Origin of the sequence: Variovorax sp. OV700 (genome assembly GCF_900099805.1) — a bacterium.
Classification (GTDB): Bacteria; Pseudomonadota; Gammaproteobacteria; order Burkholderiales; family Burkholderiaceae_C; genus Variovorax.
In genome coordinates this window covers 56,710-169,423 of the sequence record NZ_FNDR01000012.1, presented here as the reverse complement: position 1 = coordinate 169,423, position 112,714 = coordinate 56,710, and the positions used below count along the sequence as shown (strand labels likewise).

Annotated in this window: 102 protein-coding genes, 1 other RNA gene and 1 pseudogene (2 of these 104 running past the window's edge); 40 read left to right on the top strand and 64 right to left on the bottom strand. The window is 66.5% G+C overall.

Going from position 1 to position 112,714, the window contains the following annotated elements:
- The 6 genes from BLR24_RS24375 to BLR24_RS24350 form a co-directional block, all read right to left on the bottom strand.
- Window positions 1-657, bottom strand: the 5' portion of a protein-coding gene (locus tag BLR24_RS24375; RefSeq protein ID WP_055801724.1) for a 3-deoxy-7-phosphoheptulonate synthase. 462 nt of this gene lie to the left of the window's left edge; the window shows 657 of its 1,119 coding nt (coding positions 1-657); its start codon is at window positions 655-657; the stop codon falls past the left edge of the window.
- Window positions 658-877: 220 nt separating this feature from the next.
- Window positions 878-1,414: a hypothetical protein gene (locus BLR24_RS24370; RefSeq protein ID WP_093021940.1), complete on the bottom strand. Its 537-nt coding sequence runs from the start codon at window positions 1,412-1,414 to the stop codon at window positions 878-880.
- Between the two features lie 48 nt (window positions 1,415-1,462).
- A complete protein-coding gene (gene tldD, locus BLR24_RS24365) occupies window positions 1,463-2,923 on the bottom strand; it encodes a metalloprotease TldD (RefSeq protein ID WP_055801721.1) in 1,461 nt (486 codons plus the stop codon).
- A 39-nt stretch (window positions 2,924-2,962) separates the two neighbouring features.
- A complete protein-coding gene (rodA, locus tag BLR24_RS24360; RefSeq protein WP_093021937.1) occupies window positions 2,963-4,117 on the bottom strand; it encodes a rod shape-determining protein RodA in 1,155 nt (384 codons plus the stop codon).
- Between the two features lie 32 nt (window positions 4,118-4,149).
- A complete protein-coding gene (locus BLR24_RS24355; protein WP_093022025.1) occupies window positions 4,150-5,994 on the bottom strand; it encodes a sensor histidine kinase in 1,845 nt (614 codons plus the stop codon).
- A gap of 17 nt (window positions 5,995-6,011) precedes the next feature.
- Window positions 6,012-6,752, bottom strand: a complete 741-nt coding sequence (locus tag BLR24_RS24350) for a response regulator transcription factor (protein ID WP_093021934.1) — start codon at window positions 6,750-6,752, stop codon at window positions 6,012-6,014.
- A gap of 360 nt (window positions 6,753-7,112) precedes the next feature.
- Here BLR24_RS24350 and BLR24_RS24345 point away from each other — a divergent pair, with 360 nt between their 5' ends.
- The 5 genes from BLR24_RS24345 to mtgA all read left to right on the top strand — a co-directional run bounded on the left by BLR24_RS24345 (window position 7,113) and on the right by mtgA (window position 12,396).
- Entirely contained in the window at window positions 7,113-7,706 is a 594-nt protein-coding gene (locus BLR24_RS24345; protein ID WP_093021931.1) for a YqiA/YcfP family alpha/beta fold hydrolase, read from the top strand.
- Window positions 7,707-7,772: 66 nt separating this feature from the next.
- Window positions 7,773-9,836, top strand: coding sequence for a ribonuclease catalytic domain-containing protein (locus BLR24_RS24340; RefSeq protein WP_093021928.1), 2,064 nt, complete (start codon window positions 7,773-7,775; stop codon window positions 9,834-9,836).
- Between the two features lie 82 nt (window positions 9,837-9,918).
- Window positions 9,919-10,770 carry an energy transducer TonB gene (locus tag BLR24_RS24335; protein ID WP_093021925.1) on the top strand — a complete coding sequence of 284 codons (852 nt, stop codon included), beginning with the start codon at window positions 9,919-9,921 and terminating at the stop codon, window positions 10,768-10,770.
- A 28-nt stretch (window positions 10,771-10,798) separates the two neighbouring features.
- Window positions 10,799-11,656 (top strand): shikimate dehydrogenase, encoded by an 858-nt coding sequence (gene aroE, locus BLR24_RS24330; RefSeq protein WP_093021922.1) that lies wholly within the window; start codon window positions 10,799-10,801, stop codon window positions 11,654-11,656.
- Complete coding sequence (mtgA, locus tag BLR24_RS24325; protein ID WP_093021919.1) at window positions 11,653-12,396, top strand: monofunctional biosynthetic peptidoglycan transglycosylase; 744 nt, start codon at window positions 11,653-11,655, stop codon at window positions 12,394-12,396. Before aroE ends, mtgA begins: the two co-directional genes overlap by 4 nt.
- Here the strand turns inward: mtgA and BLR24_RS24320 are convergent.
- Window positions 12,341-12,778: a ribosomal maturation YjgA family protein gene (locus BLR24_RS24320; RefSeq protein WP_093022022.1), complete on the bottom strand. Its 438-nt coding sequence runs from the start codon at window positions 12,776-12,778 to the stop codon at window positions 12,341-12,343. The two genes, mtgA and BLR24_RS24320, sit on opposite strands and share 56 nt — an antisense overlap.
- Window positions 12,779-12,785: 7 nt before the next feature.
- Between BLR24_RS24320 and BLR24_RS24315 the strand changes: the two genes are divergently transcribed.
- The 3 genes from BLR24_RS24315 to ruvC are packed head-to-tail and all read left to right on the top strand — an operon-like array spanning window position 12,786 to window position 15,226.
- Entirely contained in the window at window positions 12,786-13,673 is an 888-nt protein-coding gene (locus tag BLR24_RS24315) for a lysophospholipid acyltransferase family protein (RefSeq protein ID WP_093021916.1), read from the top strand.
- A gap of 13 nt (window positions 13,674-13,686) precedes the next feature.
- Window positions 13,687-14,676, top strand: a complete 990-nt coding sequence (locus BLR24_RS24310) for a phosphatidate cytidylyltransferase (RefSeq protein WP_093021913.1) — start codon at window positions 13,687-13,689, stop codon at window positions 14,674-14,676.
- 1 nt (window position 14,677) lies between these two features.
- Entirely contained in the window at window positions 14,678-15,226 is a 549-nt protein-coding gene (gene ruvC, locus BLR24_RS24305; RefSeq protein WP_013539450.1) for a crossover junction endodeoxyribonuclease RuvC, read from the top strand.
- Window positions 15,227-15,262: 36 nt separating this feature from the next.
- On the opposite strand, the gene BLR24_RS30800 is transcribed toward ruvC, so the two are convergent.
- The 21 genes from BLR24_RS30800 to dksA form a co-directional block, all read right to left on the bottom strand.
- Complete coding sequence (locus BLR24_RS30800; RefSeq protein ID WP_164547854.1) at window positions 15,263-15,439, bottom strand: hypothetical protein; 177 nt, start codon at window positions 15,437-15,439, stop codon at window positions 15,263-15,265.
- A gap of 14 nt (window positions 15,440-15,453) precedes the next feature.
- Window positions 15,454-16,377, bottom strand: coding sequence for a UDP-3-O-acyl-N-acetylglucosamine deacetylase (gene lpxC / locus BLR24_RS24300; protein ID WP_175543340.1), 924 nt, complete (start codon window positions 16,375-16,377; stop codon window positions 15,454-15,456).
- 204 nt (window positions 16,378-16,581) lie between these two features.
- Window positions 16,582-17,799 (bottom strand): cell division protein FtsZ, encoded by a 1,218-nt coding sequence (gene ftsZ, locus BLR24_RS24295; RefSeq protein ID WP_093021907.1) that lies wholly within the window; start codon window positions 17,797-17,799, stop codon window positions 16,582-16,584.
- Window positions 17,800-17,968: 169 nt separating this feature from the next.
- Window positions 17,969-19,198 carry a cell division protein FtsA gene (gene ftsA / locus BLR24_RS24290; protein WP_013539446.1) on the bottom strand — a complete coding sequence of 410 codons (1,230 nt, stop codon included), beginning with the start codon at window positions 19,196-19,198 and terminating at the stop codon, window positions 17,969-17,971.
- A gap of 23 nt (window positions 19,199-19,221) precedes the next feature.
- Window positions 19,222-20,010 (bottom strand): cell division protein FtsQ/DivIB, encoded by a 789-nt coding sequence (locus tag BLR24_RS24285; protein ID WP_093021903.1) that lies wholly within the window; start codon window positions 20,008-20,010, stop codon window positions 19,222-19,224.
- Window positions 20,011-20,012: 2 nt separating this feature from the next.
- Window positions 20,013-20,984 carry a D-alanine--D-alanine ligase gene (locus tag BLR24_RS24280; protein ID WP_093021900.1) on the bottom strand — a complete coding sequence of 324 codons (972 nt, stop codon included), beginning with the start codon at window positions 20,982-20,984 and terminating at the stop codon, window positions 20,013-20,015.
- A complete protein-coding gene (murC, locus tag BLR24_RS24275; RefSeq protein ID WP_093021897.1) occupies window positions 20,981-22,411 on the bottom strand; it encodes a UDP-N-acetylmuramate--L-alanine ligase in 1,431 nt (476 codons plus the stop codon). The genes BLR24_RS24280 and murC overlap by 4 nt, the downstream gene beginning before the upstream one ends.
- Window positions 22,408-23,472 carry an undecaprenyldiphospho-muramoylpentapeptide beta-N-acetylglucosaminyltransferase gene (gene murG, locus BLR24_RS24270; protein WP_093021894.1) on the bottom strand — a complete coding sequence of 355 codons (1,065 nt, stop codon included), beginning with the start codon at window positions 23,470-23,472 and terminating at the stop codon, window positions 22,408-22,410. Before murG ends, murC begins: the two co-directional genes overlap by 4 nt.
- The gene (gene ftsW / locus BLR24_RS24265) at window positions 23,469-24,767 is read right to left on the bottom strand and encodes a putative lipid II flippase FtsW (RefSeq protein ID WP_093021891.1); all 1,299 of its coding nucleotides are present in this window, start codon (window positions 24,765-24,767) and stop codon (window positions 23,469-23,471) included. Before ftsW ends, murG begins: the two co-directional genes overlap by 4 nt.
- Window positions 24,764-26,887: a UDP-N-acetylmuramoyl-L-alanine--D-glutamate ligase gene (gene murD, locus BLR24_RS24260; protein ID WP_093021888.1), complete on the bottom strand. Its 2,124-nt coding sequence runs from the start codon at window positions 26,885-26,887 to the stop codon at window positions 24,764-24,766. The genes ftsW and murD overlap by 4 nt, the downstream gene beginning before the upstream one ends.
- A gap of 7 nt (window positions 26,888-26,894) precedes the next feature.
- Window positions 26,895-28,073, bottom strand: a complete 1,179-nt coding sequence (mraY, locus tag BLR24_RS24255; protein ID WP_093021885.1) for a phospho-N-acetylmuramoyl-pentapeptide-transferase — start codon at window positions 28,071-28,073, stop codon at window positions 26,895-26,897.
- A 15-nt stretch (window positions 28,074-28,088) separates the two neighbouring features.
- On the bottom strand, window positions 28,089-29,531 hold the full coding sequence (gene murF, locus BLR24_RS24250; protein ID WP_093021882.1) for a UDP-N-acetylmuramoyl-tripeptide--D-alanyl-D-alanine ligase: 1,443 nt from the start codon (window positions 29,529-29,531) through the stop codon (window positions 28,089-28,091).
- On the bottom strand, window positions 29,528-31,081 hold the full coding sequence (locus tag BLR24_RS24245) for a Mur ligase family protein (RefSeq protein WP_093021879.1): 1,554 nt from the start codon (window positions 31,079-31,081) through the stop codon (window positions 29,528-29,530). Before BLR24_RS24245 ends, murF begins: the two co-directional genes overlap by 4 nt.
- A 2-nt stretch (window positions 31,082-31,083) precedes the next feature.
- Entirely contained in the window at window positions 31,084-32,832 is a 1,749-nt protein-coding gene (locus BLR24_RS24240; RefSeq protein WP_093021876.1) for a peptidoglycan D,D-transpeptidase FtsI family protein, read from the bottom strand.
- On the bottom strand, window positions 32,829-33,176 hold the full coding sequence (gene ftsL, locus BLR24_RS24235; protein WP_093021873.1) for a cell division protein FtsL: 348 nt from the start codon (window positions 33,174-33,176) through the stop codon (window positions 32,829-32,831). Before ftsL ends, BLR24_RS24240 begins: the two co-directional genes overlap by 4 nt.
- Before the next feature lies 1 nt (window position 33,177).
- The gene (gene rsmH, locus BLR24_RS24230; protein WP_093021870.1) at window positions 33,178-34,101 is read right to left on the bottom strand and encodes a 16S rRNA (cytosine(1402)-N(4))-methyltransferase RsmH; all 924 of its coding nucleotides are present in this window, start codon (window positions 34,099-34,101) and stop codon (window positions 33,178-33,180) included.
- A gap of 8 nt (window positions 34,102-34,109) precedes the next feature.
- A complete protein-coding gene (gene mraZ, locus BLR24_RS24225; RefSeq protein WP_093021867.1) occupies window positions 34,110-34,538 on the bottom strand; it encodes a division/cell wall cluster transcriptional repressor MraZ in 429 nt (142 codons plus the stop codon).
- Between the two features lie 269 nt (window positions 34,539-34,807).
- Window positions 34,808-36,136 (bottom strand): ATP-dependent protease ATPase subunit HslU, encoded by a 1,329-nt coding sequence (gene hslU, locus BLR24_RS24220; protein ID WP_093021864.1) that lies wholly within the window; start codon window positions 36,134-36,136, stop codon window positions 34,808-34,810.
- A 1-nt stretch (window position 36,137) separates the two neighbouring features.
- On the bottom strand, window positions 36,138-36,683 hold the full coding sequence (gene hslV / locus BLR24_RS24215; RefSeq protein WP_026283873.1) for an ATP-dependent protease subunit HslV: 546 nt from the start codon (window positions 36,681-36,683) through the stop codon (window positions 36,138-36,140).
- Between the two features lie 59 nt (window positions 36,684-36,742).
- Window positions 36,743-38,458, bottom strand: a complete 1,716-nt coding sequence (locus BLR24_RS24210) for an STAS domain-containing protein (protein WP_093021861.1) — start codon at window positions 38,456-38,458, stop codon at window positions 36,743-36,745.
- Window positions 38,459-38,506: 48 nt separating this feature from the next.
- Complete coding sequence (gene dksA, locus BLR24_RS31120; RefSeq protein ID WP_368086202.1) at window positions 38,507-39,178, bottom strand: RNA polymerase-binding protein DksA; 672 nt, start codon at window positions 39,176-39,178, stop codon at window positions 38,507-38,509.
- A gap of 704 nt (window positions 39,179-39,882) precedes the next feature.
- Between dksA and BLR24_RS24200 the strand changes: the two genes are divergently transcribed.
- Complete coding sequence (locus tag BLR24_RS24200; RefSeq protein ID WP_254787546.1) at window positions 39,883-41,349, top strand: YdgA family protein; 1,467 nt, start codon at window positions 39,883-39,885, stop codon at window positions 41,347-41,349.
- A 141-nt stretch (window positions 41,350-41,490) separates the two neighbouring features.
- On the opposite strand, the gene BLR24_RS24195 is transcribed toward BLR24_RS24200, so the two are convergent.
- The 11 genes from BLR24_RS24195 to BLR24_RS24145 form a co-directional block, all read right to left on the bottom strand.
- Entirely contained in the window at window positions 41,491-42,537 is a 1,047-nt protein-coding gene (locus tag BLR24_RS24195) for a CobW family GTP-binding protein (protein ID WP_093021856.1), read from the bottom strand.
- An 83-nt stretch (window positions 42,538-42,620) separates the two neighbouring features.
- Complete coding sequence (locus BLR24_RS24190; protein ID WP_093021853.1) at window positions 42,621-43,841, bottom strand: class I SAM-dependent rRNA methyltransferase; 1,221 nt, start codon at window positions 43,839-43,841, stop codon at window positions 42,621-42,623.
- Window positions 43,838-44,863: a tyrosine recombinase XerC gene (locus tag BLR24_RS24185; protein ID WP_093021850.1), complete on the bottom strand. Its 1,026-nt coding sequence runs from the start codon at window positions 44,861-44,863 to the stop codon at window positions 43,838-43,840. The genes BLR24_RS24190 and BLR24_RS24185 overlap by 4 nt, the downstream gene beginning before the upstream one ends.
- Complete coding sequence (locus tag BLR24_RS24180; protein ID WP_093021846.1) at window positions 44,847-45,482, bottom strand: YdcF family protein; 636 nt, start codon at window positions 45,480-45,482, stop codon at window positions 44,847-44,849. The genes BLR24_RS24185 and BLR24_RS24180 overlap by 17 nt, the downstream gene beginning before the upstream one ends.
- On the bottom strand, window positions 45,479-46,180 hold the full coding sequence (locus BLR24_RS24175; protein WP_055801619.1) for a DUF484 family protein: 702 nt from the start codon (window positions 46,178-46,180) through the stop codon (window positions 45,479-45,481). Before BLR24_RS24175 ends, BLR24_RS24180 begins: the two co-directional genes overlap by 4 nt.
- Window positions 46,177-47,061: a diaminopimelate epimerase gene (gene dapF, locus BLR24_RS24170; RefSeq protein WP_093021842.1), complete on the bottom strand. Its 885-nt coding sequence runs from the start codon at window positions 47,059-47,061 to the stop codon at window positions 46,177-46,179. The genes BLR24_RS24175 and dapF overlap by 4 nt, the downstream gene beginning before the upstream one ends.
- A 282-nt stretch (window positions 47,062-47,343) precedes the next feature.
- Window positions 47,344-48,192 (bottom strand): glycosyltransferase, encoded by an 849-nt coding sequence (locus BLR24_RS24165; protein WP_217636340.1) that lies wholly within the window; start codon window positions 48,190-48,192, stop codon window positions 47,344-47,346.
- Between the two features lie 131 nt (window positions 48,193-48,323).
- Entirely contained in the window at window positions 48,324-49,925 is a 1,602-nt protein-coding gene (locus tag BLR24_RS24160) for a glycosyltransferase family protein (protein WP_093021835.1), read from the bottom strand.
- Window positions 49,922-51,376, bottom strand: a complete 1,455-nt coding sequence (locus BLR24_RS24155) for an FkbM family methyltransferase (RefSeq protein WP_093021833.1) — start codon at window positions 51,374-51,376, stop codon at window positions 49,922-49,924. Before BLR24_RS24155 ends, BLR24_RS24160 begins: the two co-directional genes overlap by 4 nt.
- A gap of 428 nt (window positions 51,377-51,804) precedes the next feature.
- On the bottom strand, window positions 51,805-52,458 hold the full coding sequence (locus tag BLR24_RS24150) for a 2-hydroxychromene-2-carboxylate isomerase (RefSeq protein ID WP_093021830.1): 654 nt from the start codon (window positions 52,456-52,458) through the stop codon (window positions 51,805-51,807).
- Window positions 52,459-52,480: 22 nt separating this feature from the next.
- Complete coding sequence (locus BLR24_RS24145) at window positions 52,481-52,858, bottom strand: hypothetical protein (protein WP_254787544.1); 378 nt, start codon at window positions 52,856-52,858, stop codon at window positions 52,481-52,483.
- A 236-nt stretch (window positions 52,859-53,094) separates the two neighbouring features.
- On the opposite strand from BLR24_RS24145, the gene BLR24_RS24140 reads away from it, so the two are divergent.
- Window positions 53,095-53,661, top strand: a complete 567-nt coding sequence (locus BLR24_RS24140) for a hypothetical protein (RefSeq protein ID WP_093021827.1) — start codon at window positions 53,095-53,097, stop codon at window positions 53,659-53,661.
- Window positions 53,662-53,676: 15 nt separating this feature from the next.
- Here BLR24_RS24140 and BLR24_RS24135 read toward each other — a convergent pair whose 3' ends face one another.
- Together BLR24_RS24135 and BLR24_RS24130 are read right to left on the bottom strand one after the other, a co-directional pair.
- Window positions 53,677-53,967 (bottom strand): putative quinol monooxygenase, encoded by a 291-nt coding sequence (locus tag BLR24_RS24135; protein ID WP_093021824.1) that lies wholly within the window; start codon window positions 53,965-53,967, stop codon window positions 53,677-53,679.
- 130 nt (window positions 53,968-54,097) lie between these two features.
- Window positions 54,098-55,039, bottom strand: a complete 942-nt coding sequence (locus BLR24_RS24130) for an AraC family transcriptional regulator (RefSeq protein ID WP_093021821.1) — start codon at window positions 55,037-55,039, stop codon at window positions 54,098-54,100.
- A 318-nt stretch (window positions 55,040-55,357) separates the two neighbouring features.
- Here BLR24_RS24130 and BLR24_RS24125 point away from each other — a divergent pair, with 318 nt between their 5' ends.
- Entirely contained in the window at window positions 55,358-56,245 is an 888-nt protein-coding gene (locus tag BLR24_RS24125) for an alpha/beta hydrolase (protein WP_254787550.1), read from the top strand.
- Window positions 56,246-56,262: 17 nt separating this feature from the next.
- Here the strand turns inward: BLR24_RS24125 and BLR24_RS24120 are convergent, their stop codons facing one another.
- The 9 genes and pseudogenes from BLR24_RS24120 to BLR24_RS24080 all read right to left on the bottom strand — a co-directional run bounded on the left by BLR24_RS24120 (window position 56,263) and on the right by BLR24_RS24080 (window position 68,003).
- A complete protein-coding gene (locus tag BLR24_RS24120; protein ID WP_093021815.1) occupies window positions 56,263-58,623 on the bottom strand; it encodes a phosphocholine-specific phospholipase C in 2,361 nt (786 codons plus the stop codon).
- A gap of 77 nt (window positions 58,624-58,700) precedes the next feature.
- Entirely contained in the window at window positions 58,701-59,672 is a 972-nt protein-coding gene (locus tag BLR24_RS24115; protein ID WP_093022016.1) for a diguanylate cyclase, read from the bottom strand.
- 62 nt (window positions 59,673-59,734) lie between these two features.
- Window positions 59,735-60,778, bottom strand: a complete 1,044-nt coding sequence (locus BLR24_RS24110) for a chemotaxis response regulator protein-glutamate methylesterase (protein ID WP_093021812.1) — start codon at window positions 60,776-60,778, stop codon at window positions 59,735-59,737.
- Window positions 60,775-63,010: pseudogene (locus BLR24_RS24105) on the bottom strand (hybrid sensor histidine kinase/response regulator). The gene BLR24_RS24110 and the pseudogene BLR24_RS24105 overlap by 4 nt, the downstream one beginning before the upstream one ends.
- Window positions 63,007-63,705 carry a chemotaxis protein CheW gene (locus tag BLR24_RS24100; RefSeq protein ID WP_093021809.1) on the bottom strand — a complete coding sequence of 233 codons (699 nt, stop codon included), beginning with the start codon at window positions 63,703-63,705 and terminating at the stop codon, window positions 63,007-63,009. The pseudogene BLR24_RS24105 and the gene BLR24_RS24100 overlap by 4 nt, the downstream one beginning before the upstream one ends.
- 3 nt (window positions 63,706-63,708) lie before the next feature.
- Window positions 63,709-64,971: a CheR family methyltransferase gene (locus BLR24_RS24095; RefSeq protein WP_093021806.1), complete on the bottom strand. Its 1,263-nt coding sequence runs from the start codon at window positions 64,969-64,971 to the stop codon at window positions 63,709-63,711.
- Complete coding sequence (locus tag BLR24_RS24090) at window positions 64,971-65,435, bottom strand: chemotaxis protein CheW (RefSeq protein ID WP_093022012.1); 465 nt, start codon at window positions 65,433-65,435, stop codon at window positions 64,971-64,973. The genes BLR24_RS24095 and BLR24_RS24090 overlap by 1 nt, the downstream gene beginning before the upstream one ends.
- 20 nt (window positions 65,436-65,455) lie before the next feature.
- The gene (locus BLR24_RS24085; protein WP_093022010.1) at window positions 65,456-67,084 is read right to left on the bottom strand and encodes a methyl-accepting chemotaxis protein; all 1,629 of its coding nucleotides are present in this window, start codon (window positions 67,082-67,084) and stop codon (window positions 65,456-65,458) included.
- 175 nt (window positions 67,085-67,259) lie between these two features.
- Window positions 67,260-68,003: a hypothetical protein gene (locus BLR24_RS24080; RefSeq protein ID WP_093021802.1), complete on the bottom strand. Its 744-nt coding sequence runs from the start codon at window positions 68,001-68,003 to the stop codon at window positions 67,260-67,262.
- Window positions 68,004-68,176: 173 nt separating this feature from the next.
- On the opposite strand from BLR24_RS24080, the gene BLR24_RS24075 reads away from it, so the two are divergent.
- Entirely contained in the window at window positions 68,177-68,701 is a 525-nt protein-coding gene (locus tag BLR24_RS24075) for a glycine zipper domain-containing protein (protein ID WP_093021799.1), read from the top strand.
- Window positions 68,702-68,770: 69 nt separating this feature from the next.
- Here the strand turns inward: BLR24_RS24075 and BLR24_RS30795 are convergent, their stop codons facing one another.
- On the bottom strand, window positions 68,771-69,004 hold the full coding sequence (locus tag BLR24_RS30795; RefSeq protein ID WP_217636339.1) for a hypothetical protein: 234 nt from the start codon (window positions 69,002-69,004) through the stop codon (window positions 68,771-68,773).
- A 146-nt stretch (window positions 69,005-69,150) separates the two neighbouring features.
- Window positions 69,151-70,161 (bottom strand): Bug family tripartite tricarboxylate transporter substrate binding protein, encoded by a 1,011-nt coding sequence (locus BLR24_RS24070; protein WP_175543338.1) that lies wholly within the window; start codon window positions 70,159-70,161, stop codon window positions 69,151-69,153.
- A gap of 119 nt (window positions 70,162-70,280) precedes the next feature.
- Between BLR24_RS24070 and BLR24_RS24065 the strand changes: the two genes are divergently transcribed.
- Genes BLR24_RS24065 through BLR24_RS24055 form a run of 3 tightly spaced genes read left to right on the top strand, consistent with a single transcriptional unit; the run spans window position 70,281 to window position 73,265 of the window.
- Entirely contained in the window at window positions 70,281-71,957 is a 1,677-nt protein-coding gene (locus tag BLR24_RS24065; RefSeq protein ID WP_093021796.1) for an MBL fold metallo-hydrolase, read from the top strand.
- On the top strand, window positions 71,954-72,664 hold the full coding sequence (locus tag BLR24_RS24060) for an RNA pseudouridine synthase (RefSeq protein WP_093021793.1): 711 nt from the start codon (window positions 71,954-71,956) through the stop codon (window positions 72,662-72,664). Before BLR24_RS24065 ends, BLR24_RS24060 begins: the two co-directional genes overlap by 4 nt.
- Before the next feature lie 46 nt (window positions 72,665-72,710).
- Window positions 72,711-73,265 carry a hypothetical protein gene (locus tag BLR24_RS24055; RefSeq protein WP_093021790.1) on the top strand — a complete coding sequence of 185 codons (555 nt, stop codon included), beginning with the start codon at window positions 72,711-72,713 and terminating at the stop codon, window positions 73,263-73,265.
- Between the two features lie 38 nt (window positions 73,266-73,303).
- On the opposite strand, the gene rnpB is transcribed toward BLR24_RS24055, so the two are convergent.
- Window positions 73,304-73,651, bottom strand: an RNA gene (rnpB, locus tag BLR24_RS24050) — RNase P RNA component class A.
- A gap of 104 nt (window positions 73,652-73,755) precedes the next feature.
- Here rnpB and cysK point away from each other — a divergent pair.
- The 4 genes from cysK to BLR24_RS24030 all read left to right on the top strand — a co-directional run bounded on the left by cysK (window position 73,756) and on the right by BLR24_RS24030 (window position 77,969).
- On the top strand, window positions 73,756-74,673 hold the full coding sequence (cysK, locus tag BLR24_RS24045; protein WP_093021787.1) for a cysteine synthase A: 918 nt from the start codon (window positions 73,756-73,758) through the stop codon (window positions 74,671-74,673).
- A gap of 152 nt (window positions 74,674-74,825) precedes the next feature.
- Entirely contained in the window at window positions 74,826-76,466 is a 1,641-nt protein-coding gene (locus tag BLR24_RS24040; protein ID WP_093021784.1) for an NAD(P)/FAD-dependent oxidoreductase, read from the top strand.
- A gap of 12 nt (window positions 76,467-76,478) precedes the next feature.
- Window positions 76,479-77,111, top strand: coding sequence for a flavin reductase family protein (locus BLR24_RS24035; protein ID WP_055801564.1), 633 nt, complete (start codon window positions 76,479-76,481; stop codon window positions 77,109-77,111).
- Window positions 77,112-77,162: 51 nt separating this feature from the next.
- The gene (locus tag BLR24_RS24030; protein ID WP_093021781.1) at window positions 77,163-77,969 is read left to right on the top strand and encodes a ProQ/FINO family protein; all 807 of its coding nucleotides are present in this window, start codon (window positions 77,163-77,165) and stop codon (window positions 77,967-77,969) included.
- A 101-nt stretch (window positions 77,970-78,070) separates the two neighbouring features.
- On the opposite strand, the gene htpX is transcribed toward BLR24_RS24030, so the two are convergent.
- From htpX to pyrC, 4 genes are all read right to left on the bottom strand, one after another.
- Window positions 78,071-78,946 (bottom strand): protease HtpX, encoded by an 876-nt coding sequence (gene htpX, locus BLR24_RS24025; RefSeq protein ID WP_093021778.1) that lies wholly within the window; start codon window positions 78,944-78,946, stop codon window positions 78,071-78,073.
- Between the two features lie 151 nt (window positions 78,947-79,097).
- Window positions 79,098-79,841, bottom strand: a complete 744-nt coding sequence (locus BLR24_RS24020; RefSeq protein ID WP_093021775.1) for a DUF3025 domain-containing protein — start codon at window positions 79,839-79,841, stop codon at window positions 79,098-79,100.
- Entirely contained in the window at window positions 79,838-80,647 is an 810-nt protein-coding gene (locus tag BLR24_RS31200) for an NYN domain-containing protein (RefSeq protein ID WP_093021772.1), read from the bottom strand. The genes BLR24_RS24020 and BLR24_RS31200 overlap by 4 nt, the downstream gene beginning before the upstream one ends.
- 160 nt (window positions 80,648-80,807) lie before the next feature.
- Window positions 80,808-81,839 (bottom strand): dihydroorotase, encoded by a 1,032-nt coding sequence (pyrC, locus tag BLR24_RS24010; RefSeq protein ID WP_093021769.1) that lies wholly within the window; start codon window positions 81,837-81,839, stop codon window positions 80,808-80,810.
- A 186-nt stretch (window positions 81,840-82,025) separates the two neighbouring features.
- On the opposite strand from pyrC, the gene BLR24_RS24005 reads away from it, so the two are divergent.
- The 7 genes from BLR24_RS24005 (at window position 82,026) to BLR24_RS23975 (ending at window position 89,539) form a co-directional block, all read left to right on the top strand.
- Entirely contained in the window at window positions 82,026-83,627 is a 1,602-nt protein-coding gene (locus BLR24_RS24005; protein ID WP_254787548.1) for an ABC transporter substrate-binding protein, read from the top strand.
- A complete protein-coding gene (locus BLR24_RS24000) occupies window positions 83,627-84,580 on the top strand; it encodes an ABC transporter permease (RefSeq protein ID WP_093021763.1) in 954 nt (317 codons plus the stop codon). The genes BLR24_RS24005 and BLR24_RS24000 overlap by 1 nt, the downstream gene beginning before the upstream one ends.
- 19 nt (window positions 84,581-84,599) lie before the next feature.
- Entirely contained in the window at window positions 84,600-85,508 is a 909-nt protein-coding gene (locus BLR24_RS23995; RefSeq protein ID WP_093022004.1) for an ABC transporter permease, read from the top strand.
- A gap of 340 nt (window positions 85,509-85,848) precedes the next feature.
- Window positions 85,849-86,889 carry an ABC transporter ATP-binding protein gene (locus BLR24_RS23990; RefSeq protein ID WP_093021760.1) on the top strand — a complete coding sequence of 347 codons (1,041 nt, stop codon included), beginning with the start codon at window positions 85,849-85,851 and terminating at the stop codon, window positions 86,887-86,889.
- Window positions 86,890-86,924: 35 nt separating this feature from the next.
- Window positions 86,925-87,914: an ABC transporter ATP-binding protein gene (locus BLR24_RS23985; RefSeq protein ID WP_093022001.1), complete on the top strand. Its 990-nt coding sequence runs from the start codon at window positions 86,925-86,927 to the stop codon at window positions 87,912-87,914.
- Between the two features lie 28 nt (window positions 87,915-87,942).
- The gene (locus BLR24_RS23980) at window positions 87,943-89,124 is read left to right on the top strand and encodes an amidase (RefSeq protein WP_093021757.1); all 1,182 of its coding nucleotides are present in this window, start codon (window positions 87,943-87,945) and stop codon (window positions 89,122-89,124) included.
- Between the two features lie 49 nt (window positions 89,125-89,173).
- The gene (locus BLR24_RS23975; protein ID WP_093021754.1) at window positions 89,174-89,539 is read left to right on the top strand and encodes a TfoX/Sxy family protein; all 366 of its coding nucleotides are present in this window, start codon (window positions 89,174-89,176) and stop codon (window positions 89,537-89,539) included.
- On the opposite strand, the gene BLR24_RS23970 is transcribed toward BLR24_RS23975, so the two are convergent.
- Window positions 89,536-90,057 (bottom strand): ureidoglycolate lyase, encoded by a 522-nt coding sequence (locus BLR24_RS23970; protein ID WP_093021751.1) that lies wholly within the window; start codon window positions 90,055-90,057, stop codon window positions 89,536-89,538. The two genes, BLR24_RS23975 and BLR24_RS23970, sit on opposite strands and share 4 nt — an antisense overlap.
- Window positions 90,058-90,171: 114 nt before the next feature.
- Between BLR24_RS23970 and BLR24_RS23965 the strand changes: the two genes are divergently transcribed.
- Entirely contained in the window at window positions 90,172-90,399 is a 228-nt protein-coding gene (locus BLR24_RS23965) for a hypothetical protein (protein WP_093021748.1), read from the top strand.
- On the opposite strand, the gene BLR24_RS23960 is transcribed toward BLR24_RS23965, so the two are convergent.
- Window positions 90,384-91,316 carry a LysR family transcriptional regulator gene (locus tag BLR24_RS23960; RefSeq protein WP_093021745.1) on the bottom strand — a complete coding sequence of 311 codons (933 nt, stop codon included), beginning with the start codon at window positions 91,314-91,316 and terminating at the stop codon, window positions 90,384-90,386. The genes BLR24_RS23965 and BLR24_RS23960 overlap by 16 nt on opposite strands.
- 145 nt (window positions 91,317-91,461) lie before the next feature.
- Here BLR24_RS23960 and BLR24_RS23955 point away from each other — a divergent pair, with 145 nt between their 5' ends.
- The 13 genes from BLR24_RS23955 (at window position 91,462) to BLR24_RS23895 (ending at window position 107,823) form a co-directional block, all read left to right on the top strand.
- Window positions 91,462-93,597, top strand: coding sequence for a 3-hydroxyacyl-CoA dehydrogenase NAD-binding domain-containing protein (locus tag BLR24_RS23955; RefSeq protein WP_093021742.1), 2,136 nt, complete (start codon window positions 91,462-91,464; stop codon window positions 93,595-93,597).
- A gap of 49 nt (window positions 93,598-93,646) precedes the next feature.
- Window positions 93,647-94,837, top strand: coding sequence for an acetyl-CoA C-acyltransferase (locus tag BLR24_RS23950; RefSeq protein WP_093021739.1), 1,191 nt, complete (start codon window positions 93,647-93,649; stop codon window positions 94,835-94,837).
- Between the two features lie 10 nt (window positions 94,838-94,847).
- Complete coding sequence (locus BLR24_RS23945) at window positions 94,848-96,056, top strand: acyl-CoA dehydrogenase family protein (RefSeq protein WP_093021736.1); 1,209 nt, start codon at window positions 94,848-94,850, stop codon at window positions 96,054-96,056.
- 12 nt (window positions 96,057-96,068) lie between these two features.
- Window positions 96,069-97,211 (top strand): acyl-CoA dehydrogenase family protein, encoded by a 1,143-nt coding sequence (locus tag BLR24_RS23940; RefSeq protein ID WP_093021733.1) that lies wholly within the window; start codon window positions 96,069-96,071, stop codon window positions 97,209-97,211.
- A complete protein-coding gene (locus BLR24_RS23935) occupies window positions 97,208-98,023 on the top strand; it encodes an oxepin-CoA hydrolase, alternative type (RefSeq protein ID WP_093021730.1) in 816 nt (271 codons plus the stop codon). Before BLR24_RS23940 ends, BLR24_RS23935 begins: the two co-directional genes overlap by 4 nt.
- Window positions 98,024-98,092: 69 nt before the next feature.
- Entirely contained in the window at window positions 98,093-99,301 is a 1,209-nt protein-coding gene (locus tag BLR24_RS23930) for a CaiB/BaiF CoA transferase family protein (RefSeq protein ID WP_093021727.1), read from the top strand.
- Window positions 99,302-99,337: 36 nt separating this feature from the next.
- Window positions 99,338-100,336 (top strand): Bug family tripartite tricarboxylate transporter substrate binding protein, encoded by a 999-nt coding sequence (locus BLR24_RS23925; protein ID WP_093021998.1) that lies wholly within the window; start codon window positions 99,338-99,340, stop codon window positions 100,334-100,336.
- A gap of 47 nt (window positions 100,337-100,383) precedes the next feature.
- Window positions 100,384-102,360 (top strand): acyl-CoA synthetase, encoded by a 1,977-nt coding sequence (locus tag BLR24_RS23920; RefSeq protein ID WP_093021725.1) that lies wholly within the window; start codon window positions 100,384-100,386, stop codon window positions 102,358-102,360.
- Window positions 102,361-102,418: 58 nt separating this feature from the next.
- On the top strand, window positions 102,419-103,423 hold the full coding sequence (locus BLR24_RS23915) for a Bug family tripartite tricarboxylate transporter substrate binding protein (RefSeq protein ID WP_093021722.1): 1,005 nt from the start codon (window positions 102,419-102,421) through the stop codon (window positions 103,421-103,423).
- Between the two features lie 121 nt (window positions 103,424-103,544).
- Entirely contained in the window at window positions 103,545-104,120 is a 576-nt protein-coding gene (locus tag BLR24_RS23910) for a TRAP transporter small permease (protein WP_093021719.1), read from the top strand.
- On the top strand, window positions 104,117-105,415 hold the full coding sequence (locus BLR24_RS23905; RefSeq protein ID WP_093021716.1) for a TRAP transporter large permease: 1,299 nt from the start codon (window positions 104,117-104,119) through the stop codon (window positions 105,413-105,415). The genes BLR24_RS23910 and BLR24_RS23905 overlap by 4 nt, the downstream gene beginning before the upstream one ends.
- 383 nt (window positions 105,416-105,798) lie before the next feature.
- Window positions 105,799-106,836 carry a DctP family TRAP transporter solute-binding subunit gene (locus BLR24_RS23900; RefSeq protein ID WP_093021713.1) on the top strand — a complete coding sequence of 346 codons (1,038 nt, stop codon included), beginning with the start codon at window positions 105,799-105,801 and terminating at the stop codon, window positions 106,834-106,836.
- A gap of 45 nt (window positions 106,837-106,881) precedes the next feature.
- Complete coding sequence (locus BLR24_RS23895; protein WP_093021710.1) at window positions 106,882-107,823, top strand: nucleoside hydrolase; 942 nt, start codon at window positions 106,882-106,884, stop codon at window positions 107,821-107,823.
- Between the two features lie 75 nt (window positions 107,824-107,898).
- Here BLR24_RS23895 and BLR24_RS23890 read toward each other — a convergent pair whose 3' ends face one another.
- From BLR24_RS23890 to BLR24_RS23870, 5 genes are all read right to left on the bottom strand, one after another.
- Entirely contained in the window at window positions 107,899-108,636 is a 738-nt protein-coding gene (locus tag BLR24_RS23890) for an amino acid ABC transporter ATP-binding protein (protein ID WP_018903696.1), read from the bottom strand.
- Between the two features lie 39 nt (window positions 108,637-108,675).
- The gene (locus BLR24_RS23885) at window positions 108,676-109,365 is read right to left on the bottom strand and encodes an amino acid ABC transporter permease (RefSeq protein WP_093021708.1); all 690 of its coding nucleotides are present in this window, start codon (window positions 109,363-109,365) and stop codon (window positions 108,676-108,678) included.
- Between the two features lies 1 nt (window position 109,366).
- Window positions 109,367-110,098, bottom strand: coding sequence for an amino acid ABC transporter permease (locus tag BLR24_RS23880; RefSeq protein ID WP_093021705.1), 732 nt, complete (start codon window positions 110,096-110,098; stop codon window positions 109,367-109,369).
- A gap of 124 nt (window positions 110,099-110,222) precedes the next feature.
- Complete coding sequence (locus BLR24_RS23875) at window positions 110,223-111,125, bottom strand: amino acid ABC transporter substrate-binding protein (protein WP_093021702.1); 903 nt, start codon at window positions 111,123-111,125, stop codon at window positions 110,223-110,225.
- 173 nt (window positions 111,126-111,298) lie between these two features.
- On the bottom strand, window positions 111,299-112,714 hold the 3' portion of the coding sequence (locus BLR24_RS23870; protein ID WP_093021699.1) for an aspartate ammonia-lyase. The gene runs 36 nt beyond the window's last position; the window shows 1,416 of its 1,452 coding nt (coding positions 37-1,452); the start codon falls outside the window, past its right edge; it ends in the stop codon at window positions 111,299-111,301.

Genomic DNA, 112,714 nt, shown 5'->3' with positions numbered 1-112,714 from the left:
CTGGATGGCGTCGGTCGCGATGCGGATGTTGCCGTCGGTTCCGTTCTTGAAGCCGATCGGGGCTGAGAGGCCCGAGGCCAGTTCGCGGTGCACCTGGCTTTCGGTGGTGCGCGCGCCGATGGCGCCCCAGGCGATCAGGTCGCCGATGTACTGCGGCGAGATCACGTCGAGAAACTCGCTGCCCGCCGGCAGGCCCAGGCGGTTGATATCGATCAGGAGCTGGCGGGCAATGCGCAGGCCTTCGTCGATGCGGAAGCTCTCATCGAGGTACGGGTCGTTGATCAAACCCTTCCAGCCGACCGTGGTGCGCGGCTTCTCGAAGTACACGCGCATCACGATCTCGAGCGTGCCGGCGTATTTTTCGCGCTCGACCTTCAGGCGGCGGGCGTATTCGAGCGCCGCGGCCGGGTCGTGGATCGAGCAGGGCCCCATGATCACCAGCAGTCGGTCGTCCTTGCCGGCCATGATGTTGTGGATGTTGCGGCGGGTGCCTTCGATCAGCGTTTCGACCGGCGTGCCGCGAATCGGGAAGAAGCGGATCAGATGTTCAGGAGGGGGCAACACGTTGATGTCCTTGATGCGTTCGTCGTCGGTCTTGCTGGTTTTTTCGACGCTCGCATACCAGCTGTCGCTGGTCGGGGCAGTGTTCGTGCTCATGGTGTTTTCCTTGTGTGAAGATCGTCAGGGCATAAAAAAACCGCCGGGGCTCGAGGCGCCGGCGGTTTTGGGAGGGTGTTCGTTTGCTTTACGCGCTCGCCTCTCGTCCGCCGGAAACCGGGAACCAAAAGTAGGCAAAGAAATAAGCGCGGAGGGCGGACATGTGGGCGAAATGTAGCACGGAAAACAGAAAGCCGGGCAAAGGCCCGGCTGCCGAAGGTCAGCGGTAACCGGATTCGTTGGGGTTGTGGATGATCCAGATCAGGTTGCCGCCCGAGTAGTCACCCATGCCGCCACCCGCGAAAACCAGCCGGCCCTGGCCCTTGTAGGTCATCTCGTAGCGGTGGCGATCGCCGCCGAAATAGAACGGGATGAAGGCCTTGCCCGTCACATAGGCGCCCTGGTCGGTCGGCTGGCCGGCAATGTCGGTGACCTGCCTGGCGCTCATGCCGATCTGCAGGCGATTGAACCTGCTGTTGCGCGTCGGGTTGCCGGTGATCTCGCCTTCGTAGCCGTTCAGGCCCTTGACGGTCCGGCCGCTACCCGCTTCGACCTTGGAAGAATCGACTACGTTGCCCTGGGCATCCAAGCCGGTCTTGGCCCCTGCGCGGGCCGGCGCCGCAGGCGTGGCAGCGGGCGCGGCCGAGGGTTGGCTGGCGCCCGAACCGCCGCGCGATGCGCAGCCGACGGTTGCCAGCAATGCCGCCGCAACGGTCGCAGCCCACAGGGCCGCAGACGAATTGATCCTGATCCTCATCGAATGCTCCTCTTTGTAAAAATTTGAGGAGCGGAGCTTAGCAAGCTCTCAGGCCGTGCCGCCTACGGTCAAACCATCGATGCGCAAGGTGGGCTGGCCCACCCCGACCGGCACGCTCTGGCCTTCCTTGCCGCAGGTGCCCACGCCGGAATCGAGCGCCATGTCGTTGCCGATCATCGTCACGCGGGTGAGCGCGTCCGGGCCGTTGCCCACGATGGTCGCGCCCTTCACCGGATACTGGATCTTTCCGTTCTCGACCCAGTAGGCTTCGCTTGCGGAAAACACGAACTTGCCGCTCGTGATGTCGACCTGCCCGCCGCCGAAGTTGGTGGCGTAGAGGCCCTTCTTGATGCTCGCGACGATTTCCTTCGGGTCCTTGTCGCCGCCCAGCATGTAGGTGTTGGTCATGCGCGGCATCGGCACGTGGGCGTAGCTCTCGCGGCGGCCGTTGCCCGTGGGCTTGACCTTCATGAGGCGCGCGTTGAGCGAATCCTGGATGTAGCCCTTGAGAATGCCGTCCTCGATGAGCACGTTGCGCTGGCTCGCGTTGCCTTCGTCGTCGACATTGAGCGAACCGCGGCGGTCGGCAATGGTGCCGTCGTCGAGCACCGTCACGCCCTTGGCCGCCACACGCTGGCCGATCCGGCCCGAGAACGCGCTCGAGCCCTTGCGGTTGAAGTCGCCCTCCAGGCCATGGCCGATGGCCTCGTGCAGCAGGATGCCGGGCCAGCCGGAACCGAGCACCACGGTCATTTCGCCGGCCGGGGCCGGACGCGCATCGAGGTTGGTCAGCGCGGCCTTCACGGCATGGTCGACGTATTCGGCAATCTGCTCGTCGGTGAAGTAGGCCAGCCCGAAACGCCCGCCGCCGCCGCCCGAGCCGACTTCGCGCCGGCCGTTCTGCTCGGCAATCACGGTGACCGACAGGCGCACCAGCGGCCGCACGTCGGCCGCCAGCGTGCCGTCGGCGCGCGCCACCAGCACCACGTCGTACTCGCTCGCGAGGCCCGCCATGACCTGCGCCACGCGCGGATCGCGCGAACGGGCGAGCTTTTCGACCTTTTCGAGCAGCTTGACCTTGGCCGTGCTGTCGAGCGTGGAAATGGGGTCGATGCCGCTGTAGAGCGACCGGCTCGACGCGATCTTGCGCGTGGCCGTCTTCACCCGGCCGGTGCGGCCCGCGGAAGAAATGGAGCGCACGGTGCGCGCGGCATCGAGCAGCGACGCCTCGGAGATGTCGTCCGAATAGGCGAACGCGGTTTTCTCGCCGCTGACCGCACGCACGCCGACGCCTTGGTCGATGCTGAAGCTGCCGGTCTTGACGATGCCCTCTTCGAGGCTCCAGCCTTCGCTGCGGGTGTACTGGAAGTACAGGTCGGCGTCGTCCACCTTGTGGGCGGTGATCTCGGCCAGGGCCTTGCCCAGGTGCGATTCGTCGAGGCCGAACGGCGTGAGAAGAAGCTGTTGCGCCGTGGCAAGGCGCTCGATGGTGGGTTCGCGAGAGATCATGAAGGGATTATTGCTCGCTCCCACGCTTTGCGTACGTCGCTAGTTCTGGGCGAGCTTGCGGGCCCTGGCGATGGACATCAGGATGCCCAGGCCCAGACCCAGAGTGACCATGGCGGTGCCGCCGTAGCTGATGAACGGCAGCGGCACGCCCACCACTGGCAGGATGCCGCTCACCATGCCCATGTTGACGAAGGCATAGGTGAAGAAAATCATCGTCACCGCCCCGGCCAGGAGCCGCGAGAACAGCGTCGTGGCACTGGCGGCGATGGCCAGCCCGCGGAAGATCAGCAGGATGAACGCCGCGATCAGCGCCAGGTTGCCCACGAGGCCGAATTCCTCGGAGTAGGCCGCAAAGATGAAGTCGGTGGTGCGCTCGGGGATGAATTCGAGGTGCGTCTGCGTGCCCTGCATGAAGCCCTTGCCGCCCACACCGCCCGAGCCGATGGCGATCATCCCCTGGATGATGTGAAAGCCCTTGCCGAGCGGGTCCTTGCTCGGGTCGAGCAGCGTGCAGACGCGCTGCTTCTGGTAGTCATGCAAAACGCGCCAGTCGACGCCGTCGGCGCACAGCTGCGACTCGAAGCCGACGATCAGCGTCACGGCAATGGCGCCGATCACCACCGGCGGAACGATCAGCTTCCACGACAGCCCGGCGAAAAAAATGACCGCCATGCCGGCAGCGAGCACCAGGAGCGAGGTCCCCAGGTCGGGCTGTTTCATGATGAGACCCACCGGCACCGCCAGCAGCACCGTGGCCACCACGAAATCGAGCGGCCGCAACTGGCCCTCCCGGCGCTGGAACCACCAGGCCAACATCAGCGGCATCGCGATCTTGAGGATCTCGCTGGGCTGGATCACCACGCCGACGTTGATCCAGCGGGTGGCCCCCTTCTTGGTGATGCCGAATAGCGCCACCGCCACCAGCAGCGCCACCCCGGTGGCATAGAGCGGCACCGCGAAGATCATCAGCCGCTGCGGCGGCACCTGGGCCACCACGAACATGATGAAGCCGGCCAGCAGCATGTTGCGGCCATGGTCGGAAAAGCGCGAGCCATGGTCATAGCCCGACGAATACATGGTGAGCAAGCCGGCAAAGGCCAGCAGCAGGACAGCAAAGGCCAGAAAGCCGTCGAAGCCCTGGAAAATGGGCGCGATGCGGCGCGCCAGGGAGGGCTGATTGAACACGGCGGACATGGGGGCGGATTATCCGCGCCCCGCGAGGCATCTCAGCCGAAATCGAGCTGAACGACCGTGCGCCCCGGTCGGCTTTCGAGCGACAGCCGGGCGCCAACCGTGGCGGCGCGCTCCGAAAGCGCCCTGGGCACCCGCGATGTGTCGAAGCCGCGTCCGTCGTCGATCACGCGCAGCTGCACGGCACCGGCCAGGTTTTCGGCCTCGATCCGGAGCGTCTTCGCGTGGGCGTGCTGCAGCACATTGGAGATGGCCTCGAACAGCAGGAACTGCAATTGCCGCATGCCCTGCGCATCGAGCCGCTGCACTGCGGGCACCTCGTCCACCGCCCATTCGAATGCGATGCCGGCGGCCGCCAGCCGCGGCTCCAGCCGGTAGCGCAAGGCCGCCAGCAGGGCGCCGATGTCGCCGGGCGGCAGATGAATGGAATCGATCGACAGCTTGAGCTTGTCGAGCGAATCGCGCAGCGTGCGCAGCAGTTCATCGGAACTCGCCTGGCCCGACTGCAGCTGGCGAATGGCCGAGCTGATGTGCGAACCCACGCCGTCGTGCATGTCGCGCAGGATACGTTCGCGCTCGTGGGTGCGGGCCTGGTCGCGCGCCACCTGCTCCAGCGCAGCGAAGGTGGACGCGAGTTCACGCTCGCGCTGCGCCACGCGCTCGGCCAGGGTCGCGACCCAGCCACGCGCCTCGACGCTCGCGGCGTGGAAGCGCCGAAGCACGATCAAGAGCAGCGCAATGCCGAAGAAAATGGACGAATACCGCACCCAGGTGGTCTCGCCGTAGGCATCGCTCAGGCGGATGACGAGCCAGTCGCGGGTGCCGAAGCCCAGCGTCACCAGCGCCGCGGCCGCCACCAGCAGGCGTCCCACGTTCGGCCGCCTGACCGTCGCCACCGCAAAGGCGCCGACGAACAGGGTAACGACCACGATTTCCAGCGCGAGCCAGCCGGTGAGCCAATAGGGCTGCTCCCGGTGCAGCGCCATGGCACTCGACGCCAAGGTTCCGGCCACCACGGCGGCCATCGGCCAGCGCAGCCAGCGCATGCGCGGGTTGTCGTCCCAGCCGGCCAGGTGGTAGCAGAACATCATGGCGGACGCGGCCCATCCCGCATAGCAGGTGGCCATGAGCACGCCCCAGAAGCCCCAGGAAAGAGGCGGTTCGGCAATCACGCCGTCGGCCACTCGCAAGGCCCAGCAGAACTCCGCCAGCGCGGCCCAGAAATAGATGCCGTCGCGCCGCCGCCGTCCATCTGCACCGGCATCGACCTGCGTGAGCCACAAGGCCAGCGCGATGCCGCCGACGATGAGGCTGAAAGCGGTCAGCAGCACCGAGCCGGTAAAGCGCCAGGCATAGGCGCTCTCGAAAAGCTCGGTGCGCACCGGCGTCGCGGGTCCGATGGTCACGCGCGAAAGCCCGGCGCGGCGGGAGCTGTCGGCGCGGATGCGAATCTGCAGGCGGTTGTCGCCCTCCTTCAGCAAGTGCCCCGGCACCGGCACATAGATGGGCGCCTTGGCGTAGTCGGCGCCGTTGCCCCGTGCCAGGTCGCCAAAAGCCTGCAGCAAGGCATCGTTGAGCCGCACCTCGAGGACGTTGCCGGCGCGGGGAAGGAAGATGCCCCAGGGCGTTGCGGGCTCGGCCGCCAGCGTGAAAGGCAGCTCGAAATCCGCAAGACCCGGGCGTCCGGCGTGCCGGCGATCCCAGTGGTAGGACAGCTCGACGGGCGCCTGGTGCGTGGCGCCGTCGATGGTGGTGGTGACGGTTCCGCGCCGCAGTTCGATCGGGCTCTCCGCCGGCGCAGCCGCTGCGGCACGCGCCGCGACCAGCAGCATCACCGCGAGCCCCATGGCGAAAAGCGCCCGTACCGGGCCTCCGAACATGCGCCCGGCCATGTGGTTCAGCCCGGGTGGGACAGCAGGCCGAGACGCGTGGCTTCGAACACGGCCTCGCTCTTGGAATGCACCGCCAGCTTGCCGTAGAGATTCTTGATGTGCGTCTGCACCGTGTGAACGCTCAGCCCCTTGAGCCGCGCAATTTCCGCATAGGAGAACCCGCGTGCGATCAGCGTGAGCACTTCGTGCTCGCGGGCCGAGAGCAGACTCGGCGCGGCGGTGTCGGCGGCGGCCTCGGGTGCGGCCACAGTGGCGGGGGTGCCCGCCAGTTGCAGGCTGCGGTATTTGGCGAGCACGCGCCGCGCGATCATGGGCGAAATCGGCGATGCGCCGGCCTTCATCTCGACGATGGTTTGCGCAATGTCCTCGGGTGCGGCGTCCTTGTGGATATAGCCGACGGCACCGGCCTCGATGCTGGAAAGCACGTTTTCTTCGTCGCCGAAGACGGAGATCACCAGCGGCTCGCAGCCGGGAAAGCGCGCCACGGCATCGCGGATCACGTCCAAACCGCTGCCATCGGGCATGCCGAGGTCGACCAGCAGCACGTCGGGAATGGTGCTGGTCTGGGCCAGCCAGGTCAACGCCTCTTGCACCGTGCCTGCGCTTCCCAGCCAGAACAGGCGCGGGCTGCGCTGCACGCTGGCCTCGAAGAAGGCCCGCGCGCGGCTGTCGTCCTCGACGACGAGCACGCCCCAACGGCGTGTCATTCCCGCATCCAGAGCCTCGATGTTCATGGGCGTGAGCATAAGCCGAGGCGGCAGGCAAAAAGGTCGCAGAACCTCCCGCTTTCATGGGATGCCGCACCCTGTGCAGCCCGTGAAACTGGGGCCGGCCTATCACCTCGCCCATGCCGTCCCGGTTGAAACCGCCGCAGGTGCAGTTGAATACTTTCGATTTCCCGAGGGCAGAACCCAAGCAGATAGAGCAAAGAAAATTCCCGCGCTCCGGAGACCACAGTGGTACACCGACACCTTCCTGCAAGCAGCCCGCATCCCGGAGTCCTTGGTTCCGGAGGGCGTCTTGCGCATACCGACCTCATGCAAAATTACCCAGCTCCTTCAATCAAGGAGTTGCGTCGACCGCACCACTTTCAGCCTCCGCCACGCATGGACCCGCAAACCACTCATCTGTTGTACCTGCACGGATTCCGCTCCTCGCCCCGTTCGACCAAGGCGCGGCTCATGGCACAGCGTGTGGCACGGGAGCATCCCGACCTGCAGTGGTGGTGCCCGCAGCTGCCGCCTTCTCCACGCGAAGCCATCGACATGATCATGAAGGGCATCGCGGACTGGCCGCGCAAGTCGATGGCGGTGGTGGGTTCTTCGCTGGGCGGCTTCTATGCCACCTATGTGGCGGGCATGACGCGATGCCGCACCGTGCTGCTCAATCCGGCGGTGCATCCGGCGCGCGACCTCGCGCTCTACATCGGCGACCAGACCACCTGGCAAGACCCGGCCGAGCACTTCTACTTCCGGTCCGAGTACATCCAGGAGCTGCGCACCATGGAAGTCGGCGCGCTCACGCGCCCGGAGCGCGTGCTGGCCATCATCGCCAAGGGCGACGAGGCGCTCGACTGGCACGAAACCTCGGCGCGCTACCCCGACAGCAACATCAAGCTGCTCGAGGGCGGTGACCATGCGCTGTCCGATTTCGAGGAAAACCACCTCGACGACGTGATGGCGTTCATCAACCCCATCTGAAGTCCGGACAAGGCACCGCGGAAGCGGGCAAGCCTGGGGGTGTACCAAGTCTGGGACAATCCGGGCATGTTTGTATTGTTTGAAGAAGCCGGCAAGTACCTCGGCGGCCGCGTGCTGTCAGAGGCCGAAGCATCGGCGCAGGTCGAGCTCGACACCGGCAAGCGCGTCAAGGTCAAAGGCGCCAACATCGTCCTGCGTTTCGAGAAGCCGGCGCCAGCCGAACTGATCGCCGAAGCGCGCGCCCTTGCCGCCGCGATGGACCTCGACCTGGCCTGGGAATTTGCGCCGGAGGGGGAGTTCAGCTACGGCGAGCTTGCATCCGACTATTTCAGCGACAAGCCCACGCTCGCCCAGCAGGCAGCCGCGCTGTTCGCGCTTTTCGAGGCGCCGCACTACTTTCGCCGCGCGGGCAAGGGGCGCTTCAAGAAAGCGCCCGCCGAGATCCTGCAGCAGGCGCTGGCAGCCATCGAGAAGAAAAAGGTCGTCCAGGCGCAGATCGTCGAATGGGCCGGCCAGCTGGCCGAGGGCGTGTGCCCGCCGCCGATTCGCGAACAGCTCTACAAGATCCTGTTCAAGCCGGACAAGAACGCGCCCGAATACAAGGCCGTGGTCGATGCCGCGCGCGCCACGCAGCGCCCGCCGCTCGATTTGCTGGAGCGGGCCGGCGCCATCGACTCGGCCTACCAATTCCACTGGCGGCGCTTCCTGTTCGAGAACTTCCCCAAGGGCACCGGGTTTCCGGCGCTCGCAGCGCCGGCCATCGTGGACGACCTGCCGATTGCCGCGGGTGTCGAGGCGTTCTCGATCGACGATTCGCAAACGACTGAAATCGATGACGCGCTGTCGGTACAGGGCCTGGGCAGCGGCACCGTCACGGTGGGCATCCACATCGCGGCGCCCGGCCTGGCGTTGACGCCAGGCAGCCCCATCGACCAGGTGGCGCGCAATCGCATGTCCACGGTCTACATGCCGGGCTACAAGATCACTATGCTGCCCGACGAGGTCGTCAACGCCTATACGCTGCTCGAAGGTGGCGACCGGCCCGCGGTGTCGCTCTATGTGCGCTTCGACGAAGCCACGCTCGAACTGCAATCGAGCGAGACGAAGCTCGAACGCGTGCCCATCGTGGCCAACCTGCGGCACGACCAGCTGGACAGCGTCGTCACGCAGCCCTGGCTCGAAGACGCCTCGTTCACGAGCGAGAACACGCCCGAGGCCGCCGCGAAGCTACGCGCCCCACTCTCCTTCCTGTTCCGCCTCGCGAAGCAGCTCAAGGCCCAGCGCGAAGTGGTGCGAGGCAAGCCCGAAAATTTCAACCGGCCCGACTACAACTTCCGCCTCGTCGGCAACGAAGGCGAGCCGAACGGCAGCGAGCAGGTGCAGATCACCACGCGCCAGCGCGGCGCGCCGCTCGACCTGATCGTGTCCGAAGCAATGATCCTGGCCAACAGCAGCTGGGGCGGCTGGCTCGGCGAACTCGGCGTGCCTGGGCTCTACCGCAGCCAGGCCAGCCTAGCGCCCGGCATCAAGGTGCGCATGGGCACGCGGGCCCTGCCGCACGCAGGCCTGGGCGTGAAGAGCTATGCCTGGAGCACCTCGCCGCTGCGCCGCTACACCGACCTCGTGAACCAGTGGCAGATCATCGCGGCCGCGCGCCACGGCAAGACCGCCGCGCTGGCCGCGCCCTTCAAGCCGAAGGATGCCGACCTGTTCTCGATTCTCTCGGGCTTCGATGCCGCCTACGCGACCTACAACGCCTACCAGGGCGGCATGGAACGCTTCTGGACGCTCAAATACCTGGAGCAGCAGGGCATCACAGAGCTCGAGGTGACTGTCATCAAGGACATCCAGAACGGCGCCTTGGTGCGCGCGGACTCGCTGCCGCTGGTGTTTCCGGTCGCGGGCCAGCAGGAACGCGGCGCACGCCTGCGCGTGAAGCTTGGCGAGATCGATGAAATCGCGCTCGACGTGCACGGCACGGTGCTCGAGCGCCTCGACGCACCCAAGGCCGATACCGCGGCCGAGGAAGAAGAAGGCGGCGACGAGGATATGGAAGAAGTCGCGGGCCCCATCGCCATTGCCGTCGATCTGACCGACAGCGAGGCGGCACCCGAGAACACGCCGGCATGAGCACAGCCCGGCCACCCGAAGGTGCCCAGCACCGCAACCCGCTGGGCAGAGGCCATTCAATGAGGCCGCAGGAGCGTCGTCCATGAACTTCAGGGATCTGAGCACGCTGCAGATCGCACTCGGCGTGTCGGTCATCGTGCACGCCGCACTTCTTGCGGTGCGCTTCGTCGACCCCGAGTCGTTCAACCGGGTCTTCAGCGAAACGCCGCTCGAAGTGATCCTGGTCAACAGCAAGACGCACGACAAGCCCGACGCCAAGACCCGGGTGATGGCGCAAACCTCGCTCGCGGGCGGTGGCGACCTCGAACGGGGCCGCGCCACCAGCCCGCTGCCGCCGTCGAGCTTCACCGCCGTGGGCGATTCCGTCGAAGAGGCACGGCGCCAGGTCGAGGCCATGCAGGCCCAGCAGATGCAGCTGCTCGCGCAACTCAAGCGCGACCTGGCCGCCATGCCCGCACCCGATCCGCGCGCCTCGGGCGATCCGAAGGAATCCCTCGCGCGCGAAGAAAAACGGCGCCAGATGGTGGAGCTGCTGGCCGAAATCGAACGGCGCGTGAACGAAGAAAATGCACGCCCCAAGAAGCGCTACCTGAGCCCCTCCACGCGCGAGGCGGCCTATGCCATCTACGTGGACACGCTGCGTCGCCGCATCGAGCTGCGAGGCACCGAGAACTTCCCCACGGCGGCCGGCAAGAAGCTCTATGGCGAGCTCAAGATGACGATCACCATCAACCACGACGGCAAGCTGCTCGATACCGTGGTGGACGAAAGCTCGGGTGACACCACGCTCGACCGGCGCGCCAAGGCCATCGTGCAAAGCATCGGCAGCTTCGGCAAGTTCACCGACGCGATGCGAAAAGAGACCGATCAGATCGTGCTGCAGTCGCGCTTCAAGTTCACGCGCGACGAGACCATCGAGCTCTCCTCCCAATAGCAACGCGACAACGGCGAATCACGGCACCATGGACCTGTACTGCGTAATGGGCAACCCCGTCGAGCACAGCCGCTCGCCCCGCATCCATGCCCGGTTTGCCGAACTCTGCGGCCAGCAGATGGATTACAGCCGCCGGCTCGTGCCGATTGGCGCTTTTGCCGAAGGCGTTGCAAGCTTCAGGCGCGAGGCCGCCGAGCGCGGCGACACCGCACGCGGCTGCAACGTCACCGTGCCTTTCAAGTTCGACGCCGCCGCCATTGCACAGCACACCAGCGAGCGGGCGCTGCTCGCGCAAGCGGTCAACACGCTGCGCTTCGAGCCCGACGGCAGCATCCACGCCGACAACACCGACGGCATCGGTCTCGTCAACGACATTGTGCACAACGCGGCCGTACCACTCGCAGGCTGCGAACTGCTGCTCATCGGCGCGGGCGGCGCGGCTGCCGGCGTGCTGGGGCCGTTGCTCGATGCGGGCGTCTCGCGCGTCGTGGTGGCCAACCGGACCGTCGGCAAGGCGATGGCCCTGGTGCAGCGCCATGCCGCGCTGGCACTGCGCCACGGCGCCGCGCTCGAAGCTTGGGCGCTCGACGAAGTGCCGGGCAATTTCGACGTGGTAGTCAACGCCACGGCATCCAGCCTCGCAGGCGATGGGGTGCCGGTTCGCGCGCAGGTACTGCGCGCGGGCGCGCTCGCGGTCGACCTGATGTACGGGCCTGCGGCCGCCGGCTTCATGGCCTGGGCCGAAGCGCACGGTGGTGTGCCGCGCGACGGGCTCGGCATGCTGGTCGAGCAGGCGGCCGAGGCTTTCGAGATCTGGCGCGGCGTGCGCCCGCCGGCCGCGCAGGTGCTGGCCGAGCTGCGCGCCTCGCTCGCCGCCGGCCAATGAAGGGCCTGCTGCGCCTTGTCGGCTACTTGCTGTTGGCGGCCGTGGTCTTGGAGCTTTTCTTTGTGGCGCGCATCGCAGCCATGGCGGTGATCGATCCGCAAAGCACCGCATTCCAGCGCTCCGAAGCCTGGCAGATCGCCATTCACCAGGGCAGCAAGGGCGCGTGGCGCCAGGAGTGGGTGCCCTACTCGCAGATCAGCGACAACCTCAAGCGTGCCGTCATCGCCAGCGAGGACGCCGACTTCATCGACCACAGCGGCGTCGAGTGGGAAGCCATCGAGCGCGCGCGGCAGCGCAATGCCAAGGCCGAGGAGCTTGCCGCCCGGCGCGCGGCGCGTGCCGTGGCGCGCGGCAAGCCGGTGCGCCCGGTGCAATTGCGCGGCGGCTCCACCATCACGCAGCAACTCGCGAAGAACCTGTTGCTCTCCGGCGAGCGCACGCTGCTGCGAAAAGGCCAGGAGCTGGTGCTCGCCACGCTGCTCGAGGTGCTGCTCGACAAGCGCCGCATCCTCGAGATCTATCTCAACAACGTCGAATGGGGCGAAGGCGTGTTCGGCGCCGAGGCGGCGTCGCAGTACTACTTCAGGAAACCCGCTTCGCGCTTGAGCGCCGGCGAGGCCGCGCGCCTGGCCGTGATGCTGCCGAGCCCGAAGTTCTTCGAGCGCAGGGTCGGCTCGTCCTATCTCAGCGGGCGGGCTTCGACCATCGTGGCGCGGATGCCGTCGGCCGAGCTGCCCTGACAGTGCCGCACACCGCCTCGATGGCCAGCACGGCCGCGAAGCCGATCACGTAGGCCAGCACATCCCACCAGTCGGCCGTGCTGCCGAGCACGATGCGCAGGGCGCGGTTCGGAATGTGCAGGTGCCAGGCCGATGCCAGGAACTGCCCCAACTCGACCGCCAGGCCCACGCCGAGCGCCGCCAGCGCCAGCGGCAGCACGCGCGCGGCAACGAAGCTCTTGAAGACAAGATAGACCCACGCCACGGCCAGCACGTCGCCGAAGAAACTCCGCAACCAGCCCCAGCGCGCGCCGACGGTAGCCAGCAGCACGAGAACAAACAACAGGGCCACCGCCCACACCAGAGAAAGAGGATCGAAACGCCATCGCATGCCCCGTATCATCGCGCCCATGCTGGCAAAGCTCACGGGTTGGTTGTTGTTGGGGGTCGTCCGCTTGCTCACGGGGGCCCAGGCACGCTGGTATGGCTGTCCGCCGAAGGCCGAGCAGCGCATCTATTTCGCCAACCACCAGAGCCACGCCGACCTCGTGATGATCTGGGCCGCGCTGCCAGAGGAACTGCGCAGCATCACGCGGCCCATTGCGGCGCGCGACTACTGGGCCAACACGCCGTTCAAGCGCTGGATCACGACCGAGGTGTTCAACGCGGTGTATGTGGAGCGCGCGGCCACCGCGCCGACCGCAGCCGCGCAAACGGCAGCCACGCCAGAACCCGAGGCGCCTCCGCCGCCCGCACGAAATGCCATTGCGGCGCGGGCCGAACGCATCGAGCCGTCGATGGAACCACTGCTGCCGATGGAGCCGGCGGCTCCGCTCATGGTCGACGTCGTCCCCGAAGCCTTCGATGAAGCGCAAGGGCGGCTCGACCTTCCCGCTCCACCGCCTCCGCCCCCGGCCGCACCGCCTGCCCTGCCGCCGGCCGCGGAACCGGAGCCGCCCGCTGCAACTGTCGCCTCCGATCCGCTGGCACCGCTGGTCGAGGCGCTGCGCAGCGGCGACTCGATCATCATCTTTCCAGAAGGCACGCGCGGCCACACCGGGGAGCCGCAGAAGTTCAAGTCGGGCCTCTACACGCTCGCGACGATGTTTCCCGAGGTGGTGCTGGTGCCCGCGTGGATCGACAACGTGCAGCGCGTCATGCCCAAGGGCGAGATCGTGCCGGTGCCGATCCTGTGTTCCGTCACGTTCGGTGCGCCGATTCGCGTCGAAGAAGCCGAAGAGCGCCGTCCTTTCCTCGATCGCGCACGTGCCGCCGTGATCGCATTGCGCGACGTCTGAGCGGAACCTTGCGATGAACCAGTTCCTGCGCAGCCTCACACCGACCCAGCAGGTCGCGGCCCTTTTTCTCATTGTCTTCGGCCTGCTCGTGATCGTGAGCACCACGGCCTTCTTCCTGACCTTCAGGGAACGGCGCAACCCCGTGCACGACGCCGCGTGGCAAGCCGAGTTGGCGCACTACCGCAAACTGCTGGGCACCACCTGGTTCATGGTGATCGTGTTCTGGGTCGGCTGGGCCTTGGGCGAAAAGGTCGCTACCGTGCTGTTCGCGCTCATCGCCTTTTTTGCGCTGCGCGAATTCATCACGCTCTCGCCAACGCGGCGGGGCGACCATCGCAGCTTGATCCTGGCGTTCTTCGTGGTCCTGCCGATCCAGTTCTGGCTCGTGGCCACCGCGCGCTTCGACCTGTTCACCGTGTTCATTCCGGTCTACGTGTTCCTCGCGATCCCGGTCGCGAGCGCGCTGGCCGACGACCCCAGCCATTTTCTCGAGCGCAATGCCAAGCTGCAGTGGGGCATCATGGTCTGCGTCTACGGCATGAGCCATGTGCCGGCGCTGCTGCTACTGAGCTTTCCGGGCTACGAGGGCAAGAGCGCCTTTCTCGTCTTCTTCCTGGTGTTCGTGGTGCAGACCTCGGTGCTGGTGCAGCACGTCATTTCGCGCCGCACGCAGCGCAAGCCCTTTGCGCCCAATGTGAGCCGCAGCTTCAACTGGACCAGCTGGGGTATCGGCATCGTGGTGGCCAGCCTGGTGGGCGCGCTGTTCTCGTTCATCACGCCTTTCAAGTTTGGCCAGGCCCTCGCGGTGTCCGTCATCGCCTGCATCGCCGGCTCGATGGGCCACCTTGTGATGAAGGCGCTCAAGCGTGACCGCGGCATTCCCAACTGGGGCAAGAAGGGCGTGGGCGTCACGGGTGCGAACGGCCTGCTCGACCGTGTCGATGCGCTGTGCTTCGCGGCGCCCATTTTCTTTCACTCGATCCGCTGGTACTTCAACGTCTGACATGCGCATTCTCGGCATCGACCCCGGCCTTCTGACCACCGGCTTCGGCGTGGTGGATGCGGACGGCCATGCGCTGCGCTATGTCGCGAGCGGCACCATCAGCACGCGGCACCTGGGCAGCGGAAATCTTCCGGCGCGCCTCAAGGTGCTGTTCGACGGCATCGCCGAAATCACCGCGCGCTACCAGCCCGATGCCTCGGCGGTCGAGATCATCTTCGTCAACGTCAACCCGCAATCGACGCTGCTGCTGGGCCAGGCGCGCGGCGCCTGCGTGACCTCGCTGGTGAACAGCAATCTCACGGTGGCCGAATACACGGCCCTGCAGATGAAGAAGGCGGTGGCCGGCCACGGCCAGGCCGCCAAGGCACAGGTGCAGGAGATGGTGAAGCGGCTGCTCGACCTGCCGGGGCTGCCCGGCGCCGATGCGGCCGACGCACTGGGCATTGCCATCACGCATGCGCAGGTGGGCCGCTCGATGGCCCGGTTGGCCGAGGCTGCGGAGCTGTCGAAGACGCACGCCGGCACCTACCGGCAGGGACGTTCGCGGTAGTGAGAGCCCCCGGCTCTCGGCGGAAAAGCCTGGCTGCTAAACCACCCGCTCCGCGATCAGCACCGCGAAGAAGCCGAACGCCGCCAGCAGCGTCCACTTGAGAACGATCCAGCCGAAGCGCCGGTACTTGACCTGGCCAGTTCCCGCATAGAACGCGAACGACACGCCCGCCACCAGCAGAAGCAGCAGGATGGCCCAACGGAAGAGAAGCATCGGCCGAACGCGCCCTACCAGGCCCGCGCGACTTCGCCGAAACCGCGCGGTGCGCGCTTCTCGTCTTCGAAGGTCACGACCTCGTAGGCGTCGCTGTTCGCCAGCAGTTCGCGCAGCAGCTTGTTGTTGAGCGCATGGCCCGATCGGAACGCGGTGTAGGCCGCGAGCAGCGGCTTGCCGATGATGTACAGGTCGCCCATGGCGTCCAGGATCTTGTGCTTCACGAACTCGTCGTCGTAGCGCAAGCCACCTGCATTGAGCACCTTGGTGTCGTCCATCACGATGGCATTGTCGAGCCCGCCGCCGAGCGCCAGGCCCTTGCTGCGCATGTATTCGACCTCTTTGGTGAAGCCGAAGGTGCGCGCGCGTGCAATGTCGCGGCTGTAGGAATCCTTGCCGAGATCGAACTCCACGCGCTGGCCGGTGGAATTGACCACGCGATGATCGAAGTCGATCTCGAAGCTCAGCTTGTAGCCGTGGTACGGCTCCAGGCTCGCCCACTTCTCGTTGGCGCCTTCGCCCTCGCGCACCTCGACCTTGCGGGTCACGCGGATGAAGCGGCGGGGTGCCTTCTGCAGCTCGATGCCCGCGCTTTGGAGCAGGAATACGAAGGACGAGGCCGATCCGTCGAGGATCGGCACTTCGTCGGCCGTGATGTCGATGTAGAGGTTGTCGATGCCGAGCCCGGCGCAGGCCGACATCAGGTGTTCGACCGTCTGCACCTTTGCGCCGCCGGTCGAGACCGTGGAAGCCAGGCGCGTGTCGGTCACCGCTTCGGCGGTCATGCGGATGTCGACCGGCTCGGACAGGTCGACGCGCCGGAACACGATGCCAGTGTCCGCGGGAGCGGGGCGCAGCGTCAGCTCCACGCGTTGTCCGCTGTGAAGCCCCACGCCCACGGCGCGGCTGATCGACTTGAGGGTTCGTTGTTGCAGCACGCGAAGGATTTTAGGCGCGCCACGCGAATGGCGGCCTATTCCCCTCGCTATGGCACCGATAGACATAGGTTCTATTTCAAGCGCCCGATGATGGACGCAAAGGGCACGAAGCGGACGCAGCGCCTAGAGCCGGCAGAAGTCCCTTTCAGGTCTTCCCCGTACCCCTTGCGAACCTTCGTGCCCTCTGCGTTCGGTGGCCTGGCGTCAATCAGCTTGACGGCGCAGGAATGCGGGAATCTCGAAGTCGTCCATGCCGCCCGAAGACAGCGCGTCTACCTTGGCGGCAGCCATCGTGCGGTTGGTGCGCCACACGCTGGGCACCGCCATGCCGTCGTAGTTCGGCTGGCTCACGCTGTGGCCGCCGTGGCCTGCATGGCCCGTGCCAAGCGTCGGCACGTTGAACGGGATGTTGTCGGTGCCGGTACGGATCACTTCGAGCGTCGGTGCCTGACGGCGCGCATCGGCGCGCGAGAGACCGGTGGCGACCACCGTCACGCGCATCTGGTCGCCCAGGCTTTCGTCGTAGGCGGCGCCGTAGATCACGTGCGCGTCGGGCGAGGCGTAGGCGCGGATGGTGTTCATCGCAAGCTTCGACTCGTTCAGCTTCAGCGAACCCTTCGAGGCGGTCACCAGCACCAGCACGCCCTTGGCGCCCGAGAGGTCGATGCCTTCTAGCAGCGGGCAGGCCACGGCCTGTTCGGCGGCGATGCGCGCGCGGTCCGGACCGGCAGCGGCGGCCGTGCCCATCATGGCCTTGCCGGGCTCGCCCATCACGGTGCGCACGTCTTCGAAGTCGACGTTCACGCCGCCGTACTCGTTGATGATTTCCGAGATGCCACCGACGGCGTTCTTGAGCACGTCGTTGGCGTGCGCGAAGGCTTCGTCCTGGGTGATGTCCTCGCCCAGCACGTCGAGCAGCTTCTCGTTGAGCACCACGATCAGCGAGTCGACGTTGGCTTCGAGCTCGGCCAGGCCGGCGTCGGCGTTGGTCATGCGGCGGCCGCCTTCCCAGTCGAAGGGCTTGGTCACCACGCCCACGGTGAGGATGCCCATCTCCTTGGCAACGCGCGCAATCACGGGTGCGGCGCCGGTGCCGGTGCCGCCGCCCATGCCAGCCGTGATGAACAGCATGTGCGCGCCGTCGATGGCGGCGCGGATGTCGTCCACTGCGAGCTCGGCCGCTTCACGACCCTTGTCCGGCTTGCTGCCCGCGCCGAGGCCGCTGGTGCCCAGCTGGATGATCTTGTGGGCATTGCTGCGCTGGAGCGCCTGCGCGTCGGTATTGGCGCAAACGAACTGCACGCCCTGCACGCCACGTTCCATCATGTGCGCGACGGCATTGCCGCCGCCGCCGCCGACACCAATCACCTTGATCTGAGTGCCTTGATTGAATTCTTCGACTTCGATCATTTCGATGGTCATTTCTAACTCCTTGAATTTGCAGTTGCCGTTGTGTATGTATGAATCTTTTAAATGTCTTGACGTGTTCAACGAAGCTGTCGTCGCGGCGGTGGACCTGTGCGCCGCCATCGCTCGTTGAAATGCAAGGGCGGACCGCCGCGTGCGAGCCAGAGTGGGGAGTGGTTCATGGTCAGAAGTTCCCCACGATGAAGTCCTTGAAACGTCCGAACGCAGTCTTTACGGATCCGTTCTTCTGCGCGACCTTGAAGCCGCGCATGCGTGCGAAGCGCGCTTCCTCGAGCAAGCCCATCACCGTGGCGGCGCGCGGCTGCGCCACCATGTCGGAGAGCGCGCTTGAATACTTCGGAATGCCGCGCCGCACCGGCTTCAGGAAGATGTCCTCGCCAAGCTCGACCATGCCGGGCATCACCGCGCTGCCGCCCGTGAGCACCACGCCCGACGACAGCACCTCTTCGTAGCCCGACTCGCGCACCACCTGCTGCACCAGCGAAAAGATCTCTTCGATGCGCGGCTCGATCACGCCCGCCAGCGCCTGCTTGCTCAACATGCGCGGGCCGCGGTCGCCGAGGCCAGGCACTTCCACCTGCTGGTCCGGATCGGCCAGCAATTGCTTGGCGTAGCCGCTCTCGACCTTGATGTCTTCGGCGTCCTTGGTGGGCGTGCGCAGCGCCATCGCGATGTCGCTCGTGATCAGGTCGCCCGCGATCGGGATCACGGCCGTGTGGCGGATCGCACCGTTGGTGAAGATGGCCACGTCGGTGGTGCCCGCGCCGATGTCGACCAGCACCACGCCAAGCTCGCGCTCGTCCTCGGTCAGCACCGCTTGGCTCGAGGCCAGCGGGTTCAGCATGAGCTGGTCGACCTCCAGGCCGCAGCGGCGCACGCACTTGATGATGTTCTCGGCCGCGCTCTGCGCACCGGTCACGATGTGTACCTTGGCCTCCAGCCGCATGCCGCTCATGCCGATCGGCTCCTTCACGTCCTGGCCGTCGATCACGAACTCCTGCGGTTCCACCAGCAACAGGCGCTGGTCGCTCGAGATGTTGATGGCGCGCGCGGTTTCCACCACGCGGGCCACGTCGGCCGGCGTGACTTCCTTGTCCTTCACCGCCACCATGCCGCTCGAATTGATGCCGCGGATGTGGCTGCCGGTAATGCCGGTGTAGACGCGGCTGATCTTGCAGTCGGCCATCAGCTCGGCCTCCTTCAAGGCCTGCTGGATGCTCTGCACCGTGGCGTCGATGTTCACCACCACGCCGCGCTTGAGGCCGTTGCTCGGCGCAATGCCGAGGCCGGCGAGCTTGAGTTCGCCGCCGGGCAGCACCTCGGCCACCACGACCATCACCTTGGCAGTGCCGATGTCGAGTCCGACAACCAGGTCTTTGTATTCTTTGGGCATTGAATGTCCTCGGTATTCGCTATTTATTTCTTCTTGGCCTTGGGCTCGGTCACGACCGTGGTGACGCCGCGAAGACGCAGCGCATAGGCGTCGTTGTGGCGCAGGTCGGCCCCCTCGACGTCCGCCGCGGTGCGGTGGTATTGGCCCGCGACCTGGGTCACGGTTTTCAGGAAACGCTGCGCGCGGGCCGCCACCTCTTCGGGCTGCCCGCGGCCAAGCTCGATGTCCGCACCGGTATCGAGCGCCACCTTCCAACTCCCCCGGCTCGACAGCGTGAGCTCTTCCACGCCGAAGTCGTAGGGCTGGAAGATCGGCGCCAGCACGCGGTACATGCCCAGCACCTGGCCAGCCTGCTCAACGGGTCCATCGAGCCGCGGCAGTCGGTCGTCGACCTCGGCCACATTGGCGTCGAACACCTCGCCAAAGCCGTTGATCAGCTTGGAGCCCGCCTCGTCGCCCCAGGTGGCCACCGGCACCTGCTCGGTGAGGGTCACGCGCAGCTTGTTCGGAAACTCGCGCCGCACCACCGCCTTGCGCACCCATGGCACCGATTCGAACGCCGTGCGCGCGCGCGCCAGGTCGACGGTGAAGAAGTTGCCGGCCAGTTGCGGCGCGACGTTGGCGCGCAGCGTCACGGCGTTGTTGTGCGTCACGTCGCCGTCGACCTTGATGCCGCCGATCGGAAAGAAAGGCTGGCGCAGCACCCACCATGCGCCCGCCGCCAGCAGCATGAGCGCCACCACCACGAACGCCAGGTTCGAGACGATGTTCATGAGCTTGACGTCGAAGGGCACGGGAATGCTGTCGGCCATGGCTATTGCGCTCCCCCCGTGGCGTCCAGCGAAGCCGAGGCCAGCACGCGCAGGCACAAGTCTTCGTAGGCAATGCCCGCCGCGCGAGCCGACATCGGCACCAGCGAATGGCCGGTCATGCCGGGAGAGGTGTTCATCTCGAGCAGGAAAGGCTTGCGGTCGCTCGCGCGGATCATCACGTCGGCGCGGCCCCAGCCGCGGCAGCCGAGCGTGTGGTACGCGGCCAGCGTGATGCGCTGGATCTCGTGTTCCTCGGCTTCGGGCAGGCCACTCGGGCATTGGTACTTCACGTCGTCGGTGAAGTATTTGTTCTGGTAGTCGTAGGCGCCTTGGGGCGCGGCGATGCGCACCACGGGCAGCGCGCGCGCATCGAGTCCCTGGCCGAGCACGGCGCAGGTCACTTCCTCGCCTTCGATGAATTCCTCGCACAGCACGTCGGCGTCGTACTTGGCCGACAGTGTCACGGCGTCCTGCATCTGCGAATAACCCTCGACCTTGGTCACGCCGATCGACGAACCCTCGCGCGGCGGCTTCACGATCAGCGGCAGGCCCAGCACGTCGGGCACCGCCCTCACCTGCTCGCGGCTCTGCTGGTCGAAAGCCAGGCGCACGTACTTGGGCGTCGGCAAGCCGTCGGCCTGCCAGATGCGCTTGGTCATGACCTTGTCCATGGCCACGCTCGACGCCATCACGCCCGAGCCGGTGTAGGGAATGCCCAGCAGTTCGAGCGCGCCCTGCACCGTGCCGTCTTCGCCATGCCGCCCATGCAGGGCGATGAAGCAGCGCGCGAAGCCTTCGCGCCGAAGCTCGACCAGGTCGCGCTCCGACGGATCGAAGGCATGCGCATCGACGCCGCGCGAGCGCAGCGCCTCGAGCACGCCCGTGCCGGACATGATCGAGATTTCGCGTTCGGCGGAGCTTCCACCGAACAGCACGGCCACCTTGCCGAAAAGTTTTGGATCCTGAAGGCTCATGGCGTAACCCCCGCGCCGCTCGCCGCGGCCGCAATTTCAACGACCCTGCCCGGCACCGCACCAATGGAGCCCGCGCCCATGCAAAGCACCACGTCGCCGTCGCGCGCGTTGTCCAGAATGGCTTGCGGCATCGCATTGATGTCGTCGACGAATACCGGCTCCACCTTGCCCGCCACGCGCAGTGCGCGCGCCAGCGTGCGGCCGTTGGCGGCCACGATGGGCGGCTCGCCGGCGGCGTACACCTCGCCCAGCAGCACCGCGTCGGCATTGCCGATGACCTTGACGAAGTCCTCGAAGCAGTCGCGCGTGCGGGTGTAGCGGTGCGGCTGGAAAGCCAGCACCAGCCGGCGCCCCGGGAACGCGCCGCGCGCGGCGGCGATGGTCGCGGCCATCTCGACCGGGTGATGGCCGTAGTCGTCGATCACGGTAAAGCTGCCGGGCTGAGCCCCCTGCACCGCCACCTCGCCATAGCTCTGGAAGCGGCGGCCCACGCCCTTGAAGCCGGCCAGCCCGCGTTGCACTGCCTCGTCGGGAACGCCCAGTTCGACCGCCACGGCGATCACCGACAGCGCGTTGCGCACGTTGTGCTCGCCCGGCAGGTTCAGCACGATGGGCAGGTCGGGCAACGTGACGCCGTTGCGCCGCTGCGCCGTGAAATGCATCTGCCCGCCCACCGCACGAACGTCGACTGCGCGCACCTGGGCGCCTTCGTCGAAGCCGTAGCTGGTGACCGGGCAGGTGACGTGGCCCATGATGTCGCGCACTGCGGGATCGTCGGTGCACAAGATGGCCACGCCATAGAACGGCATGCGGTGCAGGAAATCGACGAAGGCTTTCTTGAGCTTTTCGAAGTCGTGCCCGTAGGTTTCCATGTGGTCGGCATCGATGTTCGTGACCACCGCCATGACGGGCAGCAGGTTCAGGAACGAGGCGTCCGATTCGTCGGCCTCCACCACGATGTAGTCGCCACTGCCGAGCTGCGCATTGGCGCCGGCACTGTTGAGCCGCCCGCCGATGACGAAGGTCGGATCGAGCCCGGCGGCGTCGAGCACGCTGGCCACGAGGCTCGTGGTGGTGGTCTTGCCGTGCGTGCCCGCAATCGCGATGCCCTGCTTCAGGCGCATCAGCTCGGCCAGCATCATGGCGCGCGGCACCACTGGAATGCGCTTCTCGCGCGCAGCCAGCACTTCGGGGTTGTCCGACTGCACGGCGGTGGACGTGACGACCGCATCCGCGCCGTCGATGTGCGCCGCCGCATGGCCCACGAAGGTGCCGATGCCCAGGCCCGCGAGCCGGCGCAGCGTCGCGCTGTCGGCCAGGTCGGAGCCGGTGATGCGGTAGCCGAGGTTGAACAGGACCTCGGCAATGCCGCTCATGCCCGAGCCGCCGATGCCGACGAAGTGAATATGACGAATCGCGTGCTTCATTTGGCAAGCTCCTCGCAGGCGCGGACGACGGCCTCGACCGCTTCGGTCTTCTGCATGGTTTTGGCCTTGGTGGCCCGTTCGATCAGCGCAGTGCGCTCGGTTTTCTGTAGCAAGTCAGCCAGCAATTCAGGTGTGAGGTCGGTCTGCTGCACCAGCCAGCCGCCGCCCGCGTCGACGAGGAAGCGCGCGTTGGTGGTCTGGTGGTCGTCGACCGCCGATGGAAAAGGCACGAACAGCGCTGCTGCGCCGACGGCCGCGATTTCTGTGACGGTGCTGGCCCCGGCGCGCGCGACGATGATGTCGGCGTCGGCATAGGCCTGCGCGGTGTCTTCGATGAACGGCGTGAGCTCGCCTTCGACACCGGCCGCCGCGTAGTTGGCGCGCAGTTCATCGATCTGCTTGGCGCCGCTCTGGTGCAGCACCTGCGGACGCGTGCCCGGCTCGATGCGCGCGAGCGCCTGCGGCACCACGGTGTTGAGGCCGCGCGCGCCGAGGCTGCCGCCTACCACCAGCAACTTGAGCGGCCCGGTACGGCCTGCGAAGCGCACGGCCGGATCGGGTTGCGACGTGAACGCCGCGCGCAGAGGATTGCCCACCCACTGTGCCTTCTTGAGCACGTTGGGAAAGGCCGTGAACACGCGATCGGCCACGCCCGCCAGCACCTTGTTGGCAAGCCCGGCCACAGAGTTCTGTTCGTGCAGCACCAGCGGCTTGTTGAGCAGCACGCCCATCATTCCGCCCGGAAAGGTGATGTAGCCACCCAGGCCCACCACCACGTCGGGCTTGACGCGGCGCACCACGCCCATGCTCTGCCAGAAGGCGCGCAAGAGGCGCAGCGGAAGCAGGAACAGCGTGAGCGGACCTTTGCCGCGCACGCCGCCGAACTGGACCGGCTCGAAGGCGAAGCCGCGCGGCGCCACCAGTTTTTCTTCCATGCTGCCTGGCACGCCCAGCCAGTGCACGCGCCAGCCGCGGTCGCGCAGCGCCTCGGCGACCGCGAGTCCCGGAAAGATGTGGCCGCCCGTGCCGCCGGCCATGACGAGTGCGGTGCGCCCGGTCATACGCGGCCTCCCCGCATGAGCACGCGGTTCTCATAGTCGATCCGCAGCACCACAGCGAGCGCCACCAGGTTCATCAGGATGGCCGAACCGCCGAAGCTCATCAGCGGCAAGGTCAGCCCCTTGGTCGGCAGTGCGCCAAGGTTCACGCCCATGTTGATGAAGGCCTGGAAACCGATCCACACCCCCACGCCCTGGGCGACGAGACCCGAGAACACGCGATCGAGCGCAATCGCCTGGCGACCGATGTGCATGATGCGGCGGGTCAGCCAGAGGAACATGCCGATGATCAGCAGCACGCCGACGAGGCCGAACTCTTCGCCGATCACGGCCAGCAGGAAGTCGGTGTGCGCCTCGGGCAGCCAGTGCAGCTTCTCGACGCTCCCGCCCAGGCCCACGCCGAAGATCTCGCCGCGGCCGATGGCGATCAGCGAGTGCGAGAGCTGGTAGCCCTTGCCCAGGGCGTGCTCTTCGCTCCACGGATCGAGATACGCAAAGATGCGCTCGCGCCGCCATGGGCTGGTCGCGACGATGGTGCCGAAGGCCACCACCACCAGCGCGGCAATCACGAAGAACATGCGCGCGTTCACGCCGCCCAGGAACAAGATGCCCATGGCGATCACGGCAATCACCATGAAGGCGCCCATGTCAGGCTCGGCCATCACCAGCATGCCCACCACCACCACCGCGATGCCCATCGGCAGCACGGCGCGGAAGAAGCGCTCCTTGATCTCCATCTTGCGCACCATGTAGCTGGCGGCGTAGAGCACCATCGCGAGCTTGGCCAGCTCCGACGGCTGGAAGCGCATGAAGCCGAGCGGCAGCCAGCGCCGCGCACCGTTCACGTTGATGCCGACGTGCGGAATGAGCACCGCCACCAAGAGCAGCAGCGAGGCGACGAAGAGCCAGGGCGCGGCGCGCTCCCATGTCTTCATCGGGATCTGGAAGGCGAGCAGCGCCGCGATGAACGCGAACACCACCGAGGCCGCATGCCGGGTGAGGAAGAACGAGGCGCTGTAGCCGGCACGCGCGAAGCGCGGGTTGTCGGGCAGCGCGATCGAGGCCGAATACACCATCACCAGACCCCAGGTGAGCAGCGCGACGGTGACCCACACCAGCGCCTGGTCGAAGCCCAGCACGCGCATCGGCGCGGCCTTGGTCTGCGTGATGCCGGCGCCGCCCAGCCGCACCGGCAGGTGCACGGGCAGCGAATCGATGCCGCTGCGCGCGCGCTTGAACCAGCCACCGAAGCGGCTGGTCTTTGCGTTGGGCGTGGCGCCGGCGGCTGCAGTGTTCAAACCGGGTCTCCCGAAGAAAAATCGGCATCGTTGGACGAAGCCGCTTCGCGCGGCTCGTCCGCAAGCGCTTGCACGGCCTCGCGGAACACCGCCGCGCGATGTTCGTAGTCCTTGAACATGTCGAAGCTCGCACAGGCCGGTGACAGCAGCACGGCATCACCGGGGTTGGCGCGCATGGCCGCGAGCTTGACGGCCTCTTCCATCGAGCCGGCATGCATCAGCGAGACGCCGGTGGCGGCCAGGGCCTGTTCGATCAGCGGTGCATCGCGGCCGATGAGCACCACGGCGCGCGCGTACTGGCGCACGGGCTCGGCAAGCGGCTCGAAGTCTTGCCCCTTGCCTTCGCCGCCCAGAATGACGACGACGCGGCGGTCTTCGCCAAGGCCGCTCAATGCGGCCACCGTGGCGCCCACGTTGGTGCCCTTGCTGTCGTCGAAGTATTCGACATCTTCCACCAGCGCGATCGGCTCGACGCGATGCGGCTCGCCGCGGTATTCGCGCAGGCCATAGAGCATGGGGCCGAGCGGGCAATCGGCGGCGCTGGCCAGCGCGAGCGCCGCCAATGCGTTCATGGCGTTGTGGCGTCCGCGGATGCGCAGCGCATCGGCGGGCAACAGGCGCTGCAGGAAGATCTCCTCTTCGACCACGGCGCCGCGCTTGCGCTTCTGCGTCTCGTCGGCTTCCAGCGCGCGCACAAGCCAGGTCATGCCGTTGACGCGCTCGATGCCGTAGTCGCCGGGACGCAGCGGCATCGCGCTGCCGAAGGTGACGTGGGTGCGGATCTGCGGGCGCTGCAGCTTCACCTTGATGGGCGCAGGCAACATCGCCATCACGCCTGGGTCGTCGCGGTTGAGCACCATGAGGCCCTTCGCGCCGAAGATGCGCGACTTGGCCGATGCGTACGACGGCATGTCGCCATGCCAGTCGAGATGGTCCTGCGTGAGGTTGAGCACCGTCGCGGCGGTCGGCTCGAAGCCCTGCACGCCGTCGAGCTGGAAGCTCGAGAGTTCGAGCACCCAGACATCCGGAAGCGTCTGTGCGTCGATGTGCGCGGCCAGCGTATCGAGCAACGTGGGGCCGATGTTCCCCGCCACGGCCACACTCTTGCCCGCGCGCTCGACCAGCTGGCCGGTCAGCGAGGTGACGGTGGTCTTGCCATTGGTGCCCGTGACGGCGAGCACCGCTGGGGTGTAGCCCTTCGGTGCTGGGGGTTCCTCGATCGGCACCAGCGGGAGCTGGGGCGTGGGCTCTTCCTCGACGGCCGCGGAGGCTGGGTTGGAGGCCGCGAACTCGGCGATCTTGGCGACGAACTCGGCCGCTTCCCTGGCCGCGGTAGGAACGTAAGGCTTGCCGGTGCTCGGCAGCCGTGAAACGGTGACAGGCGCCGGCGCTGCCGCTTCCAGGTTTTCTGGCGTGTCTGCCGACGGTGCGGCCGACGCTTCTTCCGCGGGCTGCGCCACCGGAACGCTCAGCGATGGATCACGTGCCACGGCTTCCGCCATGGCCGGAGGCGCGAGTTCGGCTTCGGTCGGCTCGGCCGTTGGCGGAGCCTCGACTGGTTCAGGCGTTTCGGGTGTTTCGGTAGCCGAGGCAGGCTCGACGGGTTCAGTCGATTCAGGCACCGGCGTCGGCTCGACCGCATCGGCGTGCTCAGGCTCGGCCTGTGCAGCTTCCGCAGGTTCGACGTCCAGGTCCAACTCGGCCTGCGCCTCTGGCTCGACAGCTTTCGCGGCGGCTTCAGCCTCGGGCTCCGCTTCCACCACCGGCAGCTCGACGGTCTGCAGATCCCGCAGCGCATGCGCGAAGAGATCCAGTTCACCGCCGACCGCGAGGCCCACGGCCCGTGCGGCATCGACCACCGGCGCGATGGTCGCGGGCGACAGGCCCGGCGAGCGGTACACCGCACGGATCGGCGTGCCTTCGATCAGCGCGGCCGAGAACGGACCGCCCATGAAGGCGACCTCGGGCAGCTCGGCCTGCAGCGTGGCAAGCGCCGGGGGCGCTTCGCGCGTGTCGGCCACGGTCACCTGCGCGCCGTGGCGTGCGCACCAGCGCGCCATCGCCAGCCCGGACGCACCGAGGCCGAGGACGAGGACGGGGAGGTCTTTCAGATGACGCATGTGCCTGTTACCGCAGCTTCAGCGTTGAAAGGCCCACGAGGCACAGCAGCATCGTGATGATCCAGAAGCGCACCACGACCTGCGTCTCGCGCCAGCCGCTTTTCTCGAAGTGGTGATGCAGCGGCGCCATCTTGAGCACGCGGCGGCCTTCGCCGTAGCGCTTCTTGGTGTACTTGAAGTACATGACCTGCGCCATCACCGAGATCGCTTCGACCACGAAGATGCCGCCCATGATGAAGAACACGATCTCCTGGCGCACGATGACCGCGATGGTGCCCAGCGCGCCGCCCAGTGCGAGCGCACCCACGTCGCCCATGAAGACCTGCGCCGGATGGGTGTTGAACCAGAGAAAGGCCAGGCCCGCGCCGGCCATGGCCGAGCAGAACACCAGCAGTTCGCCCGAGCCCGGGATGTTGGGGAACAGCAGGTACTTGGAATACACCGCGCTGCCCGTGACGTAGGCGAACACGCCCAGCGCCGAGCCCACCATCACCACCGGCATGATCGCCAGCCCGTCGAGGCCGTCGGTCAGGTTGACCGCGTTGCTCGCGCCCACGATCACCAGGTAGGTCAGGATCACGAAGCCGATACCGCCGAGCGGGTAGCTCACTTCCTTGAAGAAGGGCACCAGCAGGTTGATCTTGGGCGGAAAGTCGAGATCGAAGCCCGACTGCACCCAGGCGAAGAACAGCTGCAGCACGCGCCAGTTCGAGCTTTCCGAGATGCTGAAGAGCAGGTAGAAGCCCGCGATCAGGCCGACCACCGACTGCCAGAAATACTTCTCGCGCGAGCGCATGCCTTCCGGGTCCTTGCGCACCACCTTGCGCCAGTCGTCGACCCAGCCGATGGCGCCAAAGCCCAGCGTCACCCACAGCACGATCCACACGAAGCGGTTCGAAGCGTCGAACCACAACACGGTGGCAAAGGCGATGGCAAACAGCACCAGCACGCCGCCCATAGTGGGCGTACCGCTCTTGGTCAGGTGCGTTTCCATGCCGTAGCCGCGCACCGGCTGACCGATCTTGAGCGCGGCAAGGCGGCGGATCACGTAGGGGCCGGCCACGAGGCCGACCACCAGTGCCGTGAGCGCCGCCATCAGCGCACGGAACGTGAGGTACTGAAAAACGCGCAAGAACCCGAATTCGGGCGAGAGTGTTTGCAGCCATTGGGCCAGGCTCATCAGCATGTTGTCTTGCGCGGCTCATGCGTCATGACCGGCCTCCTTTTGTTGTTGTGATTGCTCGATGGCTTGCACCACCCGCTCCATCTTCATGAAGCGCGATCCCTTGACGAGCACGCTGGCAACCTGCGGCAGCCGCGCCAGCACCGCGGCGTTGAGCGCGTCCACATTGTCGAAATGGCGGCCATTGCCGCCGCCGTTACTGCCGCCGTTGAAAGCGGCCACGCCATGCACGGTTTCGGCGCCCAGGCCGTACAGCGCCTCGATGCCGCGCTGGCGTGCCCAGTCGCCGACCTCGGCATGGAATTCGGGTCCGCGGTTGCCGACCTCGCCCATGTCGCCGAGCACCAGCAGGCGCGGGCCCGGCAGGGCCGCGAGCACGTCGATGGCCGCGCGCACGGAATCGGGGTTGGCGTTGTAGCTATCGTCCACCAGCGTGAGCGCGTGCCCACCCGCCAGCACGACCTCGCTCGCCTTGGAGCGGCCTTTCACCGGCTCGAAAGCCGTGAGGCCTGCGCCGATGGTTTCGAGCGACACGCCCGACGCGAGCGCACAGGCGGTGGCGGCCAGCGCATTGACCACGTTGTGCCGGCCCGCGATGTGCAGGCGGGCATCGAAGTCGCCTAGCGGCGTGCGGATGCGGACCTGCCAGGCACCCTGCTGCCATTCGGCCCGAGCCAATGAAATGTCGGCATCTTCCTGCTCGCCGAAAGTCATGCAGCGGCGCATCGCACCCGAATGCGCCATGTCGCTCCACAGCGAAGTGAAAACGTCGCCGTGCGGGAACACCGCGGTTCCCTCCTCGGGCAGCGAGGCGAACACCGCGCCGTTCTCGCGCGCCACTGCCTCGACGGTGTCCATGAACTCCAGGTGCTCGCGCTGCGCGTTGTTGACCAGCGCGATGGTCGGGCGCGCAATGGCGGCCAGCCGGGCAATCTCGCCAGGGTGGTTCATGCCCAGCTCGACCACCGCATGCTGGTGCTTGGCGCGCAGGCGCAGCAGGGTGAGCGGAACGCCGATCTCATTGTTGAAATTGCCGGCCGTCGCCAGCGCGCGGTCGGCCCGAAACGCAACCAGAATGGCCGCGATCATCTGCGTGACCGTGGTCTTGCCGTTGCTGCCCGTGACCGCGATCAGCGGCAGATCGAACTGCGCGCGCCAGCCCGCGGCCAGCGCGCCGAGCGCGGCCAGCGAGTCGGGCACCTCGAGCCCCGCGAGGCCCGCGGCCTGCAGGCCGTCGTGTGCAATGGCCGCAACGGCGCCCCGTGCCTTGGCGTCGGCCAGAAATTCGTTGGCATCGAAGCGTTCGCCCTTGAGGGCCACGAACAGGTCGCCATTGGCGAGCGTGCGCGTGTCGGTGTGAACGCGGGTGATGAGCGTGGTGGGCTCGCCCACCAGGCGCGCACCGGGAATCCATTGCTGCACCTGGGCCAGCGTCAGCATGAGTGGCGTCGATTGGTTCATGCCCCACCTCGCTTCGCGAGCGCTTCGAGCGCATGGGTCCGGTCGGAGAACGGGATGCGCTGGCCGGCAATTTCCTGCCAGGCTTCGTGGCCCTTGCCGGCGATGAGCACGATGTCTTCGGGCGCAGCCTGCGCAATGGCGTCGCCGATGGCCGCGCCGCGGTCGGGCTGCACCTGGGCCGCCTCGGGACGCGAGAGGCCGAGCAGCACCTGGCTGATGATCGCGTCGGGGTTTTCGCTGCGCGGGTTGTCGCTGGTCACGATCACGCGATCGGCCTGGCGCTCAGCCACGGCAGCCATCAGCGGGCGCTTGATCGGGTCGCGGTCGCCGCCGCAGCCGAACAGGCACCAGAGGGCGCCACCGCGCTGCCGCGCCAGAGGGCGCAGGCCCGCCAGCGCCTTGTCGATCGCGTCGGGGGTGTGCGCGTAGTCGACCACCGCCAGCGGCATACCGATGCCGGTGCCCACGCGCTCCATGCGGCCCGGCACGCTGGTGAGGTTGGCGCAGGCCGCCACGGCCCGCGTCAGCGAAAGCCCCAGCGCCCGCAGTGTGCCGAGCACGCCCAGCAGATTGGCCACGTTGTACTGTCCGATCAGGCCGGTCGAGATGCGCTCGACGCCCGGGATGCCGTGTTCGGCCACGGAGAACTGCAGGCCCTGAGCGCCGTAGCCGACGTCCCGCGCCATCAGCCGCGCCGGTCTGCCAGCGGCCGAGACGGTCCACACGTCGAGTGCGCCGATGCCGGCTTCGATGAGGTTCGCGCACAGGCTGGCGCCATGCACGTCGTCGATGTTGATGACCGCGGCGCGCAGGCCTGGCCAGCGGAACAGCTCGGCCTTGGCTTGCCAGTAGGCTTCCATGCTGCCGTGGTAGTCGAGGTGGTCCTGCGTGAAATTGGTGAACACGGCCACCGCGATGCGCGCGCCATCGAGCCGGCGCTCGGCAATGCCGATCGACGAGGCCTCGATGGCGCAGGCGCCGAAACCGCGTTCGACCAGGGAGCGCAGTTCGCGCTGCATCATCACCGGGTCGGGCGTGGTGAGTCCGGTGTAGGTGAGTTCCGGTGGCACGCCGATGCCCAGCGTGCCCATGACCGCGCACGGCGACGGTACGCCGCGCTCGGTCGAACCGTCAGGCTGCAACGGGCGAACACCGCCGGGCACGGCCAGCGTGGAAAGCGATTCGGCGAGCCACCAGGCGGTGGAGGTCTTGCCGTTGGTGCCGGTCACAGCCAGCAGTTCGAGTGCGGCCGAGGGGTCGTCGTAGAAGGCCGAGGCGATCGGGCCAGTGGCGGCCTTGAGCCCGGGGTAGCTGGCAATGCGGTCGTCGCCCTGGAAGTCGAAAGCCTCGACGCCATCGTGCTCGACCAGGCACGCAGCCGCGCCCTGCGCCAGCGCGGAGGCCACGTGCTTGCGTCCGTCGGTCGCGGCACCCGGCCACGCGATAAAGCCGTCGCCAGCGCTCACCGGCCGGCTGTCCGCATGCAGCGCACCCTGCACGCGCTCCTTGAGCCAGAGCGCGGCGAGCTTGGGGGAAGTGAGTGTCAGCATGCTCAGAAGCTCTCGTCGACGCCTTGCGTCATCACCAGCGGTTTGACGGCGAGATCGGGCGGAACGTTCATCATGCGCAGGGTCTGCTGCACGACTTCGCTGAACACCGGCGCGGCGGCCACGCCGCCGAAATATTGGCCGTCGCTCGGCTCGTCGATCATCACGGCCACGATGATCCGCGGCTTCTCGATCGGCGCCATGCCGGTGAACCAGGCCCGGTACTTGTTGCTTGCGTAGCCCTTGCCGACCTGCTTGTGCGCCGTGCCCGACTTGCCACCCACCGAGTAGCCGATGGTCTGCGCGCGCGTGCCGGTGCCGCCCGGCCCGGCGGCCATCTGCAGCATCTTGCGGACCGCCAGCGCATTCGATGGCGAGAACACCCGCACGCCGGCGGGCGGCTCGGCGTTCTTGAGGATGGTGACTGGAATGATGGCGCCGTCGTGCGCAAACGCGGTGTACGAATGTGCCATTTGAAACAGCGACGCCGACAGGCCGTAGCCGTAGGCCATGGTGGCTTGCTCCACCGGCTTCCAGGTCTTCCAGGGCCGCAGCCGGCCGCTCACGGCGCCGGGGAACTGGATCTGCGGCTTCTGGCCGTAGCCGAGCGCGGTGTAGGTGTCCCACATCTCGTGCGGAGACATCTTCTGCGCGATCTTGAGCGCCCCCACGTTGCTCGACTTCTGGATCACGCCCTCGACCGTGAGCGTGCCGTAGTTGTGGGTGTCGCTGATGGTGAAGCCGCCGATCTGGAAGCGGCCCGGGCCGGTTTCGATCAAGGTCGACGGCTTCACGCGGCCGGCTTCCAGCGCCATGCCGACGGTGATCGGCTTCATGGTGGAGCCGGGCTCGAAGGTGTCGGTGAGCGCGCGATTGCGCAGCTGTTCGCCGGTGAGGTTCTGGCGCTTGTCGGGCACGTAGCTCGGGTAGTTGGCCAGCGCCAGCACTTCGCCCGTGACCGCGTCGAGCACCACCACGCTGCCGGCCTTGGCCTTGCGCGCGGTCACGGCGTCGCGCAGCTTTTGATAGGCGAAAAACTGCACCTTGCTGTCGACGCTGAGCTGGATGTCCTTGCCGTCGACCGGCGGCACCTGTTCGCCCACGCCCTCGACCACGCGGCCCAGGCGGTCCTTGATGACGCGGCGCGACCCGGCCTTGCCGGCCAGGTCCTTGTTGAAGGACAGTTCGATGCCTTCCTGCCCGTTGTCCTCGACGTTGGTGAAGCCCACCACGTGCGCCGCGGCCTCGCCCTCGGGATACTGGCGCTTGTATTCCTTGCGCTGGTAGATGCCCTTGAGGTTGAGCGCGGCAATCTGCTTGGCAATGGGTTCGTCGACCTGGCGCTTGATCCAGACGAAAGTCTTGTCCTCGTCCTCGAGCTTCTTGTCGAAGTCCTTCTGCGGCATTTCGAGCAGCTTGGCCACCTGCTTGAGCTTGGCGCGCACTTCGGGGTCGTCGCGCTCGACGTCTTCCGGAATGGCCCAGATGCTCGGCGCCACCACGCTCGACGCCAGGATGAGCCCGTTGCGGTCGAGGATGCGTCCGCGGTTGGCCGGCAGTTCGAGCGTGCGTGCAAAGCGCACCTCGCCCTGCCGCTGGAAGAAGCTGTTGTTGAAGACCTGCACGTACGCAGCCCGGCCCGCCAGCACGACGAAGCCGAAGGCAATGCCCGCGACGATGAACTTGCTGCGCCAGACCGGCGTCTTGCTCGCAAGCAAGGGGCTGGTGGTGTAGCGGACGCTGCGGCGGCTCATCGCTGGGCCCTCGCGGCAGGCTTGGTCGCCGGACCCGCCGGCGGGACGGGCGGCGGCGCCACCACGGCCGGAATCACCGAGCCGTCGGGTCGCACATACTGCGTGATGGCCGGCGTGGTGGTGCGCATCTGGAGCTGCTCCTTGGCGAGCTTTTCCACCCGCAGGGGCGTGGCCTGGGCGCGCTTCTCCACCTGCAGCCGGTCGCGGTCGAGTTCGAGCCGGCGCGCCTCCTGCTGCGAACGGTCGAGCTCGGTATAGAGCTGGCGCGACAGGTATTGCGTGTGCACGAGGTAGAGCGCGGAGGCGACCACCGCGAGCATCAGGAGCAGGTTGAGGCGGGCCATGTCAAACGGCTTCAGTGCGCTCTGCCACGCGAAGAATGGCGCTGCGCGAGCGCGGGTTGCCTTTCACCTCTTCGGCCGAAGGCTTGATGCGCTCGAGCGCGCGCAGCTTCATCACCTTCGGGGCGGCGAACGGCGCGCGGCGGTCGTACACCTCCTTCGAATGCTTGGCGATGAACTGCTTCACGATGCGGTCTTCCAGCGAGTGGAAGCTGATCACCGCGAGCCGGCCCCCAGGCTGCAGCACCGAAAGGCTCGCCTCTAGCGCCTGTTGCAGCTCTTCAAGCTCGGCGTTGATGAAAATCCGAAAAGCCTGAAATGTGCGCGTTGCAGGGTTCTGGCCCTGCTCGCGGGTTTTGACCGTGCCAGCCACGAGCTCGGCCAGTTCGGTGGTGGTTGAAATTGCGCCCCGTTCTTGTCTGCGAGCAACAATCGCCTTTGCAATCTGAACAGCAAACCGTTCTTCGCCATAGTCACGGATCACCTCTGCAATCTGCTGAAGTTCGGCTGTTGCCAGCCAATCGGCCACACTCTCGCCGCGCGTGGTATCCATGCGCATGTCGAGCGGGCCGTCGAAACGAAAACTGAAACCGCGCACCGGGTTGTCGATTTGCGGCGAACTCACGCCCAGGTCCATCAGCACACCCGCCACGCTGGCATCGGGCAATTCGCCCAACGAACGGAATCCCTGGTGCCGGATGGAAAAACGCGCATCCGAGATGCGCGCTGCTTCGGCCACCGCTTCCGCATCCTTGTCGAATGCGATCAGCCTGCCTTCCGGTGCCAGCCTCGCGAGGATCGCGCGCGCATGCCCTCCCCGCCCGAAGGTCGCATCCACGTAGGTGCCCGTGGCCGCGGTGCTGCCTGAAAGAAGGGCTTCCACCGCTTCGTTCAGCAACACGGTGGTATGGATCCATGGAGTGTTCACACGAGTCCTCAGAACGCGAAGTCCTGAAACACATCGGGCATATCGCCTTGGGTGGCCTCGGCCTCCTGGGCTTCGTAGGTGGCCTTGTCCCAGAGCTCGAAATGATTGCCCATGCCCAGCAACAACGTCTCGCGCGTGATGCCCGTGGCCGCACGCAATTCAGGCGAAACGAGGATGCGGCCGGTGCCGTCCATCTCGACGTCCATCGCATTGCCGAGGAATACGCGCTTCCACCACTGTGCCGACATTGGGAGCGCGGCGATGCGCTCGCGGAATTTCTCCCACTCGGGACGCGGGAACACCATCAGGCAGCCGTGCGGATGCTTGGTGATCGTGAGTTGGCCATTCGCTGTCGCGCTCAGGACGTCACGATGCCGGGTCGGCACGGAGAGCCGCCCCTTGGCATCCAGACTGAGCGATGAAGCGCCTTGAAACACGACCAGAACCCCTGTGTTGGGAGCGCCGCGGCACCCGAAAGAGGCACCACCCGCACTTTTTCCCACTTAACTGCACTTTTTTGCACTGTAGCAGGAAACACTTCAGGCGCAACTGGCCGTTGGTGGTATTTTTTGTAATGGAATCAACGACTTAGCGCCGATTTCCAAACCTGGAAAGCGGTGAATTTCGTTGAGAATGAAGCACTTAGCTCACGCAGTGAATGTGATGCGTGAAGCGCGGCCCCGTTACAGGGGCCGCAAAGGCAGCTTCAGAGGATGAAGCGCGAAAGGTCTTCGTCGTGACTTAGTGCCGCAAGGCGCTCGTCGACGTAAGCGGCATCGATGAGGATGGTCTGTCCTTCGATGCGCGCTGCGTCGAAGCTTACCTCATCGAGCAGACGCTCCATCACGGTAGACAAGCGGCGGGCGCCGATGTTCTCGGTGCGCTCGTTCACCTCGAAGGCAATGGCCGCGAGACGGTTGACGCCCTCGGGCGTGAATTCGAGCGTCACGCCTTCGGTCGCGAGCAGCGCCTGGTACTGCTTCACGAGCGACGCGCGGGTCTGCGTGAGGATGCTTTCGAAGTCCGAAACCGAAAGCGACTGCAGCTCCACGCGAATCGGAAAGCGCCCCTGCAGCTCGGGAATCAGGTCGCTCGGCTTGCTGAGGTGGAACGCGCCGCTCGCGATGAAGAGCATGTGGTCGGTGCGCACCACGCCGTACTTGGTGCTCACGGCCGTGCCCTCGACCAGCGGCAGCAGGTCGCGTTGCACGCCCTGGCGCGACACGTCGGAGCCCTGGGCTTCGCTGCGCGTGGCCACCTTGTCGATCTCGTCGATGAAGACGATGCCGTTCTGCTCGGCATTGGTGATGGCCTGGGTGCGGATCTCGTCCTCGTTGACCAGCTTGGCCGCCTCCTCGTCGATCAGGAGACGCATGGCCTCGGCGATCTTGAGCTTGCGCGTCTTGCGCTTGCCGCCGCCCATCTGGCCGAACATGCCGCGCAGCTGCTCGGTCATTTCCTCCATGCCCGCCGGGCCCATGATCTCGAGCGGGGCACGGGTTTCGGCCAGGTCGAGCTCGATCTCCTTGTCGTCGAGCTGGTGCTCCCTCAGCTTCTTGCGGAAGGCCTGCCGGGTGGGGTTGGGGCCATCGAGCGCCGGCGTGCCGCCGTCGGCGCCGCGCGCGGGGGGCAGCAGCACATCGAGGATGCGGTCTTCGGCGGCATCCTCGGCACGGGCGCGCACCTTCGCGCTTTCGGCTTCGCGCGTCTGCTTGACGGCAATCTCGGCCAGGTCGCGAATGATCGAGTCAACGTCCTTGCCGACATAGCCCACCTCGGTGAACTTGGTCGCCTCGACCTTGATGAAAGGCGCATCCGCCAGGCGCGCCAGGCGGCGCGCGATCTCGGTCTTGCCCACGCCCGTGGGGCCGATCATGAGGATGTTCTTGGGCGTGATTTCGGCCCGAAGCTTTTCCTCCACCTGCTGGCGGCGCCAGCGGTTGCGCAGCGCAATGGCCACAGCGCGCTTGGCGGCAGGCTGGCCGACGATGTGGTTGTCGAGCTCGGAGACGATTTCCTGGGGGGTCATGGACATGTCAGAGCGCTTCCACGGTGTGGTTCATGTTCGTGTAAATGCAGATTTCGCCGGCTATCGCGAGCGATTTGCGCACAATCTGCTCCGCCGTGAGGTCGGTATTGTCGATCAACGCCTTGGCCGCGGACTGCGCATAGGCGCCACCGGAGCCGATGGCGATCACGCCGTCTTCGGGCTCCAGCACGTCGCCGTTGCCGGTGATGATGAGCGAAGTGGTGGCGTCGGCCACGGCCAGCATGGCCTCCAGCTTGCGCAGCACCCGGTCGGTGCGCCAGTCTTTCGTAAGCTCGACGGCCGCGCGGGTCAGGTGGCCCTGGTGCTTTTCGAGCTTGGCCTCGAAACGCTCGAAGAGCGTGAAGGCATCGGCCGTGGCGCCGGCAAAGCCAGCCAGCACCTTGCCGTGATAGAGCCGTCGCACCTTGCGCGCCGTGCCCTTGATGACGATATTGCCGAGAGTGACCTGCCCGTCCCCGCCAATGGCGACTTGGTCGCCCTGGGGGGTCTTGCGGCGCACGCTCACGATGGTGGTGCCGTGAAACTGTTCCATCGAAGCCATCTGGGGATGGCCCGGGCCAATGCAACCCCGGGCTTTGCTCTGGATTGCGCCTAGTTCTTCCGGAGCGCCACGGTCGCGTGGTCGGCAATGCCGACGATGTCGAACAGGGCCGCGATCAGCCGGTGCGCGTCGACGAACTGGACCCGGTCGCCCTGGGCGTCCCGCGCCCGCACCCAGCTCAGCAGGGTGCCGGCGGCGGCAAGGTCCATGCGCAGCAGCGCGGCACAGGAGATGACAGGCGCCGTCGTGTTGCGCAGGTCGGTGTCGAGCCGCTGCAGGCTCGAATGCGTTTCGCCGCGCAGATCGCCGGCCAGCGCCGCAAAGCCGCTGTCGGTGGATGGGAAGCTCTCCGATTCGCCGTTGACCGACAACAGCGACCACACGGAGCCGGAGCCCGAGCGGCTTCCCTCGGGGGAGGCCAGCAAGGCGCATTCACCCTTCGGGTCCACCCATGCGGGCGGCGAGACTTCGTAGGTGATGCAGTAGTTGAGCGCCACCAGCTCGAAATCGTCGGGCATGTTCATCATGCGCAGCGCCGCCAGGTGCAGCTGCCACCAGACGTCTTCGGTGCTGCGCTCGTTGTTGGGCGTGGCCTCGGCCAGCACGGCCCGCAACTTGGCGGCACCGATGAAACGCAGTTGCACCGGCGAATCGGCCCAGTGCGCAAACAGCACGCGCAGTGGCGCGGCGGCATCGCGCTCGATGGCGGCCAGCGCACGCCAGTCGAGCGTCCAGACCGAACCGGCCTTCGACAGTGCCCGCGTGAGATCCATCAATCCGTCGCGGGCCAGGCGTGGCGGGCTGGTCCAGTCGGCGCCGATTGGTGCCAGATCGGCGTATTCACTGGCCACCACGGCCTTCACGTTGCGCGCCAGCTCATCGAGCGGCACCCAGTCCGGGCCCATGCGCTTCATGCGTTGTGCATAGCGCATGCGGGCGGCGGCAAAGCGGGTGGCGTCGCCGGTGGCGCGATACAGGTCGAACAACGCGTGCCAGCGCGCATCGTCGCGCTCGACGGTGGCGTGGTCGTCTTCACCCGCGGCAGCCGCGCTCTCCGAAGCCAACGCCTGCAGAAGAATGGCCTCGGCGCCGGCATCGTCGCCGTGCGCGAAGCGGATCACGGCCTCTTCGAGCGCGCCGTCTCGCGCCAACCGCGCCGACAGCAGCGAGGGGACGCTCACCTCGGCGCTGGCAGGCCCGACAGGGGCGGGAGCCGAAGCAGGCGCCACGGCGGCGGGCGCAGGCGTGGATGCTGGCGCTGGCGCTGGCGCTGGCGCCGGCGCGGCGCGGCCCGCGGGAGGCGCGAGCAAGGTGGCCAATTCGGCCGCGCTCACGGGCGGCGGGAGGGTTTCGGCGCCGGCGTCGGGGGGCGCATTGCCCAGCACCTCGCCATTGGGGCCGCGACCCTTCCACCACTGCTGCGACATCTGCTCTTCGATCTCGTCGATCTTCTTGAGCGTGAGGGCGCGGCCCTCCGATTTTTCAGTGGTGCTGTTCAGGTTGAAGGAAGACGGCGTGACCGTTCCTTCGAAGGCATGGGCGGCCGCTTCACGCTGGCGCAGCTTGCGGAGCATGTCGAACTCGCGCCGGCGAACGAAATCGTTGCGCTGGCGCCGCTCGATCATCTCTTTGAGCATTTCCCGGCTGTAGGCCTGGTCGGGCAGCGTGGAATCGGCGGTCGCATTCAGCTCCGACCAATCCTTGAGCGGATTGCGGACAAACTTCGCCACCTTCGAAAACAGGCGGCCCGACTCTTCCTTTGGCATCGACAAAAACTTCGAGGCGATCAGGTTCTCTTTTTTTGTATGGCCGGCTCAGTCCCCGAACATCTTCTGCTTGAGTTCGCGGCGCTGCTGCGCTTCGAGCGACAGCGTGGCGGTGGGTCGGGCCAGCAGGCGGCCGACACCGATGGGTTCGCCGGTTTCGTCGCAGTAGCCGTAGTCGCCGGCGTCGATGCGCTGGATCGACTGCTCGATCTTCTTGAGCAGCTTGCGCTCGCGGTCGCGCGTGCGCAGTTCGAGCGCATGCTCTTCCTCGATGGTGGCGCGGTCGGCCGGATCGGGCACCACCACGGTGTCTTCACGCAGATGCTCGGTGGTTTCGCCGGCGTTTTCGAGGATGCCGCGCTTGAGTTCGACCAGCTTCAGGCGGAAGAACGCCATCTGCTTTTCGTTCATGTACTCGGTGTCGGGCATCGCGATGACTTCGGCGTCGCTCAACTCATCAACCGACTTGGTTTTCCAGTTGTTGGCGAGCTTCGGGTCTTTTTTCACCGCCACGGGGGGCGGCGGCACCAGCGCATTGGAAGGCGCCTGCGAGAACGAAGACTTTGCAGCGGTGGAAGCCACCGATTGCGGCATGGAAGGCACGGTCAGCTGCGACAGCCGGGACACGCGGCCACCTCGCGCGGGCGCGGGTGCAGCGGTCTGAACAGGCATCGAAGGTGTCGCCGTGGCGGAAGAAGAGGCGGCAGCCGTTTTTTTCATTGGGATCGGAGGGGCAGAAGGAACGGCAGCAGTGCGGCCGACGGTTTTGGATGGCGGTAGACCCGCAACTGCAGTTTTGGTTGCACTCTTGGCCGGGGCGGATGCCACCGGCGCCGCAACGGACTTTGCAGGCTTGACGGGCTTTGCAACGGTCGCGGCCTTGGCCGATGGCGTTGCTGGCTTCTTTGGAGCGCTTTTTTCTTTCGTGGTCGGAGCTTTTGCAGCGGAAGAGATTTTTTTCGCCGCGGGTACAGCCGGCTTTGCAGCCACCGCTTTTTTAGCGGCGGGCTTGGTTGCTGGCGTGGCCTTGGCGGCGGGTTTCTTCACGGTGACTGGCTCCTTGAACGAACTGGAACGCGCTTTCACTGGGTGTCTCCTCCCAAGGGAGCCTTTGCGGGTTTCAAGCCGCCTGGGCTCCACTCGTCGGAGTGCTCGCAGTGACGAACCCCGGGGTTATACCCCCGAAAGCCCGCCAGAAACGTGCGGCGCCCCGTATCGGAAGCCACATCCCGTCGTTCGGACGAGGGCGTGGCTGCCGGAACAGGCGCGCGATTGTATAGAGAACTCGAAATGAAGGGGGATGTGCCTGCAACCGGGCTGCCTCCGGTAGCATCGCCACCGTTGCCGGAGGGGGCAACGAAGGCCTGCCAAAGCCGCCGAGGGACGGTGCGGGTCGACCAACAATTCATACAAGAGAAGAAATCGTGAGCAAAAAAGCAGTTTTGGGCGCGCTGGCAGCCGCCATTGCGCTTGCCTATGGCGGCAGCACGTGGTGGGCGGGCACAAAAATCAAGTCCGTCTTCGACACCGCGCTGGACGAGTTGCCGAAGCAGACCGCGCTGGTGCGGGTGGTCGATCGCAGCTATGAAAAGGGCTTCTTCGGCGCCGTCAGCATCGTGACGATCGAGATCGGATGCGCGGCACAAACCGCGCAAGTCCCCGCCATCAAGCCGGCCGAAGGTGACGACGAAGAAGACGGCGAATCCGCCGCACCATTCAAGCCTGTGCGGCTCACCTTCCGCGACACCATCCGCCACGGCCCGCTCGCAGGTGGCACGCTGGCGGCAGCCACCATCGACAGCGAACTGGTGCTCGACGTGAAGAGCCAGGCCAAGGCCGAACAGCTCTTCGGCAAGGCCAAGCCCCTCACGGCTTACACCAAGGTGGGCTTCGACGGCGGCTACACCAGCGACCTGACCGTGGCGCCGGCCAAGGTGACCGACGAAGGCAAGGCCCAGTTCATCTGGCAAGGCGCGCAAGCCCGCATCGAGGTGAACGGTGCCCGCACCCAGGTGCACTACGACCTGACCATGCCGGGGCTGGACGTCAGCGACGTGCGCACCGGCGCCACCATGAAGATGGGCAAGCTGACCGGCAAGGCCGACATGGACAGCAGCGCGGGCTGGATCCTGGCCACCGGCAAAACCGAAGGCCGCCTCGAAAGCTTCGAATTTGCCGCCCCCAAGGGCCTGGGCACCGCCGAAGGCGCCGAGGGCAAGGCCCTGCCGACCGTGCTGTTGCAGAACATCGACATGCTTGCCGATGCCAGCATCAAGGACGGGCTTTACGCATCGACCGGCACGATCAAGGGCGCCGGCAAGATCGGCGAAACCAAGATCGACAAGTTCGAGATGAGCAGCGGCGGGCGCCGCATTCACGCCGCCGGCTACAAGAAGCTGGCCGATGCCTGGCTGAAGTCGAGCGCCATCAACGGCTGCGGCAAGGGCGGCGCCAAGGCGTCGCAAGCGGCCATGCAGACGCTGATGGACCAGCTGGCGCCCGACCTGAAGGCCATGGCCAAGTACAACCCGGAAATGGGCCTGGACAAGCTGCTGGTCGAAATCGGCGGCAAGCGCGGCGAGATCAGCTACACGGCCGGCATGGTCGGCGTGACCGACGAAGACCTGCAGGCGCCGGGCATGGCGCTGCTGATGAAGCGCGGCGTGCTCAAGGCCAATGCGCGCCTGCCGATGCAATGGCTCGAGCAGATTGCCGCCACCGGCGCCGAAAGCGGCCAGACGCCGCCGCCCGAAATGGTGGCGGGGCTGGTCGAGCAAGGCGAAGCCATGAACTTCGTCAAGCGCGACGGCACCGACATCACGAGCCAGCTCGAATACAGCGAAGGCAGCCTGAAGATCAACGGCAAGCCGCTGGGCGGCATGGGCAAGTAGGCCCCGGGGCGGTTCCTCCCTCCCCCACTGGGGGAGGGCCGGGGTGGGGGCACGACGGCCTCCCAAAAAGGCGCGGCGCCCGATCGAGGGCCCGCCCCCATCCCAACCTTCCCCCAGCGGGGGAAGGAGCAAGTCAGGGTCTCAAACGAGGCACTGCTCGAGCCCCTGCTCCAGGATTTCGCGCGGCAGCTCGATGCCGATGAACACCATGCGGCTCTGGCGCACTTCGTCCTTGCCCCACTCCGGGCCCAGGTCGCTGCCCATCAGCTGGTGCACGCCCTGGAAAATGACTTTGCGCTCGGTGCCCTTCATGCTCAGCACGCCCTTGTAGCGCAGCATGCGCGGGCCATAAATGTTGACGATGGCGCCCAGGAAGTCTTCGAGCTTGGCCGGGTCGAAGGGCCGATCAGCCTTGTAGACGAAGCTCTTCACGTCGTCATCGGTGTGGTGATGGTGGCCGTGCCCCTCTTGCTTGTGCGAGGGATGGTCGCAATTTTCGCCATGCGCGTGGTCATGGTCGTGCGCCTCTTCTTCCTTCAGGAAGTCGGGGTCGATGTCCAGCTTGGCGTTCAGGTTGAAGCCACGCAGGTCGAAGATGTCCTTCAGCGGCACGTCGCCAAAATGGGCCTTCTGCTGCGGTGCGCGCGGGTTCATGTGCTTCAGCCGGTGAATCAGCGCCTCGGTTTCTTCGGCCGACACCAGCTCGCTCTTGCTGATGAAGATCTGGTCGGCAAAGCCCACCTGGCGGCGCGCTTCCTGGCGGTCGTTGAGCTGCTGCGGCGCATGCTTGGCATCGACCAGCGTCAGGATGGAGTCGAGCAGGTAGCTCTCGGCAATCTCATCGTCCATGAAGAAGGTCTGCGCCACGGGGCCGGGGTCGGCGAGGCCCGTGGTCTCGATCACCACGCGGTCGAAGTCGAGCAGGCCCTGGCGCTTCTTGGCGGCCAAGAGCTGCAGCGCTTCGCGCAAGTCTTCGCGGATGGTGCAGCAGACGCAGCCGTTGCTCATCTGGATGATCTGCTCTTTCGACTCGGTCACGAGGATGTCGCTGTCGATGTTCTCTTCGCCAAACTCGTTCTCGATCACCGCGATTTTCTGGCCGTGGGCTTCCGTCAGGATGCGCTTGAGCAGCGTGGTTTTGCCCGAGCCCAGAAAGCCGGTGAGGATGGTGGCGGGAATAAGGGCCATGGTGTGCTCCGAAGGCGGAAAACAGGAAGAAAAAGAATTGGCCGGCAGTTTAGCCAATGCCACTCAGTTGCGTTGGTGCGGGGTCAAGCCGGCTTTCGCACCACCACCAGGCCCTTCAAATATTCGCCCTCCGGAAACTCGATGGTCATCGGATGGTCGGGGGCCGCGCCCAATCGTTCGCTGATGTAACCGTCCACTTGGGCGTCGATGCCCGCCGAAGCCACGATCTTGTGGAACAGGTCCGCGCTGATGCCGCCCGAGCAGGAAAAAGTCAGCAGCACGCCGCCGGGCTCCAGCAGCTTGAGCGCGAGACGGTTGATGTCCTTGTAGGCGCGGGCGGCGCGCTCGGCATGGGCCGCCGTGGGCGCGAACTTGGGCGGGTCGAGCACGATCGCGTCGAAGGTGCGGCCCTGTTCGATGAACTCGCGCAGCACGGTGTTGACGTTGGCGTCCAGAAACTCGGCCTTCACGCCCGAGCCCTCACCGCCGAAGCCGTTCAGCGCCAGATTGGCACGCGCCTTTTCGAGCGCCGGCTGCGACGAATCGACCGACACCAGCTCGGCGCCCTCCACCGCGCCGGCCGCCCGCAGGCCCGCGAGCGCGGCCACGGTAAAGCCACCGGTGTAGCAAAAGCAGTTGAGCACGCGCCGAAAGCGCCGATGCTGGGCCAGCTCGGCAAAGCGCTGGCGGCTGTCGCGCTGGTCCAGGTAGAAGCCGGTCTTGTGGCCGGTCGCAATGTCGAGCGAGAGCTTCCAGCCGTGCTCGCGGATCGTGATTTCGGTGGCGCCCTCCCCGCGCAGCCAGCCCGTGACGGGCTTCAGGCCTTCGCGCTCGCGGCCGCTGGCGTCGGAACGCTCGTAGAGCTTGTGCAAGCCGGTGGCTTCGAGCAGGGCGTCGGCAATGACGGCCTTCCAGCGCTCGACGCCGGCCGACAAGAACTGCGCGACCAGCGTGTCGCCGTAGCGGTCGACGATGAGGCCCGGGAGCCCATCGGCCTCGCCGTGGACCAGCCGGACACCGTCGCTCTGCAGGTCGAAAAGCGACCGGGCCGCCACCGCGCGGGCGCACACCGAGGCAAGAAAGGCCGCGTCGATGCGCTGTGTTTCGACAAAGCTCCAGGCCCGCGCGCGGATCTTGGAAATCGGGCTGAACGCGGCCCAGGCCAGGAAGGCGCCGTCATGGGATTCGACGCGCACCGTCTCGCCCGAATCGGCACCGCCGCGTGCAATGGCGGATTCGAAAATCCAGGGATGGCGGCGCGCTAGCGAGCGCTCCTTGCCGGGCTTGAGGCGGAGGGTTTTCATTGTTTGTTGTCGTTGTCTTTTTTGGGCCGCGGCCGCGTGCCCTCGGGTCGCGCCTGCGCGCGCGGGTGGGCCGCGTCATAGGCCTTGGCCAGGTGCTGAAAATCCAGCCGGGTATAGATCTGCGTGGTCGAGATATTGGCGTGGCCCAGCAGCTCCTGCACGGCGCGCAGGTCGCTGCTCGACTGGAGCACGTGGCTCGCAAACGAGTGCCGCAGCATGTGCGGATGCACCGGCGCCGCCAGGCCGGCCTTGAGGCTGCGCTCGCGCAACAGCTTCCATACCGCCTGCGACGACATCCGCACGCCCTTGCTGCTGATGAAGAGCGCCGCCGCGCCCGCGGGGTCGCGCAGGCCGGCCGTTGCCAGCGCCGGGCATTCGCCGCGCACCGCGAGCCAGTCGCGCAGCGCTTCGGCCGCCTTGCCGCCGATCGGCACCAGGCGCCGCTTGCTGCCCTTGCCGAGCACGTTGGCTTCCAGCGCGTCGAGATCGACCCAGCCGCGGGCCGTGCTGCTGGCCTGCGCATCGAGGCCGGTGAGTTCGCTCACGCGCAGGCCGCAGCCGTAGAGCACTTCGACAATGGCGCCGTCGCGCGCCTCGGTCCAGGGATCGGCCTCGGGGTCGTACATTTCGGCGAGCCGCACCGCGTCGTCGACTGCCAGCGCCTTGGGCAGCGGCCGCGCGGCCTTGGGCGCATGCACGTCCTTCACCGGATTGAAGCCCACCAGCCCCTCGTTGCCGAGCCAGCGATAGAAGCTGCGCCAGCATGAGAGCACCAGTGCAATGCCGCGCGGCTCGCGCCCGGCGCTGTGCAGTTGCGCCATCCAGCGCCGGATGTGGGCCGTTTGCACGCGGTCGAGCGAAAGCCCGGCCTCCGCGGCGTTGGCCGCGAGCGCCTGGAGGTGAATGGCGTAGAGCTCGACCGTGCGCGGCGCCAGCCGGCGTTCCACGCGCACATGCTCCAGGTATTTTTCGACCCAGGGCGGCGCGGCGGCCGTGCCAGCCGTCTCAGTGGAGGTAGCCATTGAATGCATTGTTCACGACAGCCAGCGGCTCGCGCAACGCGCCCTTGAAAACCATGCCCCAGCGGCGCCAGCAACTCGTGTCGGCGGCCGCATACTGAACGTCGAATTCCTTGTCGAAGCCGCTGGCCCGCACCAGGCGCTCCACGCGCCACAGGTGATAGGGCTCCGACACCACGATGACGCTGCGCACGCCCGCCGCCTTCAGCATCGGGCTCGACATCGCCAGGTTCAGCCGGGTCGAGGTGGAGGCCGGCTCCAGCAGCAGCGGACCGGCATAGCCCTCGGCGCGCGCATGGCGCTCCATCACCTCGGCTTCGATGCGGCCGTCTTCCTTGTCGACGCCGCCCGACAGCACCAGCTGCTTCACGCGGCCCGCATTGGCCAGCGCAATGCCGGTGTCGACGCGGCCCGTGAGGCAGGGATTGGGCTTGCCCTTGAGGTAGGCGCGGTTGCCCAGGATCAGCGCAGCATCGGCCGGCTGCTCGGGCGGATGGGCCAGCGCCTCGGCCGCGTGCCGCCATACGACGGCGGCAATGGCCAGGTAGACCAGCGTCCCGGCAACCAGCACCGTCCACAACACGGGCCGCGCGGCCCGCCAGGACCGGCGCTGGCCGCTCAAGGACGCAGCCGCGACAGCGCGCCCGATGCCAGTTCGGCGATGCGCTCGAGAAAGTCGGTGCCCATTTCGGCGTTGAAGCGCTGGGCGTCCGGCGAGGCCAGCACCAAAAGGCCAAAGGCCGGCGATTCGGCATCGGGCCGCAGCGGAATCAACGCAATCGATGCCGCGCCGGTCGGCTCGGGCAGCCAGTTGGCCGCCTCGAAGCCCGAATTGAGCCCGCAATAAGGCGAAGTGAGTGAGGTGGCCAGCGCCTTCACGTCGTCGCTCACCCACTGGGCATAGGCTTCGTTGAGATAGTCGGCGCCGCAGTCCCACACCTTGATGGCCGTCTGCGGCACCAGGAACAGCGACTGCAGATCGACCGCGATGCGGTACGGCAGGCTGCGCGGGTCGCGCGTGGTCAAGAGGCCCTTGGTCCAGCGCTGCAAACGGTCGGCAATCACAACGTTCTCGGTGCCGTGGCGCACCATGTCCATCAGGCGATGCTCCAGCGCCTTGATCTTCTCGCGCAGCATTTCGGCCTGGCGCTCCTGCAGGCTCACGGCGCGGTTGCCGTGCGGGCTGGTGAGCTGCACCTGCGCCAGCAACTGCGCGTGCCGCTCGAAAAAGTCGGGCGTGTTCGCCAGGTAGTTGGCGATGTCGTCTTCGGTGATCGGGTTCATGGCGTCGTCTTTGTTGTTTCTGATGTTGGTGGTCATGGCAGCTCGGGCACCTCGATGTCTCCCTCGAAAACCGTGGTGGCCGGTCCGGTCATGAGCACCGGGCTCCCCTCGCCCTGCCAGCCGATGGTGAGCACGCCGCCGTGCGTCTGCACGTCGACCCGGCTTTCCAGCAGGCCGAGCCGGATGCCCGCAACCACCGCCGCACAGGCGCCGGTGCCGCAGGCCAGCGTTTCGCCGGCGCCGCGCTCGAACACCCGCAGCTTGACGTGCGTGCGGTCGACCACCTGCATGAAACCGGCATTCACCCGCTGCGGAAAGCGCGGATGGTGCTCGATCTGCGGGCCCTGCCGGGCCACCGGCGCCGTGTCGACGTTGTCGACCACCTGCACCGCGTGCGGGTTGCCCATCGACAGCACCGCGACGGAAACAATGGCCGAGTCGGCATGCGTGCCAAGCGCCAGGTGCCAGGTGTGCCACGAACCCGTGGGCTGCGGAGTGAGTCCGGCGGTGTCGAAGGGCACGCGGGCCGGCTCGAAGATCGGCGGCCCCATGTCCACCGTGACCCGGCCGTCTTCGCCCATGCGCGGCTCGATGATGCCGGCCAGCGTTTCGACGCGCACCGCGTCCTTCTCGGTCAGGTGGTGCTCGCGCACGAAGCGCATGAAGCAGCGCGCGCCATTGCCGCATTGCTCCACCTCGCCGCCATCGGCGTTGTGGATCACATATTGAAAATCGACGCCCTCGGCCGCGCTCCTGGAAGGCGGCCGCACCGTGAGGATCTGGTCGGCGCCGACGCCGAAGTGGCGGTCGGCCAGAAAGCGGTATTGCGCGGCCGTGAGGCCCAGCGAGCCGCGCGTTTCGTCGAGCACGACAAAATCGTTGCCGGCCCCCTGCATCTTGGTGAAGCGAATTCGCATCGGGGGATTATCGCCACCGGCACCGCGCCTGACGACCCGGCGCCGGTAAACCCACTACAGCGCCGGGACCACGATCGGCGTGGCGGCCGTTTTTACCGTGAGCCCTTCCAGGCGGAAGGCAAAAGGCGTGGCAGTTGTTTCTGGAAAAACATTCAACTTGAACTGCAGCAAACCTTCGGGTTGCGGGGTGGCCGCAATCGGCTAGGGAAATCCACCGCCTTGTTCGCTTTATTTGATGGGGATACGCGGTCGACCGTGGGCCCACGGGGTGCCGCAGCAGGTTCAGGCCGCGAACGGATTGGCCAGATGCTTCTGCCGCAGCCGCAGTTGCCGGTGAGCGGCACGGTCCTCTTTCGAGATGGGCCTGCCGTCCGAGTAGGTTCCGTAGTACCACCATCCCGGCGGAACGTCCTTGACGGCGTGGGCCCTCAGGCGGCTCTTGTACCAGTGCATCAGTTCGAACACTTCCGGACGCCCCCCCGCGTACCGGGCCAGCATGGTTTCACCAACATGCGTCACCTTGGTGAAGTGAAAAAACTTCAACGGGTCGCCGCCAGCGGTGATCTGGCCGTCCGGTGAAATTCGGATGCGGCGCTGACTGAGATTCCAGCTCGCAACGTTGTAGCCGCGGTGCCGCAATATGGCGATCTCGGGAAAGAAAACGGGCGCGTGGTTGCACCACTTCTGGTCGGTGAACAAGCCGTTTTCAATGTCGTCGAAACAGAACTCCAGCAACCGATCGCGCCACCAACGCGCGAAGGCCCTGCCCGGCGCGCTATTGCGCACCGCAACAAAGCCGAGGTTGAAGATGCCGTACTTCAGCGAGCCGATCTCGTTGTCTACGATAGCTGAGCGCTCTGTGTCGGGATCGATCTGGTGCGGCGTGAGCGCGGCGCTGTGCTCGTCGAGCAGCTTGAGCACTTCGTCGAGCGATCCGAACAAGGCAATGTCGGGATCGAGGTAGATGACTTTGTCGATGCCCTGCTCGAGCATGTGGCACAGCATCGCGCCTTTTACGGCCGTGCACAGCTCGACGACATCGTGCTCGAAAGCCCATGCGAGCGGCTCTTTGACACCCAATTCGTCCAACTTCACCACCCGATCGATGTCTTCAGCGTCGATGTCGAACACGAAATTCACCGGCTCTTCATCGACCAAGCAAAACCAGTTCTCCCATTCGGGATGAAATCTCCGGACAGTCTCGAAGAGTACCCTCGCCCGGTCGAGATAGCTGAAGGAAGCACTCGTGAAACAGGCGACTCTCATGCACGAACCTCTGCTTCAAAGACGGGATGCAGCAACTCCGCGCTTCCCAGGGACGGCACCAGGCAGCCATGCCGGCGCGACGACCGTGCGACATCGATCAAGACATCTCCGCCGCGGAAATAGCGGTGCAGCTCTTCTTCGTCGTCGACATTGCGCGAGGCCTCCGGTGCATACCTATGGATGGCCGCATTCACATGTCCCTGCTCGCGTCTGGCCACTACGAACGCACCGCCAGCCATCGCCTCGTGCGCGGTGAAGCAGAAAGTTTCGGGCCAGATGCTCCAGGAGATCACCACATCGATATCTTGTCTGGCTATCGCGTGCACCATGGCATCACGTGCCGATGCTTCGACCTTGACCGGTATGTGATGGATGAACGACGGAGTGGCACCAGGTGTTCCGAGTTGGAAGAATTCATACCGGTCATCCGTTTGGAAAGCCCCCGCCAGGCGCTGGTAGGTGTCCCAGCCCTTGTGAAAAACCTGCGAGCCCAGGTGAGCAATGCGCAAACGCGGTCTGAAGGGTTGGACCCATATTCGATCCGATTGCGCCAGCCTGGCAGGTTGCAGCACATGCGTATCAGTCACCTCGACCCCAATCGAACGGCGCCAAAGTTCCAAGGCGGACTGCGATGGCGCCACCAGCGACGGGCGGACCTCGCGCAGGAACGCCTGGATGCGCTCTTGGTGAATCGGCCGCTCCTTTCCGTAGGCGCAGATCTCGCATGCCGTCGAGTTCACTGCCGGTGCGCCGCAATAGCTAGTGTCATTTCGCAGCAGCGTGTAGCTCGGACACAGGGCGAAGTAGTCGTGCGTCCAAAAAAGCGGCGGCCGCGCGCTGTTGGCTGCGATCAACTTCTTGAGCAGTTCGGGCGAATGGCTCATGAGGTGGTGGATCACCCACATGGCCCGCGAACCGGTTGTTGCGAGGCGCTTCAACGCCTGCTGCAGCGTCACCCCGTTGACGCGGCCCAGCGCTTCGCCATCCAGGCGCAGCGCAAAAACGAAGTCGTCGCCGCTCGACGCCTCGGCAAGCCATCGAATCGGGCGGGCCGAACACAGGTGCAGGTAGCCGATGCCCCTGTCGCGGAATTCCGCGAGCTCGTCGCCGATGATGTTCTGGATGCCGCCAACGCTGAGTGCGTAGTCGTCGTGACTGACGGAGATGACGAATTCTTCATTTTTCGCGCTCGAGGTGAGCGCCGCAACGAGGGTGTGGACATCAAGTTCGCGCGGCGCACCCAGCACAGGTTCACCGTCTTCGACGCCAACGCGATCAGCGACAGCGGTCCAGGCATTCAGCAATTGCATGCGCATGCCGGCCATCTCTGGTACGGGCTTGCGATCTTCGTATCGCCCGCTTCCGATGTAGTGGGCGAATGGGTTGATGCCAGCTACCGCGACATCCCGGTTCTCGCGCAGGTAGTAGCTCGTGTCAAATGCCGCGGACGGATCCCGGCCTTCCTTCCAACCGAACACGCAATAGTGCCAGACTGGGTCGACATTCGCCGACGCAACGTCAGGATATCGCGACAGGTAGTAGCCGCCGTCGAAAAACGGTGCAATGGTGCCGAGCTCTTGTTCCTCGGGCTCGGTCATGACTGCGCCCCAGCCACCTTGCGACGCAGCAGCCCCTTGGCGACCCGCTTGAGGAGAGGGATATGGTCGGCCATGCGGGAAAACCGGGAAGCGATCCGCCACGTCAGTCCGCCCCGGACGTCCCGCAGGGCGTTCGAAAGAGTTCTGTTCTGCTCGAGCAGCACGGCAGCCTGCCCCGCAAGCATGGAACCCTGCCGTTCGCGCAATACCTGGGATTCTTCGAGTTGCTTTGTCAGCGCGGCGACCTGCTCCTGATGCAATGCATGCAATTTGCTGGTCAGTTCGCGGGCGCGCAGTTCGTTGGCATTGGCGGCAGCAACGGCCGAACTTTCCACCCGCTCCATTTCGAGGTTCTGGCTGACGAGTTCGGCCAACTTGCTTTCAAGCTGGGCGACCCTTGCGTCGCTGAACGCGATCAGGCGAGCGTTCGTGTCCGGATTCGCGCTCGCGTGCCTAGCCGTGGCCTCTTCCGCGCTGCCCCCGGTCATCGGTTCGGCCTCGGACAGGAATCTCTCCCGTTTTTTTCCCAACCAGAGATGCGTCGCAATTGCGGCGATCTCATTGCGGTCGAGCACATCCCACTCCCTCGGAGCCCACCGCGGCGTGAGCCACAGCGCCTCTCTCAGATCCTCGACTGTATGAATGGTCCTGATCAGGCACCCGGCGCGCTGCTGCTGCGGCGTCAGGGGCGTGGCTTGCACACCGAGCAGAAGACCTGCTTCGTAGGCAAACGGAAACATCTTTCGCTGGACGCCCCGATAGTTGTCCGGGTTGTGCGACGGCCATGCAAAGTAAGTGACCGGCCGCCCCGCATCGATCAGGATTTGCGCGAGGGCGAGAGAGCTGCGGGTCTCGTTGCATTCGAGCCAAAGCAAGACGGACTTGTCATGCAGCAACAATGGATGGTCGGAGAGCAGTTGTGCCTCCATTCCTTCAACATCGAGCTTGATGAGGTCAAGCGGACCGAAGCGCTCCACGAGGGCCCGGAAGTTGATCGTCGTATCGGGCAGCGGAACGGGAACCGCGCCGCTCGCCATTTCTCCGAACGATGCGGATCCTGCATTGTCCGCGTCGGCCCACCCCGTCTCGACCGGAGGCGCATCCGAATTGACGACAAGCGCGTTCAGGACTTCGTGTGGGCAACGCAAGTTCCGGGACGCGTTCGCCGCCAGGTGTGGCGCGATGGCCGGATTGCCCTCGACCATTGCAACGAATGCAGCATTTGCTGTTTGCGCAATACCCAACCCGAACGTGCCCACATAGGCGCCAACGTCCAGCACCCGTGCCTTCAGAGGCAGCAACGACGCAAGGTACTCCACTTCAAGCGACGCCCACTCTCCATAGTGCTCGAGAAAATCGGTGATCAGATCACTCTTCCCTCCTGGGACGCTGAGGTTTCCGTAGCGCGTGTCGAGCACACGCGCTGCAGGCGATTCTGGAAATTCGGTCATAGTGAATTGCACGATCTGCGCGAACTGCCAGTCCTTGTAGACAGGCTGGATCGAAGGAGCTCAAAAGTCAGGAGATGCACGAAGACACGCCGTTCTTCGTGGGGCGTCATCAACCGCTCGCCACGTGGCATGACGCCGTTGAAGATCTGACTTCAAGTATCAGTTGGCAAATCGTCAATGCGCCGATTGACCGAACGCGAAGACTGATGCGAAGGAAGCCGCACCGTGAAATTCTTGGCAATGCAATGCGATCAATTGCAAACTGCCCGTTTGCAATTAGATGAAGCCGATGAGAAAGGCCATGGCTGCGTAGAGGCCGTGCGTATTCCTGAGGTGGTCGATGGGTCGGTGGCAGAACCGGCGCGCGGCGGCTACCGCAACAATCGAGGCAGTGCGGTCAATCCTCGCGGCCGCACTGCAAGACCGCTTCAGCGTGCCGCGCGCAGCCGGTCCAAGGCCCTGTCGAGAAAAGCCAGCCGGTCCTGGCCCCAGAAACGCTCGCCGTTCAGAATAAAGGTGGGCGCGCCGAACACGCCCGCCTCGATGGCCTCCGCGCTGTTGGCGCGATACACCGCCAGCGTCTCGGCCGCCTGCTCCAGCGCCTGCAGCGAGGCGCCGTCGTAGCCGTTTTCTTCGGCCACCGCGATGCGGACCTCCGCCTCGGAGGTGTCGCGCTCTTCGGCCCACAGCGCGCGCAGCAGCGCGTGCGAGAGCGGCTGCGCATCGAGCCCCTGCAGCTGGGCGGCAATCACCATCCAGCCCGGGTACTTGTTCCAGTGCGGATCGGCAGGTGCGCCCTTGGGGTAGTAGGCCGGCTCCAGGTTCAGCGGCATGCCGAGATAGTCGCGCCAGCGCGCGAGCTCGAGCGCGTGGTAAGTGCGGCGCGGCTCGGGCCGCGTCTTCAGTGGAATGCCGCCGGTTTGGGGCACCACCGCCTGAAAATCGTAGGGCTTGAGCGTGAGCCGCACATGGTGGCGGCGCACGATGTCTTGCAGCTGCGGGCCGCCCAGGTAGGCCCAGGGCGAGGAAAGGCTGTAGTAGCAGTCGAGCGCGATGGGGGTGGAGGTGTTCGTCTTCGTCATCGCGCAATTATTGTGAAGAACGTCAGCCGCAGCGAGCGCCGATTATTCGACCCTGGGGATCGACATCGATAGTGAGCCGCCCCGGATCGGCCGGCGCCGGCAACGGGGCACCGGCCGCAGAGGTGCGCGCAGATTTGGAACCGGTGCGGTTTCGCATTTCTTCCAGCAGCGGCGCATCGATTGCCCGACCCAATGCGTAGCGCGCCTGGTTGACTTGGCAATCGGCATCGCCGGTCACGGCCACGAAGACCGGTGGCGGCGGAGCCTCGGAGGTGAGGGGGCGGAACTGCGGTTTTGTTTGGCAGCCGGCGACGAAGAGCGACGCGGCGCAAAGCGCCGCTGCCATGGCGCCACGCGTATGCGTGCAGATGAAACCGGGTTGTTGCTGGTCGATGCGCATGGTGTCTTCCCTTCCTTGTCGGCAGATGCAGTGCATCGTAGCGCCGCATTCGCGATGCTTTGGCGCGCGAGCGCCGCTTTCGTGCATCGTTGGCAACTTGCGAGATTTTGTCGGCCGCTTCGCCAGTGCGGCCTACCGGCCTATTGCCTCGGCACCGCCAACGCCATATAGCCGGCGCAGGCCGGGTTCGCCAGACTTCCGGCTTGCTGCATACGTTTCACCCGCGGGAGCTATTCATGACACTCAAATCGGACATCGTCAATTTCCTGAAGCGCGACACCACCATTCCCCGGCTGAACTTCGCCTTCATGTCGTTCAAGGTGTACCCGAGCGCCTACCAGAACGATGTGGCTGACGCCATCGGCAGCGAGGCCATCAAGCTCGGCGGCGCCGTGAAGTCGGGTGCCGGCGCCAGCTACTACATGGGTTTTGACACGCTCGATCTCCGGCCCGGGTTCTCGATCTCGAACGCCAGCGACCAGGCCTATCTGGTGCATGAATGCACGCATGCCCACCTGGACATCCAGAACACCGGCATCCACTCGAGCCACGAGGACGAGGCCACGGCCTATATCGCCGAAGCCATGTACCTCGAAGCCCTGGGGAAGCCCCCGCTCGGCTCGCAAACCATACGCACCATCGCGCACGGCATCGCCAAGGGTCTGCTCGCGGGCGGCTACTCAGTGGCAGCGGCGGACGTGACGGCCTTGACCGCGGAAGTGGCGGCGAACCCAGCCTACAAGGCGCCCACCTACGACAGCAATGGGTTTCGGCGCAACCTCTTCAAGAACTGGATTCGGTGACGGCCTTCCACGGTCTCAAAGTGCCCTGTAATAGCAACTGACGGGTGCACAAGCCAGCTGCGCCGCCAGCGCATCCCAAGCCCCCGACGCCACCGCACCCGCAATATGCGCCTGATGATGGCTCTGCGATTCCCACGACTCGACCAGTGTGAACACGCAGGCGTTGTCGCTGCGCCCGAACAGCTGCACGCCCCGGCAGCCGTCCGCCGATGGCAGCGACTGCTTGACCTGGTGCATGAGCTCGGCGAAGGCGGAGGCGCCCTCGGGCTTGGCTTCGAAAGTGATGATGACGTTGATGGGGTCCATGGAAATTTCGCGTTGGCTTGAAAAAGAAAAGGGAAGCAGGCAGGTTAGCCAGCGACCCTCCCCGCGCCAAGGCGTGAAGCTGCGAAGAAATTGACCATGGCTGCGAAAGAAGAAGGCAGACGCGTCGGCATCAGCCCGACTGCACGCGCCGCACGTACTCCGCGGGCGTTGCCTCGAACCGCCTGCGAAACGCGCGGTTGAAATGAGCCGCACTCTCGAACCCCACCTTCGCAGCCGCATCGCCCGGGCGCAGCCCCGCTCCCAACATCAGCATGCGCGCCTCTTCCAAGCGCAAGTCTCGAATGCAGCGCATCGGCGTGACCCCGGCCACCTCGCGAAAACTGTGCGCGAAGTGCGAAGGGCTCATGTGGACATGGCCGGCGATCTCGGCCACCGACAGCGGCCGATCCAGATGGCGGCGCATGAAAGCGATGGCCGTTTGTATGCGTGCGCCGGCCTTGGTGACCGCGCCCGCGCTGCGGATGGCGGCCGCGGCCTCGGAGCGCAGCAGCCGCAGCACGATCTCTTCGACGACCAACGGCGCGAGCGTGCGGCGGTCCACCGGGTCGTCGGCCGCCAGCAGCAGGCGGGCGAAGGCCTCGACAACCTCCGGCCCTACCGGGGCCGTGAAGCTCTCGGTCACGCGGTCGGGCTCAGCTATCAGCGTGCCGCTTTCCGCCAAGGCGACAAAGGATTTGACCAGCACGTCGGGCGGCAGGTCGAGATGGATGGCGAGGTACGGCTCTTGGGCGCTCGCCCCAACGACCGTGCCGAGGCACGCGACCTCGGCCCCGAGCACCAGGCACTGCGTGGCGCCGTAGTCGAGCGAGCGACGGTCGCCGCCCAGGTGCGCCGTCTTGCGGCCCTGCAAGACCACCACCACGCCCGGCGTAAGGCGCTGGGTTTTCTCGTAGCGGATTGGACGAGAGAAGCGATAGCAGCGCAGCCCCGGATACAGCGCATCGGTGCGGCCGTCCGCAGGAGTTCGCGCCGCGACCATGTCGCGTAGACGAGCCCAGGCGGTGAGAACGGCGTCGTCGGGCATGTTGTTGGCAACGGGCGGGACTGGCATCGGCTTTGTAGCGGAGAAAAGAAGGCGGGACGCGCAGGGTAGCCGGTCGACGCGTGCCCTCTGGCGGCGCGAGCAACGGCCCGATCCGGCCGGCCTCTCGCCCGCTTGGGGCTGATACGACTTTTGCGCTTTCCATCTACCTCGATCAGCGGCGGAATTTCGGTATGCCGTGGCATCCTGAATGAAGGGAGGCCGCACCCGGCCGGCGCAGCTTTTTTGGCATGGCGTCGATGAGCCTCTTCTTCACCCCGCAAGGTTCGAGGAACTCCGATGCAGTTTGGGCGTGCGTTTGTCGGTTTTGTTGGAAGCTTGGCACTCGTGCTGGTCATGTCGAGTTGCGGCGGGGGTGGTGGAGGTGGCGGCGGCGCCATGCTGCCAATCGCCGCAGTGCCGGCCACTGCGCCACCGGCCGATGCACCGCCCGCACCTCCTGCGGCCGCGCCCCCCGCGCCCGCTGAACCCGCGCCTCCGGCTGAACAGCCGCCTCCCGCAACCAGCCGTGTCGTCACGGACACCATCACCTCCGCCAAGACGGGTGCCACCTATCCGATAGACATCTACCTGCCCGCCTCCTACGACGGCAGTTCAGCGAGTTACCCGGTCATCTATGCGATGGATGGCGATGCGATCTTCAATCCGCCCGGCACCCGCTTTGCCAACTTCAGGGACATCCTCGAGCAGCGCGGCACGCAAGCGATCCTGGTCGGCATTGGCGGCTCGGCGCGGCGCGAGCAGGACTACACCCTGCCCGGCGCTCGGCCGTACCACGACTTTTTGACGCTTGAACTGGTGCCGTTCATCGAAACAAGATACCGCGCCGATGTAAAAAAGCGTTTGCTGACTGGCCTCTCGCTGAGCGGGAGCATGGCGGGCATTGCGCTTTTTCTCGAAGGGGCGGCGGGCAACCTGACGTTCTCGCACTTCCTGTCGTTCGAAGGCGCGTTCTATTACCAGGAGGCCGAATACCAGAACCTCGAGCAGCAAATGCACGACGCGCTCGGTGGCAGGCCCTTGCCTGCAACGCTCGTCCTGACGCGCTGCGGCAACCCGCGCGAGTGCAACTTCACGCCTGTCGATGCGATGTACATGCGGCTGCTTGCGCGCGGATACGGGGGCTTGTCGGTGACGGAGATGACGTATCCGGCGACCCACACCCAAACCGACATTCCGTCGTTCACCGACGCCATCGCCAAGCTGTTGCCGTAGCTCTTTGCCGGCTTCGGTCAGAAGCGGTCGGGCAGCCCCATGGCCGGATCGCTCACCGAGTGCCGGCCGGTCTCGATGCGGCCCGCAAAGCGCCGGTAGAAAGACGCGTCGGCATCGCAGGTGACCACGAAGTCGTACCACTGCCCGCTGGCGTCCAGGCCCCAGCGCATGTGGGTGTCGCTGCCGCCCTTGACGCGCACGCTCCACGAGCCGTCGGGGTTGTTGCCGTACACGCCCTTGTCGTCGTTGGCCTGCGCGTAGTTGCTATTGTTGCCGTTGCGGTCCCTGCCGCCGGCCTGGTACGCATCGGGGCGCGGATAGGCCTTGTTCGACTGCACGGTGAAGCGGCAATCGCGCTGGCCGTCGTTGCGCATCTGCAAATAGATGTCGCCGCGGCGCGAGTCGTAGGCGACCCGGATTTCGGGCGCGGGCGCACCGCCGGCGCGCAGCCGGTTCAGGTCGCCCTTGAACTGGCGGTGAAAGCCGTTGGGGCCGAGCACCCACAGGTCGTACAGGCCCGCGTTGTCGGTCATGGCGCTCCAGTAGCCGTCGAGCTGCTTGCCAGGCTCAACCGCATAGCGGCGCGGCAGACGGTCCGCCAGGTTCAGCTTGTCGTAGACGTGGAACACGGCGGCAGCCCTGCCGCTGTTGGCAAACAGGAGCTGCACGCGGCCATTGAGCGAATCGCTGCGCGCGCTTGCGTGCAGTTCGTAAGGCAGCGCGCGCGAGGGGCGCACGCCGGTGGCCTGTGCCGGCAGGGCAGCGTCGGGCGACGGCACGATGCCCGGCAGCGCCTGCTGCGCGGCAGTGAGCGCATCGGCATCGGCCTTGGTCTTGCGCCCGGCCAGCGTGGGCAGCGGCTCGTCGTTGGGGCGCTCGAAGTTGAAGGCGGTGGCCAGGTCGCTGCAGACGGCGCGGCGGTACTTGCTGATCTGCGGCTCAGCCACGCCGAAGCACTTTTCCAGAAACATCAGCGTCGAGGTGTGGTCGCAGACTTGCGAGTTGACCCAGCCGCCGCGGCTCCACGGCGAGACCACCCACATCGGCACGCGCGGGCCGGGGCCGTAGGGCCGGCCGTCCACGGCGGGCTGCTTGGGCGTGGCCGGCGTGTAGTTGTGATATTCGACGGCCACGTCGGCCTCGGCCAGCGTGGTGGCGCCGGCCAGCGAGCCATCAGGGTTGCGCGACGGCACCGCGGGCGAAGGCAGGTGGTCGAAGAAGCCGTCGTTCTCGTCGAAGTTGATGAGCAGCACGGTCTTGCTCCAGACCTCGGGGTTGGAGGTCAGCGCGTCCAGCACTTCCTGCACGTACCAGCCGCCCTTGGCCGGGCTCGACGGTCCGGGGTGCTCGCTGTAGGCCGAAGGCGAAATGATCCACGACACCGCCGGCAAGGTGCCGCTGCGGATGTCTTCACGGAAGGTTTCGAGAAAGCCATACGGCATGGTGTTGCCGAAGCCCTTGGCCAGCGGGCTGAGCGGGTCGTCGATGGCCGCGTCGTAGAACGGGCCGGCGGCGGTCACCGGCTGCGTGATGTCGGTCGCCGGCACATACACGGGACGGCGCGCCGCCGGCATCTGCTCGACCGCGGTGCGCCAATGGCGAAAGCTCATCATCTCGTTGCAGCCGAAGTTGTCGATCAGGCTCTGGTAGACCTTCCATTTCACGCCGGCCTTCTCGAGCCGGTCGGCATAGGTGGTCCAGGTCCAGCCTTCGCTGGAGGCGCCGATGTCGTTGCCGGCGTTGAACTGGTTGTTCAGCACCGCGAGCTGCACCTTGCTGCCGTCGAGGGGGCTGATGCCGTTCGGCCCGTTGGTGCCGCTCCAGTAGAACAAGCGGTTGGCAATGGTGCCGGTGTGCATGCCGCAGTGGTAGTGGTCGCACAGCGTGAAGGCCTCGGCCAGCGCGCGCTGGAACGGCACTTCGGCGGTGTCGTAGTAGCCCATCGACAGCAGGTTCTTCACGTCGGGCCACTTGAACATGCGGCCATGGTCCCATGCGGCCTGCGAGTCCGACCAGCTGTGCGGCGTGCTGCCCGCGCGCTGCGCGTTGCCCTTGCTCTCGTCGAGTCGGTAGGGAACATAGGTGCTGGGCGGCGTGGTCTTGGTGTAGGTCTGGTGGAAGATGGTCTTGCCGTTGGGCGCCGGCACGGCAAAGCGATCGCCGTAGCCGCGCACGCCCTTGAAGGTGCCGAAGTAGCTGTCGAAGGAGCGGTTCTCCTGCATCAGCAGCACCACGTGCTTCACGTCCTTGATGGTGCCGGTCTCGTGGTGCGCCGGAATGGCCAGCGCGCGGCGAATGCTCGGGGGAAAGGTCGCCAGCGTGGCGGCGGCAATGCCGGTGCCGGTTGCGCTGTGAAGAAACTTGCGGCGTGTGGTCATGGCGGTGTCCGGTTTCTATAGACGGCCCCCAGCGTACGAAGCGGCTGTGACACCGCGATGTAGCGACGATGACGCCGTCACGGCCCGTCCGCGCCCTCGTACATCGCCTCCTGGTTCTTGCCCGCTCGCTTGGCCTCGTAGAGCGCCTTGTCGGCGGCTTCGATGAGATCGAGAAAGGAGCTGCCGCGCGAAGGAACCATCGATGCGCCGCCGACGCTCACGGTCAGGTATCCGGCCACCGAGGAACGGCTATGCACCAGCCCCATGCCCTCCACAGACATGCGAAGCCTCCTGGCCACGGCGAGAGCGCCCTCCTGGGGCGTGGTCCTCATGATGAGCGCGAACTCCTCGCCGCCGAAGCGGGCAACGAGATCGGACGATCGGCTGACGTTCAGCTGCAAGGTGTTCGCCACCTTCTTCAAGACCTCGTCGCCGGCCAGGTGGCCGTAGGTGTCGTTGTATTGCTTGAAGTCGTCGATGTCGATCATGAGTACTGAGAGCGCGCTCTGGTCGCGCAGCGCCCGGCTCCATTCCTCCTGGATGTATTCATCGAAACGGCGCCGGTTGCAGACCCCGGTGAGCCCGTCCGAATGAGTCATTCGCTGCAGCTCGATGTTCTTTTCCATCAACTGCCGCTGGCTTTCGCGGAGTGCGCGATAGGCTTCGTCGCGCTCCAGCTGGTTCAGGTAAGCCCTCGAGTGGTAGCGGATGCGCGCAATCAGCTCGACCTGGCTCGGCAGCTTGACGAGATAGTCGTTGGCGCCGGCAGCAAAGGCGTCGCCCTTGGCCGCCGGGTCTTCCTTGGTCGACAGCACCACGATCGGTATCTCCGCGGTGGCCGGATTGGCGCGGTACCGGCGAACCAGCGTCAACCCGTCGATGGTGGGCATGACCAGGTCCTGCAGGATCACCGTCGCCCGGACCTGCTCGGCCACCGCAAGCGCTTCGGCCGGATCGGAGCAGTAGTGGAAATCGATGTTCGGCTGATTCAGCAGCGCGCGCCGCACCGCCTCGCCCACCATCGCCTGGTCGTCCACCAGCAGCACCATGACCCGGTAGGTCTTGCCAGCGGGCGCGCTTGGCACGCCGCCCTCTTGCGATTCGGTTTCGATCATGGTGATCCCCCGGGTTCGATCTGGGTGGAAAGAACATTGCACAGTTGCGCCGCAATCGCCTCGATCGGCAGCACGTCGACCGCCGCATCCATCGCCACGGCGGCCTTGGGCATGCCATAGACGGCGCTGCTGGCCTGGTCCTGCGCGATGGTGTAGTGGCCCTTGTCGCGCAAGGCTTTCAGGCCATGCGCACCATCGCGCCCCATGCCGGTCAGCAGCACGCCGACGACCTCGCCGCGCCACAGCGTGCAGGCGCTGTGAAAGAACACGTCGACCGACGGGCGGTACACATAGCTTTGCGGGGCGCGCGTGTAGGCGAGCCGCTCGCGCGAGACCAGCCGCAGATGGTCATTGGTCGCCGCCAGCAGCACCCTGCCGGGAGATGGCCGATCGCCCTCCCGGGCCAGCTCGACGGGCAGCGCCGAATGCTGCGACAGCCAGTGCGCCATGCCGGCGGCAAACTGCTCGTCGACATGCTGGACGATGACGATAGCCACCGGAAAGTCGGCCGGCAGCCCGCGCAGCAACGTGGCCAGCGCCGCCGGCCCGCCCGCCGACGCGCCAATGGCAACCAGGCGTTCCGGCCGGCGCGCTCCAGGTTCCGTCGCGACTTCCGCGCCGCCGGTCGCAGTGGACGGGCGGCGGTCGCCGATCAGCCGGGCGATGATCTCGATCTTTGCCAGCACGGCCGCGGCGCCGGTCCGCGGGTCACCGTTGCCGATGGCCGGCGCATCGACCACATCGAGCGCCCCGTGGCCCATCGCCTCGAAGATGCGGGAGGTGTTGGCGCCCATGTCGGCGGTCACGAGCAGGATGGCGCACGGCGTCGCGGACATGATGCGGCGCGTGGCCTCCACGCCGTCCATTGCAGGCATCAGCAGGTCCATGAGGATGAGGTCCGGCCTCAATTCTGCGCAGCGCTGCACGGCCTCTGCGCCGTTCTCGGCCACCCAGACCACGTGGTGCTCAGGCCGCAGCGCCAGCACGCGCCGAAGAGCCTCCACCGCCATCGGCAGGTCATTGACGATGGCGATCTTCATGCGACGGCCTCGCCGATGAGGTCGACCACCGCCTGGAGCAGCGTCTCGTCGTGAAAGCTGCCCTTGGTCAGGTAATGGTCGGCGCCGGCCTCCAGCCCGCGGCGGTGATCTTCGGCGCGGTCCTTGTACGACATGATCATGACTGGCAGGGCTTTCAGGTTGGGGTTCTTCTTGACCAGGCCCACCAGTTCGATGCCGTCCATGCGCGGCATGTCGACGTCGGTCACCAGCAGGTCGAAGTGGCCGGTGCGCACGGCGTTCCAGCCGTCCATGCCGTCGACGGCCACCTCGACCTCGTAACCGTGCTGCGCGAGCAGCTTGCGTTCGAGCTCGCGCACCGTCAGCGAGTCGTCGACCACCAGCACGCGCTTGCGCCTTCTTCCATCGACCGCGGCATGGCCCGGCTGGGCCTGGCTCAGATGGCCGGATGCGATGAGCTTCTGCACCGAGCGGATCATGTCCTCGACGTCGATGATGAGCACCGGCGAGCCGTCTTCCATCAACGCACCGGCGCTGATGTCCTTGATCTTGCCCAGGCGCGGATCGAGTGCGTGCACCACGAGCTCGCGCTCACCGAGAAAGCGGTCCACCACCACGCCATAGGTTTCGGCGTGGTCGCCGATGACGACCACCGCCAGGTCGCCGCCGGCGGCCTGGGGCTCCTCCGTCTGCAGGATCTGGTGTGCGGTCACGAGTCCGATGCGCCGTCCGTCGACCTCGATGTGCTGCCGACCTTCGAGCATTTCGACCTGCCCGGGCGCGACCTTCGAGGCGCGGACGATGCGGGCCAGCGGAAAGGCATAGGGCTCGCCGCCGACGTCCGCAAGCAAGGTGCGCACGACCGAGAGCGTGAGCGGCAATTGCAGCTGGAACCGCGTGCCCTTCCCGGCCTCTGTCGACACGCGCACGCTGCCGCGCACCTGCTTCACCATGTCCTGCACGGCATCCAGCCCGACGCCGCGGCCCGACATATCGGTGACGCGATTGCTGAGCGTGAAGCCGGGCAGGAACAGGAACTCCAACAGTTCGGCCTCCGACAGCTCGGCCGCAAGCTCGGCCTTGGTGTGATTGCGTTCGACCACGGCGCGGCGCATGGCGTCGAGCGAAATGCCCCGCCCGTCGTCGGAGACGGAGATCTCCAGCGCACCGGCGCTGTGGCGCGCTTCGAGCCGGACGATGCCTTCCGCGGGCTTGCCCGCGGCACGGCGCTGCTCCGGCGATTCGATGCCGTGGTCAATCGCATTGCGCAGCAGGTGGCCGAGCGGTGCATCCAGCCGCTCGAGCACGTCGCGGTCCACCGGCGTTGCGGCACCGACGATCTCGAGCCGGACCTGCTTGCCGAGCGAGCGGCCGAGGTCGCGCAGCATGCGTGGCATGGACGCCGTCGGCGAAGGGCCGCATGCGGCAGGCCACCGCCTCGTCGTACAGCCGGCGCGACAGGTCGGCCGAGCGCCGCTCGAATGTCTCCACGTCGGCGAGCCCCTCTGCCAGCAACTGCTCGCACTCGACGACGCGCCGCTTGATCTCGTCCAGTGCAATCCGGGTGCGCTCTTCCGGAGATGCCGTCGGCGCGGCGGCGTGGTCGTGAAGCGCGTCGAGCCTTTGCACCGCCTCGTGCTGCAGCCGCTTGAGCCGCAGCAAGGAGTCTGCGAAGGGCCGAAGCCAGCGCGCCGCCACCAGCGATTCGCCGGCCAGGCCGAGCAGCCGGTTAAGGTTGTCGGCGCTGACGCGCACCACGCGGTCCTGGGCGGCGCTTTCGGCCATGGCGGCAGGCGCCCTCAGGAGCGCCTCTTCGGATGCCGGCGCCGCCGCGTCCGGCGCCGGATCGCTCATGCCGTCGTCCTGCATTGCGCTTTCCAGCGCCAGGGCGAATGCCTTCACCTGCGGCGAGTCGAGCGGCTCCATCTCCGAGGAATGGGCAAAGCGCGCGAGCAGGTCCACGCCGCCGAGCAGCAGGTCGATGTGGTCCTGGCGCAATCGCAGCCTGCCCTCCTGCGCAGCCACGAAGCAGTCTTCCATGGCGTGGGCCACGCCGACCGCGGCGGCGATGTCGACGATGCGCGCGGCGCCCTTGAGCGAATGGGCTGCGCGCATGCAGGCCTCCAGCTGATCGGCCGCCTCCGGGTCCCGCTCCAGTGCGAGCAGCCCCGCTGTCAGCAGGGGCGCCTGGTTCTCGACCTCGACGCGGAACAGCTCCAGCATCGACAGTTCGCTGAGATCCTTGGCGGTCACGCCAGGCTCCGGTGAAGTGTGTAGAACAGCAATTGCTCGTCGAGCAGGCCGACCGAATGCTCGTGCCACGCGAGGATCGCCTTCGAGTAAGGGGCGGTGGCGCGGGCGACGGTGGCCGGCACCTCCTTCAGCGTGCCGGGATCGAAGCGCGCGATGCCATGCATCTCGTCGACTGCGAAGCCGAGCCGCTGGCCGTCGACGCCAATCACCACCAGGCGCCGCAACGCCTCGCGCTGCCGTGCGTGCCCCGCCTCAGTGGCGCGCGCCAGGCCCAGCATGCTGCCGAGCAGCACGCAGACCAGCAGTTCGCCGCGCACGTTGGCCACGCCCTGCACGATGCCTCCGCGCCGCCCGGGCAGCGAATGGATCGGAGGCAGGGCCGCAACTTCCAGCAAGACCTGCGTCGGCAGCGCCAGCCATTCGGTCCCGATGCGAAAGACGATCGCCGAGTCCACGTTGGCCTGACCGGCCTTGGGCGCCTGCGCCATGTGGCGCGTGCACTCGGCAAGGTAGTCGGGCGGCGCCTCCCGGTCCAGCAGGGCCAGTGCGGCAGCGCCATGGACGGGACACCGGTTGCAGTGCACGTGCTGCTTGAGTTGTGGGCAGGTGCCGTCGCCCTGCACGCCGATGCGATTCCAGCAATCGTCGATGGCGGCATGCCCGTAGCCTTCGGCAAGCATCGGTGCGGCATTCATCGATCAGGCCCCGCCGCCCTGGTGCAGCCGGCTCGCGCGCCGCTGCAGGCGCTGCGCACCGGCCTCGTCGCCGCGCTTGCGCAGCAGCAGCGCGAGATGGATCAGCGCCTCGTGATGGTCGGGCTCCAGGTAAAGCGCCTTGCGGTACTGGTGGGCCGCATCTTCCGCGTTGCCGCTCGCGTCGCGCACCAGGCCGAGCAGGTGAAACACCTCGGCCGAAGGACCGTGTTGGCGCAGGTGCGCCTCGCAATGTGCCGCAGCTTCGGCCAGGTGCCCCTGGTCGGCAAGGCGCCGCGCGTTATCGATGCCGGTCGGCGCCTCGGCCGGCGCCGCTAGCCGGGGCCTCGCGGCAGGCGTGGGAACGAGTCGGGGCCGGGCGGCGGATGGAAATGGGGCCGCGGCCACTGGCTTCGGCCTGCGCACGGGTGTGTCAGGCGCATGCACCGCGCGCAGCATCTTCGTGTCGCCGACAGCCGGCGGCCCTTTGTGGAAGGCGAACGCGAGCGGAAGCCTCGCGGAGATGAAGCCGTGGTCCGACAGCAAGGCCGTTTCCGACGGACCGACGAACAGCCAGCCGCGCGGCTTGAGCAGCCGATTCAACACCGCGATGGCGCGATCCTGCGTGGCGCGATCGAAGTAGATCAGCACGTTGCGGCAAAAGATGACGTCGTAGAGTTCCGCCTCGACCATGAGGCCCTCCAGCAGGTTGCCATGCCGGAATCGCACCGGCCGGCGCACCTCGTCCACAGGACTATGGCCGCCGGCGGTTTCGACGAAGTAGCGATCCCGGAACGCCAGGTCGCTGCCGCGAAACGAGTTGCGGCCGTACACGGCACGCTGTGCCCGCACCAGCGCGCGGGTGCTGATGTCGACGGCGTCGATACGCAAGGCGCTTTCCGGAAAACCGGCATCCAGCAGCGCCATGGCCATCGAGTAAGGCTCTTCTCCCGTCGCGCACGGCACGCTCAGCAGACGTAGATCCATCAGCCCCTGCTTGGCGCGCCCGCCTTCGCCAACCAGGCGTGCCAGCGCCGCGAAGGACGCAGGATCGCGGAAGAACCAGGTTTCCGGAACGACCACGGCCTCGATGAGTTCCTGCAACTCGGGCGCCGAACTGCCGAGCCGCTCCCAATAGGCTTGTGCATCCGGCAGCTGGCAGGCGGCCAGGCGCTCCTGTACCGCGCGCCGGACGACGGCCGAGCCGATCGAGGCGGCGTCCAGGCCCATTGCCTGCTTCAGCAGCTGCTCGAACGGAGCGACGTCCATCACGCTGGCATCGCCTCGTTTTTGAACAGCAGCGCCTGCAGCGCCGGCGGCAGCAGGTGCTGCACCTCGATGCGCTGGATCAACCCTCGCGCGTCGGCTGTGACCGGGCCCAGGTAGGACGCCGCATCGATGCTGACACCCGCCGGAACGAAGTCGCCTTCATCGCGCCGCAGCGTTTCGGTCGCGCGTTCGGCCAGGAGGCCCAGCAGGTGGGGCCCGTGGGTCGGATCAGGAAAATTCACGAGCACGATGCGCGTGCTCAGGCGGGTTGCCGAGGGGCGGCCGAGCGCCAGTTGGCCGAGGTCGATCACCGGGGCCGGGCTCCCGCGGTAGTGGCACAGGCCGGCCACCGCGGGGGGCGCGTGGGGGATTTCTTTCACGCCGAGCCGCGGCAGCACGGCGACGACCTGGCCCGCGTCGAGCGCGTAGCGTTCAGTGCCGAGTTGAAAAAGGAGGAACAGCATCTGGCCGGCCCTCGCTTGCCTCACGCCTCCGCCAGTTTGAAGCGCGAGACTCCGCTGCGCAGACCGCCGGCGGCCAGGTGCAGGCCGTCGATCGCCTGGCCGGACTGGCGCAGCGAATCGACGGTCTGCTGGGCGGCTTCGCTCAACTGCGTGAGCGCCTGGCTGATCTGCTCGGCACCCGTGGCCTGCGCCTGCACGCCCTCGCTGACCGCCACGAAACGCGGCGCCAGCGCCTGCACCTGCGCGATGATTTGCGACAGCTGCGTGCCGACCTGCTGCACCTCCTGCATGCCGCGGCGCACCTCCTCCGAAAACTTGTCCATGCCCATGACGCCGGCCGACACGGCCGACTGGATCTCCTTGACCATCTGCTCGATGTCGTAGGTGGCCACGGCCGTCTGGTCGGCGAGCCGGCGGATCTCGGTTGCGACCACGCCAAAGCCGCGCCCGAATTCGCCGGCCTTCTCGGCCTCGATGGCCGCATTGAGCGACAGCAGGTTGGTCTGGTCCGCCACCTTGGTGATGGTGGTGACGACCTGGTTGATGTTGCCGGCCTTTTCGCTCAGCACGGCAAGCTTCGCGTTGATCGACCCGACGGCTTCCATCACCTTGTGCATGGTCTCGCCCATGCGCAAAAGGCCTTCCTGCCCACCGCCCGCCAGCGTGGCGGTTTCCTCGGCCACCTCCGACACCTCGCTCATGGTCCGCACCAGCTCGCGCGAGGTGGCGGAAATCTCCCGCGACGTGGCGCCGATCTCGGTGGTGGTGGCGGCGATCTCGCTGGCGGTGGCTTGCTGCTCCTTGGACGTGGCGGCAATCTCGGTCGCGGAGGTGTTGACCTGGATGCCGGACTTCTGCACCTGGCCGAACAGCACCGTCAGCTGCTCCGTCATGCGATTGAACCCCTGCGCCAGCGTGCCGAACTCGTCGCGCCGCTCCAGGTCCAGGCGCTGGGTGAAGTCGCCGGTGCTGATCGCATCGGCGGCCGTGAGCAAGCGGCCCAGCGGCCGGGTGATCGACTGCAGCAGCGCGTAGCCGAGCGCCAGCGCGAGCAGAAGGGCAGCGGCAAGACTGATCACGATGGACACTGTGGCAGTCGTCACCGCCCCCATGATCTGCCGGGCGGCCTCCTCGCCATTCGAGGTGTTGAAGTCGGCAACGGCCTGAAGGGCGGTACGGATTTTTGCGAACTGCGGATCGAGCTGGTTGTGCAGCAACGCGCGAGCCTCGGGGGTCTTGTTTTCCGTGCTCAACCGCAGAACGTCTTCCTGCACACGCAGATAGGGCGCGCGAAGGTTCAGGAATGCGTCGAAGTTCTCCCGGTCCTTGGCCGTGAAGATGGTGGCTTCGTAGCTGCGGGACAGCTTCTCGATATTGGCCCGGCTGGCCTGCAGCTGCGCGTCGACACTGCGCATCTCGGCATCCTCGGTTTCGAGAACGTGCTTCTGCGTGAGCGCGAAATTGTCGAGCCACGCGGCTTTCAGCTGGCCGCTGACCGCCATCCCCGGCACGGCATCCTTCTGGATGACGGTCGCGTCCTCCGCCACGCGCGCGAGGCAGGCATGGGCAACAGCGCCCATGACGATCATCAGTGCCAGCACGGCCGCGAAGCTGGCAAGAATGCGCTGTCGTATGGTCCAGGTGTTCATCAGGTTCGTGGCGTGGCGACTCGTCGCGCTCGGCAACTCCGGAAGATGGGAACTGGGCGCGACAGTGGGCGCAGGCCAAGCCGTTGTCAAGCTGGGGTTTTAGGCAGCAGTCTTTATGCTTCCTGTCCAGCCAGCTGCCGCCCCGGCGGCACTGCACCACGGTGTGAACATACGCTCAGCCGGCCCGGCACCACCGGCCGGACTCCGGGCACACGCTGGCCTGCTCGCCGTTCACCCACACCTGCTCTTCATTCAACTGCACCGACTTTGGCGCGTCGACATCGAAGGCGATCTGAAGCGCGCGCGCCACGTGGGTGTCTTCGATGGGAAGCTCCCAGGTCAGGAACACCTGGCTGCAGTCCTGTTCGGGCCCGAAGTCGTCTGCACGAAACTCGCTGCTGCCACGCCGGACCACGGCATGAGGCTGGCCCGTGTCGAAGACGAGCACCGTGCCCCGCGCAAGAGCAATCCGCTGGCCGGTGCAGGGAAAGTGCACGTCCAGCCCTTTGTCCTCGCTCAAGAAGAGATTGCAGAAGGCCGCAGCGCCATATTGCGCGCCGTCGTGGTGGTACCGCGCGCCACGGCAGGCCATGAGGGCGACGTCGCTGGAGGCAAGCACCTCGCCGAGGCCGAGCGTGCGCGTCCAATCGGCCACCGCCTGCACGCAGCGCTTGTAGTCCGGCCAGCGCGCACGCGCCCGGGCCAAGGGCAATGCCTCGACGTCTCCGGGTTCCAGGCGCAGGTGCGACGAGATCTCGCGTTCCCAGTCGGCCGCCAGCCTTGCGGGCGGTGCGGGCACGTCGACCGTTCCCGACAGCACCACGTCGCTCACGCTTCGGCTGCGCATGGCATCGCCGCTCCGGAAACAGGAGACGAGGCGATCCCGCACGACTTGCTGCAGTGGAGTGGAAGGGCTCATTGCGGCGAGTGTAGTAAGCCAAGCCGGCGCCGCCCCGGTGCCTGCAACTGTAGGTGCGCACTGTCACGCCGTACCGCCCGCCCCCTTCATGCCGACAAGCGCATTGGCGCTGTCGTCCACAGGACAGTGGGTACAACTTTGGTTCTCCCTTCAACGTGATAAGGAGACATTCAATGGTTGATCTCAAAGACTCCCGCAAGACCAGTGACAAGGAAGACTCGCATCCCGCCGCGACGGGTGCCGGAGCCGTGATCGGCGGCACGGTCGGTGGTGTGGCGGGTGGTGCCGCCGCAGGCGCGGCCGTTGGCGGCATGACCGGCCCCGTGGGCGCTGCCGTAGGCGCAGCGGTTGGCGCAGCAGCCGGGGCGCTGGCCGGCCGGCGCATGGCAAAGATCGACCCCGACGTCGAGGATGCCTACTGGCGCGACAACTACGCCGGACGCTCCTACGTGACGGGCGGATCGAGCTACGACGACTATGCACCGGCGTACCGCTATGGCGTCGATGCCTATTCGCGCTACCCGAATCGCAGGTTCGAGGACGTCGAGCCCGAATTGAGCCGCGATTGGGGCACGGCCCGTGGGCGCTCTTCGCTGGAGTGGGAGCGCGCCAAGCACGCAACGCGCGACGCATGGCAGCGCGTGAGCGACACCGTGGAACGCGCCGTACCCGGAGACTCCGACCGCGACGGACTCTGAGCCGCGAGGGTGCAGGAGGGGAAGAAAAAAACGGCCCGAAAGGGCCGTTTCTTCAGGGCTCGTGCCGGCTTACCGGGAATGCCATTCGTCCAGCCAGGCTTCGACGCGGCTCTTGATGCGCCGCAGGGCCTCGGCGCGTTCATTGTCGAGGCTGGCCAGCGTGAGATAGCACATGTCCACGCCGCGCAACCGGAGCAGCCCGGTGCCGATGAAGTCGCCCGCCACGTCGCGGTGCATGCGAAGTTCGAACGCCCAGCCCGCCGGTAGCCTCGGGTTGCATTCCAGACTCAGGTCTGTGTCCAATTCAGGCCCTTTCGCCGTCCAGTGGGACGGCGACGCCAGCATACGGCCTGGAGGCCGGAATCCGCCCCAAGACCTTTCTGTCAACGACTTTGTTGCTTGCCAGCAGCTCTCCCGGCGCCGACACAGGCAGCCAGGACTTCCCGCCCTCAGTCGATGCTGATGTTCGCGGCCTTTGCCACTTCGGCCCACTTCACGCGGTTGTCGTGCACGGTCTTCTTGAACTGCGCGGGCGACTCGATGCGCACGGTGTTGCCCTGGCTTTCGAAGCGCTCGCGGATCTCGGGCTGCTCGAGCACCGTCTTCACGGCGGCGTTGAGCTTTTCGACAATGTGCGCATCGGTGCCCTTGGGGGCGAAGATGCCGAACCAGATCGAGCTGTCGAAACCCTTGGTGCCCGCGAGGCCGCTCGAGGCAATGGTGGGCACCTCTTTCACGGCGGCCACCGGCGTGGCGGTAGTCACGCCCAGGAGGCGCACCTTGCCGGCCTTGTAGTGCGGCAGCACCGTCTGTACCTGGTTCATGATGCAGCAGGTCTCGCCGCGCACCACCGACGTGATGGCCTCGGGGCCGCCCTTGTAGGGCACGTGCACCATGCTCAATCCGAGGCGCGAATTGAATTCGGCAAAGGCCATGTGCGTGCCCGCGCCGTTGCCTGTAGACGCATAGTTGTACTTGCCGGGGTTGGCCTTGACGAGATCGACGAACTCCTTCAATGTCCGCGCGTTGATCACGTCCGGGTTGATGGTGAGAACGTTAGAAACGTCGAGTACCGGCGCCACCGGCACGAAGTCGGCTTCCACGTCGAACGGCAGCTTCTTGTAGAGCGCGGCGTTGCTGCCGTGCGTGGCAGCGGTGCCAAACGAGAGCGTGTAGCCGTCGGGCTTGGCATGCGCAACGTACTCGCTGGCAATGTTGCCGGCGGCACCCGACTTGTAGTCGATGATGACCGGCTTTCCGAGCTGCCTGGACAACGGCTCCTGAATGGCGCGGGCCACCACGTCGACGCCCGAACCGGCCGGAAAACCCATGATCAGCGTGACCGGCTGCTGCGGCCAATCGGCCTGTGCAAAGGCGCTGGACGACAAGGCTGCGCACAGGGCGGCGCCGGCCGCGAGCAGGTTGTGCTTGAAGGAATGCGAAAAGGGAGAATGGGTCATGACTGTCTTTCCTCGATGCGGGCGTTGCAGCCCGGGATTGTGGCGCGCGGTTCATGCCCGATCGGGAATGAGCTTATGCGCAGCGCAGACGCATCGCATCACCTCTCCATAATCGCCGCATGGTCCGCCCCACCCAACAACTACACCCCGCACGCGAGCCCGTGCCCGTGCGCGCGGCAGCCACCGTGCTGCTGCTGCGCGATTCCGAAGCCGGCATCGAAGTGCTGATGACGCGTCGCTCCGACACTGCAAGCTTTGCGCCAGGCGCCTATGTATTTCCCGGCGGCCACATCGATGAAGCCGACGAGACCGCCAAGCGCATCGCCGCCCATCGCCCCACCCAAAGCGGCATCCAGCTGACGCAGGCCATCACGGCCATTCGCGAAGGCTTCGAGGAGCTTGGCGTGCTGCTGGCGCGCCATGCCGACGGCAGCCCCGTGCGCATGGAGGACATCGCATTGATGGACCGCAGCACCACGTCGCCCATCTCGTTCGCCCTGCAATGCGAAGAGCGCCAACTGATGCTCGCGGCCGACCAGGTGTTCAGCCTGGCGCACTGGATCACCGACCGCGACCTGCCCAAGCGCTTCGACGTGCCTTTTCTGGTGGCGCGCATGCCCGAGGGCCAGGCGCCCACGGCCGACGAGAGCGAGCAGTTCGAGCCCTGCTGGGTGCGGCCGGCCGACGCGTTGGCGCGCCACGCGGCGGGCAGCTTCTTCATGATCTTTCCGACCGTGCGCACGCTGCAGCGGCTGGCGGCCTATGCCAACGTCGATGCGGTGCTGCAAGCCTGCGCGCCGAGGGACGGCGTCGAGAAACCGCTGTGGACCAGCTGCCCGCGCGCCGGGCTGCTGCGCGGGCAAGAAGCGCGCTACATGGAAAGCGATTCGCCCTTTGGGGAGCTCGCACTGGTGTGCCCCGATGGCCAGATGCTTCACGCTCTCGACTGGCAAAGCGAGCGCCCGGTGCCGCTGCTCGGAAACGTGCAACGCCTCACGGCGCCCAACCCCGGCGCCATGACCGGGCCGGGCACCAACAGTTACATCGTGGGCGACGCGACCACGGGCTACCTCGTGATCGACCCGGGCCCGAACGACGCCGAGCACATCGGCCGGCTCTGGCGCGCAACGCAGGGCGACGTCCGCATGATCGTGTGCACCCATTCGCACGCCGACCATTCGCCCGGCGCCGCGCCGCTGCAGGCGCTGTGCAAGGAGACGAAGCCGCCGATCCTTGGACTGTCCTCGGCGCCCACGGCGCGCTCGTCGGCCCGCTTTGCGGCCGAGCGCGAACTGCAGGGCGGCGAGCGCCTGGTGCTCTCGGGCACCACGGCCGAAGGCAAGGGCATCACCCATACGCTGCGCGCCATCCACACGCCGGGCCACGCCGCCAACCACCTGTGCCTGGCGCTGGAGGAAGACGGGCTGCTGTTCTCGGGCGACCACATCCTGAACGGCAGCACCACGGTGATCGATCCGCCCGACGGCGACATGAACGCCTACCTCGATTCGCTGGACAAACTCGACGCGGCCTGCGAAGCGGGCGGCATCGAATTCATCCTCCCCGCCCACGGCTACGTGATCGGCAGCGCCCGCGCCGCCATCGCCCAGCTGAAAGCGCATCGCCTGAAACGCGAAGCCAAGATTGCATCCGCCATGAAGAAACTCCCCGACGGCACGCCCGAAGACTGGCTGGCCCTTGCCTACGACGACGTGCCCCAGCGCATGTGGCCGGTGGCGGCCCGCTCGCTGGCGGCGCACGTCGCGCGCATTCGGCAACTGGCTTCCATCCCATGAACGGCCCTAACGAAGAAGGCATTCGACTTGCCAAGCGCGTGGCCGCCCTCGCCGGCTGCTCGCGGCGCGAGGCCGAACTGCTCATCGAGAACGGCGCGGTGCGCGTCGACGGCGTGCCGGCGCTGCTGCCGCAGTCGCGCGTGCAAGACCATCAGAAGGTCGAGATCGAACCCGGCGCCAAACCCGAGCCGGTGCTGCCCGTCACCCTGCTGCTGCACAAGCCGGCCGGCATGCCGACCGAAACCGCGCACCGGCTGCTGGTGGCCGCCAACCATCACGAGCCCGAACGCGCGGGCATGCGCTTCTTGCCGGCGCACGCCAAGGGCCAGAACTGCATGACGCCTCTGGAAACCGGCGCCAGCGGACTCGTCGTTTACACGCAAGACTGGCGCATCGAGCGCAAGCTGCATGAAGACGCGGGCGTTATCGAACACGAAGTCATGGTCGACGTGGCGGGCACGGTCAGCCCCGAGCAGATGGTGCGCTTCGAGCGCTCACCCGCGCGCGTGAGCATCGGCCGCCAGGCCGACGACCAGACCGGCCTGCGCTTTGCGCTCAAGGGTGCGCGGCCCGGGCAGATCGCGCACCTGTGCGACGAAGCGGGCCTGCGCATCCTCGCGATGCGGCGCATCCGCATCGGCCGTGTGCCGCTGGCGGGGCTGGAGCCCGGGCAGTGGCGCTATCTATCGCCGCACGAACGCTTCTGACAAGAGAACAACAAAGAGGCTATTGACGACAAGGAGGCAAAAAGCCATGAAGTTCCGAGGACGCAGGACCGCAGCAGCACTCGCGTGCACCGTTACCCTGGCGCTGGCGGGTTGCAGTTACCTGGCACCGCTGCTGCCCGCATCCATGCAGCCACCGCCCGCGGCGCCGCCGCCGGTGGTGTCGCCCAGCGGGCTCGCGCCGATCACCGAGGAGCAGGTGGAACGCATCCGCGAGGAGATCGCCACCAATCCGCCGATCCCGGCCGTGGCCAGGATCGTGCGCAGCGCGGCGCCAACGATCGAATCATTCGTGCGCACCGAAGGCTGCATCACCGCGCGCAACGGCGCCGTGCTCAACCCCTTCGCGGCGCCGGGCCGGCTGTTCGACAGCGGCAGCTTCCAGGGCGGCCCCATGGCGGAAATGCAGTACCACGACAAGACGGCCTGCGTGACCGTCAAGCGGATTCAGAACTGGAAGATGGTGTCGCCGAAGCTGCTGCGCTTCGACGTGGTGTACGTGGGCGACGACGGCGAGGAGCGCTCCGTCAGGCGCCATGAGCTGACGCGCCAACCCAGGGGCGGCTGGCTGTTCACGCGCTGAGCCCGCTGGCGGCCCGGTGCCGCCAGGGAAAGAAAAAAGTGTGAAGCCCGCCGATAAGCCGGATTCTGTGCGTTGAGGTTGCCCCCAACGTGACCGCCATTACTCTGGGCCGCTTGTCGCCAAACGGCTCGATGCCACCTACCCGCCAGCTCAGCGGAACCACCTCGATACTGGCCTACTTGGTGTTGCTGCGCGCAGAGATTGCCCGTTTCACCCGAACTTAATCGGCTCGTCTCTGTTGCTCTGATCCTCACCTCACGGTGGAGAGTCGTTAACTCCTGCGCTGTCCTGTGCAGTCCGGACGTTCCTCCAGTGCGGTCTTTCGACGCGGCGCCTTGCGGCGTCACCCCTTTCGGGCTTGCACCAGCGGCGGTCTGGCGTGCTTCACGGGCGCAATTATCGCCTGATCCCCTCGCATCCGCTGGCGGCCCGTTCCACAATGGCACCTCGACCGACTTGCCCCGACCCCAACAAAGCCCAAGGAGATCCAGTGAAAGCCCAGAACATCCTCCAGACCATCGGCAACACGCCGCACATTCGCATCAACCGCCTCTTTGGAAATGCGAAGCAGCAGGTGTGGATCAAGTCCGAGCGCGCCAATCCGGGCGGCTCCATCAAGGACCGCATCGCGCTGTCGATGGTCGAAGACGCCGAAAGATCGGGCGCGCTGAAGCCCGGCGGCACCATCGTCGAGCCCACCTCGGGCAACACGGGCATCGGTCTGGCAATGGTTGCGGCGGTCAAGGGCTACAAGCTGATCCTGGTGATGCCCGACAGCATGTCGATGGAGCGCCGCCGCCTCATGCTCTCGTATGGCGCCACCTTCGACCTGACGCCGCGCGCCGGCGGGATGAAGGCCTCCATTGCCCGCGCCGAAGAAATCGTGGCCGGCACGCCGGGCGCGTGGATGCCGCAGCAGTTCAACAACCCGGCCAACGTCGACGTGCACATGCGCACCACGGCCGAGGAGATCGCGGCCGATTTTCCGGACGGCATCGACGTGCTGATCACGGGCGTGGGCACCGGCGGCCACATCACCGGCGTGGCCAAGGTGCTCAAGAAGAAATGGCCGAAGCTGCAGGTGTTTGCGGTGGAGCCGGTGGCCTCGCCGGTGATCTCCGGCGGCGCGCCCTCGCCGCACCCGATCCAGGGCATTGGCGCGGGCTTCATCCCGAAGAACCTCGACACCTCGCTGCTGGACGGCGTGCTGCAGGTCGACGCCGAACCGGCGCGCGAAATGGCCCGCCGCTGCGCGGTCGAGGAAGGCATGCTGGTCGGCATCTCCTCTGGCGCCACGCTCACGGCCATCGCGCAGAAGCTGCCCACGCTGCCGCCCGACGCAGTGGTGCTGGGCTTCAACTACGACACCGGCGAGCGCTACCTCTCGGTCGAAGGCTTCCTGCCGTAATCTGGCTCGCCCCCAGTCTTCGCGCACTTCGTGTCGCTACGCCAACCCCCTACCGGGGGCAACACCAGAGGCCCGGCAAAGCCGGTTCCTCGGTGTTCCACGAATGACGACGTAAAATCGCAGGTTGCTTGATAAATACAAGCCCCACCGACATGCTGCGAATTTCCGAAATCAAACTGCCGCTCGACCACGACGACGCGGCCCTCCCCCAAGCCATTGCCACCGCCCTCGACACGCCGGTTTCCAGCGTGCGCGAGTTCAAGGTGTTCAAGCGCAGCTTCGATGCGCGCAAGCCGCAGCTGCTGCAGGTCTATATCGTCGACGTGCAGCTGGCCGACGCGAAGCTCGAGGCCGCGCTGCTCGCCCGGCATGCCGGCCATCCGCACATCCAACCCGCGCCCGACATGCGCTATACGCCGCCGGCGCAGGCGCCCGAAGACGCGCCCCGGCCCGTGGTGATCGGCTTCGGCCCCTGCGGCATCTTCGCGGCGCTGATGCTCGCGAAGATGGGCTTCAAGCCCATCGTGCTCGAACGCGGCAAGACCGTGCGCCAGCGCACCCGCGACACCTGGGGCCTGTGGCGCAAGAGCGTGCTCAACCCCGAGTCGAACGTGCAGTTCGGCGAAGGCGGCGCCGGCACGTTCTCCGACGGCAAGCTCTACAGCCAGATCAAGGACCCGCGCTTCCTCGGCCGCAAGGTGATGGAAGAGTTCGTGAAGGCCGGCGCGCCGCCCGAGATTCTTTACGTCGCGCATCCGCACATCGGCACCTTCAAGCTGGTGAAGGTGGTGGAGAACATCCGCGAGCAGATCGTGTCGCTGGGCGGCGAGATCCGCTTCGAACAGCGCGTGACCGACGTGCAGATCGAGAACGGCCAGCTTCGCGGCCTCACCGTGCTCGACCAGGCCACCGGCCAAAGCAGCGAACTGCGCGCCGACCACGTGGTGATGGCGCTCGGCCACAGTTCGCGCGACACCTTCGAGATGCTGCACGCGCGCGGCGTGCACTTCGAGGCCAAGCCCTTCTCCATCGGCTTTCGCGTCGAGCACCCGCAGGGCCTGATCGACCGCGCACGCTGGGGCCGCCACGCAGGCCATCCGCTGCTCGGCGCGGCCGACTACAAGCTCGTGCACCACGCCAGCAACAGCCGCTCGGTCTACAGCTTCTGCATGTGCCCGGGCGGCACGGTGGTGGCGGCCACCAGCGAGCCCGGACGCGTGGTCACCAACGGCATGAGCCAGTACTCGCGCAACGAGCGCAACGCCAACGCGGGCATCGTGGTGGGCATCGACCCGCGCGACTTTCCCGGCTGGACGGCCGAGACCGCGGGTGATGCGCTCGCCGGCATCGCGCTGCAGCGCGATCTCGAATCGAACGCCTTCGTGCTCGGCGGCGGCGACTACCGCGCGCCCGGCCAACTGGTGGGCGACTTCGTCGCGGGCAAGCCCTCCGCCGCGCTCGGCAGCGTGCAGCCTTCATACAAGCCCGGCGTCACGCCCACCGACCTGCACCAGGCGCTGCCCGCCTACGCCATCGAGGCGATGCGCGAAGCCTTTCCCGCCTTCGGCCGCAAGATCAAGGGCTTCGACCTGCACGATGCGGTGCTCACCGGTGTGGAAACGCGCACCTCGTCGCCGATCCGCATCACGCGCGGCGACGACTTCCAGAGCCTCAACGTGCGCGGCCTCTATCCGGCTGGCGAAGGGGCGAGCTACGCGGGCGGCATCCTGTCGGCCGGCGTGGACGGCATCAAGGTGGCCGAAGCCGTGGCGCGCAGCGTCGCGGGGGCTTAAGGAGCGACTTTCGTGTCCAGCAATAACAACGACGACTTCCACTTCTACGAGCCCGCCAAGGGCCATGGCCTGCCGCACGATCCGTTCAACGCGATGGTCGGTCCGCGGCCGATCGGATGGATCTCGTCGCAGGACGAAAACGGCGCGCTCAATCTCGCGCCCTACAGCTTCTTCAACGCCTTCAACTACACGCCGCCGATCGTCGGCTTTGCGAGCATCGGCGCCAAGGACAGCCTGCACAACATCCGCCAGACGCGCGAGTTCGGCTGGAACCTGGCCACCCGGCCGCTGGCCGAGCAGATGAACCAGTCGTGCGCGGCCGTGCCGCCCGAGGTGAACGAGTTCGAGCTCGTCGGCCTCACGCCTGCGGCGTCGCGCCACATCGCGGTGCCGCGCGTGGCCGAGAGCCCGGTGTCCTTCGAGTGCCGGCTCACGCAGGTGCTGCAGCTCGAAGGCGTGGACGGCGTGCCGGTGCCCACGTGGCTCATCCTCGGCGAAGTGGTGGGCGTGCACATTGCACGGCACCTGCTGAAGGACGGCATCTACGACACCGCCGCGGCGCAGCCCATCCTGCGCGGAGGCGGCCCCGCCGACTACTTCGAGATCAGCCCCGACAATCTCTTCAAGATGTTCCGCCCGCGCTGAGCGCGCGGAATCCGTTTTTTCCGCCGCTGCCAACCTGACAAGAACCGACCGATGACCGACACCGCTACGCCTCAAGAAGAAATCCAGGAAGTCCAGCCGACGGAAGCCGAGGGCGCCGCCGCCACGCAGACGGCCACCGATGGACGCCCGCCCCGGTCGCCGCGCCCGCCGCGCCAGCCACGGCAGCAGCAGCAAAAACAGAAGCCGAAGCAGGCAGCAGCCCAGCAGCCGCAACAGCCGGCGCGCTCGCGCAAGGTGCATCCCGCGCTGGAGAAACTGTTCGAGCTCTACCCGAACATGTTCGGCGCACGATTCCTGCCGCTCAAGCTCGGCGTGTTCCAGGACCTGCTCGAAAAGCACCCGGACGACTTCAAGAAGGACGACCTGAAGGTCGCGCTGGGCCTGCACGCACGCTCCACGCGCTACCTCGAAGCGGTGGCCGCAGGCCTCGCGCGCCACGATCTCGACGGCAACGTGGTGGAACCCGTTGCGCCCGAGCATGTGCACCACGCCATCCTCGAACTCCACCGCCGCCGCGCCCAGCGCAGCGGCGAAGATCTGCGCCCGCAATTGGTGGCGCGCATCGCCCGGGCCGTGGAAGCCTCGGGCCTCGACCGCGAAGCCTATGCGGTGCTGGTGCGCTCGCGCGACGAAGAAACCAATGCCGTGCTCGACGAAGCGCTGGCCGAACTGGCCCGCGAAGCCGCCAAGCGCGAAGCGCTGTTGCGCGCCTTCGAAGCCAGCGGCCGCAGCAGCGAGCATGAATTTGCCGAGATGTACGGCATGAATGCCGACGAGGTGGCACGCACGCTCGCACGCGCACGGGGCGAGCGGCAGCAGGTTCCTCCGGCGGCCTGACAGGCCTGCGAGCGCGTTCGTACTGAAATGCGGTAACGCGCACAAATAAAAAAGCCGCCACGGCCAAACCGCGGCGGCTTTTTGCCATCCGAGCGGAACGATCAGCCGCGCGCGTTCTGCAGCGCCGCAATGCGCTCTTCGATCGGCGGGTGCGTGGCAAACAGCTTGCCGATGCTGCCCGTGATGCCCATGGCTTCCACCGCCTTGGGCAGCTCGCCGGCCGGCAGGCCGCCCAGGCGTGCGAGCGCGTTCATCATCGGCTGGCGGTTGCCCATCAGCGCGGCCGCGCCGGCGTCGGCGCGGAACTCACGCTGGCGCGAGAACCATGCCACCACGATGGCAGCGGCAAAGCCCAGCACGATGTCCAGCACGATGGTGCTCACGTAGTAGCCGATGCCGGGGCCCGACGAACGGTCGTCGCCGCGGCGCAGGAAGCTGTCGACCGCGTAGCCGATCACGCGCGACAGGAAGACGACGAAAGTGTTCATCACGCCCTGGATCAGCGTCATGGTGACCATGTCGCCGTTCGCGATGTGCGCCACCTCATGGCCGATGACGGCCTCGACTTCTTCGCGCGTCATGCCCTGCAGCAGGCCGGTGGACACCGCCACCAGCGACGAGTTCTTGAACGCGCCGGTGGCGAAGGCATTGGGCTCGCCCTCGAAGATGCCGACCTCTGGCATGCCGATGCCGGCCTTGTCGGCGAACTTGCGCACCGTGCCGACAATCCAGGCCTCGTCGGGCGACTGGGGGTTGTCGATCATGTGCAGCTTGGTCGTCCACTTGGCCATGGGCTTGCTGATCAGCAGCGAAATGATCGCGCCGCCAAAGCCCATGATCAGCGCAAAGCCGAGCAGCGCCGTGAGGTTCAGCCCGTTGGCCGTCAGAAAGCGGTTGACGCCGAGCAAGCTGGCAACGATGCCAAGCACTGCAACGACCATCACATTGGTCAAAACGAACAGAAGGATACGTTTCAAGTTGAATTCTCCGTGGGGAATGCTGCCGCATAGATGAGGACCGGATAGCCCTCTTCAAGCCGTACAGAAAATGACGCTCTTCCTGTGTTGTTTGGATTCTGGATGAGCCGCACCGCGGCTGGCGGGTAGAGCGATGATAGGAGCAAAAGTTCTACGGACCGGGCCGGAAGACCTTGGGATCGTTGTAGAAATCCGCTGCGGAGTTGTCCACGCACCAGCCCGGCACGCCGAGCACCGGCAGCGGGACGAAAGGTTTTTGCGCGAGGTATTCCGCATCGACGCTGCGCGCCAGCGCCCGATCGTCGAGCGCCTGCGGTCCGCGGGCATCCGGTGAAGGTGGCGGCAGCAGCACATGCGCCGTGATCGCCTTTCGCGGGGCGGTGAGTTTCTCGAGCAGCGCATGGCCGAACACGATCAGGCGCGCCTCGGACCACAGCGCGCGCTGCGTCACGAAAAGGGTGTGCCAGTCGCGCGCGGCCAGCGCCTTCCACAACGCAGCGGGTGCATCGAGCACCGCACCGTTCTCGTCGAAGAGCGTGAGCGCGTCGCGCACCGGACCGCGCGTGGAGGTGACGCCGTTGCGGGCGATCTCCGCGGCTTGCAATTCATTGAGGCGGCGCTTGGTTTCGGGAAACGCCAGCCAGACCAGCCCGTTGAAGAAGTCGTGCAGGTTGTCACGCGTCGGCACGGTGCCGGTCTGGAAGATGTGGGCTTCGTAGGCACGGCCCGCGGGCAGGTCCAGTTGCGGCACGAAGGTGGGCGCGGAAGCCGGCTTGGCGCCCTGCGCCAGCGCCGCGGCAACGGAGGTGCAGAGCGCGGTGTGCGCCGCCGCTTCGCCAATGGCCCGATAAGGCGCGAGCCAGGGCTGCGCCCAGTCGATCGCCTCCAGGCTCAAGGCGCGGGGGCTCCGGTCCAGCGGATGCGGTCGGGGTGCTGCAGCACGGCGAACTCCGCAGGGAGCTTGTCGAACAGCTTGAGCGAACTGCCGTGCTTGCCCAGCAGCCCGGCCGCGCGCAATGCCTGGGCCACGTCGTTGAGCGGCACGTCGGCGCCGCTGCGCAATGCGGGTGCCGCCTGCAGGATGAACTCGGCCGCCTCGGAAGGCGGCTGCGCCGGCTTGGCGGACTTGGCCGTCTTTCGGGCCGGCGTCTTGGCTGCAGGGGTCTTGCGGGCTGGCGTGGCCATGCTCTTGCCGGCCTTGGCGGCGGGTGCGCGCTTCGCGGCCACCTTGGCTGCGGCCTTCCTGGCCGGCGCGATGGGCGCCGCAGCCGGCGCGAGCGCCGCGCCGTGGTGTCGCAGGTCGGTGAACTCGTCGTACACCGCCACGGTCTCTTCGCCAGTCTTGCCCTGCTGGCCGAGGCCGCAGACGCGGCAGCCCTTTTCGCGCAGGCGGATCACGAGCGGCGCAAAGTCGGAGTCGGAGGACACCAGCACCACCACGTCGGGGCGCTCGGCAATCACGAGGTCGATGGCATCGACCGCGAGCGCGATGTCGGTGCTGTTCTTGCCGGCCGAGAGATTGACCATCGGCCGCACCGACAGGCGCTTGAAGAGCGTCTGCTGCTTGAGCGCGGTTTCGGCATTGCAGTAAGCACGCCGTATGTGAATGGCGCCGTGCTCGGCCATGGTCCGCTGCACGGCCTGCTCGATCACGTCGGCCGAGACGTTGTCGGCATCGATCAGCAGCATCACGCGAATCATTGGCCCACCCCCAGGCTGCGCGCACTTCGTGTCGCTTCTCCCTCCCCCTCACTGGGGGCGACACCAACGGCCCGGCAAAGCCGGTTCCGTGGTGTCCCTCGACTGGATCGTGCCAACTTCAGATGTCGCGCGTTGGGCGACTGATCGCGTGACGGAAAACTCATAGAAGTTTCCAGTTCACGGTTTCGCCACCGCGCAGCGGCTTGAGCGTGGCGTCGCCGTAGGGCACCGTCTCGGGCACGGTCCAGCTTTCGCGCTTCAGCGTGATGGTGCCGCTGTTGCGCGGCAGGTCGTAGAAGTCGGGGCCGTGGAAGCTCGCAAAGCCCTCGAGCTTGTCGAGCGCGCCCACGCTGTCGAAGGCCTCGGCATAGAGCTCGATGGCGGTGAGCGCGGTGTAGCAGCCGGCGCAGCCGAGCGCATGCTCCTTCAGGTGGGCCGGGTGCGGCGCGCTGTCGGTGCCCAGGAAGAAGCGGTCGCTGCCGCTGGCAGCCGCCTCGACCAGCGCCACGCGGTGCGTCTCGCGCTTGAGCACGGGCAGGCAGTAGTAGTGCGGGCGGATGCCGCCGGTGAAGATGGCGTTGCGGTTGTAGAGCAGATGGTGCGCGGTGATGGTGGCGGCCGTGAAGCGGTTGGCATCGCGCACGTAGTGAGCGCCCTCTTTGGTGGTGAGGTGCTCGAACACCACCTTGAGCTCGGGGAAGTCGCGGCGCAGCGGAATCATCACGCGGTCGATGAAGACGGCCTCGCGGTCGAACAGGTCGATGGCCGGATCGGTCACCTCGCCGTGCACCAGCAGCAGCAGGCCGTGCTTCTGCATCGCTTCGAGCGTCTTGTAGGTATGGCGGATGTCGGTTACGCCGGCATCGCTGTTGGTGGTGGCGCCGGCCGGGTAGAGCTTGAGCGCGCGCACGCCGGCAGCGGCTGCCAGCGCGATTTCCTCGGGCGGCAGCTTGTCGGTCAGGTAGAGCGACATCACGGGCTCGAAGGCCGTGCCTTCGGGCACCGCGGCGAGGATGCGGTCGCGGTAGGCCATGGCCTGCGACGCGGTGGTCACGGGAGGACGCAGGTTGGGCATGACCAGCGCGCGGCCGAACTGGCGCGCACTGTGCGGCACCACGGCTTCGAGGGCGGCGCCATCGCGCACGTGCAGGTGCCAGTCGTCCGGGCAGGTGATGGTGAGGGTATCTGTCATGAGAAGGCGATTGTCGCATCGGGGGCCCGGAACAGCGGCTGGCACATGTCGTGCTTGACCGCTTCCCTTGGCCCCTTGGCCTTCGTCTTCGGGCCCTGGCCCGTCCTTTCCTTAGGAGTTGATGTGAAGCGTGCTGCTATCCCTGCCCTGTCCCTGAAACCGCTGGCCGCCAGCGTGCTGCTGGCCATGCTGGCCGTTGCCGCACCCGCTGCGCTCGCGCAGGAAAAAACCCTGCGCATCGCCATGACGGCCGCCGACATTCCGCGCACGCTGGGCCAGCCCGATCAGGGCTTCGAGGGCAACCGCTTCACCGGCATTCCGATCTACGACTCGCTCACGCAATGGGACCTGTCCAAGGCCGATGCGCCGAGCGTGCTGATCGCCGGGCTCGCCACTTCATGGGCGGTGGACGCCAAGGACAAGACCAAGTGGGTCTTCAAGCTGCGCCCCGGCGTCAAGTTCCATGACGGCTCGACCTTCAGCGCCGATGCCGTGGTGTGGAACGTGCAGAAGGTGCTCGACAAGGACGCGCCGCAGTTCGACCCCAGCCAGGTGGGCGTGACCGCCTCGCGCATGCCCACGCTGCGCACTGCGCGCAAGATCGACGACATGACGGTCGAGTTCACCACCAGCGAACCCGATGCCTTCCTGCCGATCAACTTGACGAACCTGTTCATGGCCTCGCCCGCGCAATGGCAGAAGAAGTTCGACGCCGCGGCCGGTGCAACGCCCGCCGACAAGGCCAAGGCCGCGTGGACCGCCTTCGCGGCCGACCCCGCCGGCTCGGGCCCGTTCAAGGTCACGCGCTTCGTCGCCCGCGAGCGGCTGGAGCTGGCGGCCAACAAGACCTACTGGGACGCCAAGCGCGTGCCGAAGATCGACAAGGTCGTGATGATCCCCATGCCCGAAGCCAACGCACGCACCGCCGCGCTGCTCGGCGGCCAGGTCGACTGGATCGAGGCACCCGCGCCTGACGCCATGGCGCAGATCACGCAGCGCGGCTTCAAGATCTATTCGAATGCCCAGCCGCACGTGTGGCCCTGGCAGCTCTCGTTCGCCGAAGGCTCGCCATGGCTCGACAAGCGTGTGCGCCAGGCCGCCAACCTGTGCATCGACCGCGGCGGCATGAAGCAATTGCTCGGCGGCATGATGGCCGAGCCCAAGGGTACGGTGCCGCCGGGCCACCCCTGGTTCGGCAAGCCCGGATTCGACATCAGGTACGACGTGAAGGCCGCGCAGGCGCTCATGACGCAGGCCGGCTATTCCGCGGCCAAGCCGATCAAGGTGAAGGTGCAGATCTCCGCCTCGGGCTCCGGCCAGATGCAGCCGCTGCCGATGAACGAGTTCGCGCAGGAGTCGCTCAAGCAGTGCTTCTTCGACGTGCAGTTCGACGTGATCGAATGGAACACGCTCTTCACCAACTGGCGCAAGGGCGCGAAGGACCCCTCGGCCAACGGCGCCAATGCCACCAACGTGAGCTTCGCGGCGATGGACCCGTTCTTCGCGATGGTGCGTTTCGTGAGCACCAAGGCCTTTCCGCCGGTGTCGAACAACTGGGGCTACTACGGCAACGCCGAGGTCGACAAGCTCGTGGCCGACGCGCGCACCAGCTTCGACGACAAGGCGCGCGACGCGGCGCTGGCCAAGCTGCACACCCACATCGTGGACGACGCGCCCTTCGTCTGGATTGCGCACGACGTCGGTCCGCGAGCGCTCTCGGCCAAGATCAAGAACGTGGTGCAGCCCAAGAGCTGGTTCATCGACATCGCCACCATGACGATGGACTGATGTTTGCCTATTTGATCCGCCGCATCGTCTACGCGGTGCCGATCATGGTCGGCGTGGCGCTCGTGTGCTTCCTGCTGGTGCACATCGCGCCGGGCGACCCGCTGGTGTCGATCCTGCCGCCCGATGCGTCGGCCGACCTGCAGGCGCAGCTGCGCGAGCTCTACGGCTTCAACCGTTCGCTGCCCGAGCAGTTCGCAATGTGGGTCTGGCGCGCGCTGCACGGCGACCTGGGCGTGTCCATTGCCAGCAACCGCGCCGTGGCGTCGGAGGTGCTCACCGCCGTCGGCAATACGCTGCGGCTGGCGGTGGTGGCTACGTTCATCGGCTTCGTGCTGGGCTGCCTGTTCGGGTTCGTGGCGGGGTACTTCCGCGGGTCGTGGGTGGACCGCTTCGCCTCGATGCTGTCGGTGCTGGGCGTGAGCGTGCCGCACTACTGGCTCGGCATGGTGATGGTGATCGTGTTCTCCTCGCAGCTCATGTGGCTGCCGGCCACGGGCGCGGGCCCGAGCGGCTCCGACGACTGGGCCTGGGACTGGGCGCACCTGCAGTTCCTGGTGCTGCCGGCACTCACGATGTCGGTGATTCCGATGGGCATCATCGCGCGCACGGTGCGCGCGCTGGTGGCCGACATCCTCGACCAGGAGTTCATCGTGGGCTTGCGCGCCAAGGGGCTCACGCACTTCGGCGTGTTCCGCCACATGGTGAAGAACGCGGCGCCCACGGCTCTGGCCGTGATGGGCCTGCAACTGGGCTATCTGCTCGGCGGCTCGATCCTGATCGAGACCGTGTTCTCGTGGCCCGGCACCGGTTTTCTGCTGAATTCGGCCATCTTCCAGCGCGACCTGCCGCTGCTGCAAGGGACCATCCTCGTGCTGGCGCTGTTCTTCGTGGTGCTCAACCTGCTGGTCGACGTGCTGCAGACGCTGCTCGATCCGCGCATTGCGCGTGCCTGAAGAAGAAACCGGAAAAGCCATGTCCACCGTGCTCGCTTCTTCTTCCCCTGTCGCGGCCGCCGTCGAGCCGCTGCCGGCCCAGCGCTCCCGCGGCTACTGGGCCTCCGTCTGGCTGCGCTTCCGGCGCGACCCGGTAGCGGTGGGCGCGGCCATCGTCGTGCTGCTGCTGATCGCGCTTGCGCTGATCGGCCCGTGGATCGCACCGGCCGACGCCTACCAGTCGTCGATGCTCAAGCGACTCAAGCCCATCGGCACCGCGGGCCTGCCGCTGGGCAGCGACGAGCTCGGGCGCGACATGCTCTCCCGGCTGATCGTCGGTGCGCGGCTGTCGCTCTTCATCGGCATCACGCCGGTGCTCTGCGCTTTCGTGCTCGGCACGGTCATCGGCCTGGTTGCCGGCTATGCGGGCGGCATCACCAACACGCTGGTCATGCGCACCATCGATGTGTTCTACGCCTTTCCCTCGGTGCTGCTGGCCATTGCGCTGTCGGGCACGCTGGGCGCGGGCGTGGTCAACTCGCTGATCTCGCTCACCATCGTGTTCATTCCGCAGATCGCGCGTGTGGCCGAGAGCGTCACCACCCAGGTGCGCAACCGCGACTACGTGGAGGCGGCGCGCGCCTCGGGTGCGAGCCCGTTCACCATCGTGCGGGTTCACGTGCTGGGAAATGTGCTCGGGCCGATCTTCGTCTACGCCACCAGCCTGATCGCGGTGTCGATGATCCTGGCCTCGGGCCTCTCGTTCCTGGGCCTGGGCGTGAAGCCGCCAGAGCCGGAGTGGGGCCTGATGCTCAACACGCTGCGCACGGCGATCTACGTGCAGCCTTGGGTGGCCGCGCTGCCGGGGGTGATGATCTTCATCACGTCGATTTCCTTCAACATCCTGTCGGACGGCTTGCGTTCTGCGATGGACAACAAGGGTTCGTGATGGGCGCTTGTCTTTTTGTGCCTCGGAGTGCGCGGTTGGTTTGTTCGGGGCGCGCTCCCGCCGACGGGGTACCTTGCTCCGCGAATGTCCCCCGCCCTTCGGGCTCCTCCTTTATTTCGCTGCGCAAGGCACCCCATCGACGTGACCGTCATGCGGCGCGGTCGTTGATCGAGCGGAACAACCGCAGCGCCCATTGGGCACAGGGCGCCGAGTGCTCCCCGCAGCGAAATAAAGGAGGAGCCGAAGGCGGGGGACATTCGCGGAGGGGAGTACCCGGTGGCCTGTGCACACGCCCTGAATCAGGAGCACCCGCAACGCAAACCGACAGAGGCATGACCGCATGGACGCACTGAAAGACATCGGCGGCCCCGCACAACCGCTTCTCACCATTGCAGGACTCGTCAAGCACTTCCCGCTCAAGAAAGATCCGCTGGGCCGCGGCGGCGGCATGGTGCGCGCGGTGGACGGCGTGGACTTCGAGGTAATGAAGGGCGAGACGCTCGGCGTGGTCGGCGAATCGGGCTGCGGCAAGTCGACCACCGCGCGTCTCCTGATGCAGCTCATCGAACCGACGCGCGGCGAAGTCGTGTTCGACGGCCGCGAGGTCGGAAGCCGCGACCTGCCGCTGAAGGAATTCCGCCGGCAGGTGCAGATGGTGTTCCAGGACAGCTACGCCTCCCTCAACCCGCGCCTCACCATCGAGGACTCGATCGCCTTCGGCCCGCAGGTGCATGGTGTGACACGACGAGAAGCCGTGGCCCGCGCGCGCGACCTGCTGTCGCGCGTCGGCCTCGAGCCGCAGCGCTTTGCGGAGCGCTATCCGCACGAGCTTTCAGGCGGCCAGCGCCAGCGCGTCAACATCGCGCGTGCGCTGGCGCTCCAGCCGCGCATGGTCATCCTCGACGAGGCCGTGTCGGCGCTCGACAAATCAGTCGAGGCACAAGTGATCAACCTGCTGCTAGACCTCAAGGCCGAATTCGGCCTCACCTACCTCTTCATCAGCCATGATCTCAACGTGGTCCGCTACGTGAGCGACCGCGTCATGGTGATGTACCTCGGCCAGGTGGCCGAGATCGGACCGGCCGACGCGCTCTACGAGGCGCCGGCCCATTCCTACACACGCGCGCTGCTGTCCTCCATGCCCTCGATGGACCCCGACCATCGCACCGAGGAAGCCCCGCTGGCCGGCGACCCGCCGAACCCCATCGACCCGCCCACCGGCTGCCGCTTTCATCCGCGCTGCGCCCTGGCCGCGCCGGTGTGCAGCCAGGTCGTTCCCGAACGCATTGCCACGGGCTCGCAGCATGCGGTGAGCTGCCTGGTCCACGAGCCTGGAAGCGGGCATCCGCTGGCGCAACAAGCGATGAGGCGAGCAGCATGAGCACCAACAGCAACGTCATTCTCGACGGCGAACCGATGGTCCGCCTGCGCGACCTCAGCGTCACCTTCTCGGGCGGACGCAAGCCCGTGCATGCCGTCAGCGGCGTGAGCCTGGACGTGCGGCGCGGTGAAGTGGTGGCGCTCATCGGCGAATCGGGCTCGGGCAAGAGCGTGACCATGCGAACGCTGCTGCGCCTGCATCCGGAGCGTCGCACGCGCATTGGCGGCCAGGTGCAGGTGGCGGGCCGCGACGTGCTTGCGATGCCGCAGCGCGAGCTGTTCGACTTCCGCGGCAAGGTGGCGTCGATGATCTTTCAGGAGCCCTTGCTGGCGCTCGACCCGGTGTATTCGGTGGGCGCCCAGATCGTGGAATCGATTCGCCGCCATGAAGCCGCTTCCGAATCCGAGGCGCGGCAGCGCGCGCTTGCGCTGTTCGAACGGGTGCGCATTCCGAGCCCCGAACGCCGGCTGGCCGCCTATCCGCACGAGATGTCGGGCGGCATGCGCCAGCGCGCCATGATCGCGCTGGCACTGGCCTGCAAGCCCCAGCTGCTGCTGGCCGACGAGCCGACCACCGCACTCGATGCCACGGTGCAGATCCAGATTCTGCTGCTGCTGCGCGAACTGCAGCGCGACCTTGGTCTTTCGGTGATCTTCGTCACGCACGACATCGGCGCGGCCGTCGAAGTGGCCGACCGCATTGCCGTGATGTATGCCGGGCGCATCGTCGAGGAAGGCACCGCCCGCGAGTTGATCCGCTCGCCGCGGCATCCCTATACCATCGCATTGCTCAAGAGCCGCGCGCACGGTGCGCTGGCGCGTGGCACGCGGCTTGAGACCATCGGCGGCGCGCCGCCCGACCTCTCGTCCCTGCCGCCGGGCTGCGCCTTTGCCGAGCGCTGCGCGCTTGCGAATGACATGTGCCGGGCCGCGCAGCCCACGGCGGTGGAGCTTGCGCCGAATCACCGCGCGCGCTGCATCCGCCCGGACGCCGCCGCGGCCACCGCGCCCGTCCTGGTCGCCTGAAATCTCTTCGTCCAAACCCTTCATCGCCATGCCGCTGTTCGACCCCGCACATGCTTTCGTTCCCTACCCCGACGTGCCCGTGGCGCGCGCAGGCACCGGTCCGCTGGCCGACCTGAGCTTTGCCGCCAAGGACTTGTTCGACGTGGCGGGCTACCCGACGGGCGGCGGCAGCCCGATCGTGCTTGCCATGTCGGGCATCAAGACGCGCACCGCGCCCACAGTGCAGAAGCTGCTCGATGCGGGCGCCCGCTTCATCGGCAAAACGGTGACCGACGAACTCGCGTTCTCGATGAACGGCAACAACGCGCATTTCGGCGCGCCGATCAACGGCGCGGCCAAGGACCGCATCACGGGCGGCAGCTCGTCGGGTTCGGCCTCGGCGGTGTCGTGGAATCTTTGCGACTTCGCGCTGGGCACCGACACCGGCGGCTCGGTGCGCGCACCGGCCAACCATTGCGGCTTGTACGGCCTGCGTCCCACGCACGGCCGCGTGAGCCTCGATGGCGTACTGGACCTGTCGCCCAGCCTGGACACCTGCGGCTGGTTCGCACGCGACATCGGCACCTTCGCGCGCGTGGCCGACGTGCTGCTGGGCGACGACGCGCCCGCGCTCCCGCAGCGCGTGCGGCTGCTGCGCCCCGAAGACGTCTGGTCGCTTGCCGCACCGGCCGCTGCCGGTGCACTGGCCGATGCAGCCGCGCGCGTGCAGGACGTATTCGGCGAAGCGCAGGGCATCAACGTTGCGCTCGACTCCTTCGATGCGATGTACTGGAATTTTCGCTACGTGCAGGCGCACGAGGCCTGGCTCACCGACGGTCCGTTGATCGAACGCTACGCGCCACCCCTCGGTCCTGGCGTGGCCGAGCGCTTTGCCTGGTCGCGCGACGTGACCGACGCGCAGATTGCCGCCGGCCGCGCGTTTCGCGCCGCCTTCCGCGGCCACCTGGCGCAACTGCTCGGCACCGACGGCGTGCTGCTGATGCCGACCATGCCCGACATCGCGCCGCTGCGCAGCGAGAGCGAAGCGGGGCTGGAGGACTATCGCAACCGCGCGATCCAGATGCTCTGCATCGCGGGGCTCGCGGGCTTTCCGCAGTTGTCGATGCCGCTCGCGCAGCGCGACGGTGCGCCGCTCGGTATTTCGCTGCTCGGGCCGGCCGGATCGGACCTGTCGCTGATCCGGATGGCAGAGCACATCGCGGCGGGCTGACTCGGCGACACTGCGCTCTTTCCATCCGGCGCCTGGCGCCAGCAACATCATGTCGGAAGCCTCGTCGCAGTTCGCCGATTTCATCGTGGACCGACTCTCCGGAATCCCGCGCATCGCCAGGACCCGCTTCTTCGGCGGAACGGGGCTGTCGGCCGATGCCACGCAGTTCGGGATGATCATGGGCAGCACCCTGTACTTCGTCGTGGACAAGGACACCCGGCCGAAATACGAGAAGCTGGGCAGCCAATGCTTTGCCTACGACACGAAGGCCCGGCGCGTGCAGGTGCGAAAGTATTTCCAGGTTCCCATCGAGACCATCGAAGACCACGAAGCGTTGACGGCGCTGGCCCGGGAGGCTGTTCAGGTGGCGCAAAGTCTCGCCGGGAAGAAAAAGCCCGCCGGCAAGAGCGCCTAGCTTTCCCAGTCGACGATCGCCGGCGCCGCGAACGCGCAGGTGTCGCAATCGACCGCATCGCCGGCACGCTCCACCACCACGAAGTCGCCCGCGTCCACGGCCAGCAGCGCGTGGTGCCAGGTGCCGGGCGCGAGCGTTACGCCCTGCAGCCCGTCGGTGATGAAAGCGGCAAGCGTCTCCGGAGACGGCGCCGCGCCGCGCGGCGCAACCACGATGACGAAGCGCCTTTCTCCGAGCGGCACGAAGGTCTGGCTGCCGAGCGCGTGGCGCTCCATCTCCGTGACCTGGTGCGGAAAGCGCCGCGCCTCTGCGCGGAACAGTGCGAGCATCGGCCGGCCGTTCGCGGTGCCGAGCTGCAGATCGGAAACCAGGTCGAAGCGCTGCGCATTGCCGCCGTTGATCGGGCGGCCTGCGCCGGCCGGTGCCTCGATCACAGTGCCATAGGGTGCGAAGGCTTGCGGCGTCAGCGGTTGCACGGCGAGTGGCATCAGGGCGGCGCGGGGAGCGGCATCGTTCATGCGGCCAGTACAGCAGAAAACATGCCGCTGGTCATCTCATCCCAGCCGGCGCCGGACCGGCAGGCGCTAAAGTCGCGGGCTTCTTGTTCCTCTGCGCAGCCTTGCGCCTTCCCGATGCGACGCTCCCTCACCCTCTGCCTGCTCGTTCCGGCCGCTCTCCTCGCGGCATGCGCATCGGGGCCGGCACCCCTCGTCACACGGCTGGGGGACGGCGTGTACAAGTCGCCCACGGCAAAGGACGCGGAGGCCTACTGCCGCAACTTCGGCGCCCCGCTGCGCTACCTCGACCCAAAGGCGGCAGCCCGCGCGCCGAATGCCGAAGTCACCTACCGCTGCGACTGATCGGCCGGTTCGGCGCCAGGCGCCCGCACGCGCTCCAGGATGAAGTCGATGAAGGTCCGGATCGCGCGGGTGTGCTGGCGGTTCGGCATATAGAGCATGAACATCTGCGTTCCGAAGATGGAGAGGCGCCAGTCGTCGAGCGTGGTCACCACATCGCCCTTGCGCACGTCCTCCTGCACCACGTAGTCGGGCACGAGGCCGATGCCCAGGCCCGCGAGAACGGCCTGGCGCAGGAACAGAAAGTTCTCCGAGATCAACGTCGGCTCCAGGATCACCTCGCGCCGCACCACTCCCAGATTCTGGCCCTGGTAGGCCGACACGCGCAGCTGCCGGCCTATGACGGCCGCCGTGACCACGGGCGCGCCCTGCAGTTCGTCGAGCTGCACCGGCAGCGGATGCTTATGTGCATAGTCGCGTGACGCGCAGGCCACGTAGCGCACCGGCCCCAGGTCGCGCGCCACCAGGTTCTGCGGCGGCTCGGGAATCACGCGCACCGCGATATCGACCTCGTCGCGCAGCAGGTCTTCGATGCGGTTTTCGAACACCACGTCGAGCACGATGCCGGGGTACTGGCGCTTGAAGTCGATCAGCCAGTCGGCCATCACCAGTTGTCCGTAGCCGCTGGGCACGCTCAGCCGCACGCGGCCCTGCAGCCCCTCGCCCAGCGTGGTGACCGACTCGCGCGCGGCCAAGAGCTCGGTCTGGATGGCGACGCCATGCTGGTACAGGCGCAAGCCGATCTCGGTCGGCTCGGCGCGGCGGGTGGTGCGCCGCACCAGCTGCGCGCCGACCGAGCGCTCCAGCTGGTTCAGGTGATAGCTGACGTTGGCGCGGCTCATCTTGAGCCGGCGGGCCGCCGCGCTCAGGTTGCCGGCGTCAAGGATTTCCACCAGCAGGGTCAGCGATTGGACGTCCATACCCCGATTGTGTCAAAAATTCTTTGACAGTCTGTCAATGGGCTATGCAATTGTCAAAGCGGCGGCGCGGACCAAGAATGCGAGGTTCACCCCAGAGCCTCGAGCCCCTCGCGTTGCAGGGCTCGCCACGCAAGAGACAAAGCACATGGCCACCTCAAGCTCCAGCCCCTCCACGTCTTCCGGTCCCGTCGCCTTCGAACGTCGAGGCGACGTGTTCGTGGTGACCATCGACAACCCACCCGTCAACGCCCTGGGCGTGGACGTGCGCCGCGGCCTCGTGGCTGCGATCGACGCGGCCGAGGCCGACGGCGGCGCGACGGCGGTGCTGATCGTCGGCGCGGGCCGCAACTTCATCGCCGGCGCCGACATCCGCGAGTTCGGCAAGACGCCGCAGCCGCCATCGCTGCCGGAGGTGTGCCTGAAGATCGAGAACTGCAGCAAGCCGGTGGTCGCGGCGATCCATGGCGCAGCGCTGGGCGGCGGTCTCGAAGTGGCGCTCTCGGCGCACTACCGCCTTGCCGCGCCGTCGGCCAAGCTGGGCCTGCCCGAAGTGGCGCTCGGCCTGTTGCCCGGCTCCGGCGGCACGCAGCGTGCGCCGCGGCTCGTCGGCGTGAAGCCCGCACTCGAACTGATGCTCAGCGGCCGCCATGCGGGCGCGAAGGAAGCGCTGTCGCTTGGACTCGTCGATCGCTTGGGCAACGAAGCCGATGCACTCGCCGATGGCCTCGCCTATGCGAACGAGCTCGTCGCCGCAAAGGCCTCAGTGCGCCGCACGCGCGAGGCCGCCGGCCTGGCCGACGCAGAGGCCAGCCGCGCCGCCCTCGAAGCCGCGCGGGCCGACACCGCCAAGAAGAGCCGCGGCCTGTTCTCGCCGATGAAGATCATCGAAGCGGTCGAAGCCGCGCTCACGCTGCCCTTCGCCGAAGGCATGGCGCTCGAGCGCAAGCTCTTCCTGCAATGCATCGACAGTCCGCAGCGCGCGGGATTGATCCACGCCTTCTTTGCCGAACGCGAAGTGCTGAAGGCGCCCGAAACCAAGGCGGCCAAGCCGCGCGCGCTCGACGCGGCCGGCATCGTCGGCGGCGGCACCATGGGCGCGGGCATCGCGGTGGCCATGCTCGACGCGGGCATGCCCGTGACCATGATCGAGCGCGACGAGCCCAGCCTCGCGCGCGGCCGCTCGTATGTCGAGAAGGTGTACGACGGCCTCATCAAGAAGGGCCGCATGACGCCCGAAGCCAAGGCCGCGGTGATGGCGCGCTTCTCGGGCTCCACGAGCTACGACGCGCTCGGGCAGGTCGACATCGTGGTCGAGGCCGTGTTCGAGGACATGGGCGTGAAGAAGGCCGTGTTCGCCGAGCTCGACCGCGTGTGCAAGCCCGGCGCCGTGCTGGCCACCAACACCTCGTACCTCGACATCGACGAGATCGCGGCCAGCGTCTCGCGTCCGCAGGACGTGGTGGGCCTGCACTTCTTCTCGCCGGCCAACATCATGAAGCTGCTCGAGATCGTGGTGCCCGCCAAGGTGAGCGCCGACGTGGTCGCCACCGGCTTCGAGCTCGCGAAGAAGCTGAAGAAAGTGCCGGTGCGCGCCGGTGTGTGCGACGGCTTCATCGGCAACCGCATCCTGGCCGTGTACCGCCAGGCTGCCGACCACATGATGGAAGACGGCGCCTCGCCCTACCAGATCGACGAGGCGGTGCGCAACTTCGGCTATCCGATGGGGCCGTTCCAGGTGTCGGACCTGGCCGGCGGCGACATCGGCTGGGCCACGCGCAAGCGCAAGGCCGCCACGCGCGACCCGAAGGCGCGCTACGTGCAGATTGCCGACCGCATCTGCGAGCGCGGCTGGTTCGGCCAGAAGACACAGCGCGGCTACTACCTGTATCCCGAAGGCGCGCGCACCGGCACGCCCGACCCCGAGGTGCTGGCCATCATCGACGCCGAGCGCGAACGCGCGGGCATCAAGCCGCGCGCCTTCACCGAGGAAGAAATCATGCGCCGCTACATGGCCGCGATGATCAACGAAGGCGCCAACGTCGTGCACCAGCGCATCGCGCTGCGCCCGCTCGACGTGGACGTGACCTTTCTCTACGGCTACGGCTTCCCGCGCCACCGCGGCGGCCCGATGAAGTACGCCGACACCGTGGGCCTCGCCAAGGTGCTGGCCGACATCCGCGAGTTCGCGAAGGAAGACCCGCTTTTCTGGCAGCCCTCGCCGCTGCTGGTGGATCTGGTCGAACGCGGTGCCGATTTCGCAAGCCTCAATCAATCCGAGTAATCAGAGTTCATCCGAGTCCGTCCGGGCTCGTCCACCAAGGAGTCATCCCATGCGTGAAGCTGTCATCGTTTCCACCGCCCGCACCCCGCTCACCAAGGCGCACCGCGGCGAGTTCAACATCACGCCCGGCGCCACGCTGGCCGCCTTTGCGGTGCGCGCGGCCGTCGAGCGCTCGGGTCTCGACCCCGCGCTGATCGAGGACGCGATCCTCGGCTGCGGCTACCCCGAAGGCACCACGGGCCGCAACATCGCGCGCCAGAGCATCATCCGCGCAGGCCTGCCGATCAGCATCGCCGGCACCACGGTGAACCGCTTCTGCGCCTCGGGCTTGCAGGCGATAGCAATGGCGGCGGGCCGCATCGTGGTGGACGGCGCGCCGGCCATGATTGCGGGCGGCGTCGAAAGCATCTCGCAGATCCGCGGCCGCAGCCCTGGCGACGGCGGCGACCTCAGCCTGGACCCGTGGATCGTCGAGCACAAGCCTGCGCTGTACATGGCGATGATCGAAACCGCCGACATCGTGGCGCAGCGCTACGGCATCAGCCGCGAGGCGCAGGACCGCTTCTCGGCCGAGAGCCAGCGCAAGACCGAAGAAGCGCAGCTCGCCGGCCGCTACAAGGACGAGATCATCGCCTGCACCACCACGATGGCGGTGACCGACAAGGACACCAAGGAAGTCAGCCACCGCGAAGTCACCGCCACGGAAGACAACTGCAACCGCCGCGGCACCACCTACGAAGCGCTCGCCAAGCTGAAGCCGGTGCTGGGCGAGGACAAGTTCATCACCGCGGGCAACGCCTCGCAGCTTTCCGATGGCGCGTCGGCCTGCGTGCTGATGGAAGCCAAGGAAGCAGAGCGCGCCAATCTGAGGCCGCTGGGTGCGTTCCGCGGCCTGGCCGTGGCCGGTTGCGAGCCTGACGAAATGGGCATCGGCCCGGTGTTCGCAATCCCCAAGCTCCTCGCGCGTCACGGCTTGAAGGTGAGTGACATTGATCTGTGGGAACTCAACGAAGCCTTTGCCTCGCAGTCGATCTACTGCCAGGAGAAGCTGGGTATTCCGTCGGAACGCCTCAACGTGAACGGCGGCGCGATCTCCATCGGCCATCCCTTCGGCATGACCGGCGCGCGCCTTGCGGGCCACGTGCTGATCGAGGGCAAGCGCCGCGGCGCAAAGTACGCGGTCGTCACGATGTGCATCGCCGGCGGCATGGGCGCTGCGGGCCTCTTTGAGATTTTCTGAGGAGCCAGCGATGGACCTGAACTTCACCCCCGAAGAAGAAGCCTTCCGCGCGGAAGTGCGCGCCTTCCTCGCCGACAAGCTGCCCGCGCGCCTTTCGGCCAAGGTCGGCGGCGGCAAGATCCTCGCCAAGGCCGACATGGAGGAGTGGCACGCCATCCTCAACGCGCGCGGCTGGCTCGCGAACCACTGGCCAGAGCAGTACGGCGGCCCGGGCTGGACGGCGGTGGAGAAGTTCATCTTCGAACACGAGTGCGCGCTGGCTTTTGCGCCGCGCATCGTGCCCTTCGGCGTGAACATGCTTGGCCCGGTGCTCCTCAAGTATGGCAACGAGGCGCAGAAGCAGCGCTGGCTGCCACGAATCCTGAACGGCGACGACTGGTGGTGCCAGGGCTATTCGGAACCCGGCGCAGGCTCCGATCTTGCGGCCGTGAAGACATCGGCCGTGCGCGGCATCGACGCGCAGGGCGCCCACTACATCGTGAACGGCCAGAAGACCTGGACCACGCTGGGCCAGCACGCCAACATGATCTTCTGCCTGGTGCGCACCAACCGCGAGGCGAAGAAGCAGGAGGGCATCAGCTTCCTGCTGATCGACATGACCTCGCCGGGTGTCGAAGTGCGCCCGATCATCACGCTCGACGGCGAGCATGAGGTGAACGAGGTGTTCTTCTCCGACGTGCGCGTGTCGGCCGAGAACCTCGTCGGCGAAGAGAACAAGGGCTGGACATGCGCCAAGTACCTCTTGACCTACGAGCGCACCAACATCGCGGGCGTGGGCTTCTCGGTGGCCGCGCTCCAACAGCTCAAGGGCATTGCGGCCACGCAGACGAAAAACGGCAAGCCGCTGGCGGAAGACCCGGCCTTTGCCGCACGCATGGCGCGTGTCGAGATCGACCTGGAGAACATGAAGACGACGAACCTGCGCGTGATCGCGGCCGTCGCTGGCGGCGGCGTGCCAGGTGCGGAGAGCTCGATGCTCAAGATTCGCGGCACCGAGATCCGGCAGGAGATTTCGTCGCTCGCGCGCCGGGCGATGGGTGTGTACGGGCGGCCCTTCGTTGAAGAAGCGTTGCACGACGGCTTCGACGGCGAGACCTTCGGCCCGGCCTACGCATCGGCCGCGGCCGCGCGCTACTTCAACAACCGCAAGCTGTCGATCTTCGGCGGCTCCAACGAAATCCAGAAGAACATCATCAGCAAGATGATCCTGGGCCTTTAAAGGAGACATGCAATGAACTTCGAACACACCGAAGACCGGCGCATGCTCGCCGACAGCCTGAACCGCTTCATCGCCGAGCAGTACGCCTTCGATGCGCGTGACCGCATCGCGAAGTCCGAGCACGGCTTCAGCAAGGAGATCTTCCAGCAGTTCGCCGAACTCGGCGTGATCGGCGCGCTGTTCAGCGAAGCCGACGGCGGCTTCGGCGGCGGCGGCTTCGACATCGCCGTGGTCTTCGAGGCACTGGGCCGCGGCCTCGTGGTCGAGCCGCTGCTGGGTGCTGTGATGGTCGGTGAAGCGCTGAGCGCCGCCGGCAACGACGCACAGAAGGAAAAGCTCGGCGACATCATCAACGGCGTTACCGCCGCGGCCTTTGCGCACGACGAAGCCGACACGCACTACGAACGCACGCGAGTTTCGACCCGCGCCGAGCGCAGCGGCGACGGCTGGGTGCTTCACGGCGCGAAGGCTGTCGTGCCGCAGGGCGAGCAGGCCGACCTGTTCCTGGTTTCCGCTCGAACATCGGGCAACGTGGACGACGAAGCCGGCATCTCGCTGTTCCTCGTACCCGCGAAGACGGCAGGCCTCACGGTGCGCGGCTGCCCCGCCATCGACGGCGGCCGTGTCGCCGAACTCACTCTCCACGGCGTGACGTTGGGCACCGACGCACTGCTGGGCACCGAAGGCCAGGGCGGTGCGACGCTGGAACGCGCCATCGGCCGCGGCGTGCTCGCGTTGTGCGCCGAAGCCGTGGGCGCGATGGAAGCCGCCAAGACCGCGACGCTCGACTACCTGCGCACGCGCAAGCAGTTCGGCATTCTGATCGGCAGCTTCCAGGCGCTGCAGCACCGCATGGCCGATCTGCTGCTCGAGATCGAGCAGGCCCGCTCGGCCGTGATCAATGCCGCGGCCGCCATCGACAGTACCGACCGCGTGGCGCGCGAGCGCGCGCTGTCGGCCGCCAAGTTCAGCATCGGGCGCATCGGCGCGCTGGTGGCGGAAGAAAGCATCCAGATGCACGGCGGCATCGGCATGACGTGGGAGCTGCCGCTGCCGCACTACGCGAAGCGGCTCGTGATGATCGACCACCAGCTCGGCGACGAGGACCATCATCTGCAGCGCTACATCGCGCTCGGCAAGGAGGTGGCGGCATGACCGACAAGACCGTGTTGATCTCCCAGCAAGGTGCCGTCCGCATCCTGACCAACAGCAACCCCGGCGCGCGCAACGCGATCACGCCGACGCTGTACGCCGAACTGTCGGCCGCCCTCACCGACGCAGTGAACGACCCGGAAGTGGGCGCCGTCGTCTTCACCGGTGCGGGCGATTTCTTCTGCTCGGGCGGCGACCTGAACCTCTTGGCCAAGCGCCGCGAGCTGCCCGCCTCGGAGCGCCGCGAAAAGCTCGAAGGCCTGCACGACCTGATCCGTGCGATCCGCGATTGCGGCAAGCCCGTCATCGCGGCCGTCGAAGGCGGCGCAGCCGGTGCGGGCCTCTCGATGGCGCTGGCCTGCGACATGCTCGTGTCGGCGCGCGATGCCTTCTACACGGTCGCCTACGTCAAGGTCGGCCTTACGCCGGACGGCGGCGCGACGGCTTTTCTGTCGGAGTTCGTCTCGCGCCAGGTACTGACCGAGATGTGCCTGACCGGCGACCGCATGCCGGCTGAGCGCCTGCATGCATTGGGCGCGGTCAACCGCCTGACCGACAAGGGCGCGGCGCTGGCCGAAGCCATCGCGCTTGCGGCCAAGGTGGCCAACGGTCCGCAGCGCGCGAGCGCGCGCATCAACACGCTGTGCCGCCAGGCGCACCGCGCCACGCTCGAAGAGCAGCTCGAAGCCGAGGCCGTGTTCATGGTCGAGTCGCAAGCCGATGACGAAGCGGCCGAAGGCATCGGCGCTTTTCTCGGCAAGCGCACGGCGGATTTCGCGGCGCTGCGCCGCCAGAAGCAGAACCCGTCGTCCTGACGCCGCCACCCACCGACTTCACGCCTCGCACACGCTGCGGGGCTTTCTCGTTTCCAGGGAGCTGCCCTCATGCCCATGCTCAATTCATCGCTGCCGCTCGCCGGCGTGCGCGTGCTCGATCTGTCCCGCATCCTCGCGGGCCCCTGGTGCGGCATGGTGCTGGCCGACATGGGCGCCGAAGTGATCAAGGTGGAGCACCCCGGCCGCGGCGACGACACGCGCGACTGGGGTCTGCGCGTCGGCAAGACCGAGACGGCCTACTTCAACAGCGTGAACCGCAACAAGCGCTCGGTCACGCTCGACCTGCAGACGCCCGAAGGCCAGCAGATCGCGCGCGACCTTGCGAAGCATTGCGACGTGGTGATCCAGAACTTCAAATTCGGCGGCATCGACAAGCTCGGGCTCGGCTACGAGCAGCTCAGCAAGGAGCAGCCGGGGCTCATCTACTGCTCGATCTCGGGCTACGACCGCACCGGCCCGGAGGCCGCGCGGCCCGGCTACGACCTCGTGGTGCAGGGCGAAGCCGGCCTGATGGCGCTCAACGGCGAAGCCAACCAGCCGCCGCTGAAGTTCGGCGTGGCCATGGTCGACCTGTTCACCGGCATGTATTCGGCCCAGGCCATCCTGGCCGCGCTCTATCAGCGCGAAAAAACCGGCAAGGGCCGCCACGTCGAGATGGCGTTGTTCGACTGCGGCCTGATGATCACCGCCTACTACGGCCTGGAGGCGCTCTTGATGGGCGAAGACCCGCCGCGTTACGGCAACTCGCATCCGTCGATCGTGCCGTATGGCGTGTTCGATGCGGCCGACGGCCCGCTGGTCATCACCGTGGGCAACAACGCGCAGTTCGCGCGCTTCTGCACCGAGGTGATCGACCGGCACGACCTCGCGGCCGACGAGCGCTTCAAGACCAACATCCTGCGATCGGCGAACCGCGGAGTGCTGCTGCCAGAGCTGCACGCCGAATTGGCCAGGCGCCAACGCGCAGACCTGCTGGCGAAGCTCGCGAAATCGGGCATTCCCTGCGGCGAGGTGCTCGGCCTGCTCGAAGCGCTGAACTCCAAGCGTGCGACCGATGCCGGCCTTGTCACCGAGCAGCCGCATCCGGTGGCCGGCACGGTCAACGTGCTGGCGCCGCCCTATCGCTTCGACGGCGAACGCCTGCCCGTGCGCAGCGCGCCGCCGCAACTGGGCGAAGGCACGCACGAGGTGCTGCAGTCGCTTCTCGGCCTGTCGGACGACAGGCTCGCGCAACTCAAAACCAACGGCGTCGTCTGAAGGCGCCGCTCTTCTTCCGATTCCTCGAACATGTTCATGGCTTTTTCTTCTTCCCGCTCCCTTCGCAACCCCGCACGCCGTGCACTCATCGCACTGGCCCTTCCGCTCGTGGCCGGCGCCACCTTCGCACAGGCCTGGCCGTCCAAGCCGATCACCGTCATCGTGCCTTTTCCGCCCGGCGGCCCGACCGATGTCGCCACGCGCATCGTGGCGCAGAAGATGTCGCAGGGCCTGAAGCAGAACATCCTCATCGACAACCGCAGTGGCGCCTCGGGCACCATCGGCGCGGCGGCTGCCGCCAAGGCGGCGCCCGACGGCTACACCTTCGTGATGCTGGCCACGCCCACGCTGCTGGCCGCGCACCTGTACGGCCAGACGCCCTACGACATCTTCAAAAGCTTTACGCCCGTGGGCACGGTGTACGACCTGCCGATCGTGATGGTGGTCAACCCGAAGTCGCTGCCCGACGTGACCGGCCTGCAGGGCCTGATTTCCAAGGCCAAGGCCGAAGGCGGCAAGCTCAACTACACGACCGCGGGTGCCGGCAGCTTCGGCCACCTGACGACCGAGCAGCTCAAGAACATCGGCAAGTTCGAGATGCAGCACGTGCCCTACCGCGGCAGCGCACCAGCCGTGACCGACCTGATCGGCGGGCAGGTGCCTGCGATGTTCTCCGACCTGGTGGCGGTGATGCCGCACATCCGCTCGGGCACGCTGCGCGCCATCGCGGTCGGTTCGGGCAAGCGCGTGAGTCTGCTGCCCGACGTGAAGACGGTGGCCGAGCAGGGCTTTCCCGGGTTCGATGCGACTTCGTGGGGCGGGCTACTGGCGCCGGCCGGCACGCCAAAGGACGTGGTCGACCGCATGAGCACCGAGCTGAAGACGGCGTTGGCCGACAAGGAAGTGCAGGACAAGCTCGAAAGCGTCGGCTCCTTCGCGGCCTACGGCACGCCCGAGCAGACCGGCACGCGCATGCGCCAGGATTTCGAGCGCTGGGGCAAGGTCATTCGCGACAACAAGATCACGAACCAGTAAAACAGCGATTCGCGCGCGGCCGGCAAGAGACAACATCAGGAGACGACATGACAGGCAACGACAAGAAGACAAGTCCGGGCGGGGCGCCGTTCCGCCCCCTGTTGCCGGTTCGCAGCCTGGCGGACATCCGTAAGCTCGAAGAGACGCCGCTGGAGCAGGCGCTGACAGTCCGCAGTACCTACGAGATCTTCCGCAACGCGGGAGCGGCCTTCGGCAACAAGACCGCGCTGACCTTTCTGCGCACCGGCAACCCGGCAGATGAACCAATCCGCTGGTCGTATGCCGACTTGCTCGCGGGCATCCACCAGACCGCGAACATGCTGCATGCGCTGGGCGTGGGCCCCGAGGACGCGGTGGCGGTTCTGCTGCCGGGCTGCCTGGAGTACCACCTCGCGCTCTGGGGCGGCGAGGCGGCCGGCATCGTGCAGCCGCTCAATCCGCTCTTGACCGACGAGAAGCTGGTGGCGCTGATGACCGCCGGCCGCGCCAAGGTGCTGATCGCCTATGGCTCCGACAGCGAATCGGGCATGTGGTCGAAGGCCATGCGTTTGCGCGGGCAGGTGCCCACGCTCACGACCGTGCTGCGCGTGGCGCCGCATGACGAAGCGCCGGGGGCGGCGGGCGCGCTGCATGAAACAGGATCGGGCAGCGCGGGCGCGCTGCCGGGCGTGGCCGAGTTCGACGTGCTGCGCTCGGCACAACCGTCTGATCGCCTCGTGAGCGGCCGCGACATCGCACCGACCGACATTGCCGCCTACTTTCATACCGGCGGCACCACTGGCGCCCCGAAGCTCGCGCGCCACAGCCACGGCGCGCAGGTGTTCACCGCGTGGGCCAGCGTGCAGGTCGCGGGCATGAACGAGCAAGGCATCTCCATCAACGGCTATCCGCTGTTCCACGTGGCGGGCGTGCTGCCGGCTTCGCTGGCATCGCTCTCGGCAGGCATGGAGGTGATCATTCCGACGACCTCGCTGCTGCGCAACAAGGAGGTGCTCGCCAACTACTGGAAGCTGGTCGAGAAGTACCGGCCGACATCGCTCTCGGCCGTGCCCACAGTGCTTGCGGCGCTGGCGAACATGCCGCTCAATGGCGCCGACATTTCATCGATCGGCTACTGCCGCACCGGCGCCGCCGTGCTCTCGCCGGAACTCGCCGCGCGCTTCGAGCGCCTGTTCGGCCTGCACGTGCACGAGAGCCTGGGCATGACCGAGATGGCGGGCATCTCGACCATCACGCCGCCGGGCGTGGACGGGCCCGCGGGCTGCGTCGGGTTTCCGCTGCCCTACATGCAGATGCGCATCGTGGCGCTTGACGAGAACGGCAACGCCAGCGACAGCGACCTGCCGCCCGGCGAGCAGGGCATGGTGCTGTTCAAGTCGCCCAACCTGTTTTCGGGTTTCGTCGATCCGGCCGACAACGCCAAGGCTTTCACGGTCGACGGCTGGCTCGCGACCGGCGACCTGGGATGGATCGACGGCGAGGGGCGGCTCAACCTCAGCGGCCGCTCGAAGGACCTGATCATCCGCAGCGGCCACAACATCGACCCCAAGGTGATCGAGGACGCGCTGGGCGCGCATCCCGCGGTGCAGCTGTGCGCGGCGGTGGGCGCACCCGATGCGTATGCCGGCGAACTGCCGGTGGTCTTTGCCACGCTGGTGCCGGGCGCATCGGCCACCGAGGACGAACTGCTGGCCTTCACGGCCGCGCGCGTCGACGAGGCGCCCGCCAAGCCCAAATCGGTCATCGTCATCGAGAACATGCCGATGACCAACGTCGGCAAGATCTACAAGCCCGAGCTTCGCGCGATGGCCGCGAGCCGCGTGGTCACGGCCACCGTGGCGCAAGTGTGCGACGAATTAGGGGTGGCGCGAGACCTGCGGCCGCGCGTGCAGAGCGAGGGCGAAAGCCTGGTGCAGGTGCGCATCGAAGCTGCCGCTGCCGGCGCACTCGCGGACACGCTGCAGGAGCGGATACGCACCGCGCTCGAGCCGCTTCCATTCAAGACGCGGGTGCTCCTGGAATAGCCACGCCCCGCTTCTTTTTTCGACAGACAACACAACGACATCCGGAGACATCGCAAACATGAACGCAACTTTTACCCCTTACGGGCTCACCCGACGCGCCCTGTACTGCGGCATCGCTTCGCTCGCGCTGGCGGCCGCGGGCGCCAGCTGGGCGCAGACCTACCCGAGCAAGCCGATCCGCATGGTGGTGCCCTTTGCACCCGGTGGCGCGACCGACGTGCTGGCCCGCGTGCTGGGCGAGAAGATGGCGGCGGGCCTGGGCCAGCCCGTCATCATCGACAACAAGCCCGGCGCCGCCGGGATCATCGGCACCGATGCCGTGGCCAAGGCACCGGCCGACGGCTACACCATCGTGCTGTCGCTGAGCAACTCGCTTCTGACCAACCAGTTCCTGTACGAGAAGCTGCCCTACGACACGCAACGCGACCTCACGCTGGTCTACCAGATTGCCACCGCTCCGCTGGTGCTGGTGGTTCACCCCAGCGTGCCCGCCAACACCGGGCCCGAGCTGCTGAAGTACGTGGTCGCCAACAAGGGCAAGGTGGCTTACGGCTCCTATGGCGTGGGCGCCTACCCGCACCTGGCGGGCGCGCACATGAGTCTCACGCAGAAGGCCGAGATGAACCACATCGCCTACAAAGGCGAATCGCCGATGCTGCAGGACCTGATCGGCGGCCAGATCCAGATGGCCTTTGCGAGCGCGCTGGTAGCCAAGCCGCACATCGAGGCGGGCAAGCTCAAGGCCATCGGCGTGAGCGGCGAGCGCCGCATGGCCACGCTGCCCAACGTGCCCACGCTGGCCGAGCAAGGGCTGAGGGACGAGGCCTACCGCGTGACCGGCTGGCTCGCCATTGCCATGCCGGCCGGCACGCCCAAGCCCATCGTGCAGCGCATCGCCGACGAAGTGGGCAAGGCCACCCGCCAGCCCGACGTGCAGGCGCGCGTGGCTGCAATGGGCTTCGACCTGAAGGACAGTTCGCCCGAGGCTTTCAACGCGGTGTACAAGAAGGAAAGCCCGATCTGGGAGCGCCTGATCAAGGACTCGGGCGCCAAGCTCGAGTAGCCGCCAAGGGCCTCGAAGGGGGTCGAGGGAACTGGGGAACGAGGCCGCAGCTTAGGAAAACCCCGATGAACGGATGGTCATGGATCGTTACCATTCATAGCTGCTTCCCCCTCTCCCTTCGATGACCACTCCCAACGAGTCCGGCCCGCTGCTGGACGCCGCCAGCCCCCTCCCCCCAGACATAGAAGCCGCCGACGAGCCCACCAAGGTGCCGCTCGCCATCGAAGACTGGCTCACCGTCATCATCATGGGCGCGCTGGCGCTCATCACCTTTGCCAACGTGCTGGTGCGCTACTTCACCGACTCTTCGTTTGCGTGGACGGAGGAGTTCTCCGTTTTCCTCATGATCATGCTGGCGCTGGTGGCCGGCTCGGCCGCGGTGGCGCGCGACCGGCACATCCGCATCGAATACTTTTCCGAGAGCGGATCGATGGCACGCCGCAAGCGGCTCGCGCAATTCGGCGCGCTCATGATCGCCATCCTCTTCGCGCTGATCGGCGCGCTCAGCATCCGCATGGTGTGGGACGACTACCGCTTCGACGAAACGACGCCGGGTATCGGGCTGCCGGCCTGGTGGTATTCGATGTGGCTGCCGATCGTGTCCTTTACCATCGCGCTGCGTGCGGTGGGCCTCATGGTCCGCCGCGGCCGCAAGGAATACGGCGACAACGAAAACCGCAAGGGCGACGCAACGTGATCGCCACCCTGCTCTTCGTCGCCTTCGTGGTGATGATGCTGGTGGGCGTGCCCATCGGCGCCGCGCTGGGCCTGGCCGGCGCCGCCTGCATTGCGCTCGCCAACAGCGACGCCCAGTGGTTCGGCTTGCTGGCCGTGCCGCAAAACTTCTATGCCGGCCTCGGCAAATATCCGCTGCTGGCCATTCCGATGTTCGTGTTGGTGGGCTCCATCTTCGACCGCTCGGGCGTGGCGCTGCGGCTCGTGAACTTTGCAGTGGCAATCGTCGGGCGCGGCCCGGGCATGCTGCCGCTGGTGGCGATTGCGGTGGCAATGTTCCTCGGCGGCATCTCGGGTTCGGGCCCGGCCAATGCCGCGGCCGTGGGCGCGGTGATGATCGCGGCGATGTCGCGCGCGGGCTATCCGGCGGCCTTCTCGGCCAGCGTGGTGGGCGCCGCGGCGGCCACCGACATCCTGATTCCGCCCTCGGTCGCGTTCATCGTCTACTCGGTGCTGGTGCCCGGCGCCTCGGTGCCGGCGCTGTTTGCGGCCGGCATGATCCCGGGCGTGATGGCCGGCCTGGCGCTGATGATCCCGGCCGTGTGGCTGGCCCGCCAACACAAGATGGGCGCGCTCGAAGCGACGCTGCCGCGCCCGCCGTTCTGGAAGAGTTTTCGCGAAGCGATCTGGGGCCTGGCTGCGCCGGTGCTCATTCTGGGTGGCATGCGCGCGGGTTGGTTCACGCCGACCGAAGCGGCGGTGGTTGCGGTGTTCTACGGCCTCTTCGTGGGCATGTGCGTGCACCGGACCATCAAGGTGCGCGACCTGTTCGTCATATTGCGCGAATCGGGCGAGCTGTCGGCGGTGATCCTGCTGGTGGTGTCGCTTGCGGGGATCTTTGCGTACTCGCTCTCGACGCTGGGCATCATCGACCCGGTGACGCGCGCCATCGTGAATTCGGGCCTGGGCGAATACGGAATCCTGGCGCTCTTGATCCTGCTTCTCATCACGGTGGGCATGTTCCTGGACGGCGTGTCGATCTTCCTGATCTTCGTGCCGCTATTGCTGCCGATCGTGCAGTACTACAAATGGGACCCGGTGTGGTTCGGCGTGATCCTCACGCTCAAGGTCGCGCTCGGCCAGTTCACGCCGCCGCTTGCGGTCAACCTCATGGTCTCTTGCCGCATCGCCAAGGTGCGCATGGAAGAGACCGTGCGCTGGGTCGGCTGGATGCTGTTCTCGATGTTCGTGGTGATGGTGCTGGTGATCGCGTTCCCTGAGCTCGCGCTTTGGCTTCCCCGGAAGCTGGGGTATTGAGGTGAAGCCGCGCGCTATTCGTGAAGTGCTTGGTTCGGCATTTGGTCACGTTTCAGGGCGCGCTCCCGCCGACGGGGTACCTTTCTCCGCGAATGTCCCCCGCCCTTCGGGCTCCTCCTTTATTTCGCTGCGCAAGGCACCCCATCGACGGGATCGTTGTCCAGAGCGGTTATTGATCGAGCGGAACAAGCGCAGCGCCCAGTGGGCGCAGGGCGCCGGGTGCTCCCCGCAGCGAAATAAAGGAGGAGGGCGAAGCCCGGGGGACATTCGCGGAGGGGAGTACCCGGTGGCCTGTGCACGCGCCCTGAATGCATCCGCCCCGAACGTACCGTCCCCAAAACCATTCATCGCTTAGTTGTGTTCAGAAAACAAGGAGACCTCAAATGAAATTCCGCCGCACCCTGCTTGGCCTTGCCGCCGTCGCCGCCACACTCGGCCTCTTTTCGACCGGCGCCATGGCGCAGGCCGCCTACAAGCCCGAATACAAAATGTCGCTCGTGCTCGGCCCGCCGACACCGTGGGGCCAAGCCGGAAAGATCTGGGCCGACCTCGTGAAGGAACGTACCCAAGGCCGCATCAACATCAAGCTCTACCCCGGCGTGTCGCTCATTCAAGGCGACCAGACCCGCGAGTTCAGCGCACTTCGCCAGGGCGTGATCGACATGGCCGTGGGCTCCACCATCAACTGGTCGCCGCAGGTCAAGCAGCTCAACCTGTTCTCCATGCCCTTTTTGATGCCCGACTACGCGGCCATCGATGCGCTCACCCAGGGCGAAGTCGGCAAGGAAATGTTCAAGACCCTCGACAAGGCCGGCGTGGTGCCGCTCGCCTGGGGCGAGAACGGTTACCGCGAAATCACGAACTCGAAGAAGCCGATCAAGTCGCCCGAAGACCTGAAGGGCATGAAGATCCGCGTCGTCGGCTCGCCGATCTATTCCGACATGTTCACCGCCCTCGGTGCCAATCCCACGCAGATGAGCTGGGCCGACGCACAGCCCGCGCTCGCCAGCGGCGCGGTCGACGGCCAGGAGAATCCGCTCTTCCTGTTCACCGTGCTCAAGATGCAGAACGTGGGACAGAAGTTCGTGACCACCTGGGGTTACGTCGCCGATCCGCTGGTCTTCGTGGTCAACAAGGAAATCTGGGCCTCGTGGACGCCGGCCGACCAGGCCATCGTGCGCCAGGCCGCGGTCGATGCCGGCAAGCAGGAGATCGAACTCGCGCGCAAGGGCCTCGTCGAAGCCGACAAGCCGGTGCTGAAGGACATCGCCGGCATGGGCGTGACCGTGACGCAGCTCACCCCCACCGAGCGCGAAGCCTTCGTGAAGGCCACGCGCCCGGTGTACGACAAGTGGAAGAACACGGTGGGCGCAGACCTTGTGGCAACGGCCGAAAAGGCCATCGCCGCGCGCAAGAAGTAAGTAGACAGGTCCCGCGTCGTTCGGGGTGGCCGCGACAATATCGCGATGCACCACACCCTGATCATCGACACGGACCCGGGCGCGGACGATGTGATCGCGCTGCTGTTTGCCATGGCGGCGCCTGAAGCGCTGGAGCTTCAGGCGCTGACCGCCGTGGCCGGCAATGTTCCGCTGGCCAAGACCTCGCGCAATGCACTCCTCGCCTGCGAATGGGCCGGCCGGCCGGACATTCCGGTGTACGCCGGCGCGGAACGCCCGCTGCAGCGCACACCCATCTACGCGGCCAACATCCACGGCCGCGAAGGCATCATTGGCGTCGATGTGCATGAACCGGCGACGCCGCTGGCCGAAGGCCATGCCGTCGATTACCTGATCCGCACACTGCGCACCGCGCCCGAGCGAAGCGTGACGCTTGCCATGCTCGGGCCGCAAACCAACCTGGCGCTTGCTCTCGCACAAGCACCCGAGATCGTGCGCGGCCTGCGCGAACTGGTGCTCATGGCCGGCGCGCATTTCAATGGCGGCAACATCACGCCCACCGCGGAGTTCAACGTGTTTGCCGATCCGCATGCGGCCGAGGCCGTGCTGAAGTGCGGCGTGCCGATCACCATGCTGCCGCTCGACGCGACGCACAAGATTCTCACGAGCGACGAGCGCATCGCGCGGCTGCGGGGCATCGGCAACCGGGCCGGCGTCATCGTTGCCGACATCCTCGACGCCTATGCGCCACAGGAGATGCAGCACTACGACATGCCCGGAGGCCCGGTGCACGACGCCACGGTTATTGCCTACCTGCTGCAGCCCTCGCTTTTCAGCGGCAGGCTGATCAACGTCGAAGTCGACAGCCGCGAAGGCATGGGCTTTGGGCAGACAGTCGCCGACTGGCACGGCAGCTTGAAGCGCCCTGCCAACGTGAACTGGATCGCGGACGGCGATGCGCAGGGCTTCTTCGATCTGCTGGCCGCACACGTCGCGCGGCTGCCATAGCAGTTCCAGGCAACAAATAAAGAAGCCACGCTGCGAACAGCGTGGCTTTTGCTTTTTGGCGCCGCAGCGAATCGATCAGTGCTGCAGAATCTTGTTCAAGAAATCCTTCGTGCGCGGCTGGCGGTTTTCGGGGTGGCTGAAGAACTCGTCCTTCGGGCAGTCTTCCAGGATCTTGCCGCCCACGTCGATGAAGATCACGCGGCTTGCCACCTTGCGGGCAAAGGCCATTTCGTGCGTAACCACCATCATGGTCATGCCGTCCTTGGCCAGGCTCACCATCACGTCGAGCACTTCGCCGACCATTTCGGGGTCGAGTGCCGAGGTGGGTTCGTCGAACAGCATCACGATCGGGTCCATGCTGAGCGCGCGGGCAATGGCCACGCGCTGCTGCTGGCCGCCAGAGAGCTGACCCGGAAACTTGTCCTTGTGCGCCATCAGGCCCACGCGGTCGAGCATCTTGAGGCCGCGAGTCTTGGCTTCGTCGGGGCTGCGGCCGAGCACCTTGATCTGCGCGATCGTGAGGTTCTCGGTCACCGACAGGTGCGGGAACAGCTCGAAGTGCTGGAACACCATGCCGACCTTGGAGCGCAGCTTCGGCAGGTTGGTCTTGGGATCGTGCAGCGGAATGCCGTTGACGGTGATCTCGCCCTTCTGGAAGGGTTCGAGCGCGTTCACGGTCTTGATGAGGGTGGACTTGCCCGAGCCCGAGGGCCCGCACACCACCACCACGTCGCCCTTGGAGATGCTCACCGAACAATCGTTGAGCACCTGCACCGGGCCGTACCACTTGGAGACGTTCTTGATTTCAATCATTTTCTCGGACATTTCTTTCTCTCCGGTTCAGACACTCGACTAGCGAATGATCGCGATTTTCTTGTGGAGGCGCTTGACGAGCCACGACAAGGCATAGCACATGATGAAGTAGACGACGGCTGCGAGCAAATAGGCCTCGATTGGGCGGCCGAAGTTCTTGCCCGCGGTCTCGAAGCCCTTGAGCATGTCGTAGGCGCCGATGGCATAGACCAGCGAGGTGTCCTGGAACAGGATGATGGTCTGCGTGAGCAGCACCGGCAGCATGTTGCGGAACGCCTGCGGCAGCACCACCAGGCGCATGTTCTGGCCGTAGGTCATGCCGACCGCCTGGCCCGCATGCACCTGGCCGCGCGGAATCGACTGGATGCCCGCGCGCATGATCTCGCTGAAGTAGGCCGCCTCGAACGCGATGAAGGTGATCACGGCCGAAATTTCGGAGCGGTAGTTCGAGCCGATGGAACCGAAGGCCGCGTAGAACGAGGCCGGCACCAGGAGGAAGAACCACAGGATCACCATCACGAGCGGAATGCTGCGCATGCCGTTGACGTAGACGGCGGCCGGCGCGTCGAGCCATTTCTTGCCCGACAGGCGCATGAGCGCCAGCACGGTACCGAAGAGCACCCCGCCGATGGTGGCCACGATCGTCAGCATGATGCTGAAGTAGAAGCCCTTGACGACGAAGTTGCTGATGACGTCCCAGTTATAGAACGACAGGTCGAGATTCATCATGTCAGTGTCCCCCGCCGCCGCTGGCCGAGACGATGAAGCCCGGCACGCGCGTCTTCTTCTCGATGAAAGCCATGATGCGGTTGATTGCAAAGGCCGAGATCACGTAGAGCCCCGTCACCGCCAGGTACACCTCGATGCCGCGCGAGGTTTCTTCCTGCGCCTGCATGGCGAACATGGTGAGTTCGGTCACCGACACGGCAAACGCCACCGACGAGTTCTTGAAGATGTTCATCGTCTCGCTGGTGAGCGGCGGAATGATGATGCGGTAGGCCATCGGCAAGATCACGTAGCGGTAGTACTGCGGCGTGGTGAAGCCCACCGCCATGCCCGCATAGCGCTGGCCCTTGGGCAGCGCCTGGATGCCCGAGCGCACCTGTTCGGCAATACGCGCCGACGTGAAGAAGCCCAACGCCAGCACCACCAGCACGAAGCTCGGCACGCCCTTCATGACGGGCACCAGCGCCGGAATGACGTGGTACCAGAGGAAGATCTGCACCAGCAGAGGGATGTTGCGGAACAGCTCGACCCAGGCATTGCCGAAACGCACCAGCCACGGGCTGTTGGGCAAGGTGCGGATGATGCCGACGAGCGAACCCAGCACCAGCGCGACGACGAGCGCCAGCAGGGCGACCGACACGGTCCAGCCCCATGCGGACAGCATCCACTCCCAGTAGGTCGGGTATTTCCCGCCCGGGTCTTGCAAGAAGACCTGCCAATCCCAGTTTGATCCCATCGGGGACTCTCCTTATTTCAGATTTCCAGACTGCCAGCTTGCAGGGGCCATGCCCGCGCGCCGCATTTGCGAAAACAAACGCCCGCCGGGGGCGGCGGGCGTTGCGCGGATGACCTTGCCGTGTTTACTTCTTGGCGGCGTATTCTTCCATCGGCTTGTCGTTGGGGTTGGCCCAGGCCGACTTCGTGGCGTCGGACAGGGGCAGGTTCACCGTGACGTTGGCCGGGGGAATCGGCTTCAGGAACCACTTGTCCCAGAGCTTGGCGAGGTCGCCGTTCTTGATCTGCGCCTTGATGCTGTCGTCCACCACCTTCTTGAAGGCGGCGTCGTCCTTGCGGATCATGATGGCAATGGGCTCCACGCTGAGCACTTCGCCGACGATCTTGTAGTCGGCAGGCGACTTGGACTTGGCGATGTTCGAAGCCAGGATGGAACCGTCCATCACGAAGGCGTCGGCGCGGCCCGATTCGAGCAGCAGGAAGCTGTCGGAGTGGTCCTTGCCGTAGAGCTCCTTGAAGTCGATGCCGCCGGCGCGCTCGTTCTTGCGCAGGGTCTGGACCGACGTGGTGCCGGTGGTCGTGGCCACGGTCTTGCCGTTGAGGTCCTTGATCGAGGTGATGCCCGAATTGGCTTTGACCGCGATGCGCACTTCCTCGACGTAGGTGGTCACTGCGAAGGAGACGTCCTTTTGGCGCGTGGCGTTGTTGGTGGTGGAGCCGCACTCGAGGTCGACCGTGCCGTTCTGCACCAGCGGCACGCGGTTTTGCGAGGTCACGGGCTGGAACTTGGTTTCCAGCTTGGCAAGACCCAGGTGCTTCTGGATGTCGCGGATGATGTTGGCGCAGACGTCGTAGTGGAAGCCGGTGTACTGGCCGTTGCCCAGCGTGTACGACAGGCCGGAGGACTCGCGCACACCCTCGGTGATGCTGCCCGAGGCCTTGATCTTGGCCAGGGTGTCATTGGCCTGCGCAAAGGCGCTGCCTGCGGCCAGTGCCGCGATTGCCAATGCCAATACTTGCTTGTTCATGTGGAAAACTCCTGAGGGTGACTAAGAGATACAGATACAACGAAATTCTAGACATTCACGTCTTGGGGAATACCCGGGCCAACCCGGTGCATTCCTGATGACGACCGCACCGGCCACGCACGCCGAGGCGCCGTCGTGGTGCAGATGAACCCATAGGCATTGTCCGACTTTCACTAAGCAGCCTTTGTGCCCGAGGGCTCGGCAGCCGGCGGCACCGGCGCGGACAGGCGCACGGGCTGGGTCAGATTTTCGGGCACGAGCAGCGCCTCCATTTCGGCGCGCGTCATGATGCCGAGCGATTCGGCCACGAGGTCGATGGGCCCGCCCGTGGCGAGCGCGGTTTTGGCGATCAGCGCCGCCTTTTCATAGCCGATCAGCGGATTGAGCGCGGTGACCAGCGTGACCGATTCCCGCACCCGCTTGGCCAGGAACTCGCGATTCGCCTCGATACCGTCGACACAGTTCAGCCGCAGCGTGGTGCAGGCATTGCCCAGGTGCTGGATGCTCTTGAAAAGGCTCCACCCCATGATCGGCTCGAAGGCATTGAGCTGCAGCTGGCCGGCCTCCGACGCCATCGTTACCGTGATGTCGTTGCCGATGACCTCGAAAGCCACCTGGTTCATCACTTCGGGGATCACCGGGTTCACCTTGCCCGGCATGATCGACGAGCCGGCCTGGCGCGCCGGCAGGCGGATTTCGCCGAAGCCGGCTTGCGGCCCGCTCGACAGCAGGCGCAGGTCGTTGCAGGTCTTGCTCAGCTTGCACGCCACGCGCTTGAGAACGCCCGACAGCTGCACGAAGGCGCCGGTGTCCTGCGTGGCCTCGATGAGGTTGGCCGACTGCTTGAGCGGCACGCCGGTCTGCTCGGCCAGGTACTGGCAAGCCAGGTTGGCATAGCCATGCGGCGCGTTGATGCCGGTACCGATGGCGGTGGCGCCGAGGTTGATTTCCTCGATGAGCGCGCGTGCTTCGCCGAGCCGGGCCTCGTCCTCGCCGATCATGATGGCGTAGGTCAGGAACTCCTGGCCCAGCGTCATGGGCACGGCGTCCTGCAGCTGAGTGCGGCCGATCTTGAGGATGTCCTTGAACTCGAGCGCCTTGGCTTCGAAGCTCTTGCGCAGTGCGGCCATGGATTCGAGCAGCCGACCGATGGCAAACCACAGCGCCAGCCGCACCGCCGTCGGGTAGACGTCGTTGGTGCTCTGCGAGGCGTTGACGTGGTCGTTGGGGTGCAGCACGTCGTAGCGGCCTTTTTCATGGCCGAGCTTCTCGAGCGCGAGGTTGCAGATCACCTCATTGGCGTTCATGTTGGTCGAGGTGCCCGCGCCGCCCTGGATCACGTCGACCACGAATTCGTCCAGCAGCTTGCCTTCGATGAGGTCCTCGCAGGCCAGGATGATCGCGGCCGCGCGGTCGCGGTCGATGGCGCCGAGATCAGCATTGGCGCGCGTGGCCGCCTTCTTGACGAAGGCCAGCGCGCGCACCAGCTCGGGCATGGCCGAGACGCGGGTCCCGGAAATGGCGAAGTTCTCGACGGCGCGCGCCGTGTGCACGCCCCAGTAGGCAAGGGCAGGAATCTGCTTCTCGCC

What these genes read in the sequence shown, in the direction of transcription:
- BLR24_RS23900 (WP_093021713.1), top strand. Translation starts at nt 105,799, where the DNA reads ATGAAATTCCGCCGCACCCTGCTTGGCCTTGCCGCCGTCGCCGCCACA.
- BLR24_RS23910 (WP_093021719.1), top strand. Translation starts at nt 103,545, where the DNA reads ATGACCACTCCCAACGAGTCCGGCCCGCTGCTGGACGCCGCCAGCCCC.
- rodA (WP_093021937.1), bottom strand. Translation starts at nt 4,117, where the DNA reads ATGTCCGCCGTGTTCAATCAGCCCTCCCTGGCGCGCCGCATCGCGCCC.
- BLR24_RS23895 (WP_093021710.1), top strand. Translation starts at nt 106,882, where the DNA reads ATGCACCACACCCTGATCATCGACACGGACCCGGGCGCGGACGATGTG.
- murD (WP_093021888.1), bottom strand. Translation starts at nt 26,887, where the DNA reads ATGCGTCATCTGAAAGACCTCCCCGTCCTCGTCCTCGGCCTCGGTGCG.
- dksA (WP_368086202.1), bottom strand. Translation starts at nt 39,178, where the DNA reads ATGAAAAAAACGGCTGCCGCCTCTTCTTCCGCCACGGCGACACCTTCG.
- murC (WP_093021897.1), bottom strand. Translation starts at nt 22,411, where the DNA reads ATGAAGCACGCGATTCGTCATATTCACTTCGTCGGCATCGGCGGCTCG.
- BLR24_RS23915 (WP_093021722.1), top strand. Translation starts at nt 102,419, where the DNA reads ATGAACGCAACTTTTACCCCTTACGGGCTCACCCGACGCGCCCTGTAC.
- pyrC (WP_093021769.1), bottom strand. Translation starts at nt 81,839, where the DNA reads ATGACAGATACCCTCACCATCACCTGCCCGGACGACTGGCACCTGCAC.
- BLR24_RS24185 (WP_093021850.1), bottom strand. Translation starts at nt 44,863, where the DNA reads ATGGCTACCTCCACTGAGACGGCTGGCACGGCCGCCGCGCCGCCCTGG.
- BLR24_RS24155 (WP_093021833.1), bottom strand. Translation starts at nt 51,376, where the DNA reads ATGACCGAATTTCCAGAATCGCCTGCAGCGCGTGTGCTCGACACGCGC.
- BLR24_RS24145 (WP_254787544.1), bottom strand. Translation starts at nt 52,858, where the DNA reads ATGCGCATCGACCAGCAACAACCCGGTTTCATCTGCACGCATACGCGT.
- BLR24_RS23930 (WP_093021727.1), top strand. Translation starts at nt 98,093, where the DNA reads ATGCCCATGCTCAATTCATCGCTGCCGCTCGCCGGCGTGCGCGTGCTC.
- BLR24_RS24240 (WP_093021876.1), bottom strand. Translation starts at nt 32,832, where the DNA reads ATGAGCCGCCGCAGCGTCCGCTACACCACCAGCCCCTTGCTTGCGAGC.
- BLR24_RS23920 (WP_093021725.1), top strand. Translation starts at nt 100,384, where the DNA reads ATGACAGGCAACGACAAGAAGACAAGTCCGGGCGGGGCGCCGTTCCGC.
- BLR24_RS24080 (WP_093021802.1), bottom strand. Translation starts at nt 68,003, where the DNA reads ATGAGCCCTTCCACTCCACTGCAGCAAGTCGTGCGGGATCGCCTCGTC.
- BLR24_RS24130 (WP_093021821.1), bottom strand. Translation starts at nt 55,039, where the DNA reads ATGCCAGTCCCGCCCGTTGCCAACAACATGCCCGACGACGCCGTTCTC.
- BLR24_RS23885 (WP_093021708.1), bottom strand. Translation starts at nt 109,365, where the DNA reads ATGATGAATCTCGACCTGTCGTTCTATAACTGGGACGTCATCAGCAAC.
- ftsZ (WP_093021907.1), bottom strand. Translation starts at nt 17,799, where the DNA reads ATGACCATCGAAATGATCGAAGTCGAAGAATTCAATCAAGGCACTCAG.
- ftsA (WP_013539446.1), bottom strand. Translation starts at nt 19,198, where the DNA reads ATGCCCAAAGAATACAAAGACCTGGTTGTCGGACTCGACATCGGCACT.
- BLR24_RS24055 (WP_093021790.1), top strand. Translation starts at nt 72,711, where the DNA reads ATGAAGTTCCGAGGACGCAGGACCGCAGCAGCACTCGCGTGCACCGTT.
- BLR24_RS23875 (WP_093021702.1), bottom strand. Translation starts at nt 111,125, where the DNA reads ATGAACAAGCAAGTATTGGCATTGGCAATCGCGGCACTGGCCGCAGGC.
- BLR24_RS23955 (WP_093021742.1), top strand. Translation starts at nt 91,462, where the DNA reads ATGGCCACCTCAAGCTCCAGCCCCTCCACGTCTTCCGGTCCCGTCGCC.
- BLR24_RS24320 (WP_093022022.1), bottom strand. Translation starts at nt 12,778, where the DNA reads ATGATACGGGGCATGCGATGGCGTTTCGATCCTCTTTCTCTGGTGTGG.
- BLR24_RS24140 (WP_093021827.1), top strand. Translation starts at nt 53,095, where the DNA reads ATGACACTCAAATCGGACATCGTCAATTTCCTGAAGCGCGACACCACC.
- BLR24_RS23970 (WP_093021751.1), bottom strand. Translation starts at nt 90,057, where the DNA reads ATGAACGATGCCGCTCCCCGCGCCGCCCTGATGCCACTCGCCGTGCAA.
- BLR24_RS24030 (WP_093021781.1), top strand. Translation starts at nt 77,163, where the DNA reads ATGACCGACACCGCTACGCCTCAAGAAGAAATCCAGGAAGTCCAGCCG.
- BLR24_RS24135 (WP_093021824.1), bottom strand. Translation starts at nt 53,967, where the DNA reads ATGGACCCCATCAACGTCATCATCACTTTCGAAGCCAAGCCCGAGGGC.
- hslV (WP_026283873.1), bottom strand. Translation starts at nt 36,683, where the DNA reads ATGGAACAGTTTCACGGCACCACCATCGTGAGCGTGCGCCGCAAGACC.
- BLR24_RS23985 (WP_093022001.1), top strand. Translation starts at nt 86,925, where the DNA reads ATGGTCCGCCTGCGCGACCTCAGCGTCACCTTCTCGGGCGGACGCAAG.
- BLR24_RS24315 (WP_093021916.1), top strand. Translation starts at nt 12,786, where the DNA reads ATGCTGGCAAAGCTCACGGGTTGGTTGTTGTTGGGGGTCGTCCGCTTG.
- BLR24_RS23890 (WP_018903696.1), bottom strand. Translation starts at nt 108,636, where the DNA reads ATGATTGAAATCAAGAACGTCTCCAAGTGGTACGGCCCGGTGCAGGTG.
- BLR24_RS23950 (WP_093021739.1), top strand. Translation starts at nt 93,647, where the DNA reads ATGCGTGAAGCTGTCATCGTTTCCACCGCCCGCACCCCGCTCACCAAG.
- BLR24_RS24005 (WP_254787548.1), top strand. Translation starts at nt 82,026, where the DNA reads ATGCTGGCCGTTGCCGCACCCGCTGCGCTCGCGCAGGAAAAAACCCTG.
- BLR24_RS24160 (WP_093021835.1), bottom strand. Translation starts at nt 49,925, where the DNA reads ATGACCGAGCCCGAGGAACAAGAGCTCGGCACCATTGCACCGTTTTTC.
- BLR24_RS23945 (WP_093021736.1), top strand. Translation starts at nt 94,848, where the DNA reads ATGGACCTGAACTTCACCCCCGAAGAAGAAGCCTTCCGCGCGGAAGTG.
- BLR24_RS24280 (WP_093021900.1), bottom strand. Translation starts at nt 20,984, where the DNA reads ATGAGCCTTCAGGATCCAAAACTTTTCGGCAAGGTGGCCGTGCTGTTC.
- BLR24_RS24335 (WP_093021925.1), top strand. Translation starts at nt 9,919, where the DNA reads ATGAACTTCAGGGATCTGAGCACGCTGCAGATCGCACTCGGCGTGTCG.
- BLR24_RS31200 (WP_093021772.1), bottom strand. Translation starts at nt 80,647, where the DNA reads ATGATTCGCGTGATGCTGCTGATCGATGCCGACAACGTCTCGGCCGAC.
- BLR24_RS23965 (WP_093021748.1), top strand. Translation starts at nt 90,172, where the DNA reads ATGCGACGCTCCCTCACCCTCTGCCTGCTCGTTCCGGCCGCTCTCCTC.
- BLR24_RS24090 (WP_093022012.1), bottom strand. Translation starts at nt 65,435, where the DNA reads ATGCTGTTCCTCCTTTTTCAACTCGGCACTGAACGCTACGCGCTCGAC.
- hslU (WP_093021864.1), bottom strand. Translation starts at nt 36,136, where the DNA reads ATGTCCATGACCCCCCAGGAAATCGTCTCCGAGCTCGACAACCACATC.
- BLR24_RS24150 (WP_093021830.1), bottom strand. Translation starts at nt 52,458, where the DNA reads ATGACGAAGACGAACACCTCCACCCCCATCGCGCTCGACTGCTACTAC.
- BLR24_RS24120 (WP_093021815.1), bottom strand. Translation starts at nt 58,623, where the DNA reads ATGACCACACGCCGCAAGTTTCTTCACAGCGCAACCGGCACCGGCATT.
- BLR24_RS24285 (WP_093021903.1), bottom strand. Translation starts at nt 20,010, where the DNA reads ATGGCCGACAGCATTCCCGTGCCCTTCGACGTCAAGCTCATGAACATC.
- ftsL (WP_093021873.1), bottom strand. Translation starts at nt 33,176, where the DNA reads ATGGCCCGCCTCAACCTGCTCCTGATGCTCGCGGTGGTCGCCTCCGCG.
- BLR24_RS24175 (WP_055801619.1), bottom strand. Translation starts at nt 46,180, where the DNA reads ATGACCACCAACATCAGAAACAACAAAGACGACGCCATGAACCCGATC.
- BLR24_RS24075 (WP_093021799.1), top strand. Translation starts at nt 68,177, where the DNA reads ATGGTTGATCTCAAAGACTCCCGCAAGACCAGTGACAAGGAAGACTCG.
- BLR24_RS24065 (WP_093021796.1), top strand. Translation starts at nt 70,281, where the DNA reads ATGGTCCGCCCCACCCAACAACTACACCCCGCACGCGAGCCCGTGCCC.
- BLR24_RS23925 (WP_093021998.1), top strand. Translation starts at nt 99,338, where the DNA reads ATGGCTTTTTCTTCTTCCCGCTCCCTTCGCAACCCCGCACGCCGTGCA.
- BLR24_RS24370 (WP_093021940.1), bottom strand. Translation starts at nt 1,414, where the DNA reads ATGAGGATCAGGATCAATTCGTCTGCGGCCCTGTGGGCTGCGACCGTT.
- murG (WP_093021894.1), bottom strand. Translation starts at nt 23,472, where the DNA reads ATGACCGGGCGCACCGCACTCGTCATGGCCGGCGGCACGGGCGGCCAC.
- BLR24_RS23990 (WP_093021760.1), top strand. Translation starts at nt 85,849, where the DNA reads ATGGACGCACTGAAAGACATCGGCGGCCCCGCACAACCGCTTCTCACC.
- mraY (WP_093021885.1), bottom strand. Translation starts at nt 28,073, where the DNA reads ATGCTGATGAGCCTGGCCCAATGGCTGCAAACACTCTCGCCCGAATTC.
- BLR24_RS24100 (WP_093021809.1), bottom strand. Translation starts at nt 63,705, where the DNA reads ATGAATGCCGCACCGATGCTTGCCGAAGGCTACGGGCATGCCGCCATC.
- BLR24_RS24245 (WP_093021879.1), bottom strand. Translation starts at nt 31,081, where the DNA reads ATGCTGACACTCACTTCCCCCAAGCTCGCCGCGCTCTGGCTCAAGGAG.
- BLR24_RS24210 (WP_093021861.1), bottom strand. Translation starts at nt 38,458, where the DNA reads ATGCCAAAGGAAGAGTCGGGCCGCCTGTTTTCGAAGGTGGCGAAGTTT.
- BLR24_RS23975 (WP_093021754.1), top strand. Translation starts at nt 89,174, where the DNA reads ATGTCGGAAGCCTCGTCGCAGTTCGCCGATTTCATCGTGGACCGACTC.
- BLR24_RS23940 (WP_093021733.1), top strand. Translation starts at nt 96,069, where the DNA reads ATGAACTTCGAACACACCGAAGACCGGCGCATGCTCGCCGACAGCCTG.
- BLR24_RS23995 (WP_093022004.1), top strand. Translation starts at nt 84,600, where the DNA reads ATGTCCACCGTGCTCGCTTCTTCTTCCCCTGTCGCGGCCGCCGTCGAG.
- BLR24_RS23960 (WP_093021745.1), bottom strand. Translation starts at nt 91,316, where the DNA reads ATGGACGTCCAATCGCTGACCCTGCTGGTGGAAATCCTTGACGCCGGC.
- dapF (WP_093021842.1), bottom strand. Translation starts at nt 47,061, where the DNA reads ATGCGAATTCGCTTCACCAAGATGCAGGGGGCCGGCAACGATTTTGTC.
- BLR24_RS24085 (WP_093022010.1), bottom strand. Translation starts at nt 67,084, where the DNA reads ATGAACACCTGGACCATACGACAGCGCATTCTTGCCAGCTTCGCGGCC.
- aroE (WP_093021922.1), top strand. Translation starts at nt 10,799, where the DNA reads ATGGACCTGTACTGCGTAATGGGCAACCCCGTCGAGCACAGCCGCTCG.
- BLR24_RS24000 (WP_093021763.1), top strand. Translation starts at nt 83,627, where the DNA reads ATGTTTGCCTATTTGATCCGCCGCATCGTCTACGCGGTGCCGATCATG.
- BLR24_RS23935 (WP_093021730.1), top strand. Translation starts at nt 97,208, where the DNA reads ATGACCGACAAGACCGTGTTGATCTCCCAGCAAGGTGCCGTCCGCATC.
- ruvC (WP_013539450.1), top strand. Translation starts at nt 14,678, where the DNA reads ATGCGCATTCTCGGCATCGACCCCGGCCTTCTGACCACCGGCTTCGGC.
- murF (WP_093021882.1), bottom strand. Translation starts at nt 29,531, where the DNA reads ATGAACCAATCGACGCCACTCATGCTGACGCTGGCCCAGGTGCAGCAA.
- BLR24_RS24310 (WP_093021913.1), top strand. Translation starts at nt 13,687, where the DNA reads ATGAACCAGTTCCTGCGCAGCCTCACACCGACCCAGCAGGTCGCGGCC.
- BLR24_RS23880 (WP_093021705.1), bottom strand. Translation starts at nt 110,098, where the DNA reads ATGGGATCAAACTGGGATTGGCAGGTCTTCTTGCAAGACCCGGGCGGG.
- BLR24_RS24115 (WP_093022016.1), bottom strand. Translation starts at nt 59,672, where the DNA reads ATGGTGCTGCTGGTGGACGACCAGGCGATGGTGGGCGAGGCGGTGCGG.
- BLR24_RS30800 (WP_164547854.1), bottom strand. Translation starts at nt 15,439, where the DNA reads ATGCTTCTCTTCCGTTGGGCCATCCTGCTGCTTCTGCTGGTGGCGGGC.
- BLR24_RS24355 (WP_093022025.1), bottom strand. Translation starts at nt 5,994, where the DNA reads ATGTTCGGAGGCCCGGTACGGGCGCTTTTCGCCATGGGGCTCGCGGTG.
- mtgA (WP_093021919.1), top strand. Translation starts at nt 11,653, where the DNA reads ATGAAGGGCCTGCTGCGCCTTGTCGGCTACTTGCTGTTGGCGGCCGTG.
- BLR24_RS24345 (WP_093021931.1), top strand. Translation starts at nt 7,113, where the DNA reads ATGGACCCGCAAACCACTCATCTGTTGTACCTGCACGGATTCCGCTCC.
- BLR24_RS24340 (WP_093021928.1), top strand. Translation starts at nt 7,773, where the DNA reads ATGTTTGTATTGTTTGAAGAAGCCGGCAAGTACCTCGGCGGCCGCGTG.
- BLR24_RS24040 (WP_093021784.1), top strand. Translation starts at nt 74,826, where the DNA reads ATGCTGCGAATTTCCGAAATCAAACTGCCGCTCGACCACGACGACGCG.
- tldD (WP_055801721.1), bottom strand. Translation starts at nt 2,923, where the DNA reads ATGATCTCTCGCGAACCCACCATCGAGCGCCTTGCCACGGCGCAACAG.
- BLR24_RS24070 (WP_175543338.1), bottom strand. Translation starts at nt 70,161, where the DNA reads ATGACCCATTCTCCCTTTTCGCATTCCTTCAAGCACAACCTGCTCGCG.
- BLR24_RS24110 (WP_093021812.1), bottom strand. Translation starts at nt 60,778, where the DNA reads ATGAAGATCGCCATCGTCAATGACCTGCCGATGGCGGTGGAGGCTCTT.
- BLR24_RS23980 (WP_093021757.1), top strand. Translation starts at nt 87,943, where the DNA reads ATGCCGCTGTTCGACCCCGCACATGCTTTCGTTCCCTACCCCGACGTG.
- BLR24_RS24095 (WP_093021806.1), bottom strand. Translation starts at nt 64,971, where the DNA reads ATGGACGTCGCTCCGTTCGAGCAGCTGCTGAAGCAGGCAATGGGCCTG.
- BLR24_RS24060 (WP_093021793.1), top strand. Translation starts at nt 71,954, where the DNA reads ATGAACGGCCCTAACGAAGAAGGCATTCGACTTGCCAAGCGCGTGGCC.
- BLR24_RS24190 (WP_093021853.1), bottom strand. Translation starts at nt 43,841, where the DNA reads ATGAAAACCCTCCGCCTCAAGCCCGGCAAGGAGCGCTCGCTAGCGCGC.
- BLR24_RS24195 (WP_093021856.1), bottom strand. Translation starts at nt 42,537, where the DNA reads ATGGCCCTTATTCCCGCCACCATCCTCACCGGCTTTCTGGGCTCGGGC.
- BLR24_RS24350 (WP_093021934.1), bottom strand. Translation starts at nt 6,752, where the DNA reads ATGCTCACGCCCATGAACATCGAGGCTCTGGATGCGGGAATGACACGC.